The organism is Nonomuraea solani (genome assembly GCF_900108335.1).
GTDB classification, from domain to species: domain Bacteria; phylum Actinomycetota; class Actinomycetes; order Streptosporangiales; family Streptosporangiaceae; genus Nonomuraea; species Nonomuraea solani.
In genome coordinates this window covers 659,745-771,128 of the sequence record NZ_FNVT01000002.1, presented here as the reverse complement: position 1 = coordinate 771,128, position 111,384 = coordinate 659,745, and the positions used below count along the sequence as shown (strand labels likewise).

Sequence of the window (111,384 nt, the reverse complement as noted above, 5' to 3'; positions counted from 1 at the left end):
CGCGATCTCGGGCTGCCCGCGCCGCAGGTGATCCATGGGCCGTTCGACCGCGATGGCGGATATGCCGCGGCTCAGCAGGTCGGGGACGCGAGCTGCGTGTTCGCGGTCAACGACGTGATGGCGGTGGGGGCGCTGGCGGCGTACCGGGAGCGCGGGGTCCGGGTGCCCGAGGACGTTTCCGTGGCGGGGTTCGACGACATCGTGACGCTTCGGGATCATGTGCCCGCGCTGACGACCGTGCGGCTGCCGCTCAAGGACATGGGGGCGCGGGCGCTGGAGCTGGCGCTCAACGAGGACGGCGCGATCGTCGTCGAACAGGTCGCGGGCGAGGTCGTGCTGCGCGCGAGCGTCCGGAGAATGACGTGACGCGAGTTGCGGCGCCGGTCGTGACGCCGGCCGTGACGTCGGCCGTGACGCGAGTTATGTCGTCGGCCGTGACGCGGGTCGTGGTGGGGGTCGTGGCGCGGGGAAGCGTGGCGTCGGTCGTGTTGCGGGAGAGCGTTCGGAGGATGGCGTGAAGCTGGCGGTCAGTACCTTGGGGATGCCCGGTGAGGGGCTCGACCGGGCGATCGAGATCGCGGCCGGGCACGGCTGTCAGGGGCTGGAGCTGCGCCTGCATCCCGACACCGGGGTGCACGCCGGGCTCGGGCCGGAGGAGCGGAGGTCGGTGCGGGAGCGGGTGGAGCAGGCCGGTCTCGAAATTTCCGCGCTTGCCGGATATGTCGGCATCTGTGAGCCCGGGCCGGACGAGCCGGTCATCGAGGCGCTCCTCGCCGACCTGCGCCTCGCCGCCGACCTCGGCGCTCCCGGCGTACGGGTGTTCCCGCGCGGCGACGATCCGGCCGTCGGCGCCCGCAGACTCAAGGCGATCTCCGGCCCGGCCGGCGACCTCGGCCGCCGCGTGCTGGTCGAGACCCACGACAGCATGGCCACCTGCGCCGCCGTGGCCGGCCTGCTCACCGAGGCGGACCGCCCGGAGACCACCGGCGCGATCTGGGACCTGCTGCACCCGTGGCGGCACGGCGAGTCGCCGGAGCGCTCGCTGGCCGCGCTGGGCCCGCACCTGACGTATGTGCAGGTCAAGGACGCCGTCTCGGCCCAGGACACCACGCCGGTCCCGATGGGCACGGGGTCCGTGCCGCTGGAGGAGGCGGGCGAGCTGCTGCGCGCGGCCGGCTACGACGGCTGGGTGTCGCTGGAGTGGGAGCGCACGTGGTATCCGCAGGTCGCTCCCGTCGAGGAGATTCTGCCGGGGGCGGCGGACTGGGTGCGGCGCTTCGCCGCTTAGATGGGGGGATGTCCGCATCCACAAGTAAGGTGCTGGTCGTCGGCATGGACGGCCTCCGGTTCGACCGGCTCATCGCCCTGGAGGCGCCCGTCCTGGCCGGGCTGATGTCCGCCGGCGCGTACGGCACCAGCAAACTCCCCTACGGCGAAGCCGGTACACCGCGTACGGAATCCCCTGGTGAGATCGTCCCCAAGACCCCGGAGCCGGGCGACGGCGGCCGGGTGATCAAGTCTCGTACGGACTCCGGACCCGGCTGGTCGTCCATCGCCACCGGGGCCTGGCCCGACAAACACGGCGTCGTGGACAACGGTTTCGCCGCCGCCCAGTTCCAGAAATTTCCGGACTTCTTGTCGCGTGCGAAGCATGCCCGGCCCGACCTGACCACCGCCGCCTTCTTCTCATGGGCGTCTCTCGCCGAGCATGGCGCGTTCGGCCCGGCGATCGACCACCGGTTCGTCCTCGACGGCTACACCGTCGGCTGGGCCGCCGCCGACAAGCAGGTCACCGAGGCCGCCGAGCGGCACCTGGCGGCCGGCGACCCCGGCGCCGTGTTCGTCTACCTGGGCGACACCGACGAGGTGGCCCACGACCTCGGCCCCCACTGCGCCGAGTACACCGCCGCCCTCCAGGCCCAGGACGCCTACCTGGGCCGCCTGCTCGACGCCGTACGGGCGCGGCCCTCGTACCGGGAAGAGCGCTGGACCGTGATCGTCACCACCGACCACGGTCACGTGGACGAGGGCGGCCATGGCGGCACCTCGGACGAGGAGCGCACGGTGTTCGTGATCGTGCACCGGCTCGGCGCGGACCTCGGCGGCCGGGCGCTCGCCGGGCCCCGGCTGGTGGACGTGGCGCCGACGGCGCTGGCCGCGCTGGGTGTCGCCGTGGATCCGGCCTGGGATCTGGACGGTATGCCCCTCGACACGTGATTCATCACATGTTGAATTTCCGCCCGGCAGGCGTAACACTGGATGACAGGACGCTGAACGGCGGGAGCTCATTCGATGAAGACGGCCATGGATTTCTCCGAGATCGACGCAGGGGCGCTCGCCGAGGCAGGTGGCAAGGCCGCCAACCTCGGCGAGCTGACCAGGGCCGGGCTGCCCGTACCGCCCGGCTGGGTGCTGACCACGGAGGCGTACCGGCAGGTCGCCGAGGGCCTTGAGACCTCCGGCGACGGGCTCGCCGAGCGGGCCAGGCGGCACCTGCTGGAGACGCCGGTGCCGGCCGCCGTACACGAGACGATCGTGAAGTCCTACGCCGCGCTCGGCGACGACGTGCCCGTGGCGGTGCGGTCCTCCGCCACGGCGGAGGACCTGCCGTTCGCCAGCTTCGCCGGGCAGCAGGACACGTTCCTCAACGTGGTCGGCGCCGAAGCGGTGGTGGACGCCGTACGCCGCTGCTGGGCCTCGCTCTGGACCGACCGCGCCGTCGCCTACCGCGAGTCCAACGGCATCGACCACGCCGCCGTGCGGCTCGCGGTGGTCGTGCAGGTCATGGTGGACGCGCGGGTGGCGGGCGTGATGTTCACCGCCAACCCGGTGACGGGGCGGCGGCGCGAGGCCGTCATCGACGCCAGTCCCGGGCTCGGCGAGGCGGTCGTCTCCGGCGCGGTCAACCCCGACCGGTTCGTCGTGCGCGGCGGCGAGGTCGTCGAACGGCAGGCGGGCGACAAACGGCTGGTCATCCGCTCCCTGCCCGGCGGCGGCACCGAACGGGTCGAAACCACCGACGACGCGCTCTGCCTGACCGACGACCAGGTGCGCGAGCTGGCCGCGCTCGGCGCTCGCGTCGAGGACCACTACGGCGCGCCGCAGGACACCGAGTGGGCCGTCGACGGGGCCGGCCGGCTCTGGCTCACGCAGGCCAGGCCGATCACCACGCTCTACCCGCTGCCCGAGACGACCAGGCCGGGGCTGCGGGTCTTCTTCTCCGTCAACGTGGCCCAGGGCGTCATGGGGCCGCTCACGCCGATGGGGGTGGCGGCGTTCCGGCTGATCAGCGCGGGCGGCGCGCGGCTGGCCGGGCATGGTCCCGCCGACCCCCGCGACGGCGCGCCCTTCCTGGCGGTGTCGGGGGAGCGGATGTGGCTCGACATCACCACCGCCGTACGCAGCCGGCCCGGCCGCGCCGTCCTCCCGCGCGCGCTGACGCTCGGCGAGGCCCGCGCCGTGACCATCGTGGAGCGGCTGTTCGAGGACCCCCGGCTGACCTTGGCGCACACCTCGCGCCGCCCCTTCCTGCGCGGCTTCGGGCGGTTCGCCCGCCGGCTCCACCTTCCCTCTCGCGTGCTGATGGCGCTGACGAGGCCGCGCGCCGCCCTGGCGTACACGGCCCGGATCGGTGAGGAGCTCGACCGGAGGCTGACGCTGCCCGCCTCGGTGACCCCGGCGCAGCGCCTGGACCACGCCGAGCGCATGCTGTACGGCACCTTTCCGGTGATCCTCTCGATCATGCCGATCGTGATCACCGGGTACGGCCTGTTCGCGCTGGCCTCGAAGCTGTCCGGCGTGCCGCTGAACGAGATGGGCGACGTCCTGCGCAGTGTCCCGCACAACCCGACCACGGAGATGGACCTCGAACTGTGGGAGCTGTCCACCCGCATCGAGCCGGAGCCGTTCAGGGACCTGCCGGTGCCCGAGCTGGTCCGCCTCTACCAGGAGGAACGGCTGCCGCCCGTCGCCCAGCGGGAGATCACGGCCTTCATGGGCAAATACGGCCACCGTGGCGTCGCCGAGATCGACCTGGGCGTGCCGCGATGGTCGGAGGAGCCGGCGCACATCCTCGGCGTGCTGGCCAACTACCTGCGGATGGACGGCGGCCTCGCGCCCTCGGAGCTGTTCGCCAAGGGGGACGAGGAGGCGCGCGCCACGATCGCGGACCTGGCGGCGCGGGCGCGGCGGCGGGGCCGGTGGCGGGGCGGCGTGGTGCGGTTCGGGCTGGGACGTACGCGCATGTACGCCGGGCTGCGTGAGCTGCCCAAGTTCTACCTGGTCAAGACACTCGCGTCGATCCGGCGGAGCCTGCTCGTGGTCGGCGAGCACCTGGTGGACCGGGGCGTGCTGGACTCGGCCGGAGACGTGTTCTACCTGGACCTCCGCGAGGTCAGGGCGGCACTGGGCGGCGGCGGTGACCTGCGGGATTCGGTGGCTCGGAGACGCGAGGCGTACCAGCGGGAGCGGCGGCGCCGGCACGTGCCCCGGGTCCTGCTCTCCGACGGCACCGAGCCAGAGACCCTGGGCGAGAGCGCCACGGACGGCGCGCTGACCGGCACGGCCGCCTCGGCGGGCACGGTCACGGGAGTGGCCAGGGTGGTGCTCGACCCGGTCGGCGCCCACCTGGAGCCCGGCGAGATCCTGGTCTGCCCCTCGACGGACCCCGGCTGGACCCCGCTGTTCCTGACGGCGGGCGGCCTGGTCATGGAGATGGGCGGTGCGATGTCGCACGGCGCGGTGGTGGCCAGGGAGTACGGCATCCCGGCCGTTGTCGGCGTGCCCGACGCCACCCACCGCATCACCTCGGGCCAGGAGATCACCGTCAACGGCGCGGCGGGCACGGTCGAACTGCCGTGACGGAGGGGCGGCCCCCGGAAGGGGCGCCGCCCCCAGAGGTCACGGCAGGACCACGTCCTCGTAGCGGGCCTTCATCGTGGCCACCACCTCGTCGGGGTCGGCGGCCCAGATGTCGGCGTTGAAGATCTCCACCTCGACGTCACCGGAGTATCCGGCCGCCTGGACGGCCCGGGTGATCGGCCGGAAGTCGATCACGCCGTCGCCCATCATGCCCCGCCCGAGCAGCACGTCCGCCGGCAGCGGATGCAGATAGTCGCACACCTGGTAGGAGGCGATCCTGCGGCCCGCCCGCGCGACGTCCTCGGCCAGCCTCGGATCCCACCACACGTGGAAGGTGTCGACCACCACGCCGACCTGCTCCTCCGGGTACGGCAGGCTCAGTTCGAGCGCCTGGCCCAGCGTGGACAGGACCGCGCGGTCGGGGCAGTAGATCGGGTGCAGCGGCTCCAGGGCCAGCTTGACGCCGCGTTCCCCGGCGTACGGCGCCAGCTCAGCCAGCGCCTCCGCCACCCGCTCCCGCGCGCCGGCGAGGTCACGGGAGAAGCCGTCCGGCAGCGCCTCGCCGGGCTTGACCCCGGGCAGGCCGCCGACCACCATCACCAGGCAGGCCGCTTCGAGCTCGACCGCCTCGTCGATGGCCCGCCGGTTGTCCTCCAGCGCCTTGGCGAAGGCCGCGCGGCCCTCCTCGCCGGGCAGCCCGCCCGCCGTGAGGAAGCCGCCACGGCACAACGACGACACCCGCAGCCCGGCCGCGCGTACGAGCTTGACGCTCTCCGCGAGCCCCTGCTCGGCGACCTTCTCCCGCCACAGCCCGACCGCTTCGAGGCCGTGCCGCACGCACCCGTCCACGGCCTCGGCCACGGACCAGCGCCTGGTCGTCCACTGGTTCAGCGACAGACTCATAGCCCGTTCACCGCCAGCAGGGCCTTCATGCGGCGTACGGCCAGCTCCTGGTCGGCCAGCAGCCCGGCCTGGTCGGCCAGCCGGAACACCTCCGCCAGGTGCACCAGCGAGCGCGCCGACTGGGCGCCGTTCACCATGGCGAACGCGTCCTGGTGACCGTTCAGCCAGGCCAGGAAGACGATGCCGGTCTTGTAGTTGTACGTCGGGGTCTCGAAGATCTTGCGCGACAGGGCGACCGTCGGGGCGAAGATCTCGTCGTACTGGGCCAGCAGCCGCTCACGGCCCGCCTCGTCACAGGCGGCCTCGGCCGCGTCCAGCACCTGGAGCGCCGCGGCCGCCGCCGGGGCGATGGCGTCGAAGATGCCCAGCAGCGCGTGCGAGCCCGACTTGATCAGCGACGGGTAGTTGAAGTCGTCGCCCGTGTACAGCTTGACGCCCTCGGGCAGGGCCGCGCGCAGCCCGATCTCGTGCTCCTCGTCCAGCAGCGAGACCTTCACGCCGTCCACCATCGGAGCGTGGGCGTGGATCAGCTCCAGGAACGACTCGGTCGCCGCCGCCACGTCCCGCGAGCCCCAGTAGCCGGCCAGTTGCGGGTCGAACATCTCGCCCAGCCAGTGCAGGATCACCGGGCGGCCGGCCAGGCCGAACAGCTTGCCGTACACCTGGTGGTAGTCCTGCGGGCCCGACGCGACCCGGGCGAGCTGGCGAGAGGCCATGACGATCACACCGGCGCCGGCCTCCTGCACGGTCTCGATCTGCTCGGCGTACGCGGCCGTGATCGTGCCGAGGTCGCTCGCGCCGGGGGCGTGGTCGGTGCCCGCGCCGCAGGCGACCAGCGTGGCCGGGTCGCCGTACGAGCGGGCCTCAGCCGCGCTGCGCCGGATGAGCTCCTTGGTGGCCGCCCAGTCCAGGCCCATGTTGCGCTGGGCGGTGTCCATGGCGTCCGCGACGCGCAGGCCGTGCGACCACAGGTGACGGCGGAAGCGCAGCGTGGCGTCCCAGTCCACGGCGGCGGGGGAGCCGGGGGTGTTGTCGCCGAGCGGGTCGGCCACCACGTGGGCGGCGGCGTACACGATGCGGCTGGTGGCCGCCGTCTCGACCACCGGCCAGGCCGACGGCGGGCGCAGCGGGTACGCGCCGAAGCCGGGAAGGTCGATCCTCACAGCTGCGGCACCTCGATCCGGCGGCCCTCGGCGTTCGAGCGCAGGCCCAGTTCGGCGAGCTGCACGCCACGGGCGCCCGAGGCGAAGTCGTTCGGGAACGGCGCGTCCTCCACCACGTGCCGGACGAACGCCTCCCACTGGATCTTGAACCCGTTGTCGAACTCGGCGTTGTCCGGCACCTCCTGCCAGCCGTCGCGGAAACGCGCCGTGGCGGGCAGGTCGGGGTTCCAGACGGGCTTGGGGGTGGCGGAGCGGTGCTGGACGCGGCAGTTGCGCAGGCCCGCCACGGCGCTGCCGTGCGTGCCGTCCACCTGGAACTCGACCAGCTCGTCCCGGTTCACGCGAACGGTCCAGGAGGAGTTGATCTGGGCGACGATGCCGCCCTCAAGCTCGAAGATCCCGTACGCGGCGTCGTCCGCGGTTGCCTGGTACGTGTTCCCCTGCTCGTCCACCCGGGCGGGCACGTGCGTCACGGCCTGGGCGTAGACGGACTGGATGCGGCCGAACAGGTTCTCCATCACGTAGTGCCAGTGCGGGAACATGTCGAGCACGATGCCGCCGCCGTCCTCGGCCCGGTAGTTCCACGACGGGCGCTGCGCCTCCTGCCAGTCGCCCTCGAACACCCAGTAGCCGAACTCGCCCCGCACCGACAGGATCCGGCCGAAGAACCCGCCGTCGATCAGCCGCTTCAGCTTGAGCAGGCCCGGGAGGAAGAGCTTGTCCTGCACGACGCCGTTCTTGACGCCCTTGGCCGTGGCGGCCTCGGCCAGCGCGATGGCCTCCTGCGTCGACTCGGCCGTCGGCTTCTCGGCGTAGATGTGCTTGCCCGCCTCGATGGCCTTCAGCACGGCCTTGACGCGGGCGCTGGTGACCTGGGCGTCGAAGTAGATCAGGTTGTCGTCGGAGGCGAGGGCCGCGTCCAGGTCGGTGGTGAAATCCGAAATTCCATGCTTCGTAGCGATATCTGCAAGTTTGTCGGCATTTCGGCCGACCAGCACCGGCCTGAGCTTGACCCTGTCGCCGTCCGAGAGCGTGACGCCGCCCTGCTCGTTGATGGCCAGGACGGACCGGACCAGGTGCTGGCGGTAGCCCATCCGTCCGGTGACGCCGTTCATCACGACGCCGATGGTGCGCACGCTCATAAGGATCCCTTCAGGACAACACGCGGAAAGCGCTTTCCCGAACCGTACGGCCGGGCCACCGAAGGCGTCAAGTAGTGAAAGCCTCAGGTGGCCGCCGGGTGACGACCGGGAACCTTCCCGGTCGGCCCCGGTTTCTCACCTTTGGTGATCGATGGGGAGCGCCTGCTCAGCGCTCGCCGCGTGTCTCCAGCCGCGCCAGGGCCTTGGCGATGGGCTGGGCGCTGAGCGTGAGCTGCCACTCGCGGGCGCCGAGCTCCCGCAACCTGGCGGTCACGCTCTCGTCGCTGATCTCGGCGGGCGGCTCCCAGGTCAGCCTGCGTACGGCGTCGGGCTGCAGCAGGTTTTCCGTGGGCATGTGGTGCTCGTCGGCCAGCGCGGCCACCACGGCGCGCGCCGCGGCCAGCCGTTTGGCGGCGGCCGGGTCGCGGTCGGCCCAGCGGTTGGGCGGCGGCGGCCCGTCGCCCGGCGTGCTGGGCGTGGGAAGCTGGCTCTCCGGCAGGGCGCGGGCCCTGGCCACGGCGGCGAGCCAGTCGCTCATGTGCCGGCGCGCGCTTCGCCCGGTGAATGCCGAAATTTCGGTCAATGCCTTCTTGGTACGAGGCCCTTCCAGCGCGGCGGTGACGATCGCCGCGTCCGGCAGCACCCGGCCCGGCGCCAGATCGGCCTCGCGGGCGATCCGGTCGCGCATGGTCCACAGCTCGCGCACGATGGCGAGGGCGCGCACGTTGCGTACCTTGTGAATGCCCGACGTGCGCCGCCACGGATCCGACCGGGGCGCCGGCGGCGGGGTGTTGAGCACGGCGGCGAACTCCTCGCGCGCCCACTCCAGCTTCCCGCTCTCCGTCAGCTCCTGGTGGAGCACGTCGCGCAGCTCGACCAGCACCTCCACGTCGAGCGCCGCGTAACGCAGCCAGTCTTCCGGCAGCGGCCTGGTGGACCAGTCGGCCGCCGAGTGGCCCTTCTCCAGCCGCAGCCCGAGCACGGTCTCGACCATCGTGCCGAGCCCGACCCGCTCGTAGCCGAGCAGCCGCCCGGCCAGCTCGGTGTCGAACATCTCGCGCGGCTTGAACCCCACCTCCATCAGGCACGGCAGGTCCTGGGAGGCGGCGTGCAGCACGATCTCGGCGGCGGCCACGGCCTCGTCGAGCGCGGACAGGTCGGGGCAGCCGACCGGGTCGATCAGCGCGCTGCCCGCCCCGGCCCGGCGGAGCTGGACCAGGTAGGCACGGTTGCCATAGCGATAGCCCGAGGCGCGCTCGGCGTCGACCGCGACGGGACCGGTGCCCGCGGCGAACCGCGCCACGACCTCGGCCAGCCCGCCGGCGTCGGCGACGACTGCCGGAATGCCCTCGCGCGGCTCGAGCAGTGGCTCGACTGTGCGTTCTTCTGTCATGAGTTCACCGACCTCATGACGCTGGTGCCGTATTGACTGGTGCCCTCACTTCGTTCGGTCACTCTCCGGATCATCGCGTCGGCGGGGCAGGGCGGCCACGTCCGGCGGGAGCGGCGGGATCCCCGCCGCCAGGCACATGAGGTCGCACCAGGCGGCGACATGGCCGGACAGATCCTCCTGCGCGGGTGACCAGGAAGCCCGCAGCTCTAGCTCGGTCGTGACCGGATCGTCGGCCTTGTTACCGAAACCCTCGGACACGGCTCTTGTCACCGTACCGCCAGCGGCGGAGTAGTCGGCTTGATGGGCCTCCAGAGCCTCGGTCAGCCAGCTCCAGGCGACGGGGCCGAGCAGCGGGTCGGAGGTGATCTCCGGCTCCATGTCGGCCCTGACGTAGGCCACCAGCCGGAACGGGCCGTCCCATCCGCGCTGGCCGTCGGGGTCGTAGAGCAGGATCAGCCGGCCGACCGCGAGCTCTTCGTCCTCGCGGTAGACCGACGCGCCGATGGCGGCCGAGTAAGGGGCCAGCCGTTGCGGCGCGGGCAGATCCTCAAGCTCGATCTCCGGCCTGACCTCGGACAGCCGCAGGCTCTCCGCCGCGCGCGTGAACGCGGCGGGAGGTGGCGGCCGGTCACCGAGTGTCATAGCCGAAGCGTAGGTCGGAGAAGGGCGGAAGGGGACCACGGGGGTGCTCATCCTTCGTGATCAAGCCGCTGCCGTTACCAGCTGGCGAACCGGGCGGGTGGACTCGGCGGTGCCGAGAACGATCGCGTGACCGCACACGACACAGCCCCACTCGGGGCACTCGCCCGGCTCGTGCCCGTCAAGGCAGGGCGGCTGCTCGAACGGCCGCTCACCGGCGCAGGAAGGACAGCGCAGATCGCGGAGCTCTGGGGTCCACACACGAGTCATCGAACCGGGGCCTTTCTTCGGGTCGTGGCTCCGACGTTGGCACGAGCCGCTGACAATTCCCCGCAACGCGCTCGGCGTGTCCCGAAAGTGGTTCCTGAATCGATGCCGCGCGGTGGCTTGGCGAACATTTGGCCCAGTCGAGACCGGCTCTCTGGTCGGGCATGGGGTGTGTTCGACCCGTGTGCGACGCCGATGCCGAGCAGACCGGTAAACCTTCATCTGGCTATCTGATCATGATTTGGGGTGTCCAATGCATGTTTTTCCGACACCTCGCCGCCGTACGCTCCGGTGTCATGACCGGCCCCCGTGCATGGCACCCTGGTGGGGTGAACCTCGCCGACTCAGCGTTCCTGCGTGCCTGCCGCCGCCAGCCCGTCCCCCACACACCTGTCTGGTACATGCGCCAGGCCGGGCGGTCGCTGCCGGAATACCTCAAGGTCCGCGAGGGTGTGCCGATGCTCACCGCGTGCGCCACGCCCGACCTGATCGTCGAGATCACCCTGCAGCCGGTCCGCCGTTACGGCGTCGACGCGGCCATCTTCTTCAGCGACATCGTGGTCCCCCTCAAGGCCATCGGCATCGACCTCGACATCAAGCCGGGCGTCGGCCCCGTCGTGGCCGACCCGATCCGCGACGCCCAGGGCATCGAGGCGCTCCGGCCCCTCGAACCGGACGACGTCCCCTACGTCACCGAGGCCATCCAGGCCCTCACCGGCGAACTGGGCGGCACGCCCCTGATCGGTTTCGCCGGGGCGCCCTTCACGCTGGGCTCCTACCTGATCGAGGGCGGCCCGTCCAAGAACCACGACCGCACCAAGGCCATGATGTACGGGGCTCCGGAGCTGTGGCACGCCCTCATGGAGCGGCTGTCCGGCATCGTCCTCGAACACCTGCGCATCCAGATCGCGGCCGGCGCCTCCGCCGTCCAGCTCTTCGACTCCTGGGTGGGCGCGGTGGCGCCGGACGACTACCGCGAGTTCATCCTGCCGCACACCCGCCGCATCTTCGAGGGCGTCGCCGGGGTGCCCCGCATCCACTTCGGCGTGGGCACCGGCGAACTGCTCGGGGTGCTGGGGGAGGCCGGGGCCGACGTGGTGGGCGTCGACTGGCGCGTCCCGCTCGACGAGGCCTCCCGCCGGGTCGGGCCGGGGAAGGCCCTGCAGGGCAACCTGGACCCGGCGCTGCTGCTGGCGCCGTGGGAGGTCGTCGAACGCAAGGCCCGCGACATCCTCCGGCGGGGCGAGGCGGCCGAGGGCCACGTCTTCAACCTGGGCCACGGCGTCCTCCCCGCGACCGACCCCGACCAGCTCAAGCGCCTCACCGACCTGATCCACGAACACACCCCTGCGACCTGACCTCGGACCCGCTCGGCCGCTCTTGCGCTCCGCTCTCCAAAGTACGGCGGAAGGGCGGGTCAGATGGTCTCCGGGTCCGTGGGCGGGGGTGCGGGGCGCCGGGGGCGGTCACGGCGTACCAGGTAGACCACTACGGCGATCATGGGCAGTGAGACGACCAGCCACGGCAGGACCGCGCCGATCACCGTGAGTGCCGTCTTCGTGAAGGCGACCAGAGACTCCCAGCCCGCCTTCAACCCCCCGAGGAAGCCCGCCGGCTCCTCGGCCGGGTCTTCCACAACGGTCACCGGGCCGACCAGCCGGAGGGTCAGCGTGGCCATGGAGACCTGCGTCGCCAGCTCCTTCTGCTGTGCCTGCAGCGACTCCAGGTCCGACTCGCGCGCGGAGATCTCCCGCTCCACCTGCAGCACCTGGCCGATCGTGTCGGCCTTCTTCAGCAGCGTACGCAGCGACTCCAGGGACTCCCGCGCCGACTTCAGCCGGCTCTCGACGTCGGCCACCTGCAGGGTGACGTCCTGGGTGCCCTGGTTCATCGACAGTTGCCTGCCCAGGTCCTTGCCGAGCCGCCCGGCCACCTCCGCGTACTTCGCCGGTGGGACCTTGAACTCCAGCAGCGCGGAGTCCTCGGTGTCGCTGGCCGAGCTGGTCTCCTCCTTGGACAGGTAGCCCCCGGCCGTGGTCACGATCTGCTTGGCCTGCTGGACGGCGGTGCCGACCTGCTCGGCCCGCACGGTCATGCTGCCGGTGTAGATGACCTGGCGCTCCTGCTGGGTCACCTTGACGTCGGAGACGACGCCGCTGGCGGACTGCGGCTGCTTCTGCCGCACCTCCCCGCTCCGGCTGGACGTCTCCTGGTCGGCGGCCGGTGCCGGACCGGCGGAGTCGGCCATGGCGGGCGCGCGTACGGGGGACCCGGCGGATTCACCCGCGGCGCTCTGCGTCCCCCCACCGCCCCCGCAGCCGGCCAGGAACACGGCCACGCAGGCCGACGAGAGAGCGATGCCGTACCGGATTCTCCTCATGTTCATAAGACGGACCCCGGAGAAGCCCGGTTTGAACAAGGGAATTACGGTACGGTCACGCGGCCCCACGCGGCTGACCGAGCCGTTGAGGCGGTAGCGTCTGGAGGCGTGGAAGGGAATCGGGCCCACGTGGTCGTCGTGGGCGGGGGGATCGCCGGTCTCGCCGCCGCGTGGTATCTCCGTCAGGGCGCGGGCGAGCGGGTCAGGGTGACGGTGCTCGAAGGCTCCCCGCGAATCGGCGGCAAGCTGTACGCCTCGGAGGTCGCCGGGGTGAGCGTCGACGCGGGCGCGGAGTCCATGCTGGCCAGGCGGCCCGAGGGCAAGGAGCTGGCCAGGGCGGTCGGCCTGGGCGATGACCTGGTCTTCCCCGGCACCCTCCGCTCGGCGATCTACACCAGGGGCGCGCTGCGCTACCTGCCGAAGAGCCAGGTCATGGGCGTGCCCGCCGACCTGACCGAGCTGGCCAGGTCGGGCATCGTCTCGCCCGGCGGCCTGCTGCGCGTGCCGCTCGACCAGATTCTGCCGGCCACCCTCGTGCGCACCGACGTGTCCGTGGCCGCGTACATCCGCGCCAGGATGGGCGCCGAGGTCGTCGAGCGGCTGGTCGAACCGCTGCTCGGCGGGGTCTACGCGGGCCGGTCCGACATGTTGTCGCTGGAGGCCACGATGCCGCGCGTGGCGGCCGTGGCCCGGTCCGAGCGTTCGCTGCTCAGCGCCGCACGGCAGCTCGTCGAGGAGGCGCCGAAGGACGCGGGCCCGGTCTTCACCTCGCTGCGCAACGGCGTCGGCAGCCTGGCCGAGGCGGTCGCCAAGGCGTCGGAGGCCGACGTCAGGACCGGCGTCACCGTACGCGAACTGCACAGGACCGAGCAGGGCTGGCGGCTCGTCACCGGCCCCGTGCCGAGACCCGAGGCCGTCGAGGCGGACGCGGTGATCGTGGCCACGCCGGGGCCCGCCGCGAGCAGGCTGCTCAAGGCCGAGGCGCCCAAGGCGGCGAGCGAGCTGGCCAGGATCGAATACGCGAGCATGGCCGTGGTCACGCTGGCCTACCCGGCCGACGCCTTCCCCGAACCGCCCGCGGCCAGCGGTTATCTCGTGCCGCCCGTGGAGAAACGGCCGGTCAAGGCGGTCACGTTCAGCTCGGTGAAGTGGCCGCACCTGGCGAAGGACCTGGTGATCCTGCGCTGCTCGATCGGCCGCGTCGGCGAGGAGCACCTGCTGCAGCGCGACGACGCCGAGCTGGTGTCGCTGGCGATGGCCGAGATGGGCGACGTGATGGGCGTGCGCGGCCTGCCGGTCGACACCCGGGTCACGCGCTGGGGCGGCGGGCTGCCGCAGTACAACGTGGGCCACCTCGACCGGGTGGCCAGGGTCCGCGCCGCCGTGGCCGTGCAGCCGGGGCTCGCCGTGTGCGGCGCGGCCTACGACGGCATCGGGATTCCCGCGTGCGTCGGCACCGCCCGTACGGCCGCCGCCCGGATTCTGGAGCACCTCAACCTGCGAGGAGAATAGAGAACATGACAGAGGGCGCTCCGCGGCCGAAGGCCCGCGATCTCAACCAGGTGATCCGTTACACGATGTGGTCGGTGTTCCAGGCGACCGAGCCGTGTCCCAGCAACCGCGACGAACTGGCCGCGGAGGTGCAGGAGCTGATCGACCAGGCGGCCGGCAAGGACGTCGTGACCAGGGGGGTCTACGACGTGGCCGGGTTCAGGGCCGACGCCGACTTCATGTTCTGGTGGCACGCGCCCACGGCCGAGGACCTGCAGGACGTCTACTCCAGGTTCCGTCGCACCACGCTGGGGCGGCACAGCAGGCCCGTGTGGTCGGCGATGGCGTTGCACCGGCCGGCCGAGTTCAACAAGTCGCACATTCCGGCCTTCCTCGCCGAGGAGGAGCCGCGGGCCTATGTGAGCGTCTATCCGTTCGTCCGCTCGCTGGAGTGGTACCTGCTGGAGGACTCCGAGCGCCGGGCGATGCTGGCCGAGCACGGGAAGATGGCGCGTGACTATCCCGATGTGCGGGCCAACACCGTGGCGTGCTTCTCGCTCAACGACTACGAGTGGATGCTGGCGTTCGAGGCCGATGAGCTGCACCGGATCGTCGACCTGATGCGCACGCTGCGGGGGGCTCAGGCTCGCCGGCACACCCGGATCGAGATCCCGTTCTACACCGGGGCCCGCAAGCCGGTGCAGGAGCTCGTCGCCGCCCTGCCCTAGCGGGTGAGGGCGGCGTGGAGGCGCCAGGCGCCCAGGTGAAGAAGGCGGCCGCGTACGCCGTCAACATGCCGAGCTGCGGCAGGATGGTGGCGATCGTGCCGTCCCCGCGCAGCAGTTCGGTGAAGCCGTCCAGGGCCCAGGCGTGCGGGGTGACGTGCGCGATCTGCCGCATCGTGGCGGAGAACACGTCGAGCGGCACCATGGCGCCGCCGATCGCGCCCAGGCCCAGGGCGAGCAGCAGGCCCGAGCCGATCATGATGATCAGGCCCTGCGTAGCTCGCCCACCAGGCCCACCAGCTCCCTGCGGGTGCCCTCGGCCCTGATGCGGCCCAGGTCGATGATGCCGATGCGGTCGCAGAGGCGCTCGGCCTCCTCCATGTAGTGCGTGGTGTAGAGCACGGCGACGCCCTCGCCGGTCAGCGCGGCGACGCTCTCCAGGATGGCGTTGCGGCTCTGCGGGTCGACGCCGGCGGTGGGCTCGTCGAGGATCAGCGGGGGCGGGCGGTGCAGAAGGCCGACGCCGATGTTGAGACGGCGTTTCATGTCGCCCGAATACTCCTCGTCGACGGCTACGAGGTCGCCGAACGTTTTTCGTAAGTTCCGACATTTCAGGATCTCGTCCATGGACGCGTGAGCAGTCTGCTCAAAAAGATCAAGAAAGAGCAAGACCTGGTTGGCGATCCAACTGAATTGATCTACCCGCTTTGTCACAATCAGGAAATCGCGTGACGCGTTCCAAGGGGGCGAGGTGGGCGAGACCGGACATCATCGGCGGCGCGCGGGCGGCCGTCATGCGGTGGGGCGTACGAGGCGGGTGCGGCGTCGGAGAGGGACGAGGCCGCTGGTCGCCGGGGTGCTGGTGCTGGCCGGTGGGGCGGTCGTGCTGTACGCGGCCTCGATCGGGACTCCGGTCAGGTCTTCGCAGGTGGCGGCGGGGCCGGAGTTGGTCGAGCACCGGATCGGCGGGTCGTCCGAGCTGTCCGGGCGGGAGACCACGGCCGGTGCCGAGGCCAGGGCGCGTCAACTGCCCAGGCCGGCGCCATCCGCGTCCGCAGGGTCGATCGAGGGGGCCGCTCCCGAGGAATCGCCGGCGGGCGGCCCTGGCGCGGAGGACGGGGAAGGGTACAAGGCCGATGGGCCTTCGCGGCATACCGATCAGCAGGCGGCGCAGTATTTCCGTACGCACTGGACCACGGACGACAAGGCGTTGAAACGCCTCAAGGACATCCGCACGGTCGGCGGCTATTTGCGCATTTATACGGATCTACCGGAAAGCGCGGACAACTCCACGACCGCCCTCGCACTATGCGAACGCGGCCTGGAATATCTGCGCCTTCGCGGAGTGCGCGATCCGGTGGTGTTCGTCCAGGCGGAGTTTGGCGGGAACGGGAATCCGGTGCTCGCCAACATCCTCGGCCCCGCCGACCGTACCTGTCGTGTCACTCATCCCGCGCCGGACTGATCAACGGATCCGGACCCGCGTCTTGGCGCACACTTCGCACCGTTGCGTGTAGACGCGCCCGATGGTCTCGATCGTCACCCAGCGGTGGCGAAGATGGACAAAGCGCACACGCCACTCCTACCCGCCGTGAGCGATCGGTACGCCGTGTCGCTAGTCGATCACGGTTTGGGTTCGAGGCGCAAGGAGATCGAGTTGATGCAGTAACGATCATCCGTTGGCGTCGCGTAGCCCTCGCCGTGGAACACGTGCCCCAGATGCGAGTCGCACCGGGCGCACCGCACCTCGGTACGGACCATGCCATGGGCGCGGTCCTCGATCAACGTGACCGCGTCGGAGCCGGACGGCTCGAAGAAGCTCGGCCACCCGCAGTGCGACTCGAACTTCGTGTCGGACCGGAACAGTTCGGCGCCGCAGGCGCGGCACGAGTAGACCCCTTCGGTCTTGGTGTCGACGTACTCCCCCGTGAACGGGCGCTCGGTCCCGGCTTCCCTGAGGACGTGGAACTCCTCACGGGAAAGTTCGGTCCGCCACTCGGCCTCGCTCTTGACCACCTTGTCCATACGCCAAGAGTACGAGATCCGGCAAAAAGAGATCTCCGCAGGGTGAAGCATCCTTTCTAGGGCCAATTTGCGTCTTTGTCACCAAGGGGGTGTCATCGCCTCCTGCCAAGGGGTGAGATCGTCCGCGGATCCCTCTTAGCGGCACAGCCCACGCCCGTGCTGGCGCCGCTGGGGGTCCTGACGGCCGGCCGGGTGGCGCGCCAGCGCCCGGAACGGCCTTCGGGCGATCTTGGCGGCCCGTCCCGTCGAGCCCCCGGTCCCGCCACCGAGGCGGCTCCGGGGCGGGCCCACCCCGCTTGACGTCAGGGAGTAGGTTCGGTGGCATGGCATCGCCGTACATAGAGCTCGAGGTGGGGGATCGGACCGTCAAGGTCACCAATCCCGACAAGATCTACTTTCCTGAGATCGGCGCCACCAAGCGGGAACTGGTCGAATACTACGTGAGCGTCGGCGAGGGGGCGCTGCGGGCGCTCAAGGACCGGCCCACCAACCTGAAGCGCCACCCCGACGGTGTGCAGACCGAGGCGATCTACCAGAAGCGGATGCCGCCCAAGCACCCCGACTGGCTCGAATCCGTGACGGTGACGTTCCCGAGCGGCCGTACGGCGGAGTCGCTGCGGGTCACCGAGGTGGCGGCCATCGCCTACGGCGCCAACCTCGGCACCATCGACTTCCACCCCTGGCAGGTGCGCGCCGCCGATGTCGAGCACCCCGACGAGCTGCGCATCGACCTGGACCCGCAGCCGGGCCTGGAGTTCGACGCCGCCCGCAGGGCCGCGTTCCTGACTCGGGACGTTCTGGCGGAGTTCGGCCTGACCGGGTTCGTGAAGACCTCGGGCAACCGCGGCGCCCACATCGCCGTGCGCATCGAGCCGCGCTGGGACTTCATCCAGGTACGCCACGCGGGCATCGCCCTGGCCAGGGCGGTCGAGGAGCGCGATCCCGGCCTGGTGACGACGGCCTGGTGGAAGGAGGAGCGCGGGGACCGGGTGTTCATCGACTTCAACCAGAACGCCAGGGACCGCACGGTGGCCAGCGCGTACTCGATCAGGGCCAAGCCGCACGCGCCCGTCTCGGCCCCGCTCACCTGGGACGAGCTCGCGGACGCCGACCCGCGCGACTTCGACATCCGCACGGTGCCCGCCCGCTTCGCCAAGGTGGGCGACGTGCACGCGGCCATCGACGACCAGGCGTACTCCATCCAGCCCCTCCTCGATCTGTACGCCGAGGACGGGCGCGGCGACATGCCGTACCCGCCCAACTACCCGAAGATGCCGGGGGAGCCCAAGCGTGTCCAGCCCAGCAAGGCCCGATCGGACACGTGACGCCATGGGCCCGGCCGGAATCGACAGGATCGACCAGAGCCCCATCGCCGACGAGCACTTCCTCGCCTGCGCCGAGACGGTCTTCGCCGCCACCCACCGCGCTGAGCCCTGGAACTACCCCGAGCCGGTCATGGCCGGGGCGCTGGCCCGGTTCCGCCGGGACCTGGCGCTGCCCGGAACCGCCGCGAGCAGCCTCTGGCACCTGCCCCAGGGCCTGAGGCCGCCGCCGCCATCGCGGGAGCGGAAGGAGTGGAATCCGACCCGGCAGCCCGGCGCCTTCATCGTCATGCTCCTGTGCGGGCACTTGATCACCGGCGACGCCGGGACGGGGTCGCTCCGTGACTTCGCGCGGCCGTCGCCGGACGGTCCCGCGTGCCTGATCAGGCTCTGCGGCTGGTCCCGGCGGCCCATGGAGCTCCAAGTCCGGTTCCTGATGCACAGGCTCGACGTGGAGCGAGGATTCCTGCTCCTCCCGGAGGGCGCCGAGCCGCCGGCGTTCCTGCCGGTGCTCGGCTGGCGGAAGGAGCGGCAGGTGGCGGACGAGCTCACCGGCCTGTCGCTCGACGTCCACGGCGGGTCTCGGTGAGCGTCAGCGGCGTATGAGGTGGTGTGGCGCCAGTTCGCGGATTTCGCCCCGCTCCAGGTACACGACCCGGTCCGCCAGCCCCGCCTGCTCGATGTGGTGGCGGAAGTCGTCGAGCGGTGAGCTGAAGACCTCGTAGTCGTCGAAGTGCACCGGTACGACCGTGTGCGGGTTGATCAGGTCCACCCACGCGGCCCCCTGCTCGCCGTCCATCGTGAGCAGCGTGCCGAACAGCCTGGTGCCGCCCAGGTGCACGATGGCCAGGTCGATGTCGGGAAAACGGCGCGGGATCGAGTCCAGGCGGCGGTCGAGCAGGGTGTCGCCGCTGATGTGGAGGCGCAGCTCCACGCGTTCGTCCTGGTTGCAGAACTCCAGCATCGTGCCGATCACCGGCGGCATCAGCGCCTCGGCCACGCCGGGCGCGTGCTTGCCGGGCAGCGCGGTGATCTTGACCGTGCCGCCTGGCCCGCGCAGCTCGTGCTGGTGCCATTCCCGCAGCCCCACGCCGCCGTGGAAGCCGCGGCGGCGCAGCCGGCCGGCGGCCGCGGTGGTCGTGATGACGGGAACGTCCTTGTCCAGGTGCCGCTGCGCCACCCGGTCCCAGTGGTCGCCGTGCATGTGGGACAGCACCACCGCGTCGAGCGTCGGCAGGTCCTCGAACTCGACGGCCGGGTCCTTGAGGCGGCGCGAGGTCATGCCGTAGCCCAGGTACGCCCGCTGGCCCTTGTGCAGGAAGTTGGGATCCGTCAGCAGCGTGAAGCCGTTGTAGCGGATCAGGGTGGTCGCGTTGCCGATGAACTGCAGGCTTCCGTTCATGTCAGCTCACCCCGGATGCCGTGACCGCTCGGCGAGCAGCGTGGGCTTTTGTGTATTGATCATGGCTTTTGTCCCCCTTTGTAGCCATTCACTCTGCCACGTCAGCCCGAAGCCAAACCCTCCGTATCCGGCTGATTTCACTTCGGTCACATTACTTGACTCTCGGTCTAATAATTCGCAAGGCTCTCTTGTGCATCGGGGGCGCGACAACCGATTCTGGAGCCTTCTCATGGCAAGAGCTCGACGTCTCGCAGTGGCTGGAGCGGTGACCGCCTTCGTGGTCGCGGGCATGAGCGTGGGCACGGCCTCCGCCGCCGTCTCCGCCGCCACCTTCGGCGAGCCCGACCATCAACTGCCGGGCGCGGTGCCCACGTGCCTGATCCCGCTGCCCCTCCTGTGCGAGGACCCTCCCGACGACGACTGGTCGGGCACGCCCGCGCCCCAGGACTCCTGGTCGAGCGCCCCCGCACCCGTCGACTCCTGGTCGAACGCGCCCCATACGCCGGAACCGCGCGAGTCCGAGCCTCCGTGGCGGCCCGCGGGCGAGCGTGAGCACCGGGTGCCGCGAGGGCATCCGGAGACCGGCGGCGGCGGGCTGGCCGAGAGCGAGCCGGTGTGGCCGTTCGCGGTGGGCGGCGCGGCACTGCTGGCCGGCGGCGGGCTGGCCGGTTTCGCGGTACGCCGCCGCAAGGACGTCGCCTAACGTGCCCGGGTTCGGGCAGCGGGTGGTGGCGGGCGGGGCGGTCGTCGTCTCGCTGGGTGGCGTGCTGCTGATCGGGCTCGGATTGAGCGGCATGCTGGGCGGTGAGCCCGAGCCCCGGGCCGCCGTACGGAACGAGACCGGCCAGGCCCCCGCCCCGCTCGACGGCGTGCCTCTCTCCCGGAGGGCCGAGCCGATGAGGGCCGCCAGGCCCACGGCCGTCTACATCCCGTCCATCGGCGTCGCCGCGCCCCTGATGGAGCTGGGCCTGGACGCGAAGGGCGCCATCGAGAACCCGCCGTTCGACCCCCCGAACCAGGCCGGCTGGTACCGCTACGGCCCCGTGCCCGGCCAGCGCGGCGCCGCCGTGATCACCGGGCACCTGGACACCAGGACCGGCCCCGCCGTCTTCGCCCGCCTCGGGAGCGTCAAGCGCGGCGACCAGGTGCAGGTGCTGCGCGCCGACCGTACGGTGGCCGTCTTCGTCGTCGACAAGATCGAGCACACCCCGAAGAGCGGCTTCCCCGCCAAGAAGGTCTACGCCAAGCTGCCCTACGCGGGTCTGCGGCTGGTGACCTGCGGCGGGGCGTTCGACAAGCGGGCGCACAGCTACCAGGACAACACGATCGTGTACGCCCACCTCGCGGCCCCGTACCGGCTCAAGAGCTGATCAGGGGTCGCGCGGCAGGCCGAGGGCGCGTTCGGCGATGATGTTGAGCTGCACCTCCGTCGTGCCGCCGCCGATCGTGAACGCGCGGGTGGACAGGATCATCCGGTTCCAGTAATGATCGGCCGGGGCCAGCGACCAGCAGAACTCCGAGATCGCCTGAGCGTGCCGCATGCCGAGCAGCTTGCGCACGCTGGAGGCCGTCCCCGGGCCGGCGCCGGAGAGCTGCGAGAGCGTCACCCGCAGGCCGAGCGCCGAGATCGCCTGGCCCTCGGCCCACAGGCGGCCCGCCTGCTCGCGCCGCGCCTGCCGGAGCGGGGGCAGCCGGGTGATCGTCCTGATCATGTCGGTGTGCCGCGAGCCGGGGCCCCAGGAGTCGCCGAGCGCGACGCGTTCGTGGGAGAGCGTGTCGCGGGCCACCCGCCAGCCCTCGTCCACCGCGCCGACGACCTGGTCGTCCGGTACGAAGACGTCGTCCAGGAAGACCTCGTTGAAGATCTCGTCCCCGTTGATCTCCTTGAGCGGCCTGACGACCACGCCGGGGGAGGACATGTCCACCAGGAAGTACGAGATGCCGTTGTGCTTGGATTTTTCGGGTGAGGTACGGGCCAGGCAGATGCCCCAATGGGCGTACTGGGCGAGCGACGTCCAGATCTTCTGACCGGTCAGCGACCAGCCGGCCTCCACCCGCGTGGCCTTCGTCGACAGCCCGGCCAGGTCGGACCCGGCGCCCGGCTCGCTGAAGAGCTGGCACCACACGATCTCGCCCGTGAACGTCCTGGGCAGGAAGCGGTCCTGCTGCTCTCGGGTGCCGTACCGGACGATGGACGGCACCGCCCAGGCGCCGATGCCCAGGTTCGGACGTTCGAGGTCGCGGAACTCCTGATGGATGATCACCTGTTCGAGCGGTGAGGCGTCCCTGCCCCAGGGGTGGGGCAGGTGCGGCATGAGCCAGCCCTCGCGCGCGAACCTGCCGAGCCTGGCCTCCGGCTCTTCGGCCCGCAGCGACGCGGCCTGCGCCCGGACGGCCTCTCTGACGGGGGCGGCCTCGTCGGGCAGGTCCGGCTCCATCCGCCGCCGTACGCCCGCCACGGCCAGCCTCGTCACTTCCTCGGACCATGGGCCGGGGTCGCCGGCCAGCATCCGGTCGGAGAGGGCTCTGCGGTAGTAGCGGTGGGCGTCGTGCTCGTAGGTGTAGCCGATGCCGCCGAGCACCTGGATCGCGTCCGCCGCACAACGCACCGCCGCGTCGGGCCCGATCACCGCCGCCACGGCCACGGTCAGCGCACGCTCGGCGTCGGCGTCGGCGTCGGCGTCGGCGTTGTCGTCGTCGTCGGGGGAGTCATGGGCGGTTCGGGCGGCGTCCAGGGTTCTGGCGGCGTCCCAGACGGCGGCGCGGGCCTGTTCGAGTGCCACCAGGGCGCCGGCGACGCGGTGTTTGACGCCCTGGAACTGCCCGATGGGCCGCCCGAACTGCTCGCGCACCTTGGCGTGGTGGGCCGCCGTGGCCACCGCCCACGCCGCCACGCCGCACGCGTCGGCGCCGAGCAGCACGGCGGCGAGCTCCCGCACCGGGACGGCGCCGAGCAGCCGGTCGGCGGGTACGGAGCGCACCGTGACGGAGCACAGCGCCCGATCCAGATCGACGCAGTCGAGCGGTTCGGCGACGACGTCACCACGATCGAGCACGGCCCACCCGCCGTCCCCGGCCGGCACGACGAACAGGTCCGCGTCCGAGGCCCCCAGCGCGAGCACGGCCTCCCCGGCCGCCGGTTCCCCGGCCGCCGGTTCGGAGGCGCTGGGCGCCGGGTCGGCGCTCCAGGCCGCCCGGTCGGGGGGCAGGGCGACGGTGGCGGTCAGGGAGCCGTTGGTGAGGCCGGTGATCAGGGTCCTTCTGGCGGTGCCGGACCAGGCGAGGGCCGCGGAGGCCAGCACCGCCGGCAGGTACGGGCCGTGGACGCGCCGTTCGCCCAGCGCCTCCAGTGCCACGCACAGTTCCAGCAGCCCGTACCCCTGCCCGCCACACCCCTCAGGCAGGTGCAGCCCCAGCAGCCCCTGCCCCGCCAGGGCCGCGTGGTCGGCGTTCCGTCCGGCCAGCCCGTGCACCGAGGCGGCCAGGGCCAGATGTTCTTCGGTCAGCCCGATACCCATGACCTGAATTTAGAACCTTATTCGGTGCAGCTCCAGGCCGGAAAAACGGTTGGCGGGACGACCACTTGCCCGATTACGCTCGCGACTGTCCGGGAAGTCGAGTTCAGGTGGGCGACTTGCGCCACCGCGGAGGGAGCGAATCAATGCCTGGCACCGCGCCAAGTGCGCCTCGCCGTGCCGTGAGCGGTCCCCGCCTGATCTGAACGCCCGATCTGAAAGCTCGATCTGAACGATCGGCCGGACCGCCTGCCGTACCAGCATGCCCGCGAACACCGCGAGGCCCGCTCGGCGCTCCCTTGCTGCCCTGATGAAGAACATTCCGGCAAGGAGTACCCAGGTTGTCCACCAAGAACGTCCAGACCTTCCCGTGCGTACGCTGCGGCCTGACGGTCAACGCGCACGCCCCGGACGGCACTCGTCGCAATCATTGCCCGAGCTGCCTGCACTCACAGCACGTCCTCGACCGGATGGAGGGCGGCCCGTCGGAGTGCGGGTCGCGGATGATCCCCATTTCGATCGCCGTCCTGCGGACCGGCGAATGGATGATCATCCATCGCTGCACCCGGTGCGGTGAGCTGACGTCCAACCCGATCTGCGGAGACGACAACCAGCTCATCCTCATGCGCATGGCCGTACGGCCCCTGGCGCAGCCGCCGTTCCCGCTCGAAGCGTTCGGTGATCTGTGACATGCCGAGGAGGAACCCGGGCCGCGAACGGCCCCAACGCCGCAAACAGGTACACGATCACCAGGGGAACGCGTTCCGCTGCGTAGGCTGCCGGCTGGACGTGCCGATGGTCGCGCCGGGCACCGCGCACCGCAACCACTGCCCGCACTGCCTGACGAGCCTGCACGTCGACCACCGGATTCCGGGGGACAGGCGGGCGGCCTGCCGGGGCCGGATGGCGGCGCTGAGCGTCACCGTCCGGCACGACGGGGAGTGGCTGCTCATCCACTCCTGCCAGTCGTGCGGCGGGCTCAGCGCCAACCGCATCGCGGGCGACGACAACGCGCTGGCCCTGCTGCGCATCGCCGTCCGCCCGCTGTCCGACCGCCGCCTGCCGGTCAACGCCCTGCTGGCGCTGTAGAAGGCGGCCGGGCCGCCGCGGAGGTGGCCCGGCCGTCAGTCGCCGAACTCCAGGCGCAGCGCCAGGGTGAAGTCGGCGACCGCGGCCTCGTGCCGGTCCAGTTCCTGGAGGATCTCGCCCCGCACCCGGTACGCCCAGATGTACTCCGGATCCAGCTCGATCGCCCGATCCAGGTCCTTGAGCGCCCCTTCGTTGTCGTCCAGCTCGCTCAGCACCGCCGCCCGGCTCCCCAGCGCCCGGTCGTTGTCGGGGTCCAGCTCCAGAGCCCGGTTCAGGTCGGTCAGCGCCTCCGCGTAACGGTCGACCATGCGCAGCGCCTCACCCCGCCGGCTCAGCGCCCGCGCGTACTCCGGGTCCGCCTCCAGAGCCCTGGCGTAGTCGTCGATGGCCTCCTCGTAGAGGTTCATCCGCTGGTAGAGGTCCCCGCGGGCCACCCACGAGTACGGCAGGTCCTCGTTGAGCGAGATGATCTTGCCGTGCTCGGCCAGCGCCTCGTCCAGCCGGTCGAGGTCCACCAGGACGTCCGCCTTCGCCTCCAGGATCCAGGGGGCGTCGGGGGAGAGGGTGAGCGCGTGCTCGAAGTCGGCCATGGCCTCCTCCAGGCGGCCCATCGCGGCGTAGGACTGGCCGCGCGAGCCGAGGGCGTACGCGCTGTCGGGCTCCAGCTTGAGCGCCTCGCCGAAGTCCTCCAGCGCGGCCTCGTACCGTTCGATGAGGCGGTGGCTCTCGCCGCGCAGCCGCCAGGCGCGGGCGCTGTCCGGCATCAGCGCGATCGACTCCGTCAGATCCGCGATCGCGGCGTCGTGGCGCGACAGCGCGATGTACGATTCGGCCCGGCTGCGCAACACCGAGGCACGAGACCGGGCGGCCGCCTCGGGCAGCCCGGAATGGTCCTTGATCCCCTCGCTCATGACGGGTAAATCTATCCAACTAGATCTGGATAATGGCCGCCTTTTCCCGGGTGTACTCCAGGACCGAATCGTGCCCGTAGCCGCTGTCCTTGACCCCGCCGAACGGCAGCCCCGGCGGCATCTGGCGGAACGTGTTCACCCACACCGTCCCGCTCTGCAGATCCCGGATGAACCGGTGGGCCCGGCCCAGGTCACGCGTCCAGACGCCGGCCGCCAGCCCGTACGGGGAGTCGTTCGCGATCGCCAGCGCCTCCTCGTCCTCGGAGAACGGGATGGCCACCGCCACCGGCCCGAAGATCTCCTCCTGGCAGATGCGCAGCGAATTGTCCGTGGTCGTGTAAAGCGTGGGCGCCACCCAGTAGCCGCCGGGCAGCGCGGGCACCACGTCGGCGCCGGTCCGGCCGCCGAAGAGCAGCTCGGCCCCCTCCTTCTCGGCCAGCTCCAGGTACGACGTCACGCGCTCGTACTGGCCGGCCGACACGATCGGCCCCATCGTCGTGCCCAGGTCCTGCGGATCGCCCAGCACCAGCCCGGCGCATACGCGCTCGATACGGCCCAGCATCTCGTCCCAGATCGAGCGGTGGACGAGGATGCGCGAGCCCGCCACGCACACCTGCCCGGCGTTGCCCGTGTAGATCGAGTTCACGGTGACGCCCTGGGCGGCGGCGTCGAGGTCGGCGTCGGGGAAGACGATGTTGGGCGACTTGCCGCCCAGCTCGAACGTCATCGGCTTCAGCGCGTCGGCCGACGCCCGGGTGATGGCCTGGCCGGTGGCCGTCGAGCCGGTGAGGCTGACCTTGCCGACGCCGCGGTGGCGTACGAGGGCGTCGCCGACCTCCTCGCCCAGGCCGCTGACGATGTTCAGCACGCCGGGCGGGAACACCTCCGCCAGCAGCTCGCCCAGCCGCAGCACCGAGGCGCTCGCCTGCTCGGCCGGCTTGACGATCACCGTGTTGCCGGCGGCCAGCGCGTACGCGGCCTTGGCGGAGAAGGTGGAGATGGGCGAGTTCCACGGGATGATGCAGACCGCCACCCCGTACGGCTCGCGCCGCGTCAGCCCGAGCGCGTCGGGCCCGAGCAGCACGGTGTCGCCCTTGACCGCCTCCAGGCACTGCCCGGCGGCCAGTTGCCACAGGAACGTCATCCCCGGCAGGTCCCGTTTCAGCGTGTCGCGCAGGATCCGCCCGTTGTCGCGCGTCTCCAGCCTGGCCAGCTCCTCGGCGTGCCGGCCGAACAGCTCCGACACCTGGCGCAGGAAGTGCGCCCTGGCCAGCGCGGGCAGCGCCGCCCAGGCGGGGAACGCCCGCCGCGCCGCCTCGACGGCCGCCTCGGCCTCCGCCGCGCCGGAGGCCGGGATGCGGGCCCACGCCTCGCCCGTGGCGGGGTCGACCGTGTCCATCATGCGGGGGGCGGGAACCAGTTCGCCGCCGATGAGATTGCGATAGTCAGGCACGTAACCAAGCATATGCTTGCTCAAATATCCCGGCCAGTGCCGAAACGCGGAAAGATCACGCAAAGCGCCCGGACGCGGACGCATAGTCGAGAGCGGGCCGGGCACAACCGCTCGCAGGGTGGTGGCTATGGCGTACAGAATGCTGGGCAAATTGGCGTACGGCTCTCGTTACGAAGAGGTTCCCTGGAGCCAGCGCGTCTACGTCCGGCCGGGGGAGCGGCTGATCCGCGAGGCGCAGTGGCGGCTCCTGCTCCGGCGGGCGCCCGTGATGACGCTGGCCGATTACGAGCGGCGGCGCGAACGGGGCGAGATCGAGGAGTTCCTGAGCTGCATGATGTGCGGGGAGTCCCGCCAGCAGCCGCTCTTCGAGCCGTCCGGCGACAAGGGCTGGCGCTACCACGTCGTCCGCTGCCCGGCCTGCGGCTTCCTCTACCGCAACCCCAACGTGCGCCCAGAACGCCTCGGCGACCTGTACGCCACCGGCTACAGCAGCTTCCTGACCGGCAAATACGCCGCCAACCGGCAACGCCGCTACGACCTGACCATGCAGGCGTTCGCCCCGGTCTTCGACGAGGGCAAGGAGCGCCGGCTGCTCGACTTCGGCTCCGGCGTCGGCCTGTTCCTGGAGCTGGCCGAGCAGCGCGGGTTCGACGCCTACGGCGTGGACCTGTCGCCGGAGTCCGTGGCCCAGGCCAACGAGCGGCTGAGCAGGGCGCGCACCTACCTCGGCGCGCCGCTGGACGTGCCGGACATCGCGGCGGGCGGGTTCGACGTGATCACGCTCTGGTCGGTGCTCGCGCACCTGCCGAGGCCCCTGGAGGACTTCGAGCGGTTCAGGAGCCTGCTGGCGCCCGGCGGGGTGCTGCTGATCCTGACGGTGAACGCGCGGTCGCTGCTGCTCAAGGCGTACGGGTCGAAATGGAGTGGCTTCACCAAGAACCACCTGATGTTCTACTCCGCGCGGACGGTGCGCACGCTGCTGCGCCGTACCGGCTTCGCGGGTGTGGCCTTCGCCCCGCACTACGGCGACACCATCGAGGCCGGCACCACGAAACTGCCCGCGGGCCTCGCCGCGCGGCTGCGCCGCAACGTCGAGCTCAGCGACGGCGGCAACATGATGCGCGTGCTGGCCTTCGCCGACGAGGAGGCGATCGGCCGGTACGGCGGCGGACCTCTCACGGTCCACCGCCTCAACGGCTAGACCCGTTTTTCCGCACGTCACCATTCGGCGGGGGCCCTTCTTGGGGGAAGGGAGAGGCGGAGAGGCCGGTCACGTGCGGAATACGGGCTAGAGCTCGGGGACCCCGAGGTCGGACGTCTGTGACGGCTTGGCGAGCGCGGGGTCGAGCTGCTCGATCAGCCGCTGCACCAGCGCCGCCCGCCGCACCCGCTCCCGCCCCAGTTCCTTGGGCACCGCGCCGAGATGCCCGCCGGAGGGGTAGATGTTGGGCGCGTTGCGCAGCCCCATCTTCAGATAGACGGGAGCGGCGGCCCGGACGATCTCCACCGCCTCGTAGAACCGCACGAACCCGCCCTGGTCATCGGGCACCTCCAGATAGAGGTCGATCGGCAGCCCGGTCGCGGCCCGGATCTCGGCCAGGTGCGGCACCGTGAGGTCGGTGCCCACGTTGACGGTGGTCGCGCCGAGCCGCTCGTAGATCGCGGCGGTCGGGCCGTTGGTGAGCGGCATCAGCACGGACGTCTTCAGCACCAGGTTCGCCGGCAGCGTGCCGTCCTCCTTGAGCAGCCGCAGCACCTCCAGCGCGCCGAGATCGCCCACGAGCAGGCTGCGGATGCCCAGCGAGCAGGCCCGCAGCGCGTCCGCCACGCACGCCGCCACCATCGCGTTCCCGCGCGCCGCCGCCCCCACGGCCTGCGTCAGCTTGGCCTGGCCGCCGGTGTCCCAGGCGGCCCGCGGCCCGAGGAACAGGTTGATCTCGATGCTCCGCTCGGCGCCGATCCGCGCCATCCGGGTGATCTCCTCGTCCGTCAGCATCATCACGCCGCTGCCCTGCGAGGTCCTGGTCACGGGCACACTGAGCCGGTCGGCCTCGGCGACCACCGCCTCCAGCACGCCGGGCCCCTCGACGCTGGGGATCTCGAAGCGGTACGGCGCTCCGTCCGCGAACCCCGACCCGGTCGCGGCGGCGGCCTGGACCACCGGATGCCCGAGGCGGGCCATGAGGGCATGGAGGTCGGCAAGGCTGGTCATGAGGTCTCCTCGTCGTAGATCACTTCCGCGCGGCCGAGCGTGGTACGCCGCCCCGTGTCATCCTCTCCCCACAGCTCCAGCTCCGCCCGGCCGCCCTGGGTGGACACCACCCGGCCCCGGCAGGTGTGGGCCCGGTCGCGGAAGTCCATGCCCCGGTAGCTGACCTCCAGCACCGCCAGCCGCCCCCGCCCGCCGAGCCACTCGGTGACGAGCCGGCCCAGGTAGGCGGCCTTGAGCAGCCCGTGCACGGCCAGCTCGGGGTGCCCGAGCGCGTGGGCGAAGTCCAGGTCGTAGTGCATCTCGTAGAAGTCGCCCGAGGCGCCGGCGTACTCGACCAGCCGCCGCAGCGTCGTGGTCTCCGTGAGCGGCGGGATCACATTATTTCCGGATTCGGGTGCCGACATGCTTCACCACCAGCTCGCCATCCGGCCGCCTGAACTCCGTCTCGAACGTCAGCAGCGCCATCGGCCCCGCCTTCCCGCTCTTCTCCACGACCCCGGTGAACCGCGGCCGCGACACGAGCACGTCACCCGCCCGCAGCGGCGCGTGGTACTCGAACCGGTCCCCGCCGTTCAGCCAGCCCGACCCGTACGAGGCCGCGGCCGGCAACGACGGCGGCTCGTCGAGGAAGCACGCCGTGAAGGTCGGCGGCACCTCATCGGAGGTGTCGCCCACGGCGTGCCGGTAGAAGTCCAGGTGACGCCGCTCGACGACGTCCTCGCGCAGGGGCCCGGCCCAGCCGACCGCCTCCTGGAGCACCTCGATCATGTATCTCCTTCCCTGACCCGCTTCAGCCAGGCCAGCGACTCGGGGGAGTGGCCGCCGACCCGATCCTCGATGCCGTCGAGGAACGCCATGTCCCCGTGCCGGGCCAGCTCCAGGTGCACGGCCTCCGGTGAGCCCGCCTCGATCACCTCAAGGAGCCGGCGGTGCCGCTCCCAGTCGTCGACGAGCGACTCGCCCGACGCCCTGACCTGCCGGTTCATGCCCATGCAGAGCAGCATCTGGAGCTGGATCGAGCGGTAGGCCTCCTCCAGCCGCCGGTGCCCGGACAGCCCGATGACCGAGCTGTGGAACTCGACGGCCTGCTCCAGCACGCCCATCCAGTCGCCGGAGCGCGCGCAGGCGCCGTGCCGGTCGAGGGCGGCGTGGCAGCGTTCGAGGCGGGACTGCTCGCGTACCGGGACGCCTAAGTCCACCGCCATCCGCTCCAGCTCGCGCCGGAGCGTGACGATCTCGTAGATGTCGTGCAGCGTGAGCCGCGTGACGAACGCGCCGCGCCGGGGGAGCTGGGTGATCAGGCCCTGCTGCTCCAGCACCCGCATCGCCTCGCGCAGCGGCGGCCTGCTGACGCCGAGCTGCTGGGTGAGCTGGTTCTCCACCACTCGGTCGCCCGGCTGCAGCCTGCCCCCGAGCAGCATGCGCATCAGGGCCTCGGTGGCGAGCTGAACCATGCTGGGGGGTGCCTCGATGCGCATCGTGGTCTCTCTTGTCGTAGGCGATCAGTGTCTGTCGCCATAGTGCCGAAGAAGTTCCGGCAGAACTCTTGTCTAGCTCAGTTGTCTTCTGTAGACAATAGACCAACCCCGGCCGAAGTGAGGTTTTCGTAACATATGACTCCCTTGTCCGGAATTCGAGTGGTCGAAGTGGGCGCCTTCATGGCGGCCCCCTTCGCGACCATGCAACTGGCCGACCTCGGCGCCACCGTCGTCAAGGTCGAGAATCCGTCCGGCGGCGACCAGGTCCGCGCCATCGGACCCTTCACCGAGGGCCACAGCTCCCCGTTCGCCCGCCTCAACAGGAACAAGCGGTCGGTCGCCCTCGACCTGAAGTCCGAGGCCGGCATCGCCGCCTTCCGCCGCCTGATCGCCGGCGCCGACGTGCTGGTCGAGAACCTGCGGCCCGGCGCCATGCGCAAGCTCGGCCTCGGCTTCGACGACCTCAAGGAGCTCAACCCCCGCCTCGTGTACGTCTCCGCCTCCGGCTGGGGCCAGGACGGCCCCCTCGCCGACCTGCCGGGCCTGGACATCATGGCCCAGGCCCGCGGCGGCCTCATGAGCGTCACCGGCATGCCCGGCGGCGACCCGGTCAAGGTCGGCGTGCCGATCGCGGACCTGGTCTGCGGTCTCTACGGCGCGCTCGGCGCGGTCTCCGCGCTGCACGCCCGCGGGCTGACCGGCCACGGCCAGCACGTGGACGTGTCGCTGCTGGAGTCGGCCGTGTCGTTCGCCATCTGGGAGGCGGGCAAGTATTTCGCCACCGGCGAGACCGGCCGGCCGCTCGGCTCCGCGCACCAGAGCACGGCGCCGTACCAGGCCATCCGCACCGCCGACGGCTGGTGCACGGTCGGCGCCGTCACCCCCAAGACGTGGCACGGCTTCTGCGTCGCGCTCGGCCTCACCGACCTGCTCGGCGACGAGCGGTATACCGACGCCCACGACCGGCACGGCCTGCGCGAGGAGCTGATCCCCGCCATCGAGCGGGTCACGGCCGGGCGCACCACCGCCGACGTCGTGGCCGCCCTGGAGGCGCGCGGCGTGCCCTGTGCCCCCATTTCCGACTACTCCCAGGTGTTCAACGACGCGCACCTGAACGAACGGCGCTTCTTCTGGGATGCCGAGCATCCCGAGATGGGCCAGGTACGCCAGCTCGGCTCGGTCATGCGCTTCTCGGACACCCCGACGAGGCGCGGGCCCGCCGGGCCGCTGCTCGGCGCGGACACCGTCGAGGTGCTGCGCGAGTGCGGCCTGACCGAGCAGGAGATCGACCGGCTGCTGGCCGAAGGCGCGGCGGCCCAATCCCCCACCCCCATGGAGAGTTCATGAGCGACCAGCTGACCCCCGGTGCGAGCGCCAGCCTCACCTGGGTCGTGACGGAGCGGCACTGCACCCGCCGCGGCGACCACGACATCTTCTCCACGCCCAACCTGGTCCACCTGATCGAGGACGCCGCGATCGAGGCGCTGGCCCCGTACCTGGCCGAGGGCCAGGGCAGTGTCGGCAGCAAGGTCGAGATCGCGCACGTGGCGCCCACGCTCAAGGGCGCCGAGGTGACCGCGACCGCCACGGTGACCGAGGTGGACCGGCGGCGGGTCGCCTTCACGGTGGTCGCCGAGGACGGCAACGGGAAGATCGGCGAGGGCACGCACGAGCGCTTCGTCATCGACCTGGACAAGTTCGCCGCCAAGCTCGAAGGGCTCGCGTCATGAGGGCGGTGGTCGCCGCCGTGCTCCTCCTAGGAGTGACGGCGTGCGGCGCGAACGCGGACGCGGGCGGCGGCGGGGCCTGGAAGCCGCGCGGCGACGTCCGCATGATCGTCCCGTTCGCCGCCGGCGGCGGCAGCGACCTGGCCGGCCGCGCCATCGCCACCGCGCTGGAGAAGGCCCAGCCCGGCCTGAAGGTCACCGTGGAGAACCGCGACGGCGGCTCGGGCGCGGTCGGCTACTCGGGCATGCTGGGCAAGAAGGGCAACGGCAACTACCTGCTCGCCACCGAGAACGCCATCCTGTCTCTGCCGCTCAGCGGCCAGGTGTCGTTCACCCGCAAGGACTTCACGCCGGTCGCCAAGCTGGCCGAGGACGGCGGCATCGTCGTGGTGAAGAAGGACTCCCCGTTCAAGACCTGCTCCGACGTGGTGAACGCGGCCAAGAGCGGCCGCGTCAGCGTGGGCATGTCCGGCGCGTACGGCGTCGACAACGTCATCTTCACCATGATCGAGAAGAAGACCGGGGTGACCTTCCAGCGGGTGCCGTTCGAGTCGGGCGGTGAGCTGGTGCCCGCGGTGCTCGGCGGCCAGATCCAGGTCGCGCTGCTGAACCCCGGCGAGGTGATCGGCCAGTTCAAGTCCGGCGACCTGCGCGGCCTGTGCGTCACCACGGAGAAGCGCTACACCTACCCCGAGTTCGCGCAGCTCGGCACGGCCAAGGAACAGGGCATCGACGTCTCGTACGTGCAGTTCAGAGGCTTCCTCGCCCCCGGCGGCCTGGACGAGCGCGAACGCGCCTACTGGGAGGACGCCGCCAAGGGCGTCACCAAGACCGCCGAGTTCCAGAAGTGGCTCAAGGACAACTACCTGCAACAGGCCGAGCTGTACGGCGACGACTTCGGCACGTATCTCGAACAGCTCGACACCGCCCTCGCCCCGGTGCTGAAGAAGTCGTCATGAGACGACTGCTCCGCGGCGAGCCCGCCGTCTGGGCACTGCTCCTCTGCCTGTCCGCCACCATGGCCGCCGTGTCGTTCGGCTACGGCATCACCAAGGAGGGCGGGCAGGTCGGGCCCGGGTTCCTGCCGCTGGCCAGCGGCGTGGCGCTGGCCCTGATCTCGGCGGCCTGCCTGCTCCAGTCCGTCAGGGCCGCCCCCTCGCCGGACGACACCGACACCGACACCGACGCCGACCCGGCGCGCCTCAGGACGCTCTGGACCGTGTTCGGCCTGCTGCTGGCCGCGCTGCTGCTGGTGCCGCTGACCGGGTTCCTGGTCGCGTTCGGGCTGCTGGTGTTCGCCGTGTCGGCCTTCGTGGAGAAGCAGCGCCTGTTGTCCGCCGCGATCGTCGCCGTCGTCGCCACGCTGGTGATCTACGCCGTGTTCGTGCTGTTCCTGGCCGTACCGCTGCCGGGCGGCATGTTCGGTGTGGGAGGTGACGGCTGATGCTGGACAACCTGATCATGGGCTTCGGGGCCGCGCTCACGCCCGCGAACCTGCTCTGGTGCTTCGTCGGCGTGCTCGCCGGCACCGTCATCGGCCTGCTGCCGGGCCTGGGCTCGACGACCGGCGTGGCGGTGCTGCTGCCGCTGACGCTGTCGTTCGAGCCGCTCACCGCGCTCATCATGCTGGCCGGCATCTACTACGGCGCCCAGTACGGCGGCACGATCACCTCCGTCCTCATCTCCACCCCCGGCGAGGCGGCCAGCGTGGTCACCGCGATCGACGGCTACCAGATGGCCCGCAAGGGCCGGGCGGGCGCGGCACTGTCGATCGCGGCCATCGGCTCGTTCGCCGCCGCCATCGTCTCGCTGATCCTGCTGGTGGCCATGGCCCCGCCGTTCGCCAAGCTGGCGCTCGACTTCGGGCCGCCCGAGAACCTGGCCGTCATGGTGCTCGGCCTGACCACCATCGTCAGCTTCTCCTCGGGTGCGCGGCTGCGCGGCCTGGCCATGGCGCTGCTCGGCATCCTGCTGGCCACCGTGGGCGTGGACGCGGCGACCGGGCTGCCCCGCTACACCTTCGGCGACGTGGACCTGCTGTCCGGGCTGCCGTTCGTCCAGGTGATGATCGGGCTGTTCGCGGTCGGTGAGGTGCTCTTCCAGATCCGGCAGGGCGCGGCCGAGCCCATCAGGGCCCGCTTCAAGGACCTGGTGATCACCAGGGAGGAGCTGTCGCGCTCCAAGGGCGCCATCGCCCGGGGCAGCGTGATCGGCTACCTGCTCGGCTGCCTGCCCGGCGCCGGGTCCACGCTGGCGTCCTTCCTGGCGTACGGGGTCGAGAAGCGGGTCTCCCGTCACAAGGACGAGTTCGGGCACGGCGCCATCGAGGGCGTCGCCTCGCCGGAGAGCGCCAACAACGCCGCCGCCAACGCCAACTTCGTCCCCACACTGGCGCTCGGCATCCCGGGCGGCGCGACCACGGCCGTGCTGCTGGGGGCGTTCATGATGTACGGGATCCAGCCGGGGCCGCTGCTCTTCGACGAGCAGCCGGAGCTGGTGTGGGGGCTGCTGGCCTCGTTCTTCATCGGCAACGTGATGCTGCTGGTGCTGAACCTGCCGCTGGCGCCGTTGTTCGCGCAGATGTTGCGGATTCCGTACGGGTACATGTACCCGCTGATCCTGGTGACCAGCTTCGTGGGCGCGTACTCGATCGACAACAACATGTTCAGCGTATGGATCGTGTTCGTTTTCGGCCTCGTCGGATATTTCATGAAAAAGTTCGACCTGCCGATGGCGCCGCTCGTCCTCGGCCTGGTGATCGGGCCGTTGTTCGAGAAGGCGCTGGTGCAGACCTCCGCCATGGGCGACGGCGACCTGACGCTCATCCTCACCCGCCCGATCGCGCTGGTGGTGCTCGTCCTGGCCGCCCTGATGCTGGCCGGGCCCTCACTGCTCAAGCTCATCCCGCGCAAGGAAAAGGAGACCGTGTGAGCGAGCTACTCGTCACCGCCGACGGGCCCGTGCTGCGGGTCGTCTTCAACCGGCCCGCCCAGCACAACGCGCTGACCTGGGCCATGTGGGACGGCCTGTACGACGCCTGCGAACGCGCCGACGCCGACCCGGCGATCAAACTGCTCGTGCTGTCCGGAGCGGGCGGCCGGGCGTTCGTGGCCGGGACCGACATCGGGCAGTTCTCCGAGTTCACCGACGGCGCCGACGGCGTCGCCTACGAGCGCAAGGTCCAGCGGATCATCGACCGCCTCGAACGCGTCAAGGTGCCCACCATGGCCGTCGTCCAGGGCTACTGCGTGGGCGGTGGCCTGGTCGTGGCCGCCGCCTGTGACCTGCGCCTGGCCGTGCCCGGTGCCAGATTCGGCGCCCCGATCGCCAAGACGCTCGGCAACTGCCTGTCCATGAACACCTACTCGCTCCTCGTCCACCACCTCGGCCCGGCCAGGACCCTGGACATGCTGCTCAGAGCCCGCATGTACACCGCCGAGGAGGCCCACGCGGCCGGGTTCGCCGCCGAGCTGTGCGACCTCGACGAGCTGCCCGCCCGCCAGGCCGGGATCGAGGAACGCCTGCTCTCCCACGCCCCGCTGTCGATGTGGGCCGTGAAGGAGGCGGTGCGGCGACTGCGGGTGGCCAACCTCCCGGACGGCGACGACATCGTCACCACGGTGTTCGGCAGCGACGACTTCCACGCCGCCGTCCCGGCTTTCCTCGCCAAGGAGAAGATGGCTTGGCGGGGCCGCTGAGAACGGAGGGCCCCTCTAGGATCGAGGGCATGCAGCCGGCCCCCGGAGTCCACGTCGCCATCACCGATCGCCACGGAGGGGTCAGCGCCCCTCCCTACGGCTCCCGCAACCTCGGCGGCCTGGTCGGTGACGACCCGGCGGCCGTGCGGGCCAACCGCGAGGGCGTCGCCGCCGAGCTCGGCGTGCGGGGCGTCGTCTTCATGCGCCAGGTCCACAGCGCCGACGTCGCCTACGTGAGCGAGCCGTTCGGCGACGACCCGCCGCCTCTCGACGGCGTGTTCACCTCCGAGCCCGGCCTGGCGCTGGCCTCGCTGGGCGCCGACTGCCCGGCCGTGCTGGTGGCCGACCCGGTGGCCCGCCTGGTCGGCGCCGCCCACTCGGGGCGCCCCGGCACCGAGGCGGGCATCGCGACGGCTCTGGTGGAGGCCATGGCGGGCAAGGGCGCGCAGCCGTACCGGATGGTGGCGCTGATCGGTCCCGGCGCGTGCGGGCGCTGCTACGAGGTGCCCGCCGACCTGCGCGAGCGGGTTGCCGCGAAGGTGCCGGAGACCTGGTCGACGACGTCGTGGCAGACCCCCGCGCTCGACCTGCGGGCCGGCATCGAGGCCCAGCTCAGAGCGGCCGGGCTCAACGACGTGCGCCACGACGCCCGCTGCACGATCGAGTCGGACGAGCTCTACTCCCACCGCCGCCAGCAGCCCGGCGGCCGGTTCGCCGGACTGATCTGGCTGACCTGATCTTTCTCGGGCCTAGTCCTTCCGCGGGCCGTTGAACACCACGTTCACGATGATGATCCCGACCCAGACCGGGATCAGGGCCAGCGCCGGCCCGCCAAGCAGAGGCAGCGCGATGGTGACGCCGGCGCCGAGGACCAGCGACACGATCGCCAGGGCGAGCCGCTGACCGGCGGCCACGTTCGGGTTGACGGCCTGCCCCGACCTGGGGGCGCGCTCGGCCAGCCGCTCGTCCACCCGCCGATCGACCTCTTTGCCCATCTTGTCGAGAAACGACTCGACGATGGCGTCCTCGAAATCAGGCCCGAGGTCCCGGCGAGCGGACACCGCGGCTTTGAGCTCATCCCCTGTACTCATATGTCGAGATATAACGGGATTACCGGCTAGCGGGCAAGGATGTCATCGAGGTTGTAACCGACCGGACGCTCCAACTGCTCATACGTGCACGATTCGGGCGTGCGGTCCGGCCGCCACCGCCGCCACTGCGCCGTGTGCCGGAACCGGTCGCCCTCCATCTGGTCGTAGGCCACCTCGATCACCAGCTCCGGCCGGAGCGGAATGAACGACAGGTCCTTCTTGGCGTTCCACCGCGACACCGCGCCCGGCACCCGCTGCCCGCCCGTCGCGGGCCCGGCGGCCGGCTGCCCGAGGTTGGCCGTCGCCTGCTCGGCCCAGTGCCCCCACGGATGCTCGCTCAGCTCGGCGAGGTAGGGCCTGATCTCCTCGACCAGCTCGGCCCGGCGCTTCATCGGGAACGAGGCCGCCACGCCCACGTGGTGCAACCGGCCGTCGTCACCATAGAGCCCGAGCAGCAGCGACCCCACGATCGGCCCCGTCTTGTGCTCGCGGTAGCCGCAGACCACCACGTCGGCGGTGCGCTCGTGCTTCACCTTGAACATCGTGCGCTTGTCGGGGACGTAGGGCTGGTCGCCGGGCTTGACGATGATGCCGTCGAGCCCCGCGCCCTCGAACGTCTCGAACCACTCGGCCGCGCGCTCGTCGTTGGTGGTCACCGGGGTCAGCCGGATGGACCCGCCCTTCTCCGGGAAGATCTCCTCAAGCCTGGCCCGCCGCTCCGAGAACGGCGCCTCCATCAGCGACTCGTCGCCCAGCGCCAGCAGGTCGAAGGCGATGAACTGGGCCGGCGTCCGCTCCGACAACATCGTCACCCGCGACTTGGCGGGGTGGATGCGCTGCTGCAGCGCGTCGAAGTCGAGCTGCGACCCCATCGGCAGCACGATCTCGCCGTCCACGACGACCTTGTCGGGCAGCTCGGCCCGCACCGCCTCCACCAGCTCGGGGAAGTAGCGCGTGAACGGCCGCTCGTTGCGGCTGCCCAGGTAGACCTCGTCGCCGTCGCGGAACACGATGCAGCGGAAGCCGTCCCACTTCGGCTCGTAGAACAGCGTGCCGTCCTGCTTCGGCATGGCCTTGACCGGTTTGGCCAGCATCGGCGGCACCGGCGGGCGGACCGGCAGATTGGGCACCGGCTCCGGTTCTTCGACCGCCTCGGGTGGCGTCGTCGGCTCGGTCATGGCTCTGCTCCCTCGTGTACCTGCAGACTCGTGTATTTGCAGAAGAGGACACCCTCCTCTTCCAGCACCTGGCTGAGCTCCAGCGCGGCCTGGGATGGCTCGCCGTTGAAGATGCGCGCCGCGCCGCCCCCGAGCAGCATCGGGCTGATCGACAGGCACAGCTCGTCGACCAGGTCGCTCGCCGACAGCTGCGCGTTGATCCGGGGCCCGCCCTCGCACAGGACCCTGGTGAGCCCCCGCGCGTGCAGCTCGGCCAGCGCCCGCCGCATGTCGACGCCCTCCTCGCCGGCCACGATCAGGTCGGACCGCTTGGCCGCCTCCTTGCGCCGCTCGTGCGGGGCGGACTCGCAGGTGATCACGATCGTCCTGCTCGGGGCGTCGGTGAACAGGTCGGCGTCGAAGTCGAGGGCGAGGCTGCGGGTGATGACGGCGATGGGCGGCACCTCGGGCCGGCCCTGCCGGATCTCCGCCCACCCCTCGCGCGGCGGGACGGGGCCGTAGCCCTCCTTCCGCACGGTCGCCGCCCCCGCGACGACCACGTCGGCCAGGCCGCGCAGGGTCTGGAAGATCCGCTTGTCGCCCTTGCTCGACAGCCCTCCGGACCGCCCCTTCAGCCAGGCGGCCCCGTCGGCGCTGGCGACCATGTTGAGCCGCAGCCACGGCCGGTCCTCGGGGTAGGCGTACGCCTGAACGATGTCCGGGTTGTCCTGTATGTCGGGATAGATGCGCCGCACTCCTCTACCTTGGCACATCCAACCGACAACCCACCCCCGGCAGCGGCTGACAGCGATCCGGCAGAGCGGCCCGGCACCGTCGGGGCCATGAACGAGACGGACGTACTCATCGCCGGCGCCGGCCCCACCGGGCTCACCCTCGCCGTGGACCTGGCCCGCAGGGGCGTCGCCTGCCGCGTCGTGGACCAGGCCCCCGAACCCGCCGGCGGCTCCAAGGGCAAGGGGCTGCAGCCCCGGACGCAGGAGGTCTTCGACGACCTCGGGATGATCGGCAAGGTCCTGGCCGGATCGACGCCCTACCCGCCGCTGCGCGTCAGGATCGGCCGGGTGCCCGTGTGGCAGGCCCGCATGCACAAGCCCGCCACCGCCACCGAAGAGGTGCCGTACCCGACGGTCATGATGCACCCGCAGTGGCGCACCGAGGCGGCGCTGCGCGAGCGGCTGGCCGAGCTGGGCGGGAAGGTGGAGCACGGCACCGCGCTGACCGGCTTCGAGCAGGACGAGCGCCAGGTCACCGCCACCCTGGGCACGGGGGAGGTGCTGCGGGCGCGCTACCTGGTCGCGGCGGACGGCGGACGCAGCCCCGTGCGCAAGGCCCTCGGCATCGGCTTCGCCGGCGAGACGCGCGAGGAGGAGCGGATGGCCCTGGCCGACGTGCGGGCGGAGGGGATCGGCCGGGACCACATCCACGTCTGGGTGCGGCCGGGGCGGGGGATGGTGGCGCTGTACCCGATGGCCGGGACCGACACCTTCCAGCTCATGGCCCCGCTGAAGCCCGGCGTCACGCCGGAACGGACGCTGGACTGGTATCGGCGGATCGTCGCGGAGCGGTCGCCGGGGCACGGGGTACGCCTGACCGAGCTGCTGTGGTCCTCTCTCTACCGGGTGAACATCCGGCTCGCCGACCGTTACCGCTCGGGCCGGGTCTTCCTGGCGGGGGACGCCGTGCACGTGCATCCGCCGACGGGCGGGCAGGGGCTCAACACCGGGGTCCAGGACGCCTACAACCTGGGCTGGAAGCTCGCCCGGGTGCTCGCGGGCGGGCCTGAGGGGCTGCTGGACACGTACGAGGAGGAGCGCAGGCCCGTCGCCGCCCGGGTGCTCGGCCTCAGCTCGGACCTGCTCGACAAGAAGACCTACAAGCGCGACGAGCGGACCTACCAGCTCTCACTGAGCTACCGTGGCGGCTCGCTGGCCCTTGACGGCGGCGAGCGGGTGCCCGACGGCCGGCTCCGGCTGGCCGACGGGACGCGGGCACGTGTGTTCGACCTGCTGCGGGGGCCGCACTTCACACTGCTGTCGCCCGACCCGGCCCCGCACGTCGCGGGCGGGCCCGAGGTGCGCGCGTACCGGCCGGCCGAGCCGTACGGCGGCGAGCGCCACACCCTCGTCCGCCCGGACGGGTACGTCGGGATCGCCACCTCCTCGGCCACCGAACTCGCTGCTTATCTGGCCATGGTGTGACCCGGGGTGTGACCGGTTTTCCATATCCAAGGACTTACCGGGCCCTCTCTGCATAACGTGACAAGAGGGATGGCACACACCGGGAGGAACCGTGGGCGTGGTCACCGCTATGACGTGGACGATCGCCGCGCTCGCCGGTGTGTACCTGCTCTACTTCTGGCTCTCGACCGGCGGCCTGCGCCGGGCCAAGGTCACCCGGTTCCCGCTGGCCCTGGTCGTCTCCCACCCGGCGCTGGCGGTCTCGGCGCTGGTGTGCTGGGCGGCCGCGCTGGTCACCGGGAGCAGGGCGCTGGCCTGGGCGGCGTTCGGCGGGCTGGCAGTGGCGGCGCTGCTGGGGTTCGCGATGTTCACCCGATGGCTCGGCACCGGCCGGCACGCGACCGGCGGGCGCGGCTTCCCGGTGCTCGCGGTGACCCTGCACGGGCTCGCCGGGGTGACGACGTTCACGCTGGTGTTCCTCACCGCGAGCGCGGCCCGCGTCTTCTGATCAGGGCTGCCTGGATTTCCTCGGCTTGCACAGGACCTGCAGCGAGCGGGCGGTGACGGCGACCAGGTCGCCCGCCCGCCACCCCTCGTTCGCGTACGCGTCCTCGACCGCGTCATGGGCGGTGTCGAGCACCGGCTGCCACCCCGTGCCGAACTCCTCGCCCGGCAGCGTGAACGGCATGTTCTCGTGGTGGGCGTTGATCAGCAGCAGGAACGAGTCGTCCACGATCTGCTCGCCGCGCGGCCCCGGCTCGGTGATCGCGTCGCCGTTGAGGTAGACCGCCAGCGACTTGGCGTAGCCGATGTGCCAGTCGCCGGCCGTCATCTCCCGGCCGCCCGGGGTGAGCCAGACCAGGTCGCGCCGGCCGTCGTCGGGGTGGCGGCCGTGGAAGAAGCGGCGGCGCTGGAAGACCGGGTGCTCGCGGCGCAGCTTCGCCAGCGACTTCACGAACTCCAGCAGCTCGTGCTCGGTGTTGAGCATCGACCAGTCGACCCAGGCCAGCTCGTTGTCCTGGCAGTAGGCGTTGTTGTTGCCGCGCTGCGTGCGGCCGAGCTCGTCGCCGTGGGACAACATCGGCACGCCCTGCGACAGGAACAGGGTGGCCAGGAAGTTGCGGCGCTGGCGGTGGCGCAGCGTGACGATGGCGGGGTCTTCGACCGGGCCCTCGGCGCCGCAGTTCCAGGAGCGGTTGTCGTTGGTGCCGTCGCGGTTGTCCTCGCCGTTGGCCTCGTTGTGCTTGTGGTCGTAGGAGACCAGGTCGGACAGCGTGAAGCCGTCGTGGCAGGTGACGAAGTTGATCGAGGCGACGGGGCGGCGGCCGGAGGATTCGTACAGGTCGGCGGAGCCCGTCAGGCGGGAGGCGAACTCGGGCAGCGCGGAGTGGGTGCCCCGCCAGAAATCTCGCACGATGTCGCGATATTTGCCGTTCCACTCCGTCCACAGCGGCGGGAAGTTGCCCACCTGGTAGCCGCCCGGACCGACGTCCCACGGCTCGGCGATCAACTTGACCTGCGAGATCACCGGATCCTGCTGGATCAGGTCGAAGAACGCGCTCAGCCGGTCGACGTCGTGCAGCTCCCTGGCCAGCGCCGAGGCCAGGTCGAACCGGAACCCGTCGACGTGCATCTCCAGCACCCAGTAGCGCAGGGAGTCCATGATGAGCTGCAGCGCGTGCGGGGAGCGTACGTTGAGCGAGTTGCCGCACCCGGTGTAGTCGAGGTAGTAGCGCCGGTCGCCGTCGTGCAGCCGGTAGTAGGCGGCGTTGTCGATCCCCCTGAACCCCAGCGTGGGCCCCATGTGGTCGCCCTCGGCCGTGTGGTTGTAGACCACGTCGAGAATGACTTCGATGCCCGCCTCGTGCAGCGCCCGCACCATCGCCTTGAACTCCAGCACCTGCTCACCCCGGGTGCCCGAGCTGGAATAGCGCCCGTGCGGGGCCAGGTAGGCCATGGTGTTGTAGCCCCAGTAGTTCGTCAGCCCGCGCGCCACCAGGAAGTGCTCGGGGACGTAGTGGTGCACCGGCATCAGCTCGACCGCCGTCACCCCGAGCGACAGCAGGTGATCGATGATCGCCGGATGCCCCACGGCCGCGTAGCTGCCCCGCAGGTCGGGCGGCACGTCGGGGTGGCGCATCGTGAGCCCGCGCACGTGGGCCTCGTAGATCACGGTCTGGTGGTACGGAACCCGCGGCGACCGGTCGTTGCCCCACTCGAAGAACGGATTGACCACCACGTTCTTCGGCATGTAGGGCGCGCTGTCCTCGGTGTTGCGCCGGGACGGATCGGTGAAGTAGTAGGGGAACAGCGCCTGGTTCCAGGTCAGATCGCCGTCGATGGCCTTGGCGTAGGGGTCGAGCAGCAGCTTGGCCGGATTGCTCCGGTGCCCCTGCGAGGGCTCGTAGGGCCCGTGCACCCGATAGCCGTAACGCTGCCCCGGCTGGATCCCCGGCAGATAGCCATGCCAGACGAACCCGTCGACTTCGGGCAGATCAACTCGTTCCTCGGAACCGTCATCCTGAAAAAGGCACAGCTCAATTCGCTCGGCGACCTCGGAGAACACCGAAAAGCTGGTGCCAACGCCATCCCAGGTGCCGCCGAGTGGATAGGGCTCGCCCGGCCAGACCTCGCGCATGTGACCCAATTGTCGCACGCCTAGACGCTCTTGGTCGCTGGAAGGCCCGATCGCTTCATCTTTGCCACGCTCGCGGTCATGCCGGGCGCGCGCAGACGGTGGCGCCGCCGCAGTCCATGGGGCCCTCCCAGCCGTCGGGCGCCGGGAAGAACGCCTCGCCGAACTGGGGGTCGAACAGCACCAGCCCGTGATGCCAGGCCAGGTCGCCGATCCGCTCCACGGCCAGGTCGCCGGCCGTGCCGTAGCGCAGCCGCATGATCACGTGGTCGGCGCCCACCCGCAGCGGCGCGATCGCCCAGGGGGTGTCGTCGGCGAGCGGGGAGGAGTCGGGGAACCACTCGCGCAGCTCGTGGCAGAAGGCGAGGATGCCGGGATCGAGGTCGGCCTCGTCGTGAGCGGCAGAACGGCAGCGTTCGTACCGGGCACAGGCCTGGCGATGGTCGGCCGAGCCGCCCATCGCCAGGACCGCGAGATCGAAGCTCATGGCGCTCATGATGGCAGGTCCGGACGTTACCCGTCCGGTATTCGGAGGGAACCGGCCCGCACCACACCGGGGCCACCGGCCCCGGCCGAGTGCGGCTAGAGCAGCTCGGCCTCGAGCGTGATCGTCGTGCCCGTGAGGGCCTTGCTGACCGGGCAGTTGGCCTTGGCCGTCTCGGCGGCCTCCTGGAACTGCTCGGCCGTGATGTTGGGAACGTGCCCCTTCACCTTGAGCACGATGCCCGTGATGCCCGTGCCGGGCTGGAACGTGACATCGGCGCTCGTCTGGAGCGACTCCGGCGGCGTGCCCGCACCGGCCAGGCCGTGCGAGAGCGCCATCGAGAAGCAGGACGAGTGGGCGGCGGCGATGAGCTCCTCAGGGGAGGTCTTGCCATTGGCGGCCTCGGCCCTGGAAGGCCAGGAGACCTCGAATGTGCCGACGCCCGACGTGTCGAGCGAGACGGTGCCGGAACCGTCGAGCAGGGCACCCTTCCACTGGGTGGTGGCGCTGCGAGTTGTGGCCATGTCGTGCTCTCCCTCCGTGGTGGAGTACCGACCATATCGCGGCCGACAAAGTCTTGGCCGACGGTCATCCGGCTCTACATTTCCGGCGAATAGTGACATGCTCGGGTCGCGGCGCACCCGCCGCCTTGGTCCGGATTAAACGGGAGTGTGGTGCCAGTGGAGGCACCGTACGACGACCGCCTGCTACATCAGCGAGTGGTCGGCGGCGATGAGTCCGCGCTGGGGGAGGTCTACGATCGGCTCTCCTCGCTGATCTTCGGCCTTTCGCTGCGGGTCACCAGGGACCGGGTGATCGCCGAGGACATCACTCAGGAGGTGTTCCTGGTCTTCTGGGAGCGTCCGCTGGCCTACGACCCGGAGCGCGGCACGCTGCGCGCCTGGCTGGCCACGATCGCGCACCGCCGTGCGGTCGATCACGTGCGCGCCGAGGAACGGCGGCGCGTGTCGGCGCTGGGGCCCAGACTGTTCGAGCGTGAACCGGTAAGACTGGAGGACACCGTGCTCGCCGCCGACGAGGCCCAGCGAGTACGTCAGGCGGTGACGTCGTTACCCGACGGTTTACGGGAAGCGGTGGAGCTGGCCTACTTCGGCGGCAGAACCTATCGGCAGGTTGGTGAGGAACTGGGCGTGCCCGAGGGCACGGCCAAATCGCGGATCCGGCTGGCGCTGAGACGCCTGGCGGACGCGCTTGCGGAGGAAGAGGTGTAATGGACCCCGTCGAGCGTCTCTACATGGACGCGATGATGGAGGACCCGGCGGTGCCGGCCCACTCGTTGCGACCCCAGCTACTGGCCGGGGCCAGGGCACGGCGCAGACCCGCGGCTCCCACCGCCGTCTGGGCGGAGCCGTACGCGGGCCGCGTGGCCGCCATGGACGCGCTGCTGGCCTCGGCCGTGGACGACGACTGGTCGCGCGTCATCGTCGAGGGCTGGACGCTCCAGGAGCTGGTCGCCCACCTGGCGGCCAAGGACGGCCTGCTGGCCGCCTCCGTCGGCGCCCCGGTGCTCGGCCCGCCCATCGGCGCGCTCGACTCGGTGAGCCGTACGGGCGACGTACAGGCTTATGAGCGGGAGCGCAGCCCCGAGCAGACGCGAAGGGACTGGCGCGCGCAGGCGGACGCCCTGTGCCGTCACGTGGCCGGCCTGCCGCCCACGACCCTGGCCACGCTGGACGGCATGGAGGTCGTGGTACGCGACCACATCCTGGCCAGAGGCCTGGAGACCTGGGTGCACACGACCGACGCCGCCAAGATGGCCGAGATCCGCCTGCCCGACCCGATCGCCGAGCACATCCGCCCCACGGCCGACCTGTGCGCCCGCCTGCTGCCCTGGACGATGCTCTTCTCCGGCCTGGACGCCGCCGGTCGCACGCTGCACCTCACCCTGACCGGCGACGGCGGGGGCGAGTGGCTGCTGCCGCTGGGCGTGGCGGACACCGAGCCCGGCGAGCCGGACGCGCACATCACCGCGGACGTGGTGGGGTTCTGCTTCCTGCTGGGCGGCAGAGGGGCGCCGGCGGACTTTCCCGCCGAGCTGAATGGCGACCTCTCCTTGGCCAGGGACGTCCTGAACACCGCCCCTGCCCTTTCCGGTCCTTAATCCGCAAATAGGGCGAATTGTCGTCACACTTTTTCGTGTTATCGCCACCTTCTGTGGGTCTCTGTCCTGCGTGCTCCGCCCGCCGCGCCGCGTCCAAGCGCAAAAGGATTTGACGGGCTGTTTGGATTCGTGGAGGTAAATACGATTCTGTCCGTGGGTACGTCTGCCATTGTCCGAGTGCTTGGAGAAATGGGCGCCGGATTCCGGGTCGATTCACCCATGAACGGAAAGATGCACGTGAATACCAAAAATCCGCAAACGCGTAGTCGTATCGTGACACTCGTTCTGGCCGGTGCGGCCGCCGGTGCCATGCTCCTTCCGCTGGGCCAGGGGACCGCCGGCGCGAGCGCAGGCGCAGCCGTCGTTCCGACCGGCGTCGGGGTCGCCACCGACGAGAAGCCGGTGCTCGGCTGCGGCTGGCGCCGCCGCTGCGGCCACGGCTGGGGCAACCGCTGGTGGGGCGGCCACAAGGGGCACCACGGCTGGGGCCACCACCGCGGATGGGGCGGCGGCCACAAGCACGACAACGCGAAGTGGGACCCGTTCCAGGGCCACAAGGAGCCGGTGAAGCCGCCGGTGAAGGAGGAGCCGGTCAAGGAGGAGCCGGTCAAGGAGCCGGAGAAGCCCGACACGCACGACCACGAGGGCGGCGACTGGTCGCCGTTCGACGAGTGGTCGCCCTTCGGCGGCTACGGAGACTGACGCGCCGCCCGGGGAGGCCGGGCAACGCTTCCTCGAAACGGTCGATGACGAATGCCGTGGCCCGGCGGCCACGGCATTCGCCATCCCCCTGGTTCAAGGAGTCGGGGAGCGGCGCCCGGGGTAGGGAAGATCGCATGGCATGCCGCATGAGCGAGTTGGTGCTCGACTGCCGCGACCCCGAGGCGCTCGCCCGCTTCTGGTGCGAGGTCCTCGGTTACGTCGTACTCGGCCGGGAGGGCGACGGCAGCGTCGAGATCGGTCCCCAGGAGGGCTTCGGTGGCCTCCAGCCGACCCTCGTGCTCAGCCCGAGCGACGAGCCCAAGACCGGCAAGCTGCGCCTGCACATCGACGTCAACGCCACCGACCGCGACCAGGACGCCGAGCTCCAGCGCCTGCTCGCCGCGGGCGCCACGACAGCCGACGTCGGCCAGAGCGGCATGGAGAGCTGGCACGTGCTCGCCGACTCGGAGGGCAACGAGTTCTGCCTGCTGCGCACCCGTCTCGACTGACCGCGCGGGCCGGGACCGTCGTTTAGGCTCTGCGCATGACGAGAGGGGGTCCTCGTGGCGGGTGACGTGACAGGTCTGGCGGGGCTGCTGTACGAGTTCGGCTTGCTCAAGCGCTACAAGCGGACCGGGTGGCTGGTCGCGGGCGTACGCGATCCCGAGAGCATCGCCGAGCACTCGTTCCGCGCGGCCGTCATCGCCGGCATGATCGCCAGGCTCGAAGGCGGCGACCCGGAGCGGGCGGCGTTCATGAGCCTGTTCCACGACACGCAAGAGACCCGCATCACCGACATCCCCTACATCGGCAAGCGCTACCTCAAGGCCGCCTCCAACGAGGACGTCACCGCCGACCAGGTGCGCGGCGTGCCCGACGCGGTGGCCGACATGGTGAGCGGCGCGGTGGGCGAATACGAGGCGAAATCCAGTCTGGAGGCCGTCTGCGCGCGCGACGCCGACAAGCTGGAGTGCCTCATCCAGGCGGTCGAATACCGCGAGCAGGGCCACCAGAACGTCCAGGGCTGGATCGACAGCTCGCTCGCGGCGATCACGACGGAGACGGGCAAGCGCCTGGCCGAGGAGGCGCTGAGCACGGGGACCCTGGAATGGGTGTCCCGCGTGCTCAACGGCGACTGAGACCGGGCGTCCGGCCCCGGCGTGTCGGCGCCTTCGGCGCCCGGACGGTCTTATTCGGCGGCCGGGTTGGTGACGAGGTCGCGGGCGTACTCGTCGTCGCTCTCCGCCAGCACCCGCCGCACGCCCACCGTGGCGCGCTCGTCGCCGCGGGCCGACAGCCCGCGCGTGGCCTCGGCCACCGTGCGCAGGTCGGAGTCGGTCAGCCGGGCCGCCAGGGCCTCCCTGATCAGCGGCGTGTCGTCGGCCAGCCCGGCGAGCCCGGAGGTGGCCCAGTCGCGGACCTCCGAGTCCTCGTCCTCGGTCATCGCGATGAGCAGTGCCAGCCCCTCCTCGTGATCCGGCGGCAGCACGTCGGCCAGCGCGATCGGGTCCGTCATCGTGCGCTTGTGCCCGGGACGTCCCAGGACGTCCAGCACGTACGGCAGCGCCCGCGGATCGCCCTGATGCCCGAGCGCCGCCAGGACCGAGCGCAGCACCTGCGGGTTGCCCTCCGTGGTGACCATCTTCTGCAGCAGGCCCAGCGTCCTGTCGAGGAAGGGCTTCTCACCGTCCGCGAACCCGAACTGGGCGATCGCGTCCACGCCGAACTCCCGCTCCCTGGCGTCCTCGCTCACGCACAGCCGGGCCAGCGCCTCGTAGGTCTCCTCGTCGGCCCGCTTGCCCAGCGTGTCGGCCACGATCCACCAGGTCTCGGCGTCCTCGTCGATGTCGCGGTGCGCGAGGGCCCGCGCCACGAGCTGCTCCACCGGCGTGTACGCGCCCGTCACCTCCTCCAGCAGGGTCGCGATGGCCGCGTGGCCGCGCTGGGCCTGCACCTCCTCGCTCTCCTCACCGTCGGCGGAGCGACCGGCCACCGTGACGAGCTCGGTGCCGTCCTTGGCGTATTGACGGCCCACGACGTATTCCCAGCCGTCCTGCTGGATCCGGTCGAGCAGCGCGGTCTCCAGGTGCACGCCCACCCAGTCGACGGCGATGTCCAGCGGCGTGTCGCCGTCGCCGTCGTACTTCCCGGCATCGGCCCCCGCCTCAAGCAGCACCTGCACGACGCCGAGCGCGCCACGCCTGGCGGCCAGCGAAAGGGGGGTGTCGCCGTCGTCGTTGGCCGTGTCGGTCTCGGCGCCGGCCTCGATCAGCGCCTTGGCGACGGCGGCGTGGCCGTTGGCGGCGGCCCAGAGCAGCGCCGTCCAGCCGCCGCTCTCCCGGCCGTTGACATCGGCGCCGGCCGCGAGCAGCACATCGGCCACTTCGGTACGGTCCCAGGCGGCGGCCGCGCACAGCGCCAGCCCCTCCTCTTCGCCTTCACTGGCGGTGTTCGGATCGGCGCCACTGGCGAGCAGCTTGCCCACGGTCTCGGATTCGCCGTTCAACGCCGCGCGGTAGAGCTGTTCCTCATGCATGACAGGGACCCTAGCGTGGTCCGGCCGCGCCACCGGGCCAAGCCAGGGTCCCGTGTCATGGCGTGGTACGCGCCCCGCCCATGGACCGGTTCAAAAGTACTGAAGAATGTGCGTGTTTCGAGGGATGCGAGGTTTCCTCCCAGAGGAGGAGCTTCAATCCGGGCAAGACGCGATATGTTGCGAGTATGACTGATTTCGGGGAGGTCCGCGCGTCGGACGCCGAACGCGAGGCCGTCGTCGAACAGCTCCGTGTCGCCTCGGTCGAGGGCCGGCTCACGCTCGCCGAGCTGACCGACCGCACTGAGGCCGCCTACACCGCGACCACCCACGCCGACCTGGCCCTGCTCACCCAGGACCTGCCCGCGGCGGGCACCGCCCCCGCCCCCCTGCCCGTGCCGGCCGGCGAGGGCAGGAAGCGACGGTGGTTCGTGGGCGTCATGGGCGACTCCAAGCGGCGCGGCACCTGGCGGATCGACCAGGAGCTGGGTGCGGTCGCGGTGATGGGGGACGTGGTGCTCGACCTGCGCGAGGCCGAGGTGCGCACGAACACGGTCGACATCCTGGCCGTCTCCGTGATGGGCGACGTCAAGATCATCGTGCCCGATGGGGTGAACGTGGACCTCGAAGGCGTCGCGATCATGGGCGACAAGCGGGTGAACGTCCTGGAGGGGCCGCCCGGCACGAACGTGCCCGTGGTGCGGGTGAAGGCGTACGCGGTGATGGGGGACGTCAAGGTGATCGGCGACTCGCACGCCAAGCCGCTGCAGCGCGGGTTCGCGGCCTGGCGCGAGCACTGGCGGCGGCTGCACGGGGAGGACTGGCGCGAGATGAGCCGCCAGCTCCGGGCGGACGGCCGCGAGCTCCGCCGCCGGCTCGGCGACGACCACCGCGGCTACTGACCCATCCCCCTCCGACCAGCCAGGGGACATGTGGCGGCGTCACCCGTCGCACTCCGGTGGAGGTCCTTTCGCCGGAGGGGAGGCGGACACAGGCCGGCCGTCCTCCCCGCAGCGGCGTTCGATGGGCCGGGCGGCTCCTACCTGCCCTGGAGGTGGGTGGCGGCGAAGTTGAGCGCCGTCCGCAGGGCGGCCTGGATTTCGGTGGTGGGCAGGCCCTGGCGGAGGGCGGCCTCGGCGGTGGCGCTGACGGCGCCCACGGCCGCGCCCACGACGGCGGCGGCCGTGACCTCGTCCAGCTCGCCGGGAAAGGCGCGCACCAGGGCGTCGGCCAGGTCGGTGTGGGCGGCGATCAGCCCCTGCAGGAGCCGGGCCCGTAGAGAGGGCTCCTCGGCCGCCAGCCGGGCCCTGGCGGCGGCCAGGCCGCTCGGCAGGTCGTGCTCCGCCACGTCGGCCACCATCGCCGCCAGCGCCGCCCCGAGAACCGATCCGACCGACTGCCCCGGCTCCCGCGCCCCGACGGCCGCCAGCCCCTTTTCGACGCGCGCCCGGGCGTTGCCCAGCAGCACGTCCTCCTTGGCGGGGAAGTGCAGGAAGAACGTGCGCGTCGACATGCCTGCCGCGGCGGCGATCTCGGCCACCGTGGTCCGCTCGTAACCCTGCTCCCCGAACAACCGCACCGCCGCCTCGACCAGCGCGACCCTGGTGCGTTCCTTCTTCTCCTCCCGCAGCCCCATGCCGCCGACATTACTACACTCGATGTAGCGAAATTTCGGCTCTGAAGAGATGCAACACGACGGCCCTCCCAACGCGTAGTGATCGGTGAACGCCATCGGACAGTGAGGACCTCCCATGCGGGATCGAGCCGACTTCGAGCGCTACGTCGAGCAGCGTTCGGCCCGCCTGCTGCGCACGGCGTACCTGCTGTGCCGTGACTGGGCCACGGCGGAGGACCTGCTGCAGACGGCGCTGGCCCGCGCCTGGCTGGCCTGGCGCCGCGTCGGCGCGAACCCCGACCCGTACGTCTACCGCATCCTCACCAACACCCACGCCTCCTGGTGGCGGCGCCGGTGGCGGGGCGAGGTGGCGACGGGCGAACTGCCCGACAGCGCCTGTCCCGGCGACGTGGCGGCCGAGTTCGGCACCCGTGACGCGCTCAGGGCCGCGCTGGCCGCCCTGCCGGCCAAACAGCGGGCGGTCATCGTGCTGCGGTACTTCGAGGACCTGCCGGACGAGGCCATCGCCGGCATCGTCGGCTGTTCGGTGGCCACCGTCCGCAGCCAGGCCAGCCGCGCGCTGGCCAAGCTGCGGCTCGATCCGGCGGCCAGGGCCGCCATAGAGACGGGGAGCCCCTCATGACGACCGGACAAGAGCAGGAGCTGCGTGAGCTGCTCGAAAGCGACAGCGTGGACGGTCCCCGTGGGGGCGTGACCGTCGCGGACGTGGACCGGCGGGTACGCCGCATCCGGGGGCGGCGCGGCCGGGCGGCGGGTTCGATCGCCCTGGCGGCGCTGGCGGTCGTGGCGGTGGCGAACCTGCCGCGCGCCGAGACCGCGCCCAGGGACGTCTGGTCGGGCACACTCGCCCAGCCGTCCGGCAAGGCCGTCCCGTTCGACGGGCTCGCCGGTAAGGCGATCCCGTTCGACCACGACTTCGACCGCGGTGGCAAGGCCGAGACGCTGCGGTTCACGTCCTCGGCCAGGAAGGTGAGCTTCATGGTCCGCTGCCCGGCCGGCGGTTACGCGCTGATCTGGGTCAACGGCCTGCTCACCGCTGGGGGAAGATGCGACCAGACCGCGCTCGCGCCGCCCTACCGGTTCGGCGACGCGGCCGTCAGCACCGAGGGCGCCAACGAGCTGACGGCGGCCCTCCTGCCCGTGTCCGCGGGCGCGGAGCCGATGAGCGAGCGGCGCGCCAAAGAGCTGCTGGCCCAGGCGGTGCCGTTCGCCGCCGGGTGGCGGGTGTCCGTGGTGAAGGAGGCGACCGCCGGCTGCCCGTACGGGGTCGTCCCGATCGACCCCGGCACCGGCAAGATCGATGTGTCCTGCTCAGCCCGCCAGTGACACCGGCTGCCGCTGGGCCGCCTCGTAACGTTCCAGCAGCACCTCGGCCAGCTCGGGAGCCGGGCCCAGCACGTCCGCCACGACCTCGGCGCCCGCCTCCAGGGTGCCGCGCCGTACCTTGTCGGCGAAGTAGCCGGGAGCCAGCAGGTACGGCGCCACGACCACCCTCGGCGCGCCGGCCCGCCTGAGCGCCGCGACCGCCTCGGCGGGGGTGGGCGAGGCCGCGGACGCGTACGCCGGCGTCACCGTCCACCACCCGGAACGCCGCCACTGCCGCGCCAGCTTCGCGATCACCCCGTTGGCCCTGGCGTCGCTCGAACCCGCCGACACCAGCACCACCGCCGTGTCGGGGTCGCCCGCGGGCACGCCCGCCTCGGCCAGCCGCCGCTCCAGCGCGGTCAGCAGCAGCGGGTGCGGGCCCAGCGTGTGGCCGTAGTGGACGCGCAGCCGCGGGTCGCGGGCGCGTGCCTCGTTCAGGACCGCCGGCAGGTCCACCCGGCTGTGGTAGGCCTCGGTGAGCAGCAGCGGCAGCACCACGGCCTCCTCCAGGCCGCGCAGCGCCTGCCCGAGCGTGGGGGCGCAGTGGTCCAGGTAGGCCACCCGGACGTCCAGGGGCACGCGGTCGGTCAGCGCGTCGAGCAGCGCGGCCACGGTGGCGGCGGCGCGCGGGTCGCGGGACCCGTGCGCCACCGCCACCAGTGGCACGCGGCCGGGGGCCGTCCCGTCTGCCAACGGGACGGGACCCCTGCTGGGGATCACAGGTGAATGCCGCATTCGACCTTCCCCAGGCCCGCCCAGCGTCCGCTGCGCGGATCCTCACCCTCGGCGACCTGGCGCGTGCACGGGGCGCAGCCGATCGAGGGGTAGTTGTCATAGTGCAACGGGTTGATCAGCACCCCGTTGTCGGCGATGTAGTTGTCGACGTCCTCCTGCGTCCAGGCGGCGATCGGGTTGACCTTCACCATCTGCCGCTTGGCGTCCCACTCCACGACCTTGGTGTTCGTCCGGCTGGACGACTCGTCGCGCCGGATGCCGGAGACCCACGCCAGGTACGGCTCCAGCGCCCGGTTCAGCGGCTCCACCTTGCGCAGGTAGCAGCACAGGTCCGGGTTGCGCCCGAACAGGCGGGGACCGAGGTCGCGATCCTGCTCCTCGACCGTCCGCGACGGCTTGATGTCGATCACGTTGACGTCATAGACCTGCTGAACGGCGTCCCGCGTGCCGACCGTCTCGGCGAAGTGGTAGCCGGTGTCGATGAACAACACGTCCACGCCGGGTTTGACCCTGCTCACGAGGTCGATGAGCAGGGCGTCGCTCATCGAGGAGGTCAGGCACAGCCGGTCGCCGAACGTCGCCGCCGCCCAGCGGATGATCTCCCTGGCGGGGGCGCCCTCAAGGAACGTGGCGGCGGACTCGACGATGTCCTGCAGGTCGAGTGCGCCGCGCTGTTGTCTGAGACCCACCTCGATGTCGACGAGCGTCATATCTTCACTCCGATCCCAAGAAATTTCAGCTTGAAGGCACGAGCGCAGGCGCGGCAGTACCAGCCGCCGTCGCCCTCATAGGGCTCCAGGTCCTCGTCGCCGCAGTAGGGGCAGTGGAAGGGAACCGCTCGTGTGGTCATTTCAGGTCGGCCTCGTCTGCTCGCTGGACCCAGTCGGCGAACGTCTCGCCTTCCTTCTTCTGGCCGTCGTAGTTGGACACGACGCGTGACACGTAGTCGGGCAGCGCCTTGGCGGTGGTCTTGAGCCCGCGTACCTTCCTGCCGAACCCGGCGTTGACGCCGAGCGAGCCGCCCAGGTGGATCTGGAAGCCCTCGACCTGGTCGCCGTTCTCGTCGACGACGAGCTGGCCCTTCAGGCCGATGTCGGCGACCTGGATGCGGGCGCAGGAGTTGGGGCAGCCGTTGACGTTGATGGTCAGCGGCTCCCGGAAGTCGGGCAGCCGCCGCTCCAGCTCGTCGATCAGGTCCATGGCGGTGGCCTTGGTCTCGACGATGGCGAGCTTGCAGTATTCGATGCCGGTGCAGGCCATCGTCTGGCGGCGGAACGTGGAGGGGTTGACCTGCAGGTCGTTGGCCTCCAGCTCGGCCACGATGGAGTCGACTTGATCGGCGGCGATGTCGAGGACGACCATCTTCTGCTCGACCGTGGTGCGGACCCGGCCGGAGCCGTGCCGCTCGGCGATGTCGGCGATCAGGTGCAGCTTGTCGCCGTCGACCCGGCCGACCTTGGGGGTGAAGCCGACGTAGAAGTTGCCGTCCTTCTGCGGGTAGACGCCCACGTGGTCACGCCGGTTGCTGCGCGGCAGCTCGGGCGCGGGCCCGTCGGGCAGGGTCTCCTTGAGATATTCGGTCTCCAGGATCTCCCTGAACTTCTCCGGTCCCCAGTCGTTGACCAGGAACTTGATGCGGGCCCGGTGCCGCAGCCGCCGGTAGCCGTAGTCGCGGAAGATCCCGACGATGCCCTCGTGCACGTCGGCCGCCTTCTCGGGGCTGACGAACACGCCCAGCCGCTTGGCCAGCATCGGGTTGGTCGAAAGACCACCGCCGACCCACACGTCGTAGCCGGCCTCGCCGTGCTCGTTGACCACGCCGACGAACGCCACGTCGTTGATCTCGTGCACCGTGCAGTGCGCCGGGCAGCCGCTCAGCGCCGTCTTGAACTTGCGCGGCAGGTTCGAGTACGCCGGGTTGCCGACGACCCGGTCGTAGACCTCGCCGATCTGGTCGGTCGCGTCGAGCACCTCGTCGGTGTCGATCCCGGCCAGCGGGCAGCCCATGATCACACGAGGGGTGTCGCCGCACGCCTCGGTGGTGGACAGCCCCACGGCCTCCAGACGCTCCCAGATGTCCGGCACCGACTCGATCTCGATCCAGTGGAGCTGGATGTTCTGGCGGTCGGTGATGTCGGCGGTGCCGCGGCCGTACTCGTTGGAGATGTCGGCGATCGTGCGGAGCTGGGCCAGGTCGAGCTGACCGCCGTCGATGCGCACGCGGAGCATGAAGTAGCGGTCGTCGAGCTCCTCCGGCTCCAGGATCGCCGTCTTACCGCCGTCGATTCCGGGCTTGCGCTGGGTGTAGAGGCCGTACCAGCGCATGCGGCCGCGCAGGTCGGCCGGGTCGATGGAGTCGAATCCCCGCTTGGAGTAGATGTCGATGATGCGCTGGCGAACGTTGAGGCCGTCGTCGTTCTTCTTGTTCTCTTCGTTCTTGTTGAGCGGCTCTTGGTAACCGAGGGCCCACTGGCCTTCGCCGCGCGGGCGCTTGTGGTGCCGGCTGGCGGGGGTTCGGCTGGCAGGGGTGCTCATTGCGCGTCCTTAGGATCATGGGCGCGCGCAATGTCCCTCCTGCCTCATCGTCGAGTGCAGGGGTGGTGGCGAGGATTGCGACGCGCTCAGCGGGAAAACGACAAACGTGGGTTAGCGGGCGTCGCAACAGATGGCACTGCGGACACGCTGAAGATCGACGTGGCGTCGACCGACGAGCATGGGGTCCGCTGGCATGCTTTGAGATTACTCTGGCTGTCCGGGATGTCCAAGACGGGGTCCAGAGTGTGGGATCGGCTCAGCCTTGCCGGGGCCAGTCCAGGTCCGATTCGTGCGGCCGCTCCTGCGCCTGGTGCTGGCAGTCGCACCAGGAGCCGCCGCGGCAGTCTTCGTGCCGTTTGTCCTTGCAGCTCTCGCAGATCACCTTTCGCATTATTCTCCCCGAACGTCGTTCCGGTTAGGCTGACCCACGTGGAACTCATGGCCGAGTTGCTCGATGACCTGCGCGCCGAGACCGCCTCCCTCGAAGCGCTGCTCCAGCCCCTGCCGGACGCCGACTGGGAGCGGCCCACGCCGGCCGAGGGGTGGGCGATCCGCGACCAGGTGAGCCATCTGGCCTGGTTCGACGACGCCGCCGTGCTGGCCGCCACGGATCGGGCCGCCTACACCGCCTCGCTGGCGGGCTTCCGCTCGGTCGACGACCTCGCCGCGGAGTCGCGCGGGATGCCGCCGGGGGAGCTGTTCCACTGGTTCCGTACGTCCCGCGCCCGCAGCATTGAGACATTCGCCACTCTCGGCGCCCGCGACCGGCTGCCGTGGTTCGGGCCGGACATGTCGGCCGCCTCCTTCGTCACCGCCCGGCTGATGGAGACCTGGGCCCACGGCCAGGACGTGGCCGACGCGCTCGGCGTCACCCGGGAGCCGACGGACCGGCTGCGGCACGTGGCCATGCTGGGGGTGCGGGCCAGGCCGTACAGCTTCGCCGCCCACGGCCTGCCCGCCCCGGACGAGCCCGTACGCGTGGAGCTGACCCTCCCTGACGGCACCCCCTGGACGGCCGGGCCCGCGGACGCCGGCAGCGTGGTGCGCGGGACGATCCTCGACTTCTGCCTCGTCGTCACCCAGCGTGTCCACCTGTCCGACACCGGCCTGGAGGCGACGGGCGAGCCCGCGCGGGCCTGGCTGCGCATCGCCCAGGCGTTCGCCGGTGCCCCCGGGAAGGGACGGGCGCCCGCGTCAGGGTGAGACCAGGGTCATTCCGGATGACCTCGGTGGCATGATCGGTGACATGCTGTGAGCATGCGCACAATCCTGAACGTCATCTGGCTGGTGTTCGCGGGCATCTGGCTGGCCATGGGCTACGCGCTGGCCGGCATCATCTGCTGCATCCTCATTGTCACGATCCCGTTCGGTATCGCCTCGTTCAGAATCGCCGCGTACGCGCTGTGGCCCTTCGGCAGGACCGTGGAGCGCGACCCAGACGCCGGCGTGTTCTCCCTGTTCGGCAACATCATCTGGTTCGTGGTCGCGGGCATCTGGCTGGCCGTCGGGCACGTGGTCACCTCGATCCCGCTGTTCCTCTCGATCATCGGTATCCCGCTGGGCGTCGCGAACATCAAACTGATCCCGGTTTCGCTACTTCCTCTGGGCGCGCGCATCGTGGACAACGACTAGGGCAGGAGCGGGGACGTAAGCTGTCCCGAAGAGTCACTCCGAATACCGTTGGGTGCCATGACGTCCACCGATGCGCCGTCCCGGCCCAAGAAAGGGCTGGTCTCCCACGCCAGGAAGAGGCTTGACTGGGCGCTCGACACCAAGTCGTGGGCCATCGTACGGGCGGCCACGAACGCGGGCGTCGCCTATCGGGTGACCGGCCTGGCCGGCGAGGCCGCCTTCTTCGCGCTGCTGTCCCTGCCGCCGTTCGTGCTGGGCCTGCTGGGTGTGCTGGGCAAGCTCACCCCCTGGCTGGGGCCCAGCGTGGTCGCTCAGGTCAAGACCTGGGTGATCGAGCAGGCGGGCCTGCTGTTCACCGACGACGCGGTCAAGAAGGTGATCAACCCGCTCATCACCGACGTGCTCAGCGACGACGCGGGCAAGGTGTCGATCATCTCGCTGGGCTTCCTGCTGTCGCTCTGGTCCGGCTCCAGGGCCCTCTACGTGTACGTCGACCTCATCTCCGTCGCCTACGGGCTGGGGGAGGAGCGCGGCATCATCCGTACCCGGCTGATGTCGTTCGGCCTCTACGTCGTCGGCCTGATCATCGGCATCATCGTCATGCCGATCCTGGTCATCGGCCCGACGCTGCTCAAGGACGTGCTGCCCGCCGAGTTCGGCGTCATGGTCGACGTCCTCTACTGGCCGGTCGTGATCATCGGCTCGGTGCTGTTCCTCACCGTGCTCTACCACGTCAGCGTGCCCATACGCACGAAGTGGTACCGCGAGCTGCCGGGGGCCATCCTGGCGCTGTTCCTGTGGATCGTCTGCGCGGCGGTGCTGCGGGCGGTGCTGGCGGCCTGGTTCTCCCCGGTCTCGGTCTACGGCTCGCTGGCCGCGCCCATCGCGCTGCTGCTCTGGCTCTACATCACCGCGCTGGCCGTGCTCATCGGGGCGATCCTCAACGCCGAGGTGGACCGGCTCTGGCCGGGCGTGGGCCGGGCCAGCTAGCCCGATGCGGCCCGAGCCGGCCGCGCGTCATCGACTGGGGGAGATCAGTTGCAGCTCTGGGCCGTCTTCGACGGGGTGCCTGACGACGCGGAGTGGCTGGAGGTCAACCTCGGGCCGCTCGGGACGTTCAAGAACGTGGCGGTCACGGCCGCGTGACGACGCGTACCCGCTGATCACCAAGCGATGACCCCTCGTCACATCCGCTATCGTCTAGGGCGAGACGCGACTGGCGCATTGGGTGGGATCGACCACCGGGGAGCGAAAGGAGCGGAGGCCGTGCGCCTGGGTCTTCGCAGATTTGACAGGAGAATCATGAGTTCTCTCGCTAGCGTCGACCCGCAGATCGCCGAGCTCATCCAGGCGGAGGAGCGGCGGCAGGCCGACACCGTCAAGCTCATCGCGTCCGAGAACTACGTGTCCAAGGCCGTCCTTGAGGCCACCGGCACCGTGCTCACCAACAAATACTCCGAGGGTTACGCGGGCAAGCGTTACTACGAGGGCCAGCAGGTCATCGACCAGATCGAGACCGTGGCCATCGACCGCGCCAAGTCCCTGTTCGGCGTCCAGCACGCCAACGTGCAGCCCTACTCCGGCTCGCCGGCCAACCTCGCCATCTACATGGCGTTCCTGCAGCCCGGCGACACCGTGATGGGCATGGGCCTGCCGTTCGGCGGCCACCTCACGCACGGCTGGTCGGTCTCGGCCACCGGCAAGTGGTTCAACGCGGTCCGCTACGGCGTGCGCAAGGACACCGGCCGCATCGACCTCGACGAGGTCCGCGAGCTGGCGCTGGAGCACCGGCCGAAGCTGATCTTCTGCGGCGGCACCGCGATCCCGCGCACGATCGACTTCGAGGGCTTCGCCTCGATCGCCCGTGAGGTCGGCGCCGTGCTGGCGGCCGACATCGCCCACATCGCGGGCCTGGTCGCGGGCGGCGCGCACCCGTCGCCGGTGGGCCACGCCGACGTGATCTCGACGACCACGCACAAGACGCTGCGCGGCCCGCGCGGCGCCATGCTCATGGCCAGCGCCGACGAGCACGCCACGGCGCTCAACAAGGCCGTGTTCCCGGGGCTGCAGGGTGGTCCGCACAACCACACGACGGCCGCCATCGCCGTCGCGCTGCACGAGGCCGCCCAGCCGGCCTTCCGCGACTACGCGGCCCAGGTCGTGGCCAACGCCAAGGCGCTGGCCGACGAGCTGTCCTCGCGCGGCTTCGACCTGGTCTCGGGCGGCACGGACAACCACCTGATCCTGCTCGACCTGACGCCGAAGGGCATCGGGGGCAAGTCGGCCGCGCAGGCGCTCGACCGCGCCGGTCTGGAGACCAACTACAACACGGTGCCGTTCGACCCGCGCAAGCCGTTCGACCCGTCGGGCATCCGCATCGGCACGCCGTCGGTGACGTCGCGCGGCATGGGCGAGGCGGAGATGCGGCAGATCGGCGCGTGGATGGACGAGGTCGTCACGGCCGTCGCCAAGGGCGACGCGGAGGACGTCATCGCGCGCGTGCACCGCGAGGTCAGCGAGCTCACGGCGCAGTTCCCGGCTCCTGGTCTTTAAGATCTTCTTGTACGGCGGGCCGGCTCGACGCCGCCCGCCGTCCAGGTCAGAGGGCCTCCAGGGAGACGCCCTCTGACCCGCACGTGGCGGGCCGCCGTCACGGCTCCTTCTTGGCCGTGACGGTGGTTTCCATGATGCCCCCGCTGACGGTCGCCACCGGCACCACGTGGACATCCGGTTCGCGGGTTTCGCGGATCGCGTCGGCGTAGGTGCGGTGCGGCGCGATCCGCGTCCCGGCCCGCGAGGCCGTCCGGTACGGCCGTTGCGACCCCACCTTCGCCGGACAGACGGCCGACGAGCCGCTGCGGATCGCGAAATGGACCGTGGTGTCGCGCATGACAGCGCCCCGCCGCACGGGCTCCGTGTGCGGCGGGGCGCTGGTCGCGAGCGGGGCGGGCCGGAGTGCCCCGTCGCGGTGGCCGAACCGTGGCCCGGGGGACTGGGCCGGTTCGACCGGGAATGGCCTGCCAGGGGGACGGGACCGAATCGCCCCCCGGGCCGGCCTAGCCCAGGAAGATGTAGTCGGCCCCGTACGGGACCCTGGCCTCGGTGCCCGGCTGGCAGGTGCCGGTGGGCGCGACGCCGCCGGTGGTGTTCAGGCGCAGGATCTGCGTGGCGTGCGCGAGCAGGCCGGTGTTCGCGCCCGACTGGGTGGCGTCGAGGAGCAGCTCGGGGAGGTGGCCGTCGTTCGGCGTCCTGGTGACGACCGCGCCGCGCACCGCGCTGTCGTCGGGGGCGATCCACTGCGGCGGGCCGGAGGCGGGCGTCACGAACGAGTGGTCGATGTCGCGCCGCAGCGTGGCCGCCACGCCGAACTGGGTGAACCCGAAGCCGCCCGCGGGAAGCCGGGTGCAGGAGTAGATCTGCGCGCCGGTCAGCACCTCGGCGGTGAGGGCGCGGGGATGGGTGAAGGCGTCGCCGGAGAGCCGGCCGCGTACCGCGCCGCGCTTGAAGTCGGGTGTGTGCAGGTTCGTATAGTACGCGCCCGGGTCGGCGGCGATGCGCTTGACGACCTTGGCCGGGACCGGCGTCACCCCCGCGACGCCGGTCACGTTCTCGGGCAGGCCCTTCGTCTCGGCGAACAGGTCCGCGACCACCGCGCCGTTCCGGCCCGGCGCGCCCTTGTGCACATGGCCGTTGGTCACCCGGCCGAGCCCCGACCAGCGGGCGGTGTAGGCGATCGAGGACCCCGAGGGGCGCAGCCACCAGGTGGCCCGGCCGTCAGGGTCACCGGCCGGGACCTCCTGGGCGCCGTCCGCCCCGGCCGACAGCGTGGCCTGGTCGCTGCCGTGCAGCACCCCGCCGAGATCGACGGGCCTGCTCAGCCGGTGGAACTGCCCCCGCACCGCGCCCTTCGGATGCACCCGGTCGTGCAGGTTGGCGTAGAAACCGCCGGGATTGTCGACGAGCGCCTTGACGAGCTCGTTGTCGGCGGTGACGGTGCCGGTGACGCCGAGCACGGACTTGGGCAGGGCCGTGGTGAAGAAGGGCAGCTTGACGTCGCCGTTGACGCCCTTGGCGCCCTGGTGCACGTGACCGGCCATCGGGGTGCCGATCTTGTTCCACCGGACGGCGTACGAGACCTCGTTTCCGCTGATCTTGAGCACGACGGTCGACCGCCCGTCGGCGTCGCCCGCGTCGCCGACCTCATTGGCGCCGCGCAGCCCGGCGGCGAGGTAGACGTCGTCCCCTGAGGCATGCGCCGGCAAGGACGGCACGAACAACGCACCAGCCAATAAAACACCAGGAATCACGACTTTACGGATAGACATAATGAAACCTCTTAAAGGGCTCGATATTCCGGTCGGTACGGCAAGCAGTACGCACCGGTCCCCAGGGAGGTTCAATCCGCGAACCCGTAAATTTCCACATTCGTGTGAGGGCACGAAAAAGCCCTCCCACCAGGGGCGGGAGGGCTATCGGGTCGCCGGTCAGGCTTCGATGGTGAGCAACTTCTTACCTTCGGAGGTGACCACCTCGAACCGATCGATGTCCTTCAGCGGCGTCGCACTGCCGCCGTGCATGTAGAGCGGATCGGGCGATCCCGGCACTCCGTACCCGGCTGGAGGAACGGACCATCCGGTCATCACCCGGCGCTCGCCCGACTTGCCGACCGAGATCAGCTCGCACTCCAGTGGCCCCTTCACCCCGGCCAGCTTGAGCGCCGCGTGCGTGCCCCACCCCTTCGACTCCACGACCAGCCCGCCGGTCACCCCGTCGACGCCCTTGCCCTCGATCGGCTGGCCGCCGGCGTAGAACTGCTCGGCCGGGCCCATGTTCGTCCCCATGTGGCCGGTGTGCCCCTGGGCGACCTGGGGCGGGTCGTCCCCGCTGAGTTGCGTGCCGACGGTCAGCCCGCCGGCCACCAGCGTGACCGCGGCGGCCATGCCGATGACGAACGTCCCCCGGCGCGTCTTCCTGTCGGCCGTCTTCTTCCGCCGCAGCATGTCGATGACATCGCCTTGGCGCTCAAAGGACGGGGGATCGGCGTCCTCCACGGGGCCGATCCCGTTGAGCACGCTGGCCACCCCGGCCAGGTCCGATAGCTCGTAGCGGCAAGAGGGGCACCCGAGGAGATGCGTCTCGAAAGCCATCTTGTCGTCCTCGTCCAGCAATCCGAGCGCGTAGGCGCCCACGTCCGTGTGCTCGACTCTCGAAGTCACGCCGTCACCCCCCTCTCCTCCAATGCGATGCGCAACGCGCGTACGGCGTAGTAGACCCGGGACTTCACCGTGCCGACCGGGATGCCGAGCGCCACGGCGGCGTCATTGACCGACCGGTCCCGCAGGATCGTCTCGTTGAGGATCTCGCGGTGAGCCGGTGATAACGCCTTCAGCGCCTCTGACACGACCACCTGGTGCAGCATTCCCTCCATCTCGTCAGGCACGGGCACGCTCTCCAGCGGTCCATCGCCCGACTCCGGCGGCCGGGCTTCCCGGCGCCGCCGGTCATCGATCACGATACGTCTCGCGACCGTGGCTAGCCAGGGCATCAGCGAGACAGACTCCGGGTCCAGTTGTTCCGCACTACGCCAGGCCCGGATCATCGTCTCCTGCACCACATCTTCCGCCCACTGCCGATCGCCCGCGGTCAGCCGGATCACGAAGGCGAGCAGCGGCCTGTGATACTCCCGGTAGAGCGCGGACACGACCACCTCGTCGTCCGGGCGTACGCGCCGGATCCAGTGTCGTAAGCGCGGCTTGCCCATCGGGGCGGCTCCCTCGGCCGAGGGTGGGGGATACGTGCTGATTCGCATCATTCCCCTTTCTCAGTCCGTCGGCAGGTGGTACGGCCAGCCGCCCTGACACGGTTCAACGGATCGCGGAAGATAATCCGATTGCATCGCCGGAGACAGGTGCGTAGAGTCACCCCCGGAAACCGATCGAGGAGGTGGAGACATATGAGGGTCACCCTGTTCAGCGTGCCGTCCGTCCACCTCCGGGAGCTCCACTGAGCTGCCCGATTCCTTCTCGAATCAAAGGTTTCACCACGTTGTCTTACGATCTTTCCCTGCTCGGCTGGACCGAACTCCTGGCCGGCGGGCTGCCCGCTGACACCGTCCCCGCCCGCGTGTCCCGCGTCGATCGCGGCGCCGCCGAAGTGATCGCGGCGGACGGTCAGCATCACGTCAAATACAGCGCCCGGGTCCGCCGGGCATCCGCCGCCGATCCCGTCGCACTGCCGTGCGTGGGCGACTGGGTGGCGATCAGGTGGCTGCCCGAGGGCCGCTACGAGGTCGACGAGGTCCTGCCGCGGTCGACCGCGTTCGTCAGAGGCGGCGTGAGCCGCGACTCGGTCGGCGGCCTGTCGGGCGACGGCCAGGGCCAGGTGCTCGCGGCCAACGTCGACCTGGTCTTCGTGGCCGAGCCGTCGATGCACTCCACCGACTTCGCCGACCTCGGCCGCATCGAACGCCTGGTCGCCCTGGCCTGGGAGTCCGGCGGCACGCCCGTCGTGCTCATCACCAAGTCCGACCTGTTCGAAAAGGGCCTCGACGACCTGCTCGACGACGTACGCGCGGCAGCGCCCGGCGTCGCCGTGCACGCCGTCTCGTCCCTGCACGGCGACGGGGTGGAGCTCGTCGGCGAATATCTCGGCGGCTCCCGCACGGCCGTCATCCTCGGCCCGTCGGGCGCGGGCAAGTCCACGCTGGTCAACGCCCTGGCCGGGGGGACGGTCATGGACACCCAGCAAGTACGCGCCGCGGACGGCCGGGGCCGACACACCACCGTGCACCGGGAGCTGATCCCGCTGCCCGGGGGCGGGCTGATCATCGACACTCCGGGAATCCGCAGAATCGGCCTGTACGACATGGCCGAGGGCGTGGAGCTGGTCTTCTCCGACATCGAGGCGCTGGCCGAACTCTGTCGGTTCGGTGACTGCGGGCACACCGGGGAGCCGGGGTGCGCGGTGCTGGAGGCGCTGGAGAGCGGCCGGCTGCCGGAGCGGCGGCTGGTGAGCTGGCGCAAGCTGCAGCGGGAGGCGCAGTGGATGGCCTCCCGCACGGACGCGCGGCTCCGTAAGGAGCAGCAGAACAAGTGGAAGATCATCCACAAGGAGATGCGCCGCTCCGGCAGAAACCGGCCCTGACGGCTTGTCCGGGCGGCAGGGACCCCAGCCGCCCGGGCTCCGTTGCGCGGAGCGGGCGCGGAGAAGGCGAGGAGCGGGCGTCAGCGGGTAGGCACAGGTCATGGAGCTCTTCGCAGACCGGGCCGAGGCAGGAATGCTGCTGGCCGAGCGGCTGCGGGACGCGCACGACCCCGTGGTCCTGGCGCTGCCCCGCGGCGGGGTGGCGGTGGCCGCGCCCATCGCGCGCAGGCTCGACGCCCCGCTCGACGTCCTCGTGACCAGGAAGATCGGCTACCCGCCGGCGCCCGAGCTGGGCGTCGGCGCGATCGCCGAGGGTGGCGAGCCGGTGTTCGACGTGCCGCTGCTGCACCGCCTGGGCCTGACGCCCGAATCCGTCGCCGGCGTGGTCGAGCAGGAACGGCGCGAGCTGGCCCGGCGGGTCCGCGCCTACCGGGGTGACCGCCCGCTGCCCGCGCTGGAGGGCCGGGAGGTGATCGTGGTCGACGACGGCCTGGCCACCGGCGGCACCGCCAGGGCCGCGCTGCGGGCGCTGCATCCGGCCAAGCCCGCCAGGCTGACGCTGGCCGTGCCCGTCGGGGCGCGCGAGACCGTACACTCGCTGCGTCAGGAGGCCGACGAGGTGGTCGTGCTGCGGACTCCGGCCGACTTCCGGGCCGTCGGTCAGTGGTACGAGCTGTTCGACCAGCTCAGCGACGCCGACGTGCTCGATCTGCTCGACCGGGCCTGAGAGGGGTCAGCCGGCGATGACGGCCCAGACGATCTTGCGGGAGCCGCCGGGGGAGAGCCAGCCCCAGGCCGTGCAGAGGGCGTCCACGAGGCGCAGCCCGCGCCCGAACTCCGAGAAGACGTCGGGACTGGCCGCCACGGGTATCGTTCGAGTGTGGTCGGTCACCGCGCACGCCAGCTCGGCCCCGTGCGACAGCAACCGCAACTGGGCCGCCCCGCCGCCGTGCCGCATCGCGTTGGTCACCAGCTCCGAGACCACCAACTGGGCGTCGAAGGCCACGTCGAGCACGCCCCACGACGTGAGCGTCTGGTCGACGAACCGCCGGGCCGTCGCCACGCAGGCGGGCTCAAGAGCGGTCCGCTGGTGGAACGGGAACACCGCGTCGCACTCACCGGCATGCCCGTCTACCAGAACGGACGAAAGCCATCCTGGTGGCCGGGAACCGATGGCGGCTTGCGGCCGAGCGTCGAAAGTCGTCATTCTGGCCCCCGAAGCGCGGTCTGGTGATCCAATGCCCATCTTTACGGGGAGTGCTTACCGATGCAAGACTTTTCGTAGTTTACGGATGCTAATCGCATCTGCACGTGCAGATGACCTAGGAGCGGTGCAGTGAGCGCACAGAGCGCGGAAGGGGAGCTTCTCAGCCATTCGCCGGGAAGCCCGACGGTGCTGCGAATCCTGCTAGGCACCCAGCTGCGCAGGCTCCGTACGGAGAAGGGTATATCGCGCGAAGAGGCCGGGTACGAGATTCGCGCATCTCATGCCAAGATCAGTCGGCTGGAGCTCGGCCAGGTCAGCTTCAAGCAGCGCGACGTGGCCGACCTGCTGACCCTCTACGGCGTCACCGACCCCGCCGAGCGCGAGCCCCTGCTGGCTCTGGCCAAGCAGGCCAACGCGCCCGGCTGGTGGCACAAGTACGGCGACCTGCTGCCCGCCTGGTTCGAGGTCTACATCGGCCTTGAGGGCGCCGCGTCCAGCATCCGTACCTACGAGAACCAGTTCGTGCCCGGCCTGCTCCAGACCCCCGCCTACGCCAGGGGCGTCATCGAGCTGGCCCACGAGAAGGCCCCGAAGGCCGAGCTCGACCGGCGGGTGACGCTGCGCACGACGCGGCAGAAGCGGCTGGAGAGCGGGCTGACGCTCTGGGCGGTGATCGACGAGGCCGTCGTGCGCAGGACGCTCGGCGGGCCCGAGATCATGCGGGAGCAGATCACCCATCTCCTGGACATCACGGCCGAGCGCAACATCACCGTGCAGATCATGCCGTTCGACCGGGGCGGCCACGCGGCGGCCGGGGGCCCGTTCAGCATCCTGCGCTTCCCCGAGCGCGAGCTGCCCGACGTCGTCTACATGGAGCAGCTCACCAGCGCCCTCTACCTGGACAAGCCCGCCGACTCCGACCACTACATGGAGGTCATGGACCGGCTCAGCATCCAGGCGGAGGAGCCCAAGGCGACCAGACGCTTTCTGGAAAGCCTCATTTCCCGATAAGTCACCTCATACCCGTGTGATCCACTCCATACCGGGATTTTTGGTCGTCCGGTATATGGAGCGCTTCTCGTTGCCGTATTGTCACCTCGCAAACGCGGATGCACGTGCATCCGTAAGATCGCGAGGAGCTGCCCCCATGCATGAGTTCCGGAACGGAACGTCCGCCGGCCGCCTTCCCGTCGTCTGGCGCAAAAGCAAGCGGAGCAACCCCAACGGCAACTGCGTCGAGGTCGCGAACCTGCCCACGGGGGACATAGCCATGCGCAACTCACGCTTTCCCGAAGGACCGGCGCTGGTCTACACCCAGGCCGAGATCACCGCGTTCGTCCTCGGGGCGAAGGACGGGGAGTTCGACGATCTCATCGTCTGAGATCGGGGTCCCTTCGCCGGGCGAGCCTGGTTACGGTCGGCCCGGCGAAGGGTTTCGGTCACTAGGCCCTTGACACGGGCTCGTTGTACCAGCGCCACTCCGTCAGGCGGGGGCGGCCGGGGAGCTCGGCGCGGCCGGTGGCCCACAGCAGGGTGGTCCAGGGGTCGGTGTCGCGCGGGGCGTCGGGGAAGAGTCTGGCCAGCACGCGGGCGCACATGTCCGCGGGCGGCGTCCAGGTGAGACCGAGGCCCTCGGCCAGGTCATGGACGTGCACGAGGGTCTCCACCAGGCCCATCCCGGCGGACGCCGCCGCGTCGGCCGGGCCGAAGGTGTGGTGGGCTCGGGCGTGCGGGGGCGCCGTACGCACCATGGCGACCAGCAGCGCGCCGCTCGCCTGCAGCACCTGCATCAGCCCGGCGGGGCCCGCCTTGCGGTCGGCGTGCACGGTGTTCCCCGGGCCGCCCGGCCGGCGGCTTTCCAGGATGAAGGGCACGTAGTCGTCCAGCGGCGGCGTCGTCAGGCCGAGCTGGGCCGCGTAGGCGAACAGGTCGTCCGCCAGGTGCTCGACGGTCTCCCAGCAGGTCCACTCAAGGGTTCCGGCCTTGCGGTCCCAGGCGGTCTCGGGCGCCTGGCGCAGGGTCTCGACGGCCAGCCGGACGGCCTCCTCGACGTCGTCCGCGGTGACAGGCGAAGGTTCTGGTGACATGGCAGGCACCCTATCGGCCACCCCGTCGGCCACCCCATGGACGCCGCCGATGTAGGCGGGCGGACCCGGCCCGCCTACGGCTCGGCGAGCGTTACAGGTAGACGCGGGGGTCGGCCTTGAGGCCGCGCGTCAGCCGTACGGTGATGAACTCGTTGTCGTCGGGCTTGCCCGGCGTGCGGCCGTTCGAGAACGGGAAGTTGTTGTCGTCGAGCACGCCGAGCGTGCGGTCGTCCAGGATGACGACGTCCTCGATCGTCTGGAACGGGAACCTGAACGTGCCCGGCGCGCCGCCCAGCCCGCGCGGGTCGGCGACGTCGAGCAGGTCGGCGACCAGGGTCTTGTCGAGCGCGCCGTCGCGGTCCCTGTCGCGCAGGTCGGCCAGGTAGATGCGCTTGACCTTGGCGGCGTCGCCCTGGAGGTTGTCCCGCTCGATGATCAGGAAGCGGTTCGCGTCGACGGCGATCGCGTCGCCGATGGCGTGGGAGGGGTCGTCCAGCCGGTACGTCCAGCGGCGGTCGGTGTAGGCCCGCTTGCTCAGGTCGAACTCGTACATGCGCAGCGAGCCCGCCGGGTCGCCGCTCACCGTGCCCTCCAGCAGCGGGTAGAGGCGCCGGCCGTCCACCGCCCTGGCCATGCCCTCGAAGCCCTTGCTGCCACCCAGATTGGGCTGGCCGCCGTTCAGGTCCGGGTTCTCGGGGGCCTTGACGCCCGGCAGCGGGACCGGGGCGTCCATCAGGCGGCCCCTGCGGTCGAAGTGCAGCAGGAAGGGGCCGAACTCGTCGCCGATCCAGTACGTGCCGTCCGCCGTGCGCACGATCGACTCGACGTCGAAGTCGGAGCCGGTCAGCTTACGGTCCTGCCGGGTCAGCGGGAACGGCACCAGCCCGCGCGGGTCGGTCAGGTCGAAGCCGCCGAGCACCTTGACCTCTTTGGTGCGGAAGTCCGGCTTGACGCGGTGCACCCGGAGCAGGAAGTCGGAGCTGTTGGCCTTGCCGCCGTAGCCGTTGTCGGACAGCACGTCGAAGGTGCCGTCGTGGCGGCGGACGATGCCGCTGAACCCCTGCACGGGCTGGCCGGCGAAGGGCGGGGTGACGCCGTTCACCGGGGCCGTGCCGAGCAGCGACCCGGACGGCTCGCTGCCGGGCACGAAGGTCAGCGCGGGCAGGGCGGCGAAGCCGGTCAGGGTGGCGCGGCCGTACGCGGACCGGCCGGGGTCCGCGGCGGCGGGAGCGGCCAGGCTCAGGGCCATGGTGGCCGCGGACATCAGGATGGTGATGCGTCTCATGGCGGGCACCCTAGGGCGGCCACATGACCGTTTTCCGAACGTACGGCAACGGGCGATGACCACTGGATGTCGGCCTGGTCACACCCGCCCTACTACGGCCGAGGTCCTTTCGAGAGAAGGGGGAGGGCCGAGGCGGGGCACGGCGGCCGGCCGGGCACTGGCATGCTGGCGGCATGGGTGTGATGCGGGTGGTGGCCGCGGCGGTGGTGGATCGGGGGCGGTTGCTCGTCGTGAGTAAGACGGCGGCGCCCGAGGTCTTCTATCTGCCGGGAGGCAAGCCGGAGGAAGGGGAGAGCGCCGAGGAGACGCTGGCCCGGGAGCTGGCGGAGGAGCTGGGCGTGCGGCCGCGAGATCCGGTCCTGCTCGGCCACGTGGAAGAGGTGGCCGCGCTGGAGGGGGTGCCCATGCGCATGACGGTGTTCACGGCCGGGCTGGACGGCCGGCCGCGGCCTGCGGCCGAGCTGGCCGCGCTGGGGTGGACGGACGGGCGTGACGAGTTCGAGCCACGGCTGGCGCCCGCGGTGCGGAACCACGTCGTGCCGATGCTCATGAGTTCGGGGGCATTGAGGATGAAATGACGACGACCACCCCAGGATGGGGTGGCCGAGTCCGTGGTGCTGTGGGCCTGATCAGGCAGTTGCCCCGACCGGGTTCGCCGGGGCCTGGCGATGGATGGCCAGGCCCCGGTTCATCGGGACAACTGCTCGATCACGCGATGATGGTGACGCTGCCGGGTGTGTTCAGGCGGCGGTGATGCCGGCGCTGGCCGCGCGGCGCATACGACGGCGACGCTCGCTGGCGCGCTCGTCCTCGTTGAGACCGCCCCACGTGCCGTACTTCTCGGGCCGGGACAGCGCGTAGTCTAGGCACTCGTTGCGGACAGGGCACCCGGCGCAGATCGCCTTGGCCTTCCGCTCTCGTACGTCACGCTCGGGCTGCCGCTCCCCATCGGGGCCGAAGAAGAGCACGAGGTCCTCACCCCGGCACGCGGCATCATCCTGCCAACCCCAGCTGGGGCGCGGGCGGGCGAGCTGCCGACGTACCTGAGACATGAGAAAACCACCTTCGTGAGAGGTATTTCGGTAATTGAGCCGCATTGGACGCTTTTGGCGTCACTGGTCCAACGCAAGGCCGGGCCGTGATGTTCCCTGTTCAGGCGAGAGCAGGCGTGGCGTACCGCACAGGCGTGAGCCTGTCCAGCGAAACCAGCCGGTAGGTGGTGATCGTCTCGGCGCAAGCCGTACCACACGGCGCTGTGAACGCCGATGGCTCAACCACAACCTCGAACCGGACGTCGCCGCAGCGTACTACCGCTTCGGTTACGTCGCCGTCCGACCTGGAGGATTCCACGGCCACCGCGCCGACAGAACACTCTCCCGTATGGGCTCGGGCAAAATGTTCCGCGGCTTGCAATGGCTCAGGGATGCCTGCGCGTCCCCGGTAGCGGTCGAGAATGACCTCGCCCGACCGGTACGCGTTAGCCGCTGACAGTGCAGCAGCCTGAGACATGCTGCCGTAGAAAATTCCGTGTGGCAAGCACACGAGGTTGGCGGCGTACCGATCGCCGCCAACGTGTGACGTTTCCCACACTCTGTCCGGCAGGTTTTCGGCCAGGGACCGAGCGAGGGGCAATCCAATGCGGGCGCAGCACACGTTGCGCTTGGCGTGTGTGCAGACCAGAAATACCGGCTCGTCCTCAAGTATGCAGGACTCCGGGACCACTCCGGCCACGAGCGCGTCCAGGTCAAGATCTTCGGGACCTGCGACGACACCCTGCGCCAACCAGGGACGATCCCCCGCCGCGTAGGCCAGTAGCACACGGATCCCCTGGTCCTGCGGGCGGGTCCGCTTTCCAGGACGGCGGATCAGCTGAGGCCTGATACCGCGTTCGAGCGCCCTGCGTACGAGTTCCGAGATTTTTTCAGGAAGTTCGAAGCTTTCGAGGTGGGACGGCCAGGCGCCGGCGTATTCGATCAGCAGCCACAGCCTGGCTCCCACGGTGGCGCTGGCCAGAGTGGGCACCTGTCCGGTGTGGCAGCCGATCGGATGCTCGCAGCCCCTCGCCAACGCCTTGTCCCTTCCCCCGCTCCGAATTAGGTAAGACTAACCTAACGGATTGGTGCGTTTAGGCGCGGGAGATTCGATCAAGTACGTCCCGTGTCGCGGGCAGCGCGTGGTCTCTGTCCCGCTTGACCAGGCCGATCCTGGTCCGCCTGTCCAGCAGATCGCTCTCGTCGAGCGCCCCCTCGTGCCTGACCGACCAGAGCAGCTCGCCCTTGGTGAGGCCCAGCCCGACCTCCTCCGGGTGGGTCTTGACGAGTGCGTGGACGGCTTCGGCCTCGCTGCCGTACCGCTCCGCCAGGCGCGGCGGCACTCCGGACGGCTGCGGGCCCGCGCCCACGAGCGGCAGTTTTCGCGTACGACTCCGGCCCGCCGGGAGGTTCTGCTGCGAGATCGCTCGATCCACCGCGTCCTCGGCCATGCGGCGATATGTCGTGAGCTTTCCGCCGACCACGGTCACGAGGCCGCCGTCCGCGAACACCGCGTGTCTCCTGGACAGGTCGGCCGTCCTGCCGCCTGCCGCCAGGAGGGGCCTGAGGCCCGCGTACGCGCCCGCGACCGCCTCTCTGGTCACCGGAACCTCAAGAACCCCGTTCAGCACCTCCAGAAGCGCTCTGACGTCCTCCTCGGGCGCCTCGGGCACGTCGGGCACCGGGCCGTCCACCGGTTCGTCCGTCAGCCCGACGTACACGCGGCCGTCGCGCTGGGGGAGCACGAGCGCGAACCGGTTGCTCTCGCCGGGGATCGGCAGGTGCATGCCCGCGATCAGCCCCGGCAGCGTCCCGGGCTCCAGGACGAGGTGCGTGCCACGGGACGGACGCAGCTTCACCTGCGGATCCAGCGTGCCCGCCCACACCCCGGCGGCGTTGATCACCGTTCTCGCGCGGAGGGTGAACTCCTCGCCCGTCAGCTCGTCGCGTACCTCGGCGCCCTGGTCCGTGAGCCGCAGGGCGCGGCAGCGGGTCAGCACGCGCGCGCCGTGCGCGGCGGCGGTCCTGGCGAGCGCCACCACCAGGCGGGCGTCGTCGGAGAGCCGGCCGTCCCACGACAGCAGCGCGCCGCGCAGGCCGTCCTGGGCCACCACGGAGGCGAGCGTGTGCGTGCGGGCGGCGTTCAGCCGTGACGGGCCGGGCAGCAGGCGGCGCGGCGTGCGCGCGGCGGCCCTCAGCCCGTCGCCGAGCCGGTAGCCGGTCATGATCAGCGCCGCCTGCCGCCGCGTGACGGCCGGGGTCAGCGGCAGCAGGTACGGGTGCGCCTTCACCAGGTGCGGAGCGGTCGTCCGCAGCAGGATGCCGCGCTCCACCGCGCTCTCGTGGGCGACGTCCACCTGGCCCTTGGCGAGGTAGCGCAGCCCGCCGTGAATCATCTTGGAGCTCCACCTGGACGTCCCGAACGCCAGGTCGTGCGCGTCGATCGCCGCCACCCTGAGCCCACGCGACGCGGCGTCCAGGGCGGCGCCCGCGCCGGTCGCGCCAAGCCCCACCACCAGCACGTCCATCCGCTCCTCGGCGACCAGCCGCAGTTCGCGGGAGCGTCTGGCGGCGTTCAGCGAGCTATCCAAGGTAGGCCTCCAGGATCGTGGTCAGCTCGGCGTCGAGGTCGTCGAGCGTCACGGGGTCGAGCGTCTTGGGGTCGAGCGTCAGGGGGTCGAGCGTCACGGGGTCGAGCATCGTGGGGGCGGACAGCAGGAACGACTGGGCCACGAGCAGCACCGCCCGGGCCTTGCGCGGGTCGCCGAGCGCCCGCTCCAGCACCTCCAGCACGGCGTCGTGGCTGGCGCCCCGCCGGTCCAGCACGTACGGCATCAGCAGTTCCGGGTCCACTTCCACGATCTTGCGCCAGAGCGGGTGCGCGCGCAGCCCCCGTACGCCGGCCACCACCGCCCGCACCGGATCGGACAGATCCAGGTCGGCGACGACGCGCACCCATTCCCTGGTCATCAGGTCGGCCACCAGCGAGCGCACATCGGGCCAGTGGCGATAGATCGTCATCCGGGACACTCCGGCCCTGCGCGCCACGTCCGTGAGCGTCGTCCTGCGCACCCCGTACGCCAGCACGCAGTCTCTGGCCGCGTCCAGGACGGCTTCATTGTGACGAATCGACGTCATGTGTCACAGTGTAAGCGTGACTGGAGAACCGATGTCGTGGTCGGGGTGGGGCGCCCCCTCCCAGGCCCGCGAACTGCCCGAGCCGATCCGCGCGCTCCTGCACGACCTGCTCGGCGTGCGCGCGCCCGACGCCCCCGCCGCCACCCTCGACGCGGTGCGGCTCCCGCCGGTCGCCCTGCCGGAGCCGCTGCTCGAAGCCCTCGCCAAGGTCGTGGGCGCGGGCCACGTGCGCACCGGGCACGAGGACCGGGTCCGGCACACGCGCGGCAAATCCACCCCCGACCTGCTGCGGATGCGCGCGGGCGACGGCGCCGGCGCGCCCGACGCGGTGGTGCTGCCCGGCTCGCACGACGAGGTGGCCGAGCTGCTGCGGCTGTGCTCCAGGGAGCGGATCGCGGTCGTGCCGTTCGGCGGCGGCACCTCGGTGGTGGGCGGGCTCACCGCCGCCCGCGCCGGGTTCGCCGGGGTGATCGCGCTGGACCTGGGGCGGATGGACCGGCTGCGGTCGGTGGACGCCGAGTCGATGGTGGCCGAGTTCGAGCCGGGCGTACGCGCTCCCGAGGCCGAGCGGCTGCTCGCCGCGCACGGGCTGACGCTGGGCCACTTCCCCCAGTCCTTCGAGTACGCCACGCTCGGCGGCTTCGCGGCGGCCCGGTCGAGCGGGCAGGCCTCGGCCGGATACGGACGTTTCGACGACATGGTGGCCGGTCTGACGCTGGCCACCCCGTCGGGGACGCTGGACCTCGGCCGTGCCCCCAAATCGGCGGCGGGGCCCGATCTGCGGCAGCTCGTCCTCGGGTCCGAGGGGGTGTTCGGGGTGATCACGTCGCTGCGGCTGCGGGTGCGGCGGGTTCCGGCCGAGCGTTCGTACGAAGGGTGGCGGTTCGCGTCGTTCGCGGAGGGTTCGGCGGCCATGCGGGCGCTCGCCCAGGAGGGTCCGCTTCCGACCGTGCTGCGGCTGTCCGACGAGACCGAGACGATGATCGGGCTGGCCAAGCCGGAGGCGATCGGCTCGGGGGAGTCGGGCTGCCTGCTGATCGCCGGTTACGAGGGGGCTTCGCTGACGGAACGGCGGCGGGCGGCCTCCGCCGTGCTGGCGCGGCTGGGTGGCGAGCCGCTCGGGGCGGGGCCGGGCGAGGCGTGGGAGCGGGGCCGGTTCTCGGCGCCGTACCTGCGCGACTCCCTGCTCGCCGCCGGGGCCACCGTCGAGACGCTGGAGACGGCCGGGTTCTGGGCGAACCTGCCACGGCTCTACGACGCGGTACGGCTCGCGCTGCTCGGCGCGCTCGGCGCGCTCGGGTCGCCGCTGGTGATGTGTCACATCTCCCACGTGTACGAGACGGGGGCGTCGCTCTACTTCACCGTCGTGACCCCGCAGGACGCCGACCCGGTGGCGCAGTGGGAACGGGCCAAGGCGGCGGCGAGCGCGGCCATCGTGGAGGCCGGTGGCACCATCACGCACCACCACGGGGTGGGCCGTGATCACCGGGACGCCTATGGGGCCGAGGTGGGGGCCTTGGGGGTGGCGGTGTTGCGGGCGGTCAAGGGCGAGCTCGACCCCATGGGGGTGCTCAACCCGGGCGTCCTCATCCCGGACCTCTAGCCACGTCCCGCCGCACTTCGGCTGAGGTCCTTTTTGGGGGAGGGGCGACGGCTGGGGGAGGGAGGTCAGCCGGGTGGGGGGAGGCGTTCGGCTTCGGCCAGGGTGGCGGCGGCTTCGCTGTAGCGGTGGAGGGCTTCGAGGGCGGCGGCGAGGCAGGCCAGGGAGACCACCAGCGGGCCGTCGCCGATCGAGCGGGTGAGCGCCACCGCCTCCTGCGCCAGGGGCAGGGCCTCCGTGGCGCGGCCCCGTACGAGCAGGAGCTTGGCGGTCGTGCGCAGGCACCGGGCCAGTAAGGCCGTGTGCTCCCCCGGAGAGTTCTTGGCCAGGACCCGGCTCCGGGCGATCGCCTCGCTCGCGCTGCTGAGCGCCGCGCCCCCGCCCCACCGGGGCCGGGTCTGGGCGAACGCCAGCAGGCCCTCGATGGCCTCCACGTCGGAGGCACCTCGCCGGGTCGCGTCGTCCGGGCCGTTTCGGGTCATGGGAGCCTCTCTTCGGCGATCCCAACCGCTTGCTTGGGGGGTGAGGTTACACCATGGTGAACCTTCTGTGTTCCGAGCAGTACGGAGCGTTCGGGATGCACAAATGGGAGATCGCGGTAAAGATGTGGTCATGGTGGAAGTCGCGGCTGAGCGCGGAAAGCAGCTTTCCTCTCGGGTGTCGGAGGAGGGGGCGGGGTGGGCTTGTGCGCAACCTGGTGCGTTCGTACAGCTCAGGCCCAATAAGCGCACATTCACCTGGTTGAATTTACGGACGCTCTGGCTCTCTCGCAACGAGATCCTGGCCGGGTTGTTCGGTGATCCGTCGGGTGAGGTGCGGGCGCGCTGGATGGAAGCGCAGGAAGCGCGCGGGATTGACCCGCAATTGCGTATCGAACAGTCCTTAGGGGGAAATTTTAGTTTCCTTCTGCTTGGTGATACCGGAGAGGGCGACGCCTCTCAGTACGCCGTTGTTCCGGCCATGCTGAAACTGGGCGAGGACACGTCCTTCGCCGTCATCGCCAGCGACGTGATCTACCCGACCGGATCGGGCAACGAGTACTGCGACAAGTTCTTCCGCCCGTACCAGGACTACGACGCCCCGATCTACGCGATCCCCGGCAACCACGACTGGTACGACGGGCTCGGCGGCTTCATGCGCGTCTTCTGCGACGCCGAGCCGCTCAAGCCCAGGCCGGACCGGGGGCTGCGCGGCCTGCTCTGGCGTAAGCCGGAGACGATCGACGAGGTGCGGCTGGCCGAGGCGCGCGCTCTCAGGGGCAAGGACACGCAGCAGGCGACGCAGCCGGGGCCGTACTGGATGATCGAGAGCGACAGCCTGCTGGTCGTGGGCGTGGACACCGGCATCAGGAACGTCATCGACAAGGCCCAGGCCGACTGGCTGCGCCGGGTCTCGCTCGACCCCCGGCCGAAGATCCTGGTGACCGGCAAGCCGATCTACACCGGCAACGCGTACAAGCCGTCGCCGCTGGAGGGCGGCGGGACGATCGACGACATCGTGCGCGACCCGGCGCACCGGTACGTCGCGGCCATCGGCGGCGACGTGCACAACTACCAGCGTTATCCGGTCAAGGTGGGCGATCGGGTGATCCAGTACATCGTGTCCGGCGGCGCCGGGGCGTTCATGCACGCCACGCACACCATCCAGCGGGTGGACGTGGCGGAGGTGCACGAGGACGCCTTCAAGTGCTATCCGCTGCGCGGCGACTCGCTGTCCTTCTACAGCCAGCTCTACGCCAAGCGGCTGCGGATGAGGTGGATCTACCTGACGCCGTCCGAGGCGTCGTGCATCATGTCCGAGCACATCAAGAACGAGCCGGTCAGGACCCCCGAGGGGCCGGTGAAGATCACCCGGCGGATGCGCTGGGCGGCCCGGCTGCTGGGGGCCTGGCCGTGGCCGTTCCGGCTGCCGGTGGACAGGATGTTCCACCGGTTCCTGTCCGAGCTGTCCGACTGGGACGCGCCGCCGTTCTTCAAGCAGTTCCTGCACATCTCGGTCACTCCCGACGAGCTGACCGTGCGGTGCTTCGCCGCGACCGGCTGCCTGGCGCAGGAGATCGACCCGCCGATGGAGGACGAGGTGCGGATAAGCCTGGCCTGAGGAGATTTCTGTCGGAGGCGTTTGGCACCCTTGACCACGTGTATGTCGTGGTCGCGGGGGAGACGGTGCAGCCGGTCGGGGGCGCGGCGCGCCGTCCCGCCGATCTGGCGGGGGCCGTCGGTGAGCTGGAGGCGGCCGAGCGGCCCCGGTGGGTGTGGGCCGACGCGCGGGAGGCCTACCCGCCGCTGCTGGAGCGGGGCGTGCGGGTCGCGCGCTGCCATGACCTCGCGCTGACCGAGGGGCTGCTGCTCGCCCACGAGGGCCGCTACGGCGAGCCCCGCACGGCCAGGGCCGCGCACGCCAGGCTGCACGGGCTGCCGGTGCCGGAGGAGCAGCCCAGCGCGCCCGGCACGCTGTTCGCGCCCGAGCCGCTCGGCGCCGAGGCGATGGCGGAGGTGCTGGCCGATCAGCTCGGCCGGATCGCGGCGCTGCCCGAGCCCGGCAGGTTCCGGCTGCTGGTGGCCGCCGAGTCGGCCGGGGCGCTCGTCGCGGCCGAGATGTCCTATGACGGCATGCCGTGGCGCAGAGACGTGCACGACGCGCTGCTGACCGACCTGCTCGGCCCGCGTCCCGTGCACGGCATGCGGCCGGCCAAGCTCCAGGCCCTGGCCGACGAGGTGACGGCGGCGTTCGGGCACCAGGTCAACCCCGACTCCGTGCAGCAACTGGTCAAGGCGTTCAAGGCCGCGGGGGTGGCGCTGAAGACGACCAGGTCGTGGGAGCTGAAGCAGATCGACCATCCGGCCGTGGCGCCGCTGCTGGCCTACAAGGAGCTGGCGCGGCTGTTCAGCTTCCACGGGTGGGTGTGGGCCGACCAGTGGGTGCGCGGCGGTCGTTTCCGGCCCGAATACGTGGTGGGCGGGGTCGTGTCCGGGCGATGGGCCACCAACGGGGGCGGCGCGCTGCAGATCCCCAAGGTGATGCGGCGGGTCGTGGTGGCCGACGACGGCTGGGTGCTGGTGGTGGCCGACGCCGCGCAACTGGAGCCGCGGGTGCTGGCCGCGATGGCCGGCGACGGAGGGCTGGCCAGGGCGGCGGGGCAGATCGACCTGTACTCGGCGCTGGCGCAGTCGTTCGGCGGCGAGCGCGACAACGCCAAGATCGCGATGCTGTCCGCCATGTACGGCGGCACCAGCGGCGACGCCTCCAAACTGCTGGCCGTGATGCGGCAGCGCTTCCCCAAGGCCTACCAGTTCGTCGAAGACGCGGCCAAGGCGGGGGAGGACGGGCATCTCGTACGCTCCTGGCTGGGGCGCACCAGCCCGCCCCCGTCGGCCCGGTGGAAGGAGCTGGTGTCGGGGCCCGAGGGCACGCGGGCGGCCAGGGACCGGGGGCGCTTCACCCGGAACTTCGTGGTGCAGGGCACGGCGGCCGAATGGGCTCTGGCGCTGCTGGCGGTGCTGCGCGGGCTGCTGCCCGAGCCGGCCAGGATGGTGTTCTTCCAGCACGACGAGGTGATGGTGCACTGCCCGATCGGGCAGGCGGAGGAGGTCATCGCGGCGGTGTCGGAGGCCGCGGCCGAGGCGAGCAGGCTGCTGTTCGGCAGCACGCCCGTGCGGTTCCCGATGGAGGCAGTCGCGGTTGACTCCTACGCCGACGCCAAATGACGGCCGGTTCTACGTTGACGCCACCGGGCCGCGGCGCCGGACCGCGGTGAGCCACAGGCCCGCGAGGGCGACCATCACGCCCACGACCAGGCCCAGCACGCCGTAGCCGAGCAGGCCCACGATCGCGCCGGCCACGATCGTGCCGGTGGCGCCGCAGATGTTCATCAGCAGGTCCGACAGCCCCTGGACGGCCGGGCGCCGCTCCACCGGCACCGACTCCGTGACCAGCGCCGAGCCGGCCACCAGGCCGCACGACCAGCCCAGTCCGAGCAGCACCAGCGCCGCCGTCACCTGCCCCACCCGGTGCCCGGCGGTGCCGGCCAGCGCGGCGGCGGCCAGGAGCAGGGCCGTGCCGAGCACCAGCACGGGCACCTTGCCCGCCTTGTCGGCCAGCCAGCCCACGACCGGCGACAGTACGTACATCCCGGCGATGTGCAGGCTGATCACCAGGCCGATGACGTCCAGGTTCGCGCCGTCGTGGTGGAGTTTGACCGGGGTCATGGACATGACGGACACCATCGCCGTATGGCTGACCGCGATCATGACGAGGGCCCGCCGGGCCATCGGGTTCGCGCGCAGGGTCTCCCAGGCGGTCCTGATCGTCCGGCCGCGCCCGGGGCCGGCCTCGCGCGTGCCGTCGAGGTCGCGGGCCAGCAGGAGCGGGTCCGGCCGCAGGAAGCCGACGATGACGACCAACGCCAGGGCGAACGCCAGCGCCGCGAACGCGAACGGCCCCGCGTTCTCCACCAGCCCGAACCGCATGCCGATCTGGTCGGCGGGCTTGGCCAGGTTGGGCCCGGCCACGGAGCCGATCGTGGAGGCCCAGACGACCAGCGACAGGTGCCGGGCCGCGCGGCCCTTGGGCGCCAGGTCGGTCGCCGAGTAGCGGGCCGCCAGGGTGCCCGCGCTGCCGCCGCCCACCAGGACCAGGCCGGCCAGCAGCAGCGGCCACGTACGCAGGCTGATGGCGAGCACCGAGATCGCGCAGCCCGCCAGCGCCGCGACGTACGCCAGCGACAGGCCCAGGCGGCGGCCGCCGCTGCCCGACGCCTTGGCCGTCGGCAGGGCCAGCAGCGCCGCGCCGAGCACGGTGGCCGTGCCCGCGAAGCCGCTGATGACGGTGGAGCCCGACAGGTCGGCGACCACCACCGAGCTCAGCGCCAGCCCGACGGCCACTCCCACCCCGCCCACGATCTGCGCGGCGGACAGAACCGCCAGAGTGCGGCGCTGGACGTTCCGAATCCGGTCAGAGGAAGAGATGGTGGGCTGTGTGGGGGCACTCGTCACCCGTGAAGTCTCGCATAACCCCTAACATCGCCCTAAAGAGGACAGTGAACCCTCTTTATCGGGAAAGCTAGAGAATGGTGACGGGATCCCCTTGGACGATCCGGCCGCGTCCGTCCGGGATCAGGTTGATTCCGAACCAGACCTTGCCGTCGCGCCTGCGGTGCCTGGCGAGCGTCCTGATGGGCTCCTTGCCCTTCTGGTAGGTGGCGGTGTCGATCGTGGTCAGCACGCAGCGGTCGCAGCCCTTCGTCACCCGGAACTCCACCTCGCCGACGCGCAGGCGCTTCCACTCGTCCTCCGCGAACGGCGTGCCCGCTCCGTCGATCACCACGTTCGGCCGGAACCGGTGCATGGGCAGCGGCTTGGGCGGCTCCTCACCCCGTTCGAGCGCGGTCTCGACGATCCAGTCGTTGAGCCGGGCGAGCGAGGCGGTCGTGGTGAGCAGCAGCGGGTAGCCGTCGGCCAGGCTGACCCGGTCGCCGGCCCGCCCGTACGCGGGGTCGACGGGACGCCGGGCCGGATCGTCCAGCCACTTGAGCCTCGCCCGCTGCCCCACCAGCCCGGACAGCCACTCGGCCGCCGCGTCCCCGCAGTCGGTGAGCTCCACCGGGGTACGCCACACGCTGACCTCGGAGCGCACGGTGCCCGGCACCACCCGCAGCGGAGGGGCGTGCGGGCCGGTCAGCGTGAGCTCGTCGCCGTCCAGCCGGGCGACGCAGGCCAGCAGGCGCGGCTCGTCGCGGGCGGTGAGGAGCGTGCCGCGCTCACCGACGACGAGGTAGCGCCGGTCACCGGCCAGCCCCCACGGCTCCACCTCGGCCGCCGCGACCTCGTGCCCGGCGGTTGACTTCACGGGATAAAAGTGGATGCTCCCCAGCTTCATACGGCCGACCGTATCTCACCCACCTCGGCCCTTTCCTGGTGCGCGACGCTCGTCCGGGCCAGGCCCGCGGACAGCGCCACGGCACCGAGGGCGGCCACGCCGATCGCGGCGCCGATCCAGGCGACGGACGGGTAACCGAGGCCCCCGGCGATGGCCAGCCCGCCCAGCCAGGGACCGGCCGTGATGCCCACGTTGAACGAGGAGACGTTCAAGGCGGCGGCCAGCGTGGGGGCGTTCCTGGCCAGGGCGAAGGGGCGGGCGTTGAGCGCGGGGTTGGTGCCGAAGCCGAACGCGCCCAGCAGGAAGACCAGCGGCACCGTCAGGAGCGCGACCGGCGCGGACGCGGCCAGGGCCGCCGAGGTCAGGATGAGGCCGGTCACGCCGGTGAACAGGACGGTGAACGGCCGCGCGTCGGCGATCCGGCCGCCGATGGTGATCCCGATGAGGGCGCCGGCCCCGTACAGGGCGAGCACGGCGGGCACCCAGGCGGAGTCCAGGCCCGTGGTGCCGACGAGCAGCGCGCTCAGGTAGCTGAAGCTGGACAGCAGGGCGCCGGTGGTGAGGGCGGTGGTGCCGTACGCGAGCCAGAGCCGAGGGTTGACCATCGCGCGCAGTTCGGCGGACACGCGCGGCACCGCCCCCGCCTCGGGTCGCCCACCGGGGATGGTCAGGAGCACGCCGACGCCCGCCAGCGCCGACAGCCCCGCGACCGCCCAGAACGCCGCCCGCCAGCCGAGGTGCTGCCCGATGACCGTGCCCAGCGACAGCCCGATGATGGTGGCCACCGTCAGCCCGCCGGCCAGCACGCTCATCGCCTTGGCGCGGGCGTTGGCCGGCACCAGGCCGATCGCGGTGCCGGCCGCCACGGCCCAGAAACCGGCGTAGACGAAGGCGCCCACCACGCGGGTGGCGAACAACATGCCGTAGCTCGACGTCAGCGCGCCCGCGACGTGCGACAGGGCGAAGATCGCCATGAACGCCAGCAGCACCGTACGCCGGGGCAGGCGCAGCGTGAGCGCGGCCAGCACCGGCGCGCCCACCAGCATCCCGATCGCGAACGCCGAGATCAGCAGCCCCGCCTCCGGCACCGACACCCCCAGGTCGGTGGCCATCTCGGGCAGGAACCCGGCCAGCATCAGCTCCGAGGTGCCCTGAGCGAAGATCGACAGTCCGAGGATGTAGACCGCCAACGGCATGGCGACCCCCTTCATTTTAGATTGATCAGTACAAAACAAGGGCACGAAAAAGTCAGAGCACGCCCAGCGCGGTGTTCGCGATCGACTCGAGCTCCGCCCGGTCAGCCCCGCCACGGGTGGCGACGCGCAGGCCGCTGACCGTGGCCGCGACGAAGCGCGCCAGGGCGAGCGGGTCCTTGCCCGGGTCGATCTCGCCGCGGGCGCGGCCGGTTTCGAGCGCCGACCTGACCAGCTCGACGCGCCTCGCGGTGTCCTGCCGCAGCAGCTCGGCCACCGCCCGGTCGCGCGGGGCCAGCTCGACCAGCGAGTTGACCACCAGGCAGCCGGGCGGCTCGGCGGGGTCCGGCTCGACCGCCCACCACAGCACGGTCCTGATCTTCTCCCTGGCCGGCAGGTCGCGCGCCATCAGCTCGGCGAGGCGGGCGTTGCGGTCGTTCATGTAGTGCCGCAGCGCCTTCTCGTACAGGTCGTGCTTGCTCGCGAAGGTGTTGTAGATGCTGCTGCGCCCGAGCCCGGTGGCCGCGCACAGGTCCTGCGTCGAGGTGGCCTCGTAGCCGGCCGCCCAGAACGCGCGCATGGCCGCCTCGACCGCACGGGTCTCCTCGAACTTCCTCGGTCGCGCCATGACTCGTACGCTACCCGTTTTGGACTGATCGGTGCAATTCGGCGCTCAGGTGGACTGCCGGAACGTGTCGAGGAACACCTTGCGGGTGTCGGCCTGGTCGTCCCACTTGAGCTCGGGCAGGTCGAACGTGATCTTGAAGGCGGCGGTGTCGCCGATGGAGACGTACCGGGTCAGGGCGTGCATGGGGACGCCGTTGGGGGTCGTGTAGGTGTACTCCCAGTCGGCGGCCTGCCAGTCGCGGTAGCCCTCCACGGCCTGCAGTTGCACCTGGATGTAGCTCTCCAGCCCGCCGTCGGCCTCCTGCCGGCCCAGCTCGGACAGCCCGCCGTCGGCCTGCGGGGTCGCCCGCTCCACCACGATCCGCATGCCGGAGTCCTTCGGCCCGCTGAACGTGGCCACGCCGCCGGAGGCCGCCAGCCTCCAGGTCTCCGGTACGGCGGCCGAGAACCCGGCCGGGGTGTGGGCCTTGTAGCCGTCGGGGGCGGCCGAGGGCGCCGAGCCGCTCTCCGTCGTGGCGCTCTGGACGGTGGAGGCCGCCGTGACCGGCGGCGCCTCGCCGGAGCCGCTCGTCATGATGATCAGCACGGCGCCCACGACGACGGCCACCGCCGCCACCCCGCCGAGGATCAGGAGCATCCTGGGCGGCCCGTCGCCGCCGAAGTCGTCCTCCTCCGGCCGCCGCCGGCTCTTGCCCGTGCGGGGGCCGCCGGGCCCGGCGCTGGGCAGCGTGGCCAGGCGGCTGCGGCCGATGTCGTGCGACAGGTCGCGCGACTGCTCGCGCAGGTCGTCGGGCGAGGCCAGGGGCCAGGGGGTGGCGGCCGACGAGGTGCGGCTGTCCGTGGTCAGCGGCAGGATCGGCTGCGGCCGGGGGCCCGAGGAGCCGTCCAGGTCGTCGTCCGCGTCCGGGCTGATCCGGTTCGGGCCCAGACCGGGCGGCGCGCCGAACGGCTGCCTGGACTGGGGGCCCGACGGGCTCGACAGCGAGTCGTACGGGCCCGACGAACCGGCCAGGGAGTCGTAGGAGCCGGCCATCGAGTCGTAGGCGCGTGGCAACGGCGGCAGCGCGTCGGTGCGGTGGCTGCCCGACGGGCTCGTCATGCCGTCGTAGGGCATCGAGTAGCCGCCGGACGGGCTGTTCAGCGGGTCGTACGGCACGCGTACCGGCCCCGAGGGCGTCTCCACGATCCGCGACGGCATCGGCCCCGACGGCGTGTCCAGCGGCGGCAGCAGCCCGGCCGGCGTGGGGTCGGCCTGGCTGGGCAGCGTCTCGGGCGGGCGCGGCCGGGCGGAGCCGTGCGCGCGCAGCACCGCCTCCAGCATCTCGGTGACCTGCTGCGCGGTCAGCCGCTCGGCCGGGTTCTTGCGCAGCAGGCCCTCGATCACCGGCATCAGCGAGCCGGCCCGCTGTGGCGTGATGGGGGCCTGGGTGAGCACCGAGCCGAGCACCGCGACGGGGTCGGGCCCCTCGTAGGGCGGGCGGCCCTCGACGGCGGCGTACAGGGTGGCGCCGAACGACCACAGGTCGGCGGCCTGCGTGATCGGCTGCCCGGACAGGCGCTCCGGCGGGATGTACGCCGGCGACCCCATGAGGAGCCCGGTCTGCGTGATCGTGACGTCGCCCTCTATGGCGGCGATGCCGAAGTCGGTCAGCACCACCCGGTCCGAGGTCAGCAGCACGTTGCCCGGCTTGATGTCGCGGTGCAGGATCCCGGCCGCGTGCGCGTGCCTGAGCGCGTCGAGCACCCGGATGCCGATCTCGGCGGCCTGGACCACCGGCAGCGGGCCGCTCTGGCGTACGGCTTGCTCCAGCGACCACGCCCGGACCAGCTCCATCACGATCCAGGGCCGGCCGTCCTCCTCGACCACGTCGTGGACGGTCACGATGCCGGGATGGGTCAGCCGCGCGGCCGACCTGGCCTCGCGCAGCATCCGCCGGTGCGCCACCTGCATGCCCGCGCGGTCGAGCCCATAGGGCAGGATCAGCTCCTTGACCGCCACGTCGCGGTCGAGCAGCACGTCATGCGCGTGCCACACCATGCCCATGCCGCCTCTGCCGACGGGCGACATCAACCGGTAACGCCGGCCGATCAGGCGCCCCTGGCTCTGCGAGGCGCCCCCCGCGGCGTCTCCCTCTGGGCCGGATCCGCTGAGCAAGCGGTCGGCTGCCATGTTCCCGCCCCCATCTCGCCTCATCCGTCACGTGCGTCTATCACGCTACTTGCAGATTTCCGTTGGCCTGAGGTTCGTCACGATATCGGCGGTTAGTCCGCAAGGAAAGCTGACACTGTCTTACAAGGGGCTTGACATACGGATATTTCGCTATTCAAATGGATCACTTACTTCGTCCGCCAAAGCGATCAATGCGGAGATGAACGCTTCGGCAGGAGGCTTGACCAGGCCGGCTCCTACTTGTCCTGTACCTGCGACGCGGCCCGCTATGCCGGTGTTCACCACGGGCAGCAGGCCGGTCCTGGCCACGAGCGTCACGTCGATGCCGACCGGCGTGCCCCGGAAACCGAGCCCAGGAATCTGGTACACCGGGTGCTCGGCGAGCGTGATCTCGTACATGGAGCGCGTCGCCCTGACCGCGTCGGCCACGTCGCCGCCCACGAACCGCACGATGGCCGGCGAGGCCGCCATCGCGAACCCGCCCAGGCCCGACGTCTCGGTGATCGTGGAGTCGCCGATGTCGGGGTTCGCGTCATCGGGCCCGTACGCGCCGAGGTAGAGGCCGTCGGGCACGCCCGCCGGGCCGGTGAACCAGCGCCCGCCGAGGCCCGACACCTGGACGCCGAAGTCGGTGCCGTTCCGCGCCATGGCGACCACCAGGGACGAGCCGGGCACGTCGCGGGCCGCGTCTGTGCTCACCTTGGCCGCGGCCATCCCGGCGTTCAGGAAGAAGTGGTCGTTGCCGTTGATGAAGCGCAGCACCTCCGCCGCCGCGCCCGGGGCGGCCTCGACCACGGCGGGGGCCAGCTCGCGCAGCAGGAGCGAGGTGGCGGCGCGGTTGCGGTTGTGCAGCTCGTCGCCCATCTGCAGGGCCTGGGCCATCAGCGCGCGCAGGTCGATCGGGCCCGTACGCTCCAGCGTCGCCGCCAGGGACGGGCCGAGCACGCGGTCCATCCAGCGCAGCCGGTCGAGCACCTCGGGCCCGTACGCGCCGTAGCGCAGGACCTTGCCCAGGCCCTCGTTCAGCGAGCAGTAGGCGGTGCCGCCGTGCTCCTCGTCGCGTACCTCGAACAGCCACATCGACGGGCTCACCACGCCCGCCATCGGGCCCACGGTGGCGCGCCCGTGACAGGGCTCCAGCGCGACCGTGCCCGCCGCCAGCTTCTCGCGCGCGTCGCGTTCGTCGCCGGCCAGGCCCTCCAGCAGCATCGCGCCCATCAGCGCGCCGCGCATCGGGCCCGAGGCCCGCTCCCATGTGATGGGCGGGCCCGCGTGCAGGAACGTCCCCTCCTCCAGCACCTCGGACGCCCTGCGCACCCCCACCAGGTACGGGCGCGCGGACGTCAGCCGGCTCACCGCCCGCTCGTTGGCCTCCCGCCGGCGCGGGCCGGCCAGCACCGTGGCCAGGGCCCGCTCGGTGCCCGGCAGGGGCGGGCGCCAGGCCACCGGCGTCGTCGGTACGGCCTGCGCCCTGAGCGACTCGTCGAGCAGCCCCGCCCCGACCGTGATCACGCGGGGCGAGGTGGCGAGCAGGTTCACAGGAGGCTCCTGGCGTGGCGGGCGGCCTGGGCGTTGGAGGCGAACACGGCCGCGCCCGCCTCGCGGAAGGCGGTGGCCTGGCGGTGAAGGTCCTGCGGGTCGCCCGCCGTGCCGATCAGGGCGATCACGACCGTGGCCGGGGTACGGGCGACGGCGTGCACCAGCGAGGCGGCCGGATCGGGGTCGGCGCCGTGGCCCAGGACCACGTCCATGAGCACCACGTCCGTCTCCTGGGCGCGGCCGAGCGCCTCCACACGCAGCGTCGGGTCGATCATCGGGTGCGCCCGGCCCCTGGTGTAGGCGTCGTCCCCGTAGTCCGCGAAGTCGCCCGTGCCGGCCACGGCGGCGGCCTCCAGGCACAGCGTGCCTCCGGCGTACAGGCCCTTGATGGTCTTGACCTTTCCGGACGCGGCCCTTCCGTGCCGCCCGCCCGGCCAGGACGGCCACTCAGGGACCGGCCTGCCGAGGGTGCGCAGGACCCGCTCGGTGGCCTCGGTGAGGTCGGGCGCGCCCGCGCCGAGCAGCGCCCGCACGACGGGCGTGCGCAGCGGCTCCGCTTCGAGCGCCCGCGCCACCTCCGGGGCCGGCGGCTTGGAGACGAGCACGATCAGCTCCGTGGCCGGGTCGTCGTCGAGCAGCCGCAGGGCGCGCCGCGCCGACAGGCCGCCCACCTCGGCCGACAGGTCCCTGCCGCCCACGCCGAGCACGTGGCTGACCCCGACGCCCGCCCAGTCGAGCAGGGACGTCACCTGCTGCGCGCCCGTGCCCGACGCGGCCACCACGCCGACGGGGCCCGGCGTCAGGACGTTCGCGAAGCCCAGGCCGACGCCGCCGATCACGGCGGTGCCGCAGTCGGGGCCCATGACCAGGATGCCCTTGGCCTCGGCCCGTTCCTTCAGGTGCCGCTCCCGCTCCAGGGAGACGCCGTCGCTGAAGATCATGACGGGCAGGCCGGCCTCGATGGCGTCCAGGGCCTCGAAGAAGGCGTACTCGCCCGGCGTCGAGACCAGGACGAGATCGGCCCTGCCCCTGAGCGCCGCCGAGCGCGTGGTCAGCGGGGGCTGGTCAGTGGGCGCGTCGTCCTGCGGCCGGGCGGCGGTGAGCTGCCGGTCGGCCTCCTCTATGGCGGCCTCGATGGTGGCCTCCGTATCGGTGGCGCGCACGGCGATCAGGAGGTCGCCCGGGTCGGTCTCCGGGACGCTGAAGCCCAGCTCCAGCAGGATCGAGACGTTCAGCTCCGTCGCCATGGCGACCATGGCCGCCGCCACGCCTGGCAGGTCGGACAGGGCCCGGCTGACGCGCATGAGGGTGACCGAGTCGTGGTAGGCCCCCCTCCGTACGAGCACCGCCTGGGGAAGGCCGTTCACCGCGGCCCGCTCAGCGCGGCCACGGCGGTCACCCCGATGGCGATGCCCTGGGCGAGGTCGGCGCCCGAGGTGTGACCGAGGCGGTACAGGCGGCGCAGCGCCGGTTCGAGCGCCTGCCGGCCGGCCAGGCCGCGCAGCACCGCGGTCACCTCCGGGCTCGCCTCGCCCCTGGCCGCGCAGTGCAGGAGCGTGGCCGAGATGGGCGTCGTCCGCGTACGGGCGTCGAACGTGACGGTCGCCGCCAGCCAGTCGGCCAGCCAGACCGCACGCTCGGCCCCCGCCGCCGCGCCCAGGTGCCGCAGCGTCACCAGCAGCCCCGCCAGCACGTCGTCGCCGCTCGGCGTCAGCCCGGGACCCAGCCCCACGAGCTGCTCGGCCGCCGTCACCGCCCCCAGCAGCCAGCCCTTCGCGCAACTGCTCGCCAGCAGGTCCACGGCGCCGTTGCCGGCCAGCCCCGGCGGCGGCGAGCCGATCAGCGGGTCCGTCACGTCCGCGAGCCGGGCCGGATCGAACCCACCCAGCGGCGGGGCCGGATCCCACCATCGGCGCACGCTCACACTCAGCGGCCCCAGGTCGATCACCCGGTCACCGACCGAGGCGTCGTCACCCACCGTGACGTGGGGGAGCGGGCCGGCCAGCAGCACGGAGTTCGGCAGCCGGGTGGCCTCGCCCGTGATGACGGCGATCACCGAAGGCTCCAGGTCGGTCCTGACCTCCAGGTACACCCCCTCCGGGAACGCGGCCAGCACCCGGGCCGGGCGGCGCTGGGCCTCCAGGACGGGGCGGACCGCCGTACTGGCCGCGCCCGTGACATGGACGCGCGTACGCCGCGCATGAGTACTGACGGTCACCAGACCTCCCAACCGACCTTGGACCTGACCGTAGAACGGCCGGAGAACCCTCCGTACGGAGAAATTTGCCAACAGTCAGCGGGAAGGTTGGCTCTTCCTGACAGACCGCTTCTGGGTTCACAATTTCCCCATGGAGCCCCCCGTCCGTCTCGCGAGCACCGGAACGATCATCCATGGCGTGTCCGTGGGCGAGGTCCTCGGCGTCTCCACCCTCGCCGACGCCCGGCTGATCGCGGGGGAGCACGGGCTGGGCCGCATCGTGCAGCGGCTCAACGTGATGGAGGTCCCCGACATCCTGGCCTGGGTCAAGCCGCACGAACTGCTGCTCACCACCGGTTACCCGCTGCGCAACACGCCGCAGTCGCTCGGGCGGCTGGTGGCCGACCTCGACGAGCGCGGGCTGGCCGCCCTGGCGATCAAACTCGGGCGCTACGTGGACGAACTGCCCGACGAGATGGTCGAGCAGGCGGACCGGCTCGGCTTCCCGCTCATCCTGCTGCCCAACGACGTCGGCTTCGACGACATCCTCAACCAGGTGCTCACCGACATCCTCAACCGGCAGGCCGCCGTGCTCGCCCGTGCCGAGGAGGCGCACCGGGCGCTGGTCCAGGTGGTGCTGGCCGGCGGCGGGCTGGGCGAGGTCACCGCCGAGGTGGCGCAGCTCCTCGACGTGTCGGTGGCGGCCGTGGACGGCTCCGGCCGCGTCCTGGCCACCGCCGGGCCCGGCGACCACGTGGCCGTCCTGCGCGAGTCCGTCTCCCGCTCCCGCGAAAGCCCGCCGGCCTCCCCCGCGGCGGGCCGGGCACGCTCGTTCGCCTCGGTCCCGGTGCTGGCCGGCGGGCACCACCACGGCCGGATCGTGGCCTACAGCCCGTCGGGGGCGATCAGGGACAGCGACGTCGGCATCCTGGAGCGCGCGGCCACCGTCGCCGCGCTCGTCGTCACCCGGCAGGAGGCGGTCAACGCCGTCGAGAGCAAGTACCGGGCCGACTTCCTGCGCGATGTGCTCACCGGGCGGGCCGGCACGGCGGAACGGGTGACCGGGCGGGCCAGGGCGTTCGGCTGGGACCTGGCGCGGCCGGTGACGGTGCTGGTGGCCGAGCTCGACCCGGAGGGCGACGAGCGCAGCGCCCAGGACCGCCTCGTCGCCTGCTGGACGGCCGCGATCAGGCGGCACGACCCGCGCGGCGCGGTGGCCGGGTTCTCGCACGAGGTGGTGGCCGTGGTGGACGCCGCGCTCGACGCCGCGCGCGTGGCCAAGGACGCCGCCTCGGCGTTCGCCGACGTGCCGCCCGCCACGTTCTCCACCGGCACCTCACGGCCGAGCCCGGGGGCGGAGACGCTGCCGGAGGCGTATTCGCAGGCGCTCAAGGCCGCCAGGGTCGGGCGGCAGCTGCACGGGCCCGGGGCGGTGGCGCACTTCGACCAGCTCGGGGTGTACCGGCTGCTGTCGCTGGTCAACGACACGGCCGAACTGCACGCGTTCGTACGGGAGACGCTCGGCCCGCTGGCCTCCGACGCCGACGCCGAGAACGGCGACCTGCGGCGCACCCTCCAGGTGCTCCTGGAGACCAACCTGAACGTGGCGGAGACGGCCCGGCGGCTGCACTTCCACTACAACACGCTGCGCTACCGGATCGGGAAACTGGAGCGCATGCTGGGCAACTTCACCGACGACCCCCACCTGCGCCTCAACCTGACCCTGGCCCTGCACGTCCTGCGGATGCGGGGGATCTAGGCGGGATCTAGGCTTGGGGGCCGTGGACTTCGAACTGCGCTCCGAGTACATCCCGCTGTGTGACCTGCTGAAATATTGCGGCATCACGGAGACGGGAGGCATGGCCAAACACCTCATCGCCGAGGGGATGGTGATGGTGGACGGTGAGGTCGAGCTGAGGAAGCGGGCCAAGATCCGGACCGGGCAGGTGGTCAGCGGGGAGGGGTTCTCGATCAGGGTGGAGTAGATCGAAGAAGAAACCGCCCCTGGGGCGAGAGCCGTAAAGCCCGGGAACGGAGTGCCCGCCGTACTGGAACTGATCAGCACCCTCTATTGTGCTCTCCGAGATCAGGTAGGAGACATACCCGCTGGTCAGGCGGGAGATTGAGGTGCGGTCGTGGCGTTCGGGTGGAAGGTGCACGGGGATGGGAAACACCTGACGCCGGGTGAGGTGGTCAAGCCCGACGAACGCCTCAGCTGGCCCAGGATGGTGGGGATCGGGGCGCAGCACGTCATCGCGATGTTCGGCGCGACCTTCGTGTTCCCGCTCGTCATGGGCCTCGACGCCAACCTCGCCGTGATGATGTCGGGGGTCGCGACCATCATCTTCCTGCTGATCGTCAAGGGGAAGATCCCCAGCTACGTGGGGTCCAGCGCGTCGTTCGTCGGGGCCGTGGTGGCGATCAGGGCGGCCGGGGGAGGCGACGGGACCGTCACCGGGGCGCTGCTCGTCGTCGGCGTCGTGCTGGCCCTGTGCGGGTTCGCCATTCACAAGCTGGGCGTCGGCGTCATCCATCGGGTCTTCCCGCCCATCGTCACCGGCGGCGTGGTGATGCTCATCGGGTTCGGGATGGCCTACGTGGCGGCGGACGTCTACTGGCCGAAGGACCCGTGGGTGGCGCTGCTGACCATGGCGGCCACGTTCGTGTTCATCGGGGTGTTCCGGGGGTTCCTGGGCCGGATCGGGGTGCTGCTCGGGCTCGTGTTCGGGTTCGTGCTGTCCTGGGTGTGGGACCTGGCCGGCGGGAAGATCACGGCGCCGGACGACAGCGGGGCGGTGACCGAGCACTTCCGGGTGAACCTGGAGGGCGTCGCCCGGGCCGACTGGGTGGGGCTGCCGTCGCTGCACGGACCCGTGTTCGAGGTGTCCGCCATCGTGCTGGTACTGCCCGTGGTGATCGCGCTCATCGCCGAGAACGTGGGGCACGTCAAGGCCGTGGGGGAGATGACCGGGGCCGACGTGGACGCGTACATGGGGCGGGCGGTGCTGGCCGACGGCGTCGGGACCGTGGTGGCGACGTCGGTGGGCGGCTCGGCCACGACCACGTACGCCGAGAACATCGGCGTCATGGCGGCCACCAAGGTCTACTCGACCGCCGCGTACTACATCGCGGCGGTCATCGCGATCCTGTTCGGGCTCTGCCCGAAGTTCGGGGCGCTCATCGCCGCCACCCCCGGCGGGGTGCTGGGTGGGGTGACGACCATCCTGTACGGCATGATCGGCCTGCTCGGCGCCAAGATCTGGATCGAGAACCGGGTGAACCTGTCGGACCCGGTCAACCTCGTCCCCGTCGGCGCGGGCATCATCTGCGCCATCGGCCCCGTCGCGTTCCCCATCACCGGCACCTTCGCGCTCAGCGGCATCGCGCTCGGCACGATCGTGCTCCTGGCCGGCTACCACCTGCTGCGCGTCACCCGCCGCTAGGGCCGCTCACACCCATGTGCGCGAGGTTATGTCTGGTCGTCGGCGCAGATTTGGCAGATCATGCCCGTGTAGGAGCGTGCCAGCGGGCCTAATGTGCCCGCAACGGAACGTGTCGCCGGCCCAGCGCCCAGTACATAGAGGGGCTCTCCATGGTTGTCGGATGGACCAAACACGGTGACGGCAGGCATCTCGCCCCCGGCGAGGTGGTCAGGCCCGACGAGAGACTGAGCTGGCCCCGGATGGTGGGGTTCGGCGCGCAGCACGTGATCGCGATGTTCGGCGCGACCTTCGTGTTCCCCCTGGTGATGGGGCTGGATCCGAACGTCGCCGTGATGATGTCGGGCGTCGCGACGATCATGTTCCTGCTGATCGTGAAGGGCAAGGTGCCCAGCTACCTGGGCACCAGCGCGTCCTTCGTGGGCGGGGTGTTCGCCATCAGGGCGGCCGCGGGCGGTGACCCCGCGGCGGCGGACGCGATCGTGACCGGCGCCATCCTGGTCGCCGGGCTCGTGCTGGCGCTGGCCGGGCTGGCGATCCACTTCCTCGGCGTGCAGATCATCCACCGCGTCTTCCCGCCGGTGGTCACCGGCGCGGTCGTGATGCTCATCGGGTTCGGGCTGGCGTTCGTGGTGGCGGACGTCTACTGGCCGCAGGACCACTGGGTCGCGCTCGTCACGATGCTGATCACGTTCGTGGTGATCGTGCTGTTCAAGGGGTTCATCGGGCGCATCGGCGTGCTGGTCGGGCTCGTGGCCGGGTTCGTGCTGTCGTGGGTGCTGGACCGGACGGCGGGGCCGATCACGTCCGTGCTGCCCGGCGTCAACCTGCGGGACGCGGCCGGCGCCACCTGCCCGGCCGAGGGCACGTACTGCGTCGCGACCGCGCTCCCGCACGACCGGGTGAGCTTCGACGGGGTCGCCGCGGCGCCGTGGTTCGGGCTGCCGGACTTCCACGCGCCCGACTTCAAGACCTCGGCCGTGCTGCTGGTGCTGCCCGCGGTGATCGCGCTGATCGCGGAGAACATCGGGCACGTCAAGGCCGTGGGCGAGATGACCGGGACCGACGTGGACCCGTACGTGGGCCGCGCCGTGCTCGCCGACGGGGTCGGCACCGTGGTCACGAGCGCGGTCGGCGGCTCGCCCACGACGACGTACGCCGAGAACATCGGGGTCATGGCGGCCACCAAGGTCTACTCGACCGCCGCCTACTACATCGCCGGGATCATCGCCATCCTGTTCGGCCTCTGCCCCAAGTTCGGGGCGCTGGTCGCGGCCACCCCTGGCGGGGTGCTCGGCGGGGTGACCGTCATCCTGTACGGCATGATCGGCCTGCTCGGCGCCAAGATCTGGATCGAGAACAGGGTGAACTTCGCCGACCCCGTGAACATGGTTCCGATCGGGGCGGGAATCATCCTGGCCATCGGACCTGTGCAGCACTTCATCGGCGGGGACTTCACCCTGGAGGGCATCGCGCTCGGCACGATCGTGGTGCTGGGCGGATACCACCTGCTGCGCGCCATCGCGGGCCGATCCCCCGAGCCCGCCAGAAGCGAGGCCGGGTGAAGCCGCCGCCGTTCGAATACCACGCGCCCCGCGAGCTCGGTGAGGCGCTGCGGACCCTGGCGGAGTCACGCGGCAAGGTGCTGGCCGGCGGCCAGAGCCTCATCCCGATGCTGAACATGCGGCTGGCGGCGCCCAAGCACCTCGTCGACATCAACCGGATCGGCTCCCTGGCCACCCTGGAGGCGGACGAGGCCGGGGTGAGCGTCGGCGCGCTGGTCAGGCATGCCGACGCGGAGCGGGCCGGCGCGCATCCGCTGCTCACGAAGGCGCTCAAGCTGGTCGCGCACCCCGTGATCCGCAACCGGGGCACGGTGGTGGGCAGTCTCGTGCACGCCGACCCGGCCGCCGAGCTGCCCGCCGTGCTGGCCGTCCTGGGCGGACGCGTACGGGTGGCCCGCTGCGACGCCGGCGCGATGGCGGTGCGGGAGGTGGACGCGCGCGACTTCTTCACCGGGCCCATGGAGTCGGCGGTCGAGGCGGGCGAGCTGGCCGTGTCGGCGTTCTTCCCGGCGCTGGGGCCGGGCACCGGGTGCGCCTTCGAGGAGATCGCCCGCAGGCATGGCGACTACGCGCTGGCCGGGGTCTGCGCGGTCGTCGTCACCGTTGATGAGCTGGTCACCGACGCCAGGGTCGCGTGTGTCGGGGTCGGGCCCGCTCCCGTGGTCGTGGAGCTGGGGGAGACGTGCGCGGGCCGTACCGTCCGTGAGAGCGACTGGGCGGCCGCGGTGGCGCGCGTACGGGACGCGGCCGAGCCCGAGACCGACATTCACGCCTCCGCCGCCTACCGGCGGTACCTGGTGGGCGTGCTGGCCGAGCGGGCGCTGCGCAACGCGGCGCGGGAGGGGGCGGCGGCCCGTGGAGCATGAGATCACGCTCGTCGTGAACGGCACGGCCCGGCGCGTCCGCGTGCCCGCCCGCCGCCTGCTGTCCGACTGCCTGCGCCACGACCTCGGCCTCACCGGCACCCACGTCGGCTGCGAGCACGGCGTCTGCGGCTGCTGCACGGTGCTGCTCGACGGCCGCCCGATCCGTTCCTGCCTGACGTTCGCCGTCACGGTCGACGGCGCCGAGCTCACCACCGTCGAGGGCCTGGCCGGCCAGGACGGCGGCCTGTCGCCGGTGCAGCGCGCGTTCGCCGAGTGCCACGGGCTCCAGTGCGGGTTCTGCACCCCGGGCTTCCTGTGCACGGTGACCGCCCTGCTCCAGGAGAACCCGGCGCCCACCGAGGAGGAGGTCGTGGAGGGCATCTCCGGCAACCTGTGCCGCTGCACCGGCTACCAGAACATCGTCAAGGCCGTCCACCGGGCCGCCGAGCTGCTGGCGGAGGAAGCATGACGACGAAGCTGTTCGGGGAGCCCGTGGCGCGCCGCGAGGACCCCAGACTGCTCACCGGGCAGGGCCGCTACCTCGACGACCTCGGGGGCGAGGCCCTGGCGGCGGCGTTCGTGCGCTCGCCGCACGCCCACGCCCGTATTCGCGACGTGGACGTCACGGCGGCCCTCGACGTCGAGGGGCTCGTCGCCATCTACACCTGGGAGGACCTGCCCGAGCGGGTCGGCCGGGCGCTGCCGCTGCTGATCCCGCACCCGGCGCTCACGCACGGGCGCACCGCGTACCCGCTGGCCAGGGAGCTCGTCAGGCACGTGGGCGAGCCGGTGGTCATGGTCGTGGCCACCGACCGCTACGCCGCCGAGGACGCCTGCGCGCTCATCGAGGTGGACTACGAGCCGCTCAAGCCGGTCGTCGGCCTGGAGGAGTCCGTGCAGGGCGCCCAGCTCGTGCACGAGGACGTGCCCGGCAACGTCGGCGCCCACCTCGTCCAGGAGGTCGCGCCGGCCGGCGGGCGCGGCGCCAGGGAGGCCATCGAGGCGGCGCCGCACACGCTGGCCTTCCGGCTCGACATCGAGCGCAGCGCCAGCATGCCGCTGGAGGGCCGCGGCGTGTACGCCCGCTGGGACGGCCGGGACCTGCGCGTCTACTCCAGCACCCAGACCTCCACCAGCGTCCGCATGGCCGTGGCCGCCGCGCTCGGGCTGCCGCTGCCGCAGGTCGAGGTGATCGCCCCCGACGTGGGCGGCGGCTTCGGAGTGAAGATCGTGCACCCGTGGCCGGAGGAGGTGCTCGTCCCGTGGGCCGCGATGACGCTCGGGCGCGAGGTCAAGTGGGCTGAAGACCGTCGCGAGCACTTCGTCTCGTCCGCGCACGAGCGGGCGCAGGTGCAGCACGTGCGGGTGGGGTTCGACGACGACGGGCGCGTGCTGGGGCTCGACGTGACGATTCTGCACGACCACGGGGCCTACACCCCTTACGGGATCATCGTCCCGATCATCACCTCGACGCAGTTGCTGGGGCCGTACAAGCCGGGGGCCTACCGGGTCGAGTTCACCGCCGTCTACACCAACACGGTGCAGGTCACCCCGTATCGGGGGGCCGGGCGGCCGCAGGGCGTGTTCTGCATGGAACGCACGATGGACAAGATCGCCCGCTACCTGGGCAAGGATCGCACGGACGTGCGGGAGGTCAACCTCATCCGGCCAGAGGAGTTCCCGTACGACCAGGGCATGACGTTCCAGGACGGCCGGCCGCTCATCTACGACAGCGGGAACTACCCGGAGATGCTCCGCATGATCAAGGAGCTGATCGGCTGGGACTCCTTCGAACGGCGCCCGGGGCGGGGCATCGGCATCGGCTGCTACGTCGAGGGCACCGGCGTGGGCCCGTACGAGGGCGGGCACGTGCAGATCACCTCCGACGGCCGCGTCCACGTCTCCACCGGCCTCACCTCGCAGGGGCAGGGCCACGAGACCGTGTTCGCCCAGATCGCCGCCACCGAGCTGGGCGTGCCCATCGAGCGCGTCAGCGTGGTCACCGGCGACACCCGCAGGTTCGGCTACGCGGTCGGCACCTTCGCCTCCCGGGCGGCCGTCGTCAGTGGCAACGCCATCGCGCTGGCCTGCCGGAAGGTCCGCGCCAAGGCGCTGCGCGTGGCCGCCGACGCGCTGGAGGCCAGCCCGGACGACCTCGACATCGCCGACGGCGTCGTGCACGTGGCCGGCGCGCCGTCCGCGTCCATCCCGCTGTCCACGGTGGCGGTGCTGGCCAACCCGCTGCGCTACGCCTTCGACGAGGAGACGGCCAAGGCGACCCAATTCTCCGGCACGGCCTCTCCCGACCGCCCGCCGGTCGCCGAGGGCGAGGAGCCGGGGCTGGAGGGCCGCGACTTCTACTCGCCGATCAGGTCCACGTTCGCCTCCGGCATGCACGCCGCGATCGTCGAGACCGACCCGGACACCGCCGAGATCAAGATCGTCCGGTACGCCGTCGTGCACGACTGCGGCCGGCTGATCAACCCCATGATCGTGGAGGGGCAGATCCACGGGGGAGTGGCCCAGGGCATCGGCGGCGCCCTCTACGAGCGCATGGTCTACGACCAGCACGGGCAGCTCGTGAACGCCTCCTTCATGGACTTCCTGATGCCGTACGCCACCGAGATCCCGCACATCGAGACCGCCCACCTGGAGACGCCGTCGCCGCTCAACCCGCTCGGCATCAAGGGCGCGGGCGAGGCCGGCGTGATCCCGGTCTCGGCGGTCATCGCCTCGGCCATCGAGGACGCCGAGGGCATCGCCATCGACCGCATGCCCATCTCGCCCTCCGAGCTTTTCGACGCGAGGGAGCGCCGTCGCCTGGAGGAGGAGCGGCGGGAGCGTAGCGGCCAGAGCGACGGGGAAAGGCGTCGGCATCGGGCGGAGCGAGGCGATCAACACAGCAGATGAACACAGCAGATGAACACAGCATGAGATGATCGCCGCCATGCGCGCCCCCGATTCCGGCCTGACCGTTTTTCCCGATGTCGCGGCCGACGTTCAGCTGATCGACCTGGCCTGGAACCGGATCGCCGAGGTGCCCGCGTGGGTCGCCGGGCTGGCGGCGCTGGAGGAGCTGCGGCTCGACGGCAACGGCGTGCGGCGGCTGCCCGACCTGTCCGGGCTCACCGCGCTGCGCGCGCTGCACCTCGACGGCAACGAGCTGACCGCCTTCCCCGCCTGCCCGCCCGCCCTGGAAACCCTCTTCCTGTACGGCAACCGCGTCGGCGCCCTCCCCGGCCACCTCCCGGCCAAGCTCCGGCACCTGGCGGCCGGCTCGAACGGGCTGACCGAGGTGCCCGGCTCCCTGTGGAAGCTGACCGGCCTCGAATCGCTCAACCTGGCCGAGAACGCCCTCACCCACGTGCCCCCGGCCATCGGCGGGCTGAGCCGGCTGCGCATGCTCGACCTGGGCCACAACCGGCTCACCGAGATCCCGCCCGAGATCGGCGACCTGCCGCTCACCGACTACCTCTACCTGAGCGACAACGGTTCACCCGGGTGCCCGGCTCGATCGGGCGGCTGGACCGGCTGGCCTACCTCAACCTCACCGACAACCGCCTGGAGCGCCTGCCGGACACGATCGGTTCCATGGCCGCGCTGGTGGAGCTGCGGCTCTACCACAACCGCCTGGAGGCGCTCCCGGAGACGATCGGCGGCCTTTCCCGGCTGCGCGAGCTGCACCTCCAGGGCAACCGGCTGACCCGGCTGCCCGCGTCGATCGCCGGGCTGGGCGAGCTGCGCGTCCTCGACCTGCGCGACAACCGCCTGCGCGCGCTGCCGGAGGCGCTGCCGCCCCGGCTCATCCACCTCGACCTGCGCAACAACCGGTTGCGCGAGCTGCCGGACGGGCTGGCCGGGCTGCCCGCGCTGGAGAAGCTCGACCTGCGGTGGAACAAGCTCGACGGTGATCCCGGGGTGCTGCGCCGGCTTGAGTCGAAAGGTTGTGTGGTTCTGCGCTGAACCGGGCCCGGTGAGCCTGCGTACCTCCGCACATGACGACATTTCCACGTCTGGCCGCTTTCGCGCTGCTGGCCGGACTGGTCGCCGGCTGCTCCTCAGGCGGCTGGAGCGACTACGTCGCAGCGGGAAAGACCCAGCAACCCCCCAATGCCACTCCCCTCACCGTCGAACAGATCTCGACCAAGGTCGGGTGCAAACCCAAGATCCAGGTCGAGGGCGACGAGATCCGGACGGCCTACTGTAAGACCGCCGAAGGCGAGTTCTTCGTCAACACGTTCAAGACGGAGAAGCTCAAGGACGAGTGGATGGACCAGGCGCCCGAGTACAACCCCCACCTGGTGGGCCCTCGCTGGACCGTGCTGGGGCCGCTCAAGACGCTCGAAGTGCTGAAGGGCCCGCTCGCGGGGGACCTCCATCTGACGGACCACCGGGTCTCGATGACGCCGGCGCCCAACTAGATGGTCTGGGTCTGAACCGGCCTCGGGGGGCCTGCGTACCTCCGCACATGACGACATTTCCACGTCTGGCCGCGTTCGCGTTGCTGGCCGGACTGGCCGCCGCCTGCTCCTCCGGGAGCGGGGGCGGCGGCTACGTCGCGGCAGGCGGCAAGATCGGCGCCGCCCCCCTCACCGTCGAGCAGCTCGCCGCCAAGGTGGGCTGCGAGCCACGGATGCAGGTCGACGCCGCCGAGATCCGTACGGGGTACTGCAGGACCCCCGACGGCGAGTTCTTCGTCACGACGTTCAAGAACCAGGCCGGCAAGGACGCCTGGATGGACGCCGCGCCCGAGTACAACCCGCACCTGGTCGGCAACCTCTGGACGGTCCTGTCCAGCCGGTCGGTGCTGGATCTGCTCAAGGAACGGCTCGGCGGCGACCTGCATCTCACGGACCATCGGACCAAGAAGATGCAGGTCGTCGGCTAGCGCCGGCGGACGAGCTCGTACTGGGCCCTGATCTCGGCCGGGCTCGCGGCCCGGTCCAGGAACATCAGGCCGTCCATGCGGCAGTCACAGGGGTTCTGCTCCCTGGTGTTCTGCGGGTAGCTGCCGCCGATCTTGATGCCTCTCGGGTCGGTGGCCGAGGTGACGTCGGGCTCGGGATCGCCCTCGACTCCCCACGGGTCGCCGGTGACCGTGTTGAAGCCGTCGAGCGGCCTGCCGTTCTTGTACAGCTTCATGGTCGCGGTGTCGAAGTCGTACGTGGCGGCGAGGAACACCCACGTGTCGCGGGGCAGGATCTCCTGCCACGGCTTGTTCGCGGCGAACGTCTGTGAACTGCTGCCGTCCACCCTTCTGGCCAGCGCCACCACCCGCAGCTCGCCGTTGACCGTGATCAGTTCGAGCAGCGCTCGCACGTCGTGGCCCTGGGAGTTGCCGCTGAGCAGCCCGGCCAGCCCGATCGCGCCGTAGTAGTCGGCCGGGTCGGCGGTGTTGGAGTTGGGCGCGGGGCCCTGGCCCTGCATCTTGAACCAGCCCATGATCGTGGTCGCCTTGACGCCGTTGAAGGCCCGCAGGCTGGGCACGCCCGGTTCGCCGTACACGCCGGCCTTCCAGTCGTCGTTGCCCGCCGTCGCCGGTTCGACCTGCCTGGTCTGCAACGCGTTCCCGCTGCCCCGGTACGCCTTGTCCGGCACGCGCATCGCCTGGCCGCCGTTGACCAGCGTGATGGTGCTGCCGGAGGTGCCCTGGTCCTGCTCCTTGGCGGGGTCGCCGGGCAGCGGGTGCTCGAAGTCGTAGGAGGCCACCAGGTTCTGGCGGAACGTGGGCAGCACGCCGGCCGGATAGGCCGCCTTCGTGACCTTCCAGATCTTGCCGTTGGCCTTGGACAGCAGGTAGAGCTCACCCGCGTTGTCCTGGCCGAAGCGCAGGTCCACCCGGGCGTGGCCGGCCAGGTCCGCCATGGTCACCTGCTTGCCGGTCGAGTCCACCAGCCGCGGCTTGTACATCGGCGCCCGGCCGGCGCCCTTCTTCATCTGGGACGCGACGGTGAAGAACACCTGGCCGTCCACGATGTCGCCGAACAGGTACTTGCCGTGGAGCTGCGGCAGCCGGGCACCCCGGTAGACGAAGCCGCCGACGATGGCGTGGCCGCTGTCGGCGGTGCACGGGTGGCCGGGCGGCGGGTCGTGGTCGTAGGCGGCCACCGGGTAGTTGTAGCCGAACTGCGCGTCGTCGTCGGGCAGCGTGTACAGGTGGCAGCGGTCGGCCCTGTTGTAGACGAAGCGGCCCTCGCGCTCGCTCCACCCCAGGTTGTCGCCCGCGCCGACGTCGTAGACGGCCTCGATGGCGTGCTCGCCGATGTGGCCGAGGAGCAACCGGTTGCCGCCGGCCCGCGTGTCCCAGCTGAAGCGGTGCGGGTCGCGCATGCCGTAGGCGTAGATCTCGCCGAGCCTGCCCTCCTGGCCGGCGAACGGGTTCGCGGCGGGGATGCCGTACTTGCCGTTGGCGCTGTTGGTGCCGGCGGGGTCGATGCGCAGGATCTTGCCCTGTGGGATCGCCAGGTTCTGCGGGTCGTCGCTGGTGGTGCCCCTGCCGCCGTCGCCCGCGGCGACGTAGAGCAGGCCGTAGTCCTTGTCGCCGCGGCGGGCGGCCGGGTTGAAGTCGATCTGCTGGATGCCGTGGATCTGGCCGGAGAAGCCGAGCCGCAGCACCTCCCTGCGGGTGCCGGCGAACACGGCGGCCTTCGGGTCGGTGGCCGTCCACTCGGTGATCACGCCGTGGAACCGGGTGCCCGGCTGGGGCGTCAGGTCCGGGGTCTTCGTGGTCAGCGCGGCTTCCCACTCGGTGTGGACGGTGTAGAACTTGCCGTTCCTGCCGAAGTCGGGGTGGAAGGCGGCGAAGCCGAACCCGCTGCCCAGGCCGCGGCCCGAGAGGAAGTCGGGCGCGAACGTGGCCGCGACGTCGAGGTATTCACGCGGCTGCCGGTCCTTGCCGAGCAGGTAGAGCTTGCCGTTGAGGTCGTTGGCGTACAGGCGGCGCGAGCCGTCGGGCAGCTCACCCAGGTAGTTGATCCGGGCCCAGCGGACCAGCCGCTGGTCGGTCGGCGCCGGGGTCGGCTCGGTCTTGGGGAACGAGGCGAACTCCTCCAGCGTCAGCGTGAGCGCCGACGCGGCGGGCTTCTCGGGGATGGGATCGTCGATCGGGACCGGCTCGGCCCAGGCGTTCGCCGGCGAAGCGTAGAGGGTGGTCATCAGGAGGACGGTCGCGATCGTTAACTTGCGAAAGGCGGACATCGGGGGAAATCCTCTCGCCCTGCACCGTAAGCGCTTTCGAAAGCGCTTTCCTTTCAAAACTAGCGAATCGTAACCCGACGAAAGGGAGTGTCAAGAGGCCGGTGGGGCGGTGGAGGCTCTGATCACCAGCTCGTGCCGGGTGCGCCGGCGCCGTGGCCGCGCGGCCGGCGGCTTGAGCACCAGCTCCAGCGCCTGCTCGCCCATGCCCACCATGGGCAGCCTGATCGTGGTGAGCGCCGGAAAGACGTCACGCGCCAGCGGGACGTCGTCGAACCCGGCCACCGAGATCTCCTCGGGCACCCGGCGCCCGTGGTTCAGCAGCCACGACAGCGCCCCCACCGCCATCGGGTCGTTCAGCGCCACGACCGCCGTCAGGTCCGGGTGCGCCCGCATGAGCCGGGCGGTCGCCGCCGCGCCGCCCTCCCTGGTGAAGTCGCCGTGCACCATCGGGACCGAGGCCCAGTCGAGCCCGGCCGCGCCGTAGGCCGTGCGCAGCCCGGCCAGCCGGTCCTCGACCGTGGTCAGGTTGGCCGGGCCGCCCAGCACGCCCAGGCGGCGGTGGCCCAGGTCGAGGAGATGGCCCATGAGCGTGGCGCCGCCGGCCGCGTTGTCGGGCAGCACCGCGTCCACCGGCAGGTGGTGGCGGCCGATCACGGCGGCCCGGCCGCCCGCCAGGGTGAACGAGCGCAGCTCGGCGGCCAGCGCGGTCTCGTCGCCCGCCTCGACGTAGCCCGAGCCCGCCAGCACGATCGAGGTCACCCGGTGGGCGCGCAGCGCGCGGACCCTGGCCAGCTCGGCGCGCGGGTCGCGCTGGGTCTGGCTGATCAGCGCCAGGAAGCCGCGGCTCTCGGTCTCGCGCAGCACACCCCTGGCGATCTCGGCGAAGTAGGGGTCGCCGACGTCGTGCACGATCAGCCCCACCATGGACGCCTGCCCCCCGGCCAGCGCCCGCGCGTGGCTATTGGGCACGTAGCCGACCTCGGAGGCGATCGCCTGGACATGCGCCGCGAGCTGGGCACTCACTCCCGTGCTGCCCGTCATGGCGCGGGAGGCCGTCGCCAGCGAGACCCCCGCGGCCCTGGCCACATCGACCAGGCGCGGCGGCGAGGAAGGCGAAGATCGCTCTGTCATGTGGTGCGGACCCCCTTGTCCGGGGCGGATTCCCGTGTAATCGTAACCGAAAGCGCTTACGAAAGCGCTTTCGCTCCGCCACTTCTCGACGGGGGTCTCCTCCATGGCACGAGTTACCAAGAGTCTGGCGATCATCTCGATATGCGCCTTAGGGCTGACCGCGTGCGCGAAGACCGACGAACCCGGCGCGGCGCAGTCGCCGGGGCAGCAGCAGGGGCCGGTGAAGGTCGGCATCTCGCTCCCGCTCACCGGCGACTTCTCGGAGCCGGGCAAGGGCATCCAGGAGGGCTACCAGGTCTGGGCCGACCGGGTGAACGCCAAGGGCGGCCTGCTCGGCAGGAAGGTCGAGCTGATCTTCCGTGACGACGCCTCCGACCCCAACCGGGTCAGCTCGGACTACGAGTCCCTCATCACCCAGGACAAGGTCAACCTGGTCTTCGGGCCGTTCTCCTCCCGGCTGGTGATCCCGGCGGCGAAGGTGGCCGAGTCGTACAACATGCTGTTCGTGGAGCCCGCCGGGGCCGCCGCCGAGGTCTTCGAGCAGGGCTTCAAGCGGCTGTTCTACGCGGCTCCTGCGATCGCCGGCGACCACTACAACTACCTGGCCGACTACATCACCAAGCTGCCCGCCGACAAGCGGCCGAAGACGGCGGCGTACGCGAGCCTGGACGACCCCTTCGCCCAGGGCACCGCGTACGGGCTGCGCGACAAGCTCGCCGCGGCCGGGATCAAGACGGTCGTCGACGAGGTCTACCCGCCCGAGACCACCGACTTCTCGCCCATCGCGGCCAAGATCGCGGCGGCCAAGCCCGACCTGGTCGTCGGCGGCACGCAGTTCGAGGACTCGGTTGGCCTGGTCCGCGCGCTGCAGGAGCTGAAGGTGCAGCCCAAGCTGGCGGCATTCTCGACGGGGCCGACGCTGGCGGAGTTTCCCGCCGCGGTCAAGGGCGCCGTCGAGCACATCGTCTCGCCGGTCGGCTGGTCGGCCACCGCCACGTTCCCCGGCAACCAGGACCTGGTCAAGCGGTACAAGGAGATGTTCAACGGCGAGGCCAACGAGGACGCGGCCAACGGCTACACCGTCGGCCAGATCGTCGAGAGCGCCGTGAACGCGGTCAAGTGCGTCGACCCGACCAAGGAATGCCAGGACAAGCTGACCGAGCACATCAGGCAGGGCACGTTCGAGACCGTCGTCGGGCCGCTGTCGTTCGACGACAAGGGACGCCCGGAACAGGCGCACATGATCCAGCAGTACGTGAACGGCAAGGTCGAGATCGTCCTGCCCGAGCAGGCCAAGACCGCCGACATCGTCTACCCGAAGAAGGAATGGTGAGCCTGCTCCTGCAGGGACTGGCCCTGGGGGTGCTGACCGGCGGGCTCTACGCGCTGCTGGCCTCGGGGCTGTCCCTGTACTTCGGTGTGATGCGGGTGGTCATGGTGGCGCATCCGGCGTTCCTGTTCCTGGGCGCGTACCTGACCTACACCGTGCACACCGTGTTCGGCGTGGACCCGTTCCTGGCGCTGCCGCTGACGGTGCCGCTCTTCTTCGCGCTGGGCGTGGCCGTGCAGCGGCTGCTCATCGCCCGCCTGGCGCCCGAGAACCTGGCCATGATGTCGGTGCTGCTCACGTTCGGCATCGCGCTGACCATCGAGGGGCTGCTCGGCACGTTCTACACCGGCTCGTACAAGTCGGTCAGCATGGAGTACGCGACCAGGTCCCTGACCATCGGCGGCGTGCACCTCCCCTACGACAAGATCATCGCGTTCGGGGTGGCCGCGCTCACCCTCGCCGTGCTGTTCGCGGTGCTGATCAAGAGCAGGTTCGGGCAGTCGCTGCGGGCCACGATCCAGCACCGCGAGGCCGCCAGGCTCGTCGGCATCCAGACCGAGCGCGTCGCCGGCTACGGCTTCGGCGTGGGCCTGGCCACCGCCGCCGTCGGCGGCACGGTGCTGGCCCTGATCACGCCGTTCTTCCCCGCCTCGCACTGGGTGTGGATCGGCAAGCTGATGGCCATCATCGTGGTCGGCGGCCTGGGCAGCGTCGTGGGCGCCGCGCTGGCGGCCGTCATGCTGGGCGTGGTCGAGGGTCTCGTGCTCGTCACCGTGGACGCCACCTGGGCCACGATGATGTTCTACGTCTTCCTCTTCCTGGCCCTGCTCGTCCGTCCCCAGGGGTTCTTCGGAGGCCGGCTTGCGCACCGTTTCTAGAGGGCTCCCGTTCTTGGTCGGCGCGCTGGCGCTGGCCTATCCGTTCCTGGTGCCCAACTACTACCTCGTGTACGCGGGCGCGCTGACCGTCATGTACGCCGCCATGTCCACCTCCTGGAACCTGCTCGGCGGCTTCACCGGTTACGTCTCGCTCGGCCACTCGGCGTTCTTCGGGCTGGGCGCGTACGGCACCGGGCTGCTCGTCGTGCGCCTGGACGTGCCGTGGGTCGTGGCCCTGCTCGGCTCGGCGCTGCTCGTCACGGTCTTCGCCGTCGGCGTCGGCATCGCCGCCGTACGGGTGCGCGGCGCGTCCTTCGTGATCGTCTCCATCGCGCTCGTGTCGATGATGAACCTGGTCGTGCAGGGCTGGCGCTCGCTCACCGGCGGCTCCACCGGCCTCCAGGTGCCCTCGCCCTTCCCCGACCTGCATCGCGGCCAGACGCACATGGTGTTCTTCTACCTGTTCCTGGCCCTGCTCGGTCTCGCGCTGCTGTCCTGGTGGTACATCTCCCGCTCCCGGTTCGGCGCGGGCCTGCGGGCCATCAGGGAGGACGAGGACAAGGCCGAGTCGCTCGGCGTGCCCACCGGGGCGTACAAGGTGACCGCCTTCGCCCTGTCCGCCCTGTTCGTGGCGCTGGCCGGCGGGCTGTACGCGCTCTGGTTCGGCAGCCTCGACCCGATCTTCGTCTTCTCCATCCTCATCGGCTCGTACATGGTGCTCATGAGCCTGCTCGGCGGCGTCCGGCACCTGTACGGCCCGCTGCTCGGCGCGCTCATCGTGGCCCCGGCGGGCGAATACTTCCTCATCGCGCTCGGTGAGACGCAGATCCACCTGACCGCGACCGGGCTGGTGCTCGTGCTCGTCGTGCTGTTCATGCCGGACGGCATCCTGGCCAGGTTCGCCGGGAAACGCGGCGGGCCTTCCATCCCGGACGAGACCGCCGACCAGCGACTCCAGGGGGTCACGCGATGAGCTCGCTGCGTACCGAGGGGCTGACCAAGGCGTTCGGCGGCGTGCTCGCCGTGGACGGCGCCGCCGTCGAGTTGCGGGACGGCAAGATCAACGGCCTGATCGGGCCGAACGGCTCCGGGAAGACCACGTTCTTCAACCTGATCACCGGCATGATCCGGCCGGACTCGGGCCGGGTGCTCTACCGCGACCGCGAGATCACCCGGCACTCGCCGCACCGGATCGCGCACGCGGGCATCGGCCGCACCTTCCAGCTCTGCCGGATCTTCCCGCGCCTGACCGTCATGGAGAACATGCTGGTCGCGGTGCGCAGGACCCGGCTGCGCGAGCTGCTGGCGGGGCTGCACGACAAGGGCGAGGTCGAGCGGGCCCGCCACTGGCTGCGCCGCATGGGCATCGAGCACCTGGAGGAGGCCGAGGCCCGCGACCTGTCGTACGGGCAGCAGAAGCTCCTGGAGCTGGCCGCGGTCCTCATGGCCGAACCGGAGCTGGTGCTGCTCGACGAGCCGGCCGGCGGCGTCAACCCGGCGCTGATCGACCGGATCGTCGGCCTCGTCCGCGACCTCAACGCGGAAGGCCGCACGTTCCTCGTCGTCGAGCACAACATGGACATGGTGATGGGCATGTGCGACCACGTGATCGTCTTCGACCGGGGCGCGCCCATCGCCGAGGGGCCGCCGTCACTCATCCAGGAGGACCCGCGGGTGCTGGAGGCGTATCTCGGTGTCTGAGGTCGTGTTGAATCTGGAGGACGTCGTCGCCGGGTACGGCAGGGCCGCGCCGGTGCTGCGCGGGCTGGCCGTCACCGTCCGCGCGGGCGAGGTCGTCTGCCTCGTCGGCCCGAACGGCGCCGGCAAGTCCACCGCGCTCAAGGTCGCCAGCGGCCTGCTCGTGCCCCGGGAGGGCCGGGTGCTGCTGGCCGGGAAGGACGTGACCGGGCTGTCGCCGCAGCGGCTGCTCGGCCTGGGCCTGGCCCACGTGCTGCAGGGGCACAGCGTGTTCCGCGAGATGACCGTGGCCGAGAACGTGCGGCTCGGCGGGTTCACCGTCCGCGACCAGGCCAAGCTGGAGACCAGGATCGCGGCCGTCAAGGAGCTGTTCCCCGTGGTGGGCGAGCGGTGGGGCAGCATGGCCGGGCTGCTGTCGGGCGGGCAGCAGAAGCAGGTCGAGTTCGCCCGCGCGCTGATGCTGGAGCCGTCCGTGGTGCTGCTCGACGAGCCGTCGATGGGGCTCGACCCGCGTAACACGCAGGTGGTGTTCGACCAGATCGACCTCATGCGCAGGACGGGCGTGGCGGTGCTGCTGGTGGAGCAGAACGCGCGCCGGGCGCTGGAGATGGCCGACGTCGGCTGCGTGCTCGACCTCGGCCGGGTGCACATCTCCGGTCCCGCGCGCGAACTGGCCGCGGACCCGCGGCTCGGGCGCCTGTACTTGGGAGGCGCTCCCGCGACCTGACCCCGTCGCCCTCGCTTCGGTACAGGTCCTTCTGAGAAGGAGGGGGGACGGCCCAGGCGGGTCAGGCGGTGGCCGTGACGCGGACGCGCTTTCTGAACACCCAGTACGTCCAGCCCTGGTAGACCAGGATGAACGGCAGGGTGATCAGGCCGATCCAGCTCAGCACCGTCAGCGTGTACGGGCCCGACGCGGCCTCCGCCAGGGTGAGGCCGGGCAGGGGCCGCAGCCGCAGCTCCATGAAGACCGCCAGCGTGGCCAGCACGATGGCGCCCGCCGTGGCCGTGAACGCCCAGCCCTCCCTGCGCCGCCAGATCAGCGCGACGGCCGCGGCCAGCGCCGCCATGGCGGCCAGGGCGGGGAAGGTGCCCAGGCCCGACAGGGCGGCGACGGCCACCGGCATGACCACCGCGCCGGCGACCAGGGCGGCGGTCCTGGCGCGGCGGCGTACCGGACCGGTGGTCTTGAGCGCCAGGAAGACGGCGCCGTGCAGGGCGCACACCGTCAGCGTGAACATGCCGCCGAGCAGGGCCGCGAGCGCGCTGCCGAACAGCAGGTCGGCGAAGACGGCGCCCCACAGGAACGCCGGCAGCGCGCTGCCCACCACGATGCCCAGATCGCACCAGAACGGGTCGGCCACCTTGCCGCGCCACTCCAGCCCGACGCCGCGCACGATCAGGCCGACCAGGACCAGCGTGACCGGCAGGTAGAAGGCGCTGAACACGCCCGCGTACCAGGCAGGGAACGCGGCGAACATGGCGCCGACCGCGGTGATCAGCCAGACCTCGTTCCCGTCCCACACCGGGCCGATGGTCTCCAGGCCGGCGCGCTGCTCGTCGGCGTTCCCGCTGACGACGGGCGACAACATCCCGACGCCGAAGTCGAAGCCCTCCAGCACGAAGTAGCCGGTCCAGAGGAAGGCGATGACGGCGAACCACAACTCGATCATTGTCAGCTCCTCAGTACATCAGCGACGGCTCGCGCCGCTCGGCCGCGGGGGCGGGTACCCGCTCCTCGGGGCCCTTGCGGACGTGCTTGGCCAGCAGCACGATCTCGGCCACCGTGAGCGCGCCGTACAGCAGGGTGAAGATCGTCAGCGAGATGGCCACCTCGGCCAGGCTCACGCCGGGCGACACGCTGGCGGCCGTCAGCAGCTCGCCCGCGACCGTCCACGGCTGGCGGCCGATCTCGCTGAGCAGCCAGCCGGCGATCACCGCGATCAGCGGGAGCGGCAGCGCCAGCAGCATCGCCCGCGACAGCCAGGCCGGGAACGGGCGCTTCCTGCGGGTCAGCCAGAGGCCGAGCACCGACAGGCCCACCGTGGACAGCCCGAAGACGAGCATCACGCGGAACGACCAGAAGACGATGGCCTGGTCGGGCCGGTAGTCGCCGGGGCCGAACTGCTCCTCGAAGCGCCGCTGCAGGTCCTCGGTGCCCTGGACGGTGGCGTTGAAGTCGTGGGTCGACAGGAAGCTGAGGACGCCCGGGATCTCGATGCCGGGGGCGAGGCTGAACGGGGCGGCGGCGGTGTCGCGTTCGAGCCCTTCGGCGGCGGCCAGCTTCATGGGCTGCTGCTCGTACATGAGCCTGGCCGAATGGTCGCCGGTGGCCGCGACGACCGCGCCCGCGATCGCCGTCATCACCAGCGCCGCGCGGGCGGCGCTCCGCCACATGCCGGCGCGCGTCTTGAGCAGGTGGTAGCCGCACACCGCCAGCACGAAGCCGCCCGCCACGATGAACGCGGCCCCGATGACGTGCGGGACCTGGGCCAGCGCCGTGGAGTTGGTCAGCACGGCCCACAGGTCGGTCATCCTGGCCTTGCCGTCCACGACCTCGTATCCGACCGGGTGCTTCATCCACGCGTTGGCCGCCAGGATGAAGTAGGCCGACAGGTTGGACCCGATGGTCGCCGCCCAGATGCACGCCAGGTGCACCTTCTTCGGCAGCCGGTCCCAGCCGAAGATCCACAGCCCCAGGAACGTGGATTCCATGAAGAAGGCCAGCAGCGCCTCCATGGCCAGCGGCGCCCCGAAGACATCGCCGACGAACACGGAGTATTCACTCCAGTTCATCCCGAACTGGAACTCCTGCACGATGCCGGTGACCACGCCCATGGCGAAGTTGATCAGGAACAGCTTCCCGAAGAACTTCGTGAGCCGCAGGTAGTGCTCCTTGCCCGTCCGGTGCCACGCCGTCTGGAGGCCGGCCACGAAGATGCCCAGACCGATGGTCAAGGGCACGAACAGAAAGTGGTACACGGTGGTGATCCCGAACTGCCACCGTGCCAGGTCAAGTGCGTCCATCTTCCCCGCCGACTCCTGAGCTCTACAAGCTGTAGTACATCTACCTACAGTAGTACTACAGCTTGTAGAGCAACGGGATGCGATCTTGGTCACATCCCTCTCTCGCTGGTCACTGAGGTATCGAGGATGCCGTCCGGGGGCGGGTCGCGGCGTCACCCGCCGGGTTGATTCCGGCGTACCCCGCTCGGCGGAGTGTGCCCGGCAAAGGGGTATAAGGGTGGCTATTTAGTTATGGCGGGGCATTGTTTGGTTTGCGATACAGAAAGGAAACGTTTCACGGCGGCGTCGACGCGGGGGCGGAGTTCGGCCGCATTGGTTGGCCCTGGGGGTGTTATGAGGCGATTTTCGTCTTATGTCCAAGGATATGAGTTAGAGGCGGGATCGTTCGTTCTTCTGGTGTTTTCGGCCTTTGGTCTTGGGTTCTGGCTCCGTGGCAATGTGGTCGGGCTGGTGGCCATGCTGGTCGTCGTTCCGGCGGCCGCCGTGCTGCTGGTGGCCAGGCTGTCGCAGCCCCGCGCGGTGTCGCAGCCGATCGGGCCGCATTCCCAGCCGGCCGCCAGGACGCCGTCGCGGCCGTACCTGGTGCCCAGGGAGCTGCCGCCCGCGCCGCGCGGATTCGTCGGACGGCTGCGCGAGCTGGAGTGGCTGGCCGATTCCGTCGCCGCGCGGGCCGCGAAAGGAACCACGGCTATCGCGATATATGGAGCTCCAGGCATCGGCAAATCGGCCCTATCGATCACATTCGCCCACCACGTCGCTGATCGATTCCCGGACGGCCAGCTCTATGTGCACCTGTGGAAGGCGTCCCGCGACAGCATTGACGGTCTGCGCGCTTATGTCATCCGCGCTCTCGCGCAGCCCGGCGAGGAGGTGCCCGGCAACGAGCAGGACAGGGAACGGCGCTATCGCGAGCTCACCCGCGACAAGGCGGCCCTGATCCTGCTCGACGACGTCCCCGCCTCCCTCGACCTCGGCGCGTTACGTCCGGGCGGGCACAAGAGCGTGCTCATCGTGACCTGCCGGGACGATCCGGGCCGGCCGGACGTACCGGCGCGCGAGCTGGGCCCGCTGTCCGAGCGGGAGGCCTTCGACCTGCTGCGCGCGGTCATGGGGAGCCGGCGGGTGGAGCGCGAGGAGAAGCAGCTCGGCGAGCTGGCCGGCGTCTGCGACGGGCATCCGCAGGCCCTGCGCGTCGTGGTCACCGCCGTGGCGCAGCGGACCGACTGGACGGTGGACCGCATCACCGAGCGGGCCAGGTCGCTGCCGCTCGTCACCCCAGCCGACGGAGCGCCGCCGGTACGGCACGAGCAGGCGTTCGACGCCGTCTACGTCATGCTGACCAGCGACGAGCAGAAGGCGCTGCGCGCGCTGCGGATCTTCGCGCCCCTCGTCCCGTTCTCGCCGCGGGAACTGGCCGCCGCCCTGCGCGTGGACGACGCCAGGGGCGGCCGGCTCGCCGCCAGCCTCGCCGACGCCGGGCTCCTCGAACTGCTCACCTCCGGCTCCGGCACGCCGACCTGCCGGGCGCGCGACATCGTGGTGCGCTACGCCGCCTACCGGGCGCGCGCCGAGAACGACCCGGAGCCGGGCGTCCTGCTGGCCCGCGTCAAGAGGCTGAGCAGGCAGAAGCCGCCCGCCGCCGGCGAGTACGACATGGACCTGCTGCTCAAGAAGTACGGCACCTTCAAACGCGCGAGCGAGGCGGTCCGCGGAGCGCTGGCGGCGGCCCGCGAGAAGCAGGACGTCTCGTGGGAGGCGGCGGCCTGCATCGCCCTGGCCGAGCTCAACTGCGACCTCGGCCACCTCACCGCGGCCGAGGACCACGCCAACCGCGCGCTCACCCTCGGCGAGGCGGGCGGCCACGCCCGCCCCCTGCGGTGCCTGGCCAGGATCGAGCACCGGCGCCACCGCTTCGACGCGGCCCTGGAGCACGTGCGCGAGGCCATGCGCATCGCCGTGGCCGGCGAGGACCGCGCCGAGCAGGTCAGGATCCTGGGCGAGCAGGCCTTCGTGCTCGCCCTCAGGGACGCACCCGGCGACAGGAAGGAGGCCGCGGAGGTGATCGAGACGGGCGACCGGCTGCTGCGCGACCTCGGGACCGAGGGCGAGCGGCTGCGCGCGGAGTTCGGCTGGCGCAAGGGCAACGTGGCCTTCTACGCCCGCGACTACCGGGCCGCGCTGAGCGCGCTCGACGAGGCCAAGAGGCAGGCCGCGCAGCACGGGCAGCCGTGGTTCGGGGCCTGGATCGACCAGACCAGGGCCCGGGTGGCGCTGCGGACGGAAGCCTTCGAACCGGGCGCCCGCCACGCCTCCGAGGGGCTGAAGTCGTTCACGGCGCTGCACCACCGCTTCGGCGCCGCCCACTGTTACTACCGGCTGGGCGAGATCTATCTGGCGGAGGGCCGGGCGGCCGAGGCCGGGACGGCGCTGCGGCAGGCGCTGGAGTCGTTCCGCAACTGCGGCGACCGCTGGATCGAGGGCGGCGTCGCCCTGCGGCTCGCCGCCGCCTACCGGCTCAAGGGCATGAAGGGCGAGGCC

113 protein-coding genes and 1 riboswitch (2 of these 114 running past the window's edge) are annotated in these 111,384 nt (G+C 71.1%); of the genes, 61 read left to right on the top strand and 52 right to left on the bottom strand.

All coding sequences use genetic code 11. The features are described 5' to 3' along the window. The 4 genes from C4V41_RS09255 to C4V41_RS09240 form a co-directional block, all read left to right on the top strand. On the top strand, positions 1-366 hold the 3' portion of the coding sequence (locus C4V41_RS09255) for a LacI family DNA-binding transcriptional regulator (protein ID WP_103955332.1). The gene continues 627 nt to the left of window position 1, outside the view; the window shows 366 of its 993 coding nt (coding positions 628-993); the start codon falls outside the window, past its left edge; the stop codon is at positions 364-366. A gap of 148 nt (positions 367-514) precedes the next feature. Continuing rightward, positions 515-1,288 carry a sugar phosphate isomerase/epimerase family protein gene (locus C4V41_RS09250; RefSeq protein ID WP_103955331.1) on the top strand — a complete coding sequence of 258 codons (774 nt, stop codon included), beginning with the start codon at positions 515-517 and terminating at the stop codon, positions 1,286-1,288. An 8-nt stretch (positions 1,289-1,296) separates the two neighbouring features. Beyond that, positions 1,297-2,217: an alkaline phosphatase family protein gene (locus C4V41_RS09245; RefSeq protein ID WP_103955330.1), complete on the top strand. Its 921-nt coding sequence runs from the start codon at positions 1,297-1,299 to the stop codon at positions 2,215-2,217. 87 nt (positions 2,218-2,304) lie between these two features. Beyond that, entirely contained in the window at positions 2,305-4,860 is a 2,556-nt protein-coding gene (locus C4V41_RS09240; protein WP_235029996.1) for a PEP/pyruvate-binding domain-containing protein, read from the top strand. Positions 4,861-4,899: 39 nt separating this feature from the next. Here C4V41_RS09240 and C4V41_RS09235 read toward each other — a convergent pair whose 3' ends face one another. The 5 genes from C4V41_RS09235 to C4V41_RS09215 all read right to left on the bottom strand — a co-directional run bounded on the left by C4V41_RS09235 (position 4,900) and on the right by C4V41_RS09215 (position 10,103). After that, complete coding sequence (locus tag C4V41_RS09235) at positions 4,900-5,763, bottom strand: sugar phosphate isomerase/epimerase family protein (protein ID WP_103955328.1); 864 nt, start codon at positions 5,761-5,763, stop codon at positions 4,900-4,902. Continuing rightward, positions 5,760-6,926 (bottom strand): dihydrodipicolinate synthase family protein, encoded by a 1,167-nt coding sequence (locus tag C4V41_RS09230; protein WP_103955327.1) that lies wholly within the window; start codon positions 6,924-6,926, stop codon positions 5,760-5,762. The genes C4V41_RS09235 and C4V41_RS09230 overlap by 4 nt, the downstream gene beginning before the upstream one ends. After that, positions 6,923-8,068 (bottom strand): Gfo/Idh/MocA family protein, encoded by a 1,146-nt coding sequence (locus C4V41_RS09225; RefSeq protein WP_103955326.1) that lies wholly within the window; start codon positions 8,066-8,068, stop codon positions 6,923-6,925. Before C4V41_RS09225 ends, C4V41_RS09230 begins: the two co-directional genes overlap by 4 nt. Positions 8,069-8,234: 166 nt before the next feature. Then, positions 8,235-9,461 carry an HRDC domain-containing protein gene (locus tag C4V41_RS09220; protein WP_103955325.1) on the bottom strand — a complete coding sequence of 409 codons (1,227 nt, stop codon included), beginning with the start codon at positions 9,459-9,461 and terminating at the stop codon, positions 8,235-8,237. Positions 9,462-9,506: 45 nt separating this feature from the next. Further along, on the bottom strand, positions 9,507-10,103 hold the full coding sequence (locus C4V41_RS09215; RefSeq protein WP_103955324.1) for a DUF3000 domain-containing protein: 597 nt from the start codon (positions 10,101-10,103) through the stop codon (positions 9,507-9,509). Positions 10,104-10,663: 560 nt separating this feature from the next. On the opposite strand from C4V41_RS09215, the gene hemE reads away from it, so the two are divergent. Beyond that, complete coding sequence (hemE, locus tag C4V41_RS09205; RefSeq protein ID WP_103955713.1) at positions 10,664-11,725, top strand: uroporphyrinogen decarboxylase; 1,062 nt, start codon at positions 10,664-10,666, stop codon at positions 11,723-11,725. 59 nt (positions 11,726-11,784) lie between these two features. Here the strand turns inward: hemE and C4V41_RS09200 are convergent, their stop codons facing one another. Next, the gene (locus tag C4V41_RS09200; protein WP_160150226.1) at positions 11,785-12,747 is read right to left on the bottom strand and encodes a DUF4349 domain-containing protein; all 963 of its coding nucleotides are present in this window, start codon (positions 12,745-12,747) and stop codon (positions 11,785-11,787) included. A 108-nt stretch (positions 12,748-12,855) separates the two neighbouring features. Between C4V41_RS09200 and hemG the strand changes: the two genes are divergently transcribed. Together hemG and hemQ are read left to right on the top strand one after the other, a co-directional pair. Next, positions 12,856-14,259, top strand: coding sequence for a protoporphyrinogen oxidase (gene hemG / locus C4V41_RS09195; protein WP_103955321.1), 1,404 nt, complete (start codon positions 12,856-12,858; stop codon positions 14,257-14,259). Between the two features lie 5 nt (positions 14,260-14,264). Further along, the gene (gene hemQ / locus C4V41_RS09190; protein ID WP_103955320.1) at positions 14,265-14,966 is read left to right on the top strand and encodes a hydrogen peroxide-dependent heme synthase; all 702 of its coding nucleotides are present in this window, start codon (positions 14,265-14,267) and stop codon (positions 14,964-14,966) included. A 261-nt stretch (positions 14,967-15,227) separates the two neighbouring features. On the opposite strand, the gene C4V41_RS09185 is transcribed toward hemQ, so the two are convergent. Further along, positions 15,228-15,509: an AAA family ATPase gene (locus tag C4V41_RS09185; RefSeq protein WP_327536542.1), complete on the bottom strand. Its 282-nt coding sequence runs from the start codon at positions 15,507-15,509 to the stop codon at positions 15,228-15,230. A gap of 310 nt (positions 15,510-15,819) precedes the next feature. Here C4V41_RS09185 and C4V41_RS09180 point away from each other — a divergent pair, with 310 nt between their 5' ends. Next, on the top strand, positions 15,820-16,428 hold the full coding sequence (locus tag C4V41_RS09180; protein ID WP_103955319.1) for a hypothetical protein: 609 nt from the start codon (positions 15,820-15,822) through the stop codon (positions 16,426-16,428). 158 nt (positions 16,429-16,586) lie between these two features. Here C4V41_RS09180 and msrB read toward each other — a convergent pair whose 3' ends face one another. Then, the gene (gene msrB, locus C4V41_RS09175; protein ID WP_103955318.1) at positions 16,587-16,988 is read right to left on the bottom strand and encodes a peptide-methionine (R)-S-oxide reductase MsrB; all 402 of its coding nucleotides are present in this window, start codon (positions 16,986-16,988) and stop codon (positions 16,587-16,589) included. A 323-nt stretch (positions 16,989-17,311) separates the two neighbouring features. On the opposite strand from msrB, the gene ligD reads away from it, so the two are divergent. Together ligD and C4V41_RS09165 are read left to right on the top strand one after the other, a co-directional pair. Further along, entirely contained in the window at positions 17,312-18,313 is a 1,002-nt protein-coding gene (ligD, locus tag C4V41_RS09170) for a non-homologous end-joining DNA ligase (RefSeq protein ID WP_103955317.1), read from the top strand. Then, a complete protein-coding gene (locus tag C4V41_RS09165; RefSeq protein WP_146103596.1) occupies positions 18,279-18,899 on the top strand; it encodes a hypothetical protein in 621 nt (206 codons plus the stop codon). The genes ligD and C4V41_RS09165 overlap by 35 nt, the downstream gene beginning before the upstream one ends. A gap of 3 nt (positions 18,900-18,902) precedes the next feature. On the opposite strand, the gene C4V41_RS09160 is transcribed toward C4V41_RS09165, so the two are convergent. Beyond that, positions 18,903-19,712: an MBL fold metallo-hydrolase gene (locus C4V41_RS09160; protein WP_103955315.1), complete on the bottom strand. Its 810-nt coding sequence runs from the start codon at positions 19,710-19,712 to the stop codon at positions 18,903-18,905. A gap of 265 nt (positions 19,713-19,977) precedes the next feature. On the opposite strand from C4V41_RS09160, the gene C4V41_RS09155 reads away from it, so the two are divergent. Together C4V41_RS09155 and C4V41_RS09150 are read left to right on the top strand one after the other, a co-directional pair. Continuing rightward, the gene (locus tag C4V41_RS09155) at positions 19,978-20,415 is read left to right on the top strand and encodes a hypothetical protein (protein ID WP_103955314.1); all 438 of its coding nucleotides are present in this window, start codon (positions 19,978-19,980) and stop codon (positions 20,413-20,415) included. 1 nt (position 20,416) lies between these two features. Next, positions 20,417-21,082, top strand: coding sequence for a class F sortase (locus C4V41_RS09150; protein ID WP_103955313.1), 666 nt, complete (start codon positions 20,417-20,419; stop codon positions 21,080-21,082). On the opposite strand, the gene C4V41_RS09145 is transcribed toward C4V41_RS09150, so the two are convergent. After that, on the bottom strand, positions 21,083-23,230 hold the full coding sequence (locus tag C4V41_RS09145; protein WP_103955312.1) for an acyl-CoA dehydrogenase: 2,148 nt from the start codon (positions 23,228-23,230) through the stop codon (positions 21,083-21,085). A gap of 338 nt (positions 23,231-23,568) precedes the next feature. Here C4V41_RS09145 and C4V41_RS09140 point away from each other — a divergent pair, with 338 nt between their 5' ends. Both C4V41_RS09140 and C4V41_RS09135 read left to right on the top strand, forming a co-directional pair. Beyond that, positions 23,569-23,916: an RNHCP domain-containing protein gene (locus C4V41_RS09140; protein ID WP_103955311.1), complete on the top strand. Its 348-nt coding sequence runs from the start codon at positions 23,569-23,571 to the stop codon at positions 23,914-23,916. A 1-nt stretch (position 23,917) separates the two neighbouring features. Beyond that, positions 23,918-24,316 (top strand): RNHCP domain-containing protein, encoded by a 399-nt coding sequence (locus C4V41_RS09135; protein ID WP_103955310.1) that lies wholly within the window; start codon positions 23,918-23,920, stop codon positions 24,314-24,316. 35 nt (positions 24,317-24,351) lie between these two features. On the opposite strand, the gene C4V41_RS09130 is transcribed toward C4V41_RS09135, so the two are convergent. Both C4V41_RS09130 and C4V41_RS09125 read right to left on the bottom strand, forming a co-directional pair. Next, on the bottom strand, positions 24,352-25,227 hold the full coding sequence (locus C4V41_RS09130) for a tetratricopeptide repeat protein (RefSeq protein ID WP_103955309.1): 876 nt from the start codon (positions 25,225-25,227) through the stop codon (positions 24,352-24,354). A gap of 19 nt (positions 25,228-25,246) precedes the next feature. Beyond that, positions 25,247-26,680 carry an aldehyde dehydrogenase family protein gene (locus C4V41_RS09125; protein WP_235029995.1) on the bottom strand — a complete coding sequence of 478 codons (1,434 nt, stop codon included), beginning with the start codon at positions 26,678-26,680 and terminating at the stop codon, positions 25,247-25,249. 127 nt (positions 26,681-26,807) lie between these two features. On the opposite strand from C4V41_RS09125, the gene C4V41_RS09120 reads away from it, so the two are divergent. Next, positions 26,808-27,881 (top strand): class I SAM-dependent methyltransferase, encoded by a 1,074-nt coding sequence (locus C4V41_RS09120; RefSeq protein WP_103955307.1) that lies wholly within the window; start codon positions 26,808-26,810, stop codon positions 27,879-27,881. Positions 27,882-27,968: 87 nt separating this feature from the next. Here the strand turns inward: C4V41_RS09120 and C4V41_RS09115 are convergent, their stop codons facing one another. The 4 genes from C4V41_RS09115 to C4V41_RS09100 are packed head-to-tail and all read right to left on the bottom strand — an operon-like array spanning position 27,969 to position 30,370. Continuing rightward, positions 27,969-28,892, bottom strand: a complete 924-nt coding sequence (locus C4V41_RS09115; RefSeq protein WP_103955306.1) for a U32 family peptidase — start codon at positions 28,890-28,892, stop codon at positions 27,969-27,971. Further along, the gene (locus C4V41_RS09110; protein WP_103955305.1) at positions 28,889-29,296 is read right to left on the bottom strand and encodes a MaoC/PaaZ C-terminal domain-containing protein; all 408 of its coding nucleotides are present in this window, start codon (positions 29,294-29,296) and stop codon (positions 28,889-28,891) included. The genes C4V41_RS09115 and C4V41_RS09110 overlap by 4 nt, the downstream gene beginning before the upstream one ends. After that, positions 29,271-29,660 carry an FAS1-like dehydratase domain-containing protein gene (locus tag C4V41_RS09105; RefSeq protein WP_103955304.1) on the bottom strand — a complete coding sequence of 130 codons (390 nt, stop codon included), beginning with the start codon at positions 29,658-29,660 and terminating at the stop codon, positions 29,271-29,273. Before C4V41_RS09105 ends, C4V41_RS09110 begins: the two co-directional genes overlap by 26 nt. Then, positions 29,657-30,370 carry a GntR family transcriptional regulator gene (locus C4V41_RS09100; RefSeq protein WP_103955303.1) on the bottom strand — a complete coding sequence of 238 codons (714 nt, stop codon included), beginning with the start codon at positions 30,368-30,370 and terminating at the stop codon, positions 29,657-29,659. The genes C4V41_RS09105 and C4V41_RS09100 overlap by 4 nt, the downstream gene beginning before the upstream one ends. Positions 30,371-30,505: 135 nt before the next feature. On the opposite strand from C4V41_RS09100, the gene C4V41_RS09095 reads away from it, so the two are divergent. From C4V41_RS09095 to pgeF, 7 genes are read left to right on the top strand one after another with little or no spacing between them, the layout of a single operon-like run. Continuing rightward, positions 30,506-31,717 (top strand): CaiB/BaiF CoA transferase family protein, encoded by a 1,212-nt coding sequence (locus tag C4V41_RS09095; RefSeq protein ID WP_103955302.1) that lies wholly within the window; start codon positions 30,506-30,508, stop codon positions 31,715-31,717. Beyond that, on the top strand, positions 31,714-32,100 hold the full coding sequence (locus C4V41_RS09090; RefSeq protein WP_103955301.1) for a thioesterase family protein: 387 nt from the start codon (positions 31,714-31,716) through the stop codon (positions 32,098-32,100). The genes C4V41_RS09095 and C4V41_RS09090 overlap by 4 nt, the downstream gene beginning before the upstream one ends. Further along, a complete protein-coding gene (locus C4V41_RS09085) occupies positions 32,097-33,056 on the top strand; it encodes a tripartite tricarboxylate transporter substrate binding protein (protein WP_103955300.1) in 960 nt (319 codons plus the stop codon). The genes C4V41_RS09090 and C4V41_RS09085 overlap by 4 nt, the downstream gene beginning before the upstream one ends. Then, a complete protein-coding gene (locus C4V41_RS09080) occupies positions 33,053-33,541 on the top strand; it encodes a tripartite tricarboxylate transporter TctB family protein (RefSeq protein ID WP_103955299.1) in 489 nt (162 codons plus the stop codon). Before C4V41_RS09085 ends, C4V41_RS09080 begins: the two co-directional genes overlap by 4 nt. Further along, positions 33,541-35,028, top strand: a complete 1,488-nt coding sequence (locus C4V41_RS09075) for a tripartite tricarboxylate transporter permease (RefSeq protein ID WP_103955298.1) — start codon at positions 33,541-33,543, stop codon at positions 35,026-35,028. The genes C4V41_RS09080 and C4V41_RS09075 overlap by 1 nt, the downstream gene beginning before the upstream one ends. Next, on the top strand, positions 35,025-35,795 hold the full coding sequence (locus tag C4V41_RS09070; protein ID WP_200823848.1) for an enoyl-CoA hydratase/isomerase family protein: 771 nt from the start codon (positions 35,025-35,027) through the stop codon (positions 35,793-35,795). Before C4V41_RS09075 ends, C4V41_RS09070 begins: the two co-directional genes overlap by 4 nt. 29 nt (positions 35,796-35,824) lie before the next feature. Then, on the top strand, positions 35,825-36,532 hold the full coding sequence (gene pgeF / locus C4V41_RS09065) for a peptidoglycan editing factor PgeF (RefSeq protein WP_103955296.1): 708 nt from the start codon (positions 35,825-35,827) through the stop codon (positions 36,530-36,532). Positions 36,533-36,544: 12 nt separating this feature from the next. Here the strand turns inward: pgeF and C4V41_RS09060 are convergent, their stop codons facing one another. The 3 genes from C4V41_RS09060 to C4V41_RS09050 are packed head-to-tail and all read right to left on the bottom strand — an operon-like array spanning position 36,545 to position 38,798. After that, positions 36,545-36,886 (bottom strand): hypothetical protein, encoded by a 342-nt coding sequence (locus C4V41_RS09060; protein ID WP_103955295.1) that lies wholly within the window; start codon positions 36,884-36,886, stop codon positions 36,545-36,547. A gap of 26 nt (positions 36,887-36,912) precedes the next feature. Further along, entirely contained in the window at positions 36,913-38,064 is a 1,152-nt protein-coding gene (locus C4V41_RS09055) for an ATP-dependent DNA ligase (protein WP_103955294.1), read from the bottom strand. Further along, positions 38,061-38,798: a pyrimidine reductase family protein gene (locus tag C4V41_RS09050; RefSeq protein ID WP_103955293.1), complete on the bottom strand. Its 738-nt coding sequence runs from the start codon at positions 38,796-38,798 to the stop codon at positions 38,061-38,063. Before C4V41_RS09050 ends, C4V41_RS09055 begins: the two co-directional genes overlap by 4 nt. Before the next feature lie 87 nt (positions 38,799-38,885). Here C4V41_RS09050 and C4V41_RS09045 point away from each other — a divergent pair, with 87 nt between their 5' ends. Both C4V41_RS09045 and C4V41_RS09040 read left to right on the top strand, forming a co-directional pair. Continuing rightward, a complete protein-coding gene (locus C4V41_RS09045) occupies positions 38,886-40,262 on the top strand; it encodes an FAD-dependent monooxygenase (protein WP_103955292.1) in 1,377 nt (458 codons plus the stop codon). A gap of 91 nt (positions 40,263-40,353) precedes the next feature. Continuing rightward, a complete protein-coding gene (locus C4V41_RS09040) occupies positions 40,354-40,749 on the top strand; it encodes a hypothetical protein (RefSeq protein ID WP_103955291.1) in 396 nt (131 codons plus the stop codon). Here the strand turns inward: C4V41_RS09040 and glgX are convergent, their stop codons facing one another. The 3 genes from glgX to C4V41_RS09025 form a co-directional block, all read right to left on the bottom strand. After that, positions 40,750-42,879: a glycogen debranching protein GlgX gene (gene glgX, locus C4V41_RS09035; protein ID WP_103955290.1), complete on the bottom strand. Its 2,130-nt coding sequence runs from the start codon at positions 42,877-42,879 to the stop codon at positions 40,750-40,752. 76 nt (positions 42,880-42,955) lie between these two features. After that, positions 42,956-43,363, bottom strand: coding sequence for a hypothetical protein (locus C4V41_RS09030; RefSeq protein WP_103955289.1), 408 nt, complete (start codon positions 43,361-43,363; stop codon positions 42,956-42,958). Positions 43,364-43,458: 95 nt separating this feature from the next. Next, positions 43,459-43,884: an OsmC family peroxiredoxin gene (locus C4V41_RS09025; RefSeq protein WP_103955288.1), complete on the bottom strand. Its 426-nt coding sequence runs from the start codon at positions 43,882-43,884 to the stop codon at positions 43,459-43,461. Between the two features lie 150 nt (positions 43,885-44,034). Here C4V41_RS09025 and C4V41_RS09020 point away from each other — a divergent pair, with 150 nt between their 5' ends. From C4V41_RS09020 to C4V41_RS09000, 5 genes are all read left to right on the top strand, one after another. After that, the gene (locus C4V41_RS09020) at positions 44,035-44,592 is read left to right on the top strand and encodes a sigma-70 family RNA polymerase sigma factor (protein ID WP_200823847.1); all 558 of its coding nucleotides are present in this window, start codon (positions 44,035-44,037) and stop codon (positions 44,590-44,592) included. Continuing rightward, the gene (locus tag C4V41_RS09015; RefSeq protein ID WP_103955286.1) at positions 44,592-45,482 is read left to right on the top strand and encodes a maleylpyruvate isomerase N-terminal domain-containing protein; all 891 of its coding nucleotides are present in this window, start codon (positions 44,592-44,594) and stop codon (positions 45,480-45,482) included. The genes C4V41_RS09020 and C4V41_RS09015 overlap by 1 nt, the downstream gene beginning before the upstream one ends. Before the next feature lie 273 nt (positions 45,483-45,755). Beyond that, on the top strand, positions 45,756-46,184 hold the full coding sequence (locus C4V41_RS09010; RefSeq protein WP_103955285.1) for a hypothetical protein: 429 nt from the start codon (positions 45,756-45,758) through the stop codon (positions 46,182-46,184). Between the two features lie 134 nt (positions 46,185-46,318). Next, positions 46,319-46,693, top strand: a complete 375-nt coding sequence (locus C4V41_RS09005) for a VOC family protein (protein WP_103955284.1) — start codon at positions 46,319-46,321, stop codon at positions 46,691-46,693. A gap of 54 nt (positions 46,694-46,747) precedes the next feature. Then, on the top strand, positions 46,748-47,323 hold the full coding sequence (locus tag C4V41_RS09000) for an HD domain-containing protein (protein ID WP_103955283.1): 576 nt from the start codon (positions 46,748-46,750) through the stop codon (positions 47,321-47,323). Positions 47,324-47,373: 50 nt separating this feature from the next. Here the strand turns inward: C4V41_RS09000 and C4V41_RS08995 are convergent, their stop codons facing one another. Continuing rightward, positions 47,374-48,720, bottom strand: a complete 1,347-nt coding sequence (locus C4V41_RS08995; protein WP_235029994.1) for an ankyrin repeat domain-containing protein — start codon at positions 48,718-48,720, stop codon at positions 47,374-47,376. Positions 48,721-48,905: 185 nt separating this feature from the next. On the opposite strand from C4V41_RS08995, the gene C4V41_RS08990 reads away from it, so the two are divergent. After that, complete coding sequence (locus C4V41_RS08990; protein WP_103955282.1) at positions 48,906-49,619, top strand: DUF1707 SHOCT-like domain-containing protein; 714 nt, start codon at positions 48,906-48,908, stop codon at positions 49,617-49,619. Positions 49,620-49,756: 137 nt separating this feature from the next. Here C4V41_RS08990 and C4V41_RS08985 read toward each other — a convergent pair whose 3' ends face one another. Then, complete coding sequence (locus C4V41_RS08985; protein WP_103955281.1) at positions 49,757-50,353, bottom strand: TetR/AcrR family transcriptional regulator; 597 nt, start codon at positions 50,351-50,353, stop codon at positions 49,757-49,759. 115 nt (positions 50,354-50,468) lie between these two features. Between C4V41_RS08985 and C4V41_RS08980 the strand changes: the two genes are divergently transcribed. After that, the gene (locus C4V41_RS08980; RefSeq protein WP_103955280.1) at positions 50,469-50,975 is read left to right on the top strand and encodes a SigE family RNA polymerase sigma factor; all 507 of its coding nucleotides are present in this window, start codon (positions 50,469-50,471) and stop codon (positions 50,973-50,975) included. Continuing rightward, positions 50,972-51,679, top strand: coding sequence for a hypothetical protein (locus C4V41_RS08975; RefSeq protein WP_103955279.1), 708 nt, complete (start codon positions 50,972-50,974; stop codon positions 51,677-51,679). The genes C4V41_RS08980 and C4V41_RS08975 overlap by 4 nt, the downstream gene beginning before the upstream one ends. Here the strand turns inward: C4V41_RS08975 and C4V41_RS08970 are convergent. The 4 genes from C4V41_RS08970 to C4V41_RS66050 form a co-directional block, all read right to left on the bottom strand. Beyond that, positions 51,665-52,411 (bottom strand): sirohydrochlorin chelatase, encoded by a 747-nt coding sequence (locus tag C4V41_RS08970; protein ID WP_235029993.1) that lies wholly within the window; start codon positions 52,409-52,411, stop codon positions 51,665-51,667. The two genes, C4V41_RS08975 and C4V41_RS08970, sit on opposite strands and share 15 nt — an antisense overlap. A gap of 23 nt (positions 52,412-52,434) precedes the next feature. Next, a complete protein-coding gene (locus C4V41_RS08965; protein ID WP_103955277.1) occupies positions 52,435-53,163 on the bottom strand; it encodes a phosphoadenylyl-sulfate reductase in 729 nt (242 codons plus the stop codon). A 136-nt stretch (positions 53,164-53,299) separates the two neighbouring features. Continuing rightward, positions 53,300-54,988 carry a nitrite/sulfite reductase gene (locus tag C4V41_RS08955; protein ID WP_103955275.1) on the bottom strand — a complete coding sequence of 563 codons (1,689 nt, stop codon included), beginning with the start codon at positions 54,986-54,988 and terminating at the stop codon, positions 53,300-53,302. Positions 54,989-55,099: 111 nt separating this feature from the next. After that, positions 55,100-55,183 (bottom strand): putative leader peptide, encoded by an 84-nt coding sequence (locus C4V41_RS66050; protein WP_311132608.1) that lies wholly within the window; start codon positions 55,181-55,183, stop codon positions 55,100-55,102. Positions 55,184-55,426: 243 nt separating this feature from the next. Between C4V41_RS66050 and C4V41_RS08950 the strand changes: the two genes are divergently transcribed. The 4 genes from C4V41_RS08950 (at position 55,427) to glyA (ending at position 59,173) form a co-directional block, all read left to right on the top strand. Next, positions 55,427-56,191, top strand: coding sequence for a TIGR03084 family metal-binding protein (locus tag C4V41_RS08950; RefSeq protein ID WP_103955274.1), 765 nt, complete (start codon positions 55,427-55,429; stop codon positions 56,189-56,191). Positions 56,192-56,245: 54 nt separating this feature from the next. Next, positions 56,246-56,620: a YccF domain-containing protein gene (locus tag C4V41_RS08945; protein WP_103955273.1), complete on the top strand. Its 375-nt coding sequence runs from the start codon at positions 56,246-56,248 to the stop codon at positions 56,618-56,620. Positions 56,621-56,677: 57 nt separating this feature from the next. Beyond that, complete coding sequence (locus tag C4V41_RS08940) at positions 56,678-57,610, top strand: YihY/virulence factor BrkB family protein (protein WP_103955272.1); 933 nt, start codon at positions 56,678-56,680, stop codon at positions 57,608-57,610. Between the two features lie 212 nt (positions 57,611-57,822). Continuing rightward, positions 57,823-57,905, top strand: a riboswitch (ZMP/ZTP riboswitch). Between the two features lie 17 nt (positions 57,906-57,922). Next, the gene (gene glyA, locus C4V41_RS08935) at positions 57,923-59,173 is read left to right on the top strand and encodes a serine hydroxymethyltransferase (protein ID WP_103955271.1); all 1,251 of its coding nucleotides are present in this window, start codon (positions 57,923-57,925) and stop codon (positions 59,171-59,173) included. A gap of 97 nt (positions 59,174-59,270) precedes the next feature. Here glyA and C4V41_RS08930 read toward each other — a convergent pair whose 3' ends face one another. The 4 genes from C4V41_RS08930 to C4V41_RS08915 all read right to left on the bottom strand — a co-directional run bounded on the left by C4V41_RS08930 (position 59,271) and on the right by C4V41_RS08915 (position 62,381). Further along, positions 59,271-59,510 (bottom strand): hypothetical protein, encoded by a 240-nt coding sequence (locus C4V41_RS08930; RefSeq protein ID WP_103955270.1) that lies wholly within the window; start codon positions 59,508-59,510, stop codon positions 59,271-59,273. A 166-nt stretch (positions 59,511-59,676) separates the two neighbouring features. Beyond that, a complete protein-coding gene (locus C4V41_RS08925) occupies positions 59,677-60,891 on the bottom strand; it encodes a CHRD domain-containing protein (RefSeq protein ID WP_160150225.1) in 1,215 nt (404 codons plus the stop codon). Positions 60,892-61,104: 213 nt separating this feature from the next. Further along, positions 61,105-61,836 (bottom strand): anti-sigma factor family protein, encoded by a 732-nt coding sequence (locus C4V41_RS08920; protein ID WP_160150224.1) that lies wholly within the window; start codon positions 61,834-61,836, stop codon positions 61,105-61,107. Further along, entirely contained in the window at positions 61,833-62,381 is a 549-nt protein-coding gene (locus C4V41_RS08915; protein ID WP_268808561.1) for a sigma-70 family RNA polymerase sigma factor, read from the bottom strand. The genes C4V41_RS08920 and C4V41_RS08915 overlap by 4 nt, the downstream gene beginning before the upstream one ends. 284 nt (positions 62,382-62,665) lie before the next feature. Here C4V41_RS08915 and rsgA point away from each other — a divergent pair, with 284 nt between their 5' ends. Together rsgA and C4V41_RS08905 are read left to right on the top strand one after the other, a co-directional pair. Beyond that, positions 62,666-63,763, top strand: coding sequence for a ribosome small subunit-dependent GTPase A (rsgA, locus tag C4V41_RS08910; protein WP_103955267.1), 1,098 nt, complete (start codon positions 62,666-62,668; stop codon positions 63,761-63,763). Positions 63,764-63,863: 100 nt separating this feature from the next. Next, positions 63,864-64,490: a phosphoribosyltransferase gene (locus C4V41_RS08905; RefSeq protein ID WP_103955266.1), complete on the top strand. Its 627-nt coding sequence runs from the start codon at positions 63,864-63,866 to the stop codon at positions 64,488-64,490. Positions 64,491-64,496: 6 nt separating this feature from the next. Here the strand turns inward: C4V41_RS08905 and C4V41_RS08900 are convergent, their stop codons facing one another. Continuing rightward, positions 64,497-64,868 carry an ATP-binding protein gene (locus C4V41_RS08900; RefSeq protein WP_160150223.1) on the bottom strand — a complete coding sequence of 124 codons (372 nt, stop codon included), beginning with the start codon at positions 64,866-64,868 and terminating at the stop codon, positions 64,497-64,499. 231 nt (positions 64,869-65,099) lie between these two features. Here C4V41_RS08900 and C4V41_RS08895 point away from each other — a divergent pair, with 231 nt between their 5' ends. Both C4V41_RS08895 and C4V41_RS08890 read left to right on the top strand, forming a co-directional pair. After that, complete coding sequence (locus C4V41_RS08895) at positions 65,100-65,981, top strand: helix-turn-helix domain-containing protein (protein ID WP_103955264.1); 882 nt, start codon at positions 65,100-65,102, stop codon at positions 65,979-65,981. Between the two features lie 136 nt (positions 65,982-66,117). Further along, entirely contained in the window at positions 66,118-66,351 is a 234-nt protein-coding gene (locus C4V41_RS08890; protein WP_103955263.1) for a DUF397 domain-containing protein, read from the top strand. A gap of 61 nt (positions 66,352-66,412) precedes the next feature. Here C4V41_RS08890 and C4V41_RS08885 read toward each other — a convergent pair whose 3' ends face one another. Continuing rightward, positions 66,413-67,057 carry a maleylpyruvate isomerase N-terminal domain-containing protein gene (locus C4V41_RS08885; protein WP_103955262.1) on the bottom strand — a complete coding sequence of 215 codons (645 nt, stop codon included), beginning with the start codon at positions 67,055-67,057 and terminating at the stop codon, positions 66,413-66,415. A gap of 91 nt (positions 67,058-67,148) precedes the next feature. Further along, entirely contained in the window at positions 67,149-68,342 is a 1,194-nt protein-coding gene (locus C4V41_RS08880; RefSeq protein ID WP_103955261.1) for an esterase-like activity of phytase family protein, read from the bottom strand. Between the two features lie 173 nt (positions 68,343-68,515). On the opposite strand from C4V41_RS08880, the gene C4V41_RS08875 reads away from it, so the two are divergent. Then, complete coding sequence (locus C4V41_RS08875) at positions 68,516-68,920, top strand: NUDIX hydrolase (RefSeq protein WP_103955260.1); 405 nt, start codon at positions 68,516-68,518, stop codon at positions 68,918-68,920. 162 nt (positions 68,921-69,082) lie between these two features. Here the strand turns inward: C4V41_RS08875 and C4V41_RS08870 are convergent, their stop codons facing one another. The 4 genes from C4V41_RS08870 to C4V41_RS08855 form a co-directional block, all read right to left on the bottom strand. Continuing rightward, a complete protein-coding gene (locus C4V41_RS08870) occupies positions 69,083-69,394 on the bottom strand; it encodes a WhiB family transcriptional regulator (RefSeq protein ID WP_103955259.1) in 312 nt (103 codons plus the stop codon). Positions 69,395-69,494: 100 nt separating this feature from the next. Continuing rightward, complete coding sequence (locus C4V41_RS08865; protein WP_235029991.1) at positions 69,495-70,364, bottom strand: sucrase ferredoxin; 870 nt, start codon at positions 70,362-70,364, stop codon at positions 69,495-69,497. Positions 70,365-70,467: 103 nt separating this feature from the next. Beyond that, complete coding sequence (locus C4V41_RS08860) at positions 70,468-71,964, bottom strand: glycerol-3-phosphate dehydrogenase/oxidase (RefSeq protein ID WP_103955257.1); 1,497 nt, start codon at positions 71,962-71,964, stop codon at positions 70,468-70,470. After that, complete coding sequence (locus C4V41_RS08855; RefSeq protein WP_103955256.1) at positions 71,957-72,511, bottom strand: TetR/AcrR family transcriptional regulator; 555 nt, start codon at positions 72,509-72,511, stop codon at positions 71,957-71,959. The genes C4V41_RS08860 and C4V41_RS08855 overlap by 8 nt, the downstream gene beginning before the upstream one ends. A gap of 31 nt (positions 72,512-72,542) precedes the next feature. Between C4V41_RS08855 and C4V41_RS08850 the strand changes: the two genes are divergently transcribed. Next, positions 72,543-74,114 (top strand): FAD-binding oxidoreductase, encoded by a 1,572-nt coding sequence (locus C4V41_RS08850; protein WP_103955255.1) that lies wholly within the window; start codon positions 72,543-72,545, stop codon positions 74,112-74,114. Between the two features lie 65 nt (positions 74,115-74,179). Here C4V41_RS08850 and C4V41_RS08845 read toward each other — a convergent pair whose 3' ends face one another. After that, positions 74,180-74,593 carry a hypothetical protein gene (locus tag C4V41_RS08845; protein ID WP_103955254.1) on the bottom strand — a complete coding sequence of 138 codons (414 nt, stop codon included), beginning with the start codon at positions 74,591-74,593 and terminating at the stop codon, positions 74,180-74,182. 346 nt (positions 74,594-74,939) lie between these two features. Here C4V41_RS08845 and C4V41_RS08840 point away from each other — a divergent pair, with 346 nt between their 5' ends. Both C4V41_RS08840 and C4V41_RS08835 read left to right on the top strand, forming a co-directional pair. Then, complete coding sequence (locus C4V41_RS08840) at positions 74,940-76,211, top strand: metallophosphoesterase family protein (protein WP_235030044.1); 1,272 nt, start codon at positions 74,940-74,942, stop codon at positions 76,209-76,211. A 38-nt stretch (positions 76,212-76,249) separates the two neighbouring features. Continuing rightward, entirely contained in the window at positions 76,250-77,818 is a 1,569-nt protein-coding gene (locus tag C4V41_RS08835; RefSeq protein WP_103955252.1) for a bifunctional 3'-5' exonuclease/DNA polymerase, read from the top strand. Between the two features lie 9 nt (positions 77,819-77,827). Here the strand turns inward: C4V41_RS08835 and C4V41_RS08830 are convergent, their stop codons facing one another. The 8 genes from C4V41_RS08830 to C4V41_RS08795 all read right to left on the bottom strand — a co-directional run bounded on the left by C4V41_RS08830 (position 77,828) and on the right by C4V41_RS08795 (position 87,735). Continuing rightward, positions 77,828-79,000: an MFS transporter gene (locus tag C4V41_RS08830; protein WP_235029990.1), complete on the bottom strand. Its 1,173-nt coding sequence runs from the start codon at positions 78,998-79,000 to the stop codon at positions 77,828-77,830. A 172-nt stretch (positions 79,001-79,172) separates the two neighbouring features. Then, complete coding sequence (locus C4V41_RS08825; protein ID WP_103955251.1) at positions 79,173-79,988, bottom strand: MOSC domain-containing protein; 816 nt, start codon at positions 79,986-79,988, stop codon at positions 79,173-79,175. After that, positions 79,985-81,184, bottom strand: a complete 1,200-nt coding sequence (locus C4V41_RS08820; protein WP_103955250.1) for a Cmx/CmrA family chloramphenicol efflux MFS transporter — start codon at positions 81,182-81,184, stop codon at positions 79,985-79,987. The genes C4V41_RS08825 and C4V41_RS08820 overlap by 4 nt, the downstream gene beginning before the upstream one ends. 52 nt (positions 81,185-81,236) lie before the next feature. Beyond that, positions 81,237-81,809: a TetR/AcrR family transcriptional regulator gene (locus tag C4V41_RS08815; protein ID WP_103955249.1), complete on the bottom strand. Its 573-nt coding sequence runs from the start codon at positions 81,807-81,809 to the stop codon at positions 81,237-81,239. 45 nt (positions 81,810-81,854) lie between these two features. Beyond that, complete coding sequence (locus C4V41_RS08810; RefSeq protein ID WP_160150222.1) at positions 81,855-83,978, bottom strand: serine/threonine-protein kinase; 2,124 nt, start codon at positions 83,976-83,978, stop codon at positions 81,855-81,857. 150 nt (positions 83,979-84,128) lie between these two features. Beyond that, positions 84,129-85,517, bottom strand: a complete 1,389-nt coding sequence (locus C4V41_RS08805; protein ID WP_103955247.1) for a YlbE family protein — start codon at positions 85,515-85,517, stop codon at positions 84,129-84,131. Further along, positions 85,514-86,884: an FdrA family protein gene (locus C4V41_RS08800; protein ID WP_200823845.1), complete on the bottom strand. Its 1,371-nt coding sequence runs from the start codon at positions 86,882-86,884 to the stop codon at positions 85,514-85,516. The genes C4V41_RS08805 and C4V41_RS08800 overlap by 4 nt, the downstream gene beginning before the upstream one ends. After that, positions 86,881-87,735 carry a DUF2877 domain-containing protein gene (locus C4V41_RS08795; protein ID WP_235029989.1) on the bottom strand — a complete coding sequence of 285 codons (855 nt, stop codon included), beginning with the start codon at positions 87,733-87,735 and terminating at the stop codon, positions 86,881-86,883. Before C4V41_RS08795 ends, C4V41_RS08800 begins: the two co-directional genes overlap by 4 nt. A gap of 130 nt (positions 87,736-87,865) precedes the next feature. Here C4V41_RS08795 and C4V41_RS08790 point away from each other — a divergent pair, with 130 nt between their 5' ends. The 11 genes from C4V41_RS08790 to C4V41_RS08745 all read left to right on the top strand — a co-directional run bounded on the left by C4V41_RS08790 (position 87,866) and on the right by C4V41_RS08745 (position 98,473). Further along, the gene (locus C4V41_RS08790) at positions 87,866-89,473 is read left to right on the top strand and encodes a PucR family transcriptional regulator (RefSeq protein WP_103955245.1); all 1,608 of its coding nucleotides are present in this window, start codon (positions 87,866-87,868) and stop codon (positions 89,471-89,473) included. 22 nt (positions 89,474-89,495) lie between these two features. Beyond that, positions 89,496-89,699 (top strand): RNA-binding S4 domain-containing protein, encoded by a 204-nt coding sequence (locus tag C4V41_RS08785; RefSeq protein ID WP_200823844.1) that lies wholly within the window; start codon positions 89,496-89,498, stop codon positions 89,697-89,699. A 150-nt stretch (positions 89,700-89,849) separates the two neighbouring features. Next, on the top strand, positions 89,850-91,157 hold the full coding sequence (locus C4V41_RS08780; protein ID WP_103955243.1) for a uracil-xanthine permease family protein: 1,308 nt from the start codon (positions 89,850-89,852) through the stop codon (positions 91,155-91,157). Positions 91,158-91,306: 149 nt separating this feature from the next. After that, complete coding sequence (locus C4V41_RS08775; protein WP_103955242.1) at positions 91,307-92,719, top strand: uracil-xanthine permease family protein; 1,413 nt, start codon at positions 91,307-91,309, stop codon at positions 92,717-92,719. Next, a complete protein-coding gene (locus tag C4V41_RS08770; protein WP_103955241.1) occupies positions 92,716-93,585 on the top strand; it encodes an FAD binding domain-containing protein in 870 nt (289 codons plus the stop codon). Before C4V41_RS08775 ends, C4V41_RS08770 begins: the two co-directional genes overlap by 4 nt. Next, entirely contained in the window at positions 93,575-94,054 is a 480-nt protein-coding gene (locus C4V41_RS08765) for a (2Fe-2S)-binding protein (protein ID WP_103955240.1), read from the top strand. Before C4V41_RS08770 ends, C4V41_RS08765 begins: the two co-directional genes overlap by 11 nt. Then, positions 94,051-96,495 carry an aerobic carbon-monoxide dehydrogenase large subunit gene (gene cutA / locus C4V41_RS08760; protein ID WP_235029988.1) on the top strand — a complete coding sequence of 815 codons (2,445 nt, stop codon included), beginning with the start codon at positions 94,051-94,053 and terminating at the stop codon, positions 96,493-96,495. The genes C4V41_RS08765 and cutA overlap by 4 nt, the downstream gene beginning before the upstream one ends. Before the next feature lie 37 nt (positions 96,496-96,532). Then, on the top strand, positions 96,533-97,288 hold the full coding sequence (locus C4V41_RS08755; RefSeq protein ID WP_235029987.1) for a leucine-rich repeat domain-containing protein: 756 nt from the start codon (positions 96,533-96,535) through the stop codon (positions 97,286-97,288). Continuing rightward, the gene (locus C4V41_RS64090) at positions 97,177-97,548 is read left to right on the top strand and encodes a leucine-rich repeat domain-containing protein (RefSeq protein WP_235029986.1); all 372 of its coding nucleotides are present in this window, start codon (positions 97,177-97,179) and stop codon (positions 97,546-97,548) included. Before C4V41_RS08755 ends, C4V41_RS64090 begins: the two co-directional genes overlap by 112 nt. A gap of 32 nt (positions 97,549-97,580) precedes the next feature. Continuing rightward, the gene (locus C4V41_RS08750) at positions 97,581-98,006 is read left to right on the top strand and encodes a hypothetical protein (RefSeq protein ID WP_103955239.1); all 426 of its coding nucleotides are present in this window, start codon (positions 97,581-97,583) and stop codon (positions 98,004-98,006) included. 47 nt (positions 98,007-98,053) lie between these two features. Continuing rightward, positions 98,054-98,473 carry a hypothetical protein gene (locus C4V41_RS08745; RefSeq protein ID WP_103955238.1) on the top strand — a complete coding sequence of 140 codons (420 nt, stop codon included), beginning with the start codon at positions 98,054-98,056 and terminating at the stop codon, positions 98,471-98,473. On the opposite strand, the gene C4V41_RS64085 is transcribed toward C4V41_RS08745, so the two are convergent. Further along, positions 98,470-100,740 carry a PQQ-dependent sugar dehydrogenase gene (locus C4V41_RS64085; protein WP_235029985.1) on the bottom strand — a complete coding sequence of 757 codons (2,271 nt, stop codon included), beginning with the start codon at positions 100,738-100,740 and terminating at the stop codon, positions 98,470-98,472. The genes C4V41_RS08745 and C4V41_RS64085 overlap by 4 nt on opposite strands. Before the next feature lie 132 nt (positions 100,741-100,872). After that, positions 100,873-101,913 (bottom strand): LacI family DNA-binding transcriptional regulator, encoded by a 1,041-nt coding sequence (locus C4V41_RS08735; protein ID WP_103955236.1) that lies wholly within the window; start codon positions 101,911-101,913, stop codon positions 100,873-100,875. A gap of 103 nt (positions 101,914-102,016) precedes the next feature. On the opposite strand from C4V41_RS08735, the gene C4V41_RS08730 reads away from it, so the two are divergent. Genes C4V41_RS08730 through C4V41_RS08710 form a run of 5 tightly spaced genes read left to right on the top strand, consistent with a single transcriptional unit; the run spans position 102,017 to position 106,546 of the window. After that, on the top strand, positions 102,017-103,246 hold the full coding sequence (locus C4V41_RS08730; protein WP_103955235.1) for an amino acid ABC transporter substrate-binding protein: 1,230 nt from the start codon (positions 102,017-102,019) through the stop codon (positions 103,244-103,246). Continuing rightward, complete coding sequence (locus tag C4V41_RS08725) at positions 103,240-104,121, top strand: branched-chain amino acid ABC transporter permease (RefSeq protein WP_103955234.1); 882 nt, start codon at positions 103,240-103,242, stop codon at positions 104,119-104,121. Before C4V41_RS08730 ends, C4V41_RS08725 begins: the two co-directional genes overlap by 7 nt. Then, a complete protein-coding gene (locus tag C4V41_RS08720; protein ID WP_200823843.1) occupies positions 104,105-105,094 on the top strand; it encodes a branched-chain amino acid ABC transporter permease in 990 nt (329 codons plus the stop codon). Before C4V41_RS08725 ends, C4V41_RS08720 begins: the two co-directional genes overlap by 17 nt. Beyond that, positions 105,091-105,822 carry an ABC transporter ATP-binding protein gene (locus C4V41_RS08715; protein ID WP_103955233.1) on the top strand — a complete coding sequence of 244 codons (732 nt, stop codon included), beginning with the start codon at positions 105,091-105,093 and terminating at the stop codon, positions 105,820-105,822. Before C4V41_RS08720 ends, C4V41_RS08715 begins: the two co-directional genes overlap by 4 nt. Continuing rightward, on the top strand, positions 105,815-106,546 hold the full coding sequence (locus C4V41_RS08710) for an ABC transporter ATP-binding protein (protein WP_200823842.1): 732 nt from the start codon (positions 105,815-105,817) through the stop codon (positions 106,544-106,546). The genes C4V41_RS08715 and C4V41_RS08710 overlap by 8 nt, the downstream gene beginning before the upstream one ends. Positions 106,547-106,607: 61 nt before the next feature. On the opposite strand, the gene cydB is transcribed toward C4V41_RS08710, so the two are convergent. Both cydB and C4V41_RS08700 read right to left on the bottom strand, forming a co-directional pair. Continuing rightward, positions 106,608-107,492 carry a cytochrome d ubiquinol oxidase subunit II gene (cydB, locus tag C4V41_RS08705; RefSeq protein WP_103955232.1) on the bottom strand — a complete coding sequence of 295 codons (885 nt, stop codon included), beginning with the start codon at positions 107,490-107,492 and terminating at the stop codon, positions 106,608-106,610. Between the two features lie 10 nt (positions 107,493-107,502). After that, positions 107,503-108,846 (bottom strand): cytochrome ubiquinol oxidase subunit I, encoded by a 1,344-nt coding sequence (locus C4V41_RS08700; protein WP_103955231.1) that lies wholly within the window; start codon positions 108,844-108,846, stop codon positions 107,503-107,505. A gap of 438 nt (positions 108,847-109,284) precedes the next feature. Here C4V41_RS08700 and C4V41_RS08695 point away from each other — a divergent pair, with 438 nt between their 5' ends. Next, positions 109,285-111,384: the 5' portion of an NB-ARC domain-containing protein gene (locus C4V41_RS08695; protein ID WP_160150221.1), read on the top strand. Its footprint extends 159 nt past the window's final position; the window shows 2,100 of its 2,259 coding nt (coding positions 1-2,100); its start codon is at positions 109,285-109,287; its stop codon lies off the right edge, out of view.

Coding starts and splice junctions, on each gene's coding strand:
- C4V41_RS09245 (WP_103955330.1), top strand. CDS start 1,297: ATGTCCGCATCCACAAGTAAGGTGCTGGTCGTCGGCATGGACGGCCTC.
- C4V41_RS09240 (WP_235029996.1), top strand. CDS start 2,305: ATGGATTTCTCCGAGATCGACGCAGGGGCGCTCGCCGAGGCAGGTGGC.
- C4V41_RS09235 (WP_103955328.1), bottom strand. CDS start 5,763: ATGAGTCTGTCGCTGAACCAGTGGACGACCAGGCGCTGGTCCGTGGCC.
- C4V41_RS09225 (WP_103955326.1), bottom strand. CDS start 8,068: ATGAGCGTGCGCACCATCGGCGTCGTGATGAACGGCGTCACCGGACGG.
- C4V41_RS09220 (WP_103955325.1), bottom strand. CDS start 9,461: ATGACAGAAGAACGCACAGTCGAGCCACTGCTCGAGCCGCGCGAGGGC.
- C4V41_RS09215 (WP_103955324.1), bottom strand. CDS start 10,103: ATGACACTCGGTGACCGGCCGCCACCTCCCGCCGCGTTCACGCGCGCG.
- hemE (WP_103955713.1), top strand. CDS start 10,664: ATGACCGGCCCCCGTGCATGGCACCCTGGTGGGGTGAACCTCGCCGAC.
- C4V41_RS09200 (WP_160150226.1), bottom strand. CDS start 12,747: ATGAGGAGAATCCGGTACGGCATCGCTCTCTCGTCGGCCTGCGTGGCC.
- hemQ (WP_103955320.1), top strand. CDS start 14,265: ATGACAGAGGGCGCTCCGCGGCCGAAGGCCCGCGATCTCAACCAGGTG.
- C4V41_RS09185 (WP_327536542.1), bottom strand. CDS start 15,509: ATGAAACGCCGTCTCAACATCGGCGTCGGCCTTCTGCACCGCCCGCCC.
- msrB (WP_103955318.1), bottom strand. CDS start 16,988: ATGGACAAGGTGGTCAAGAGCGAGGCCGAGTGGCGGACCGAACTTTCC.
- ligD (WP_103955317.1), top strand. CDS start 17,312: ATGGCATCGCCGTACATAGAGCTCGAGGTGGGGGATCGGACCGTCAAG.
- C4V41_RS09160 (WP_103955315.1), bottom strand. CDS start 19,712: ATGAACGGAAGCCTGCAGTTCATCGGCAACGCGACCACCCTGATCCGC.
- C4V41_RS09145 (WP_103955312.1), bottom strand. CDS start 23,230: ATGGGTATCGGGCTGACCGAAGAACATCTGGCCCTGGCCGCCTCGGTG.
- C4V41_RS09135 (WP_103955310.1), top strand. CDS start 23,918: ATGCCGAGGAGGAACCCGGGCCGCGAACGGCCCCAACGCCGCAAACAG.
- C4V41_RS09130 (WP_103955309.1), bottom strand. CDS start 25,227: ATGAGCGAGGGGATCAAGGACCATTCCGGGCTGCCCGAGGCGGCCGCC.
- C4V41_RS09120 (WP_103955307.1), top strand. CDS start 26,808: ATGGCGTACAGAATGCTGGGCAAATTGGCGTACGGCTCTCGTTACGAA.
- C4V41_RS09115 (WP_103955306.1), bottom strand. CDS start 28,892: ATGACCAGCCTTGCCGACCTCCATGCCCTCATGGCCCGCCTCGGGCAT.
- C4V41_RS09110 (WP_103955305.1), bottom strand. CDS start 29,296: ATGTCGGCACCCGAATCCGGAAATAATGTGATCCCGCCGCTCACGGAG.
- C4V41_RS09105 (WP_103955304.1), bottom strand. CDS start 29,660: ATGATCGAGGTGCTCCAGGAGGCGGTCGGCTGGGCCGGGCCCCTGCGC.
- C4V41_RS09100 (WP_103955303.1), bottom strand. CDS start 30,370: ATGCGCATCGAGGCACCCCCCAGCATGGTTCAGCTCGCCACCGAGGCC.
- C4V41_RS09095 (WP_103955302.1), top strand. CDS start 30,506: ATGACTCCCTTGTCCGGAATTCGAGTGGTCGAAGTGGGCGCCTTCATG.
- C4V41_RS09090 (WP_103955301.1), top strand. CDS start 31,714: ATGAGCGACCAGCTGACCCCCGGTGCGAGCGCCAGCCTCACCTGGGTC.
- C4V41_RS09085 (WP_103955300.1), top strand. CDS start 32,097: ATGAGGGCGGTGGTCGCCGCCGTGCTCCTCCTAGGAGTGACGGCGTGC.
- C4V41_RS09080 (WP_103955299.1), top strand. CDS start 33,053: ATGAGACGACTGCTCCGCGGCGAGCCCGCCGTCTGGGCACTGCTCCTC.
- C4V41_RS09075 (WP_103955298.1), top strand. CDS start 33,541: ATGCTGGACAACCTGATCATGGGCTTCGGGGCCGCGCTCACGCCCGCG.
- pgeF (WP_103955296.1), top strand. CDS start 35,825: ATGCAGCCGGCCCCCGGAGTCCACGTCGCCATCACCGATCGCCACGGA.
- C4V41_RS09060 (WP_103955295.1), bottom strand. CDS start 36,886: ATGAGTACAGGGGATGAGCTCAAAGCCGCGGTGTCCGCTCGCCGGGAC.
- C4V41_RS09055 (WP_103955294.1), bottom strand. CDS start 38,064: ATGACCGAGCCGACGACGCCACCCGAGGCGGTCGAAGAACCGGAGCCG.
- C4V41_RS09045 (WP_103955292.1), top strand. CDS start 38,886: ATGAACGAGACGGACGTACTCATCGCCGGCGCCGGCCCCACCGGGCTC.
- glgX (WP_103955290.1), bottom strand. CDS start 42,879: ATGCGCGAGGTCTGGCCGGGCGAGCCCTATCCACTCGGCGGCACCTGG.
- C4V41_RS09030 (WP_103955289.1), bottom strand. CDS start 43,363: ATGAGCTTCGATCTCGCGGTCCTGGCGATGGGCGGCTCGGCCGACCAT.
- C4V41_RS09025 (WP_103955288.1), bottom strand. CDS start 43,884: ATGGCCACAACTCGCAGCGCCACCACCCAGTGGAAGGGTGCCCTGCTC.
- C4V41_RS09015 (WP_103955286.1), top strand. CDS start 44,592: ATGGACCCCGTCGAGCGTCTCTACATGGACGCGATGATGGAGGACCCG.
- C4V41_RS09005 (WP_103955284.1), top strand. CDS start 46,319: ATGGCATGCCGCATGAGCGAGTTGGTGCTCGACTGCCGCGACCCCGAG.
- C4V41_RS08995 (WP_235029994.1), bottom strand. CDS start 48,720: ATGCATGAGGAACAGCTCTACCGCGCGGCGTTGAACGGCGAATCCGAG.
- C4V41_RS08990 (WP_103955282.1), top strand. CDS start 48,906: ATGACTGATTTCGGGGAGGTCCGCGCGTCGGACGCCGAACGCGAGGCC.
- C4V41_RS08985 (WP_103955281.1), bottom strand. CDS start 50,353: ATGGGGCTGCGGGAGGAGAAGAAGGAACGCACCAGGGTCGCGCTGGTC.
- C4V41_RS08980 (WP_103955280.1), top strand. CDS start 50,469: ATGCGGGATCGAGCCGACTTCGAGCGCTACGTCGAGCAGCGTTCGGCC.
- C4V41_RS08975 (WP_103955279.1), top strand. CDS start 50,972: ATGACGACCGGACAAGAGCAGGAGCTGCGTGAGCTGCTCGAAAGCGAC.
- C4V41_RS08965 (WP_103955277.1), bottom strand. CDS start 53,163: ATGACGCTCGTCGACATCGAGGTGGGTCTCAGACAACAGCGCGGCGCA.
- C4V41_RS08955 (WP_103955275.1), bottom strand. CDS start 54,988: ATGAGCACCCCTGCCAGCCGAACCCCCGCCAGCCGGCACCACAAGCGC.
- C4V41_RS66050 (WP_311132608.1), bottom strand. CDS start 55,183: ATGCCAGCGGACCCCATGCTCGTCGGTCGACGCCACGTCGATCTTCAG.
- C4V41_RS08950 (WP_103955274.1), top strand. CDS start 55,427: ATGGCCGAGTTGCTCGATGACCTGCGCGCCGAGACCGCCTCCCTCGAA.
- C4V41_RS08945 (WP_103955273.1), top strand. CDS start 56,246: ATGCGCACAATCCTGAACGTCATCTGGCTGGTGTTCGCGGGCATCTGG.
- C4V41_RS08940 (WP_103955272.1), top strand. CDS start 56,678: ATGACGTCCACCGATGCGCCGTCCCGGCCCAAGAAAGGGCTGGTCTCC.
- glyA (WP_103955271.1), top strand. CDS start 57,923: ATGAGTTCTCTCGCTAGCGTCGACCCGCAGATCGCCGAGCTCATCCAG.
- C4V41_RS08930 (WP_103955270.1), bottom strand. CDS start 59,510: ATGCGCGACACCACGGTCCATTTCGCGATCCGCAGCGGCTCGTCGGCC.
- C4V41_RS08915 (WP_268808561.1), bottom strand. CDS start 62,381: ATGGGCAAGCCGCGCTTACGACACTGGATCCGGCGCGTACGCCCGGAC.
- C4V41_RS08905 (WP_103955266.1), top strand. CDS start 63,864: ATGGAGCTCTTCGCAGACCGGGCCGAGGCAGGAATGCTGCTGGCCGAG.
- C4V41_RS08890 (WP_103955263.1), top strand. CDS start 66,118: ATGCATGAGTTCCGGAACGGAACGTCCGCCGGCCGCCTTCCCGTCGTC.
- C4V41_RS08885 (WP_103955262.1), bottom strand. CDS start 67,057: ATGTCACCAGAACCTTCGCCTGTCACCGCGGACGACGTCGAGGAGGCC.
- C4V41_RS08880 (WP_103955261.1), bottom strand. CDS start 68,342: ATGAGACGCATCACCATCCTGATGTCCGCGGCCACCATGGCCCTGAGC.
- C4V41_RS08875 (WP_103955260.1), top strand. CDS start 68,516: ATGGGTGTGATGCGGGTGGTGGCCGCGGCGGTGGTGGATCGGGGGCGG.
- C4V41_RS08870 (WP_103955259.1), bottom strand. CDS start 69,394: ATGTCTCAGGTACGTCGGCAGCTCGCCCGCCCGCGCCCCAGCTGGGGT.
- C4V41_RS08855 (WP_103955256.1), bottom strand. CDS start 72,511: ATGACGTCGATTCGTCACAATGAAGCCGTCCTGGACGCGGCCAGAGAC.
- C4V41_RS08850 (WP_103955255.1), top strand. CDS start 72,543: ATGTCGTGGTCGGGGTGGGGCGCCCCCTCCCAGGCCCGCGAACTGCCC.
- C4V41_RS08845 (WP_103955254.1), bottom strand. CDS start 74,593: ATGACCCGAAACGGCCCGGACGACGCGACCCGGCGAGGTGCCTCCGAC.
- C4V41_RS08840 (WP_235030044.1), top strand. CDS start 74,940: ATGGAAGCGCAGGAAGCGCGCGGGATTGACCCGCAATTGCGTATCGAA.
- C4V41_RS08825 (WP_103955251.1), bottom strand. CDS start 79,988: ATGAAGCTGGGGAGCATCCACTTTTATCCCGTGAAGTCAACCGCCGGG.
- C4V41_RS08820 (WP_103955250.1), bottom strand. CDS start 81,184: ATGCCGTTGGCGGTCTACATCCTCGGACTGTCGATCTTCGCTCAGGGC.
- C4V41_RS08815 (WP_103955249.1), bottom strand. CDS start 81,809: ATGGCGCGACCGAGGAAGTTCGAGGAGACCCGTGCGGTCGAGGCGGCC.
- C4V41_RS08810 (WP_160150222.1), bottom strand. CDS start 83,978: ATGGCAGCCGACCGCTTGCTCAGCGGATCCGGCCCAGAGGGAGACGCC.
- C4V41_RS08790 (WP_103955245.1), top strand. CDS start 87,866: ATGGAGCCCCCCGTCCGTCTCGCGAGCACCGGAACGATCATCCATGGC.
- C4V41_RS08775 (WP_103955242.1), top strand. CDS start 91,307: ATGGTTGTCGGATGGACCAAACACGGTGACGGCAGGCATCTCGCCCCC.
- cutA (WP_235029988.1), top strand. CDS start 94,051: ATGACGACGAAGCTGTTCGGGGAGCCCGTGGCGCGCCGCGAGGACCCC.
- C4V41_RS08755 (WP_235029987.1), top strand. CDS start 96,533: ATGCGCGCCCCCGATTCCGGCCTGACCGTTTTTCCCGATGTCGCGGCC.
- C4V41_RS64090 (WP_235029986.1), top strand. CDS start 97,177: ATGGCCGCGCTGGTGGAGCTGCGGCTCTACCACAACCGCCTGGAGGCG.
- C4V41_RS08750 (WP_103955239.1), top strand. CDS start 97,581: ATGACGACATTTCCACGTCTGGCCGCTTTCGCGCTGCTGGCCGGACTG.
- C4V41_RS08745 (WP_103955238.1), top strand. CDS start 98,054: ATGACGACATTTCCACGTCTGGCCGCGTTCGCGTTGCTGGCCGGACTG.
- C4V41_RS64085 (WP_235029985.1), bottom strand. CDS start 100,740: ATGACCACCCTCTACGCTTCGCCGGCGAACGCCTGGGCCGAGCCGGTC.
- C4V41_RS08735 (WP_103955236.1), bottom strand. CDS start 101,913: ATGACAGAGCGATCTTCGCCTTCCTCGCCGCCGCGCCTGGTCGATGTG.
- C4V41_RS08730 (WP_103955235.1), top strand. CDS start 102,017: ATGGCACGAGTTACCAAGAGTCTGGCGATCATCTCGATATGCGCCTTA.
- C4V41_RS08725 (WP_103955234.1), top strand. CDS start 103,240: ATGGTGAGCCTGCTCCTGCAGGGACTGGCCCTGGGGGTGCTGACCGGC.
- C4V41_RS08715 (WP_103955233.1), top strand. CDS start 105,091: ATGAGCTCGCTGCGTACCGAGGGGCTGACCAAGGCGTTCGGCGGCGTG.
- cydB (WP_103955232.1), bottom strand. CDS start 107,492: ATGATCGAGTTGTGGTTCGCCGTCATCGCCTTCCTCTGGACCGGCTAC.
- C4V41_RS08700 (WP_103955231.1), bottom strand. CDS start 108,846: ATGGACGCACTTGACCTGGCACGGTGGCAGTTCGGGATCACCACCGTG.